Genomic DNA, 115,343 nt, shown 5'->3' on the forward strand with positions numbered 1-115,343 from the left:
CACGCGATCGACCGCGCCCCGCACCCGGGCGGTGACCACTACGAAACGTTCCTGGCCTCCCGCCCGCGCGGTGCCGAGAACAAGGCCATCGCCGAGGTCATCGAGCGCGCCCGCTGGACCGGCGCCCGCGCCCACATCCTGCACCTCTCGTCCTCCGACGCGCTGCCCATGATCGCCAGTGCGAAGCGCGACGGCGTTCACCTCACCGTGGAGACGTGCCCGCACTACCTGACCCTGATGGCCGAGGAAATCCCCGACGGCGCCACCGCCTACAAGTGCTGCCCGCCGATCCGTGAGGCCTCCAACCGCGAGCTGCTCTGGAAGGGCCTGCAGGAGGGCACCATCGACTGCATCGTCTCGGACCACTCCCCCTCCACCCTGGACCTGAAAGACCTGGAAAACGGCGACTTCGCCGTGGCCTGGGGCGGCGTCTCATCGCTGCAGCTGGGGCTGTCCCTGATCTGGACCGAGGCCCGGCACCGCGGCATCACCTGGAACAGGTGGTGTCCTGGATGGCTGAGAAGCCGGCCGCACTGGCCCGCCTGCACAACAAGGGCCAGCTTGCCCTCGGTTACGACGCGGACTTCTCCATCTTCGCGCCGGACGACGCTTTCGTCGTCGACGTCACCAAGCTCAAGCACAAGAACCCCATCACGCCCTACGACGGCAAAGCGCTCTCCGGCGTCGTCCGCAAAACGTTCCTTCGCGGCAGCGAGATCGACGGCCGCACGCCCAGCGGCAAGCTGATCCGCCGCGGCGGCGTCTGAGGCGCAGCGCGATGGCCGTAAACGTCCACGCCCCCTACCCGCGGCCTCGCGCCGGCGCCCGCGTCGGCTTCAGCCCGGGAGCTCGTCCCGGCCCTCAGCCGGGGCTTCAGCCGCGCGGCCCTCAGCCGGGGCTTCAGCCGCGCGGCCTGGCGGTGTGGCTCCAGCCGTGTGAAGGCCAGGAGATCGACCCGGCGGTCTGGGCCCAGGCTGCCCAGGCGGTCCTGGCTCGTGCCCGGCAGCTCGCTCCGGAAGCCGGAATCCACCTGTGGACCGCGGCCGGAACCGGAACGCCCGACGTCGAAGGTTCGGACGCTGCCGACGGTTCAGCCGTTTTCGACGGCGCTGGCGTTTCGGGAACGGCGTCCGACGCCGGAAACGGTACCGCCGCCGTCGCCCCACCGGTCTCCCTGCCTGTCTCCCTGGCCGGAAGGCGCAGCGTCGTGGCTGTCGATCTGGCTGCGGATACCGTCCTCCTGGACGGTGTCCCGGTCAGCCTGACCTTCATGGAATTCAGCCTCCTGCGGTACCTCGTGGAGAACCAGTCGCGTCCTATTAAACGTGAAGAACTGCAACGCATTCTCGAGTCGCTGGACTGCCCCGGCGCCGCATTCCGCTCCATTGACGTGTACGTTGGCCGCGTCCGGCGCAAGCTGGGCTCCGCCCGCCACGCCATCGCCACGGTGCGCGGGGGCGGCTACCAGTTTGTGCCCGGACCGGGCAGCACTGTCCGCGGACCCGCGGAATACTGCATCTAGCTAGTCCGTTGCAGTCATAGATTGATCGCCGGCCACGGCGGTTGCCCCACACCCCCCAGTCAAGGATCCTCACATGACCCAGAAACTCCTCCCCGGAACACAGGCCCCCGATTTCGCACTGCTCAACGCAGACGGCCATAAGGTCTCCCTCTCCGATTACCGCGGACGCAACGTCGTTGTGTACTTCTACCCGGCAGCCGCCACCCCCGGCTGTACCACCGAGGCCTGCGACTTCCGCGACAACCTCGCCAGCCTGCAGTCCTCTGGCTACGAGGTCCTGGGCATCTCCCCGGACGCGCCTGAGAAGCTGGCGGCCTTCACCGGAGACTTCGCCCTGACGTTCCCGCTGCTCTCCGACCAGGACCACGCCGTGGCGCTGGCCTACGGCGCCTGGGGTGAGAAGCTCGTGAACGGCGAAGTGGTTGACGGCCTGGTCCGTTCCACCGTGGTGCTTGACGCCGAAGGCAAGGTCATGCTCACCCAGTACCAGATCCAGGCGCAGGGCCACGTCGCAGCACTCAAGGCAGAGCTCGGCCTCTAAGCTTCGCCGGCCTGACACTTGCATGGCCCTAGCCGAGCGGCTACGACGCCGGGACTTCCCGGCGTCGTAGCCGCTTTTTGGGGACTATTTGTTTCGTCCGCGTGCGGCCACGTGCCAGCGGTCCACGATTTTGCCGCCGCTGACCACGGTGACGTCGTCGACGAGGTTCATGGCGATGCAGACGTGATTGGGGACCACACGCAGCCGGTCTCCGAGAGCCGGCAGCGTTGTCTCTTCCGGCCACACAACGGTGGCGTGGTGTTCTGACAGTGCGGTGATCCGGGCGTCCGGATGGTCCAGGAGCCGCCCGAATCCGGTGGTCCAGCCGGGCCGGTCCCCGCCGAGGATCTTGCTGCCGGAGTCCAGGATGACCCTCCGCGGCATGAGGTCGGTGCCTTCATGACGGCTGACGATTGTTGCCGCGATGGTCAGTGCGATGTCTTCGGCCGCACAGCGTTCCAGTTCCAGTTGTTGGGCGTCTCCGAAAACGTATACGCCGGGCCGGACTTCCGTGGCTCCGGAGTCGCCAGCGGTGAGGGCTGCGGTGGGGGTGGATCCGCCGCTGCGGTGGGCGACGTGGAAACCTGCCGCGTTGAGCAGGCCTGCGGCTTCGCCGAGGGCCAGCCGTTCCTCGTCCATAGCCTTCAACGGCATGCCCGGAGCATAGCTGTGCCCTGGAAACGTGAAAATCCCCGTGACGCGCAGCCCACCCCGGGATGCGGCCTGGGCGACGCCGACGACGGCGTCAGGCGCTATCCCGCTGCGGTGATGGCCGCAGTCGATCTCCAGCACCACTTCAACCTGGCCGACGGCACGGCCCAGTGACGCGGCCATGGTTTCGGCTGCTTCCCGTGAGTCCAGTCCAACTGCGATCCTGGCTTTTACTGCAAGTTTCCGGAGCCGGTCAGCCTGCCGGGGACCGACCCAGAGCGGATACGCGATGAAGATATCTTTGGCCCCGTGCTCTGCAAAGACTTCGGCCTCTCCCAGGGTGGCCACGGTCAGCCCGACGGCTCCGGCTGCCAGCTGCATTTCAGCGATTTCGGGCACTTTGTGCGTCTTGACATGCGGCCGAAGGTGCAGGCCCTTGGCCCGGACGGCAGTTGCCATGCGGTCGATATTTCGCTGGAGCACGTCCCGGTCGATGATGATCTCCGGTGTGTCGATTTCCGCTGGGATGGTCATCATTCCACTCTACGTGGAAAGAGTCATCGCATACTCTATGTATACAACACCGACCGTCGCTGCGGACCCTCTGAGCGGAGATTCGTCCTTGCTCCAACGCTGTGAGCCCGGCGCGAACGTACACCTGGGGCCCTAACCGACTGGACGCACCATAGTCGAGCAGACGCACGACGGCGGGACCTCCCGCCGTCGTGCGCTTTCGCCATGAAGGAGTCGCCGGCGCCCACGGAGTCTGCCACGGTAACGGGTTCGGGAGCCATCGCCATGCGACCCTGGCGGGCCAGAATGACCGGGCCTGGGGCGCCGCGCGTCAGGGCTACGAACGCCGGTCCGAGTTCCAGCCAGGCTGCCAGGCTCTCCTCGGGTGCCGGTGCGGATGGAGCCACACGAGGTCTTCATCGCTGGCTTCGACGATGTGGCTGGCGGCCACGAAGCGTTCCGCCTTTTGTGCGGGCCGTGGCCACATCGGGGCCTATCGCCGGCCGACAATTGGGGTCGAAAGAGATCGTCACCCCCTCACGGGCGGCCCTCAGCAGTCCATGCGTGGCTTGGTCACCCGGCCCCAGCACGGCCGCGATCGATCCTGTATGGACGTGGGTGGAACTTTCGACCGCTGCCAAAGCCGCAAGCGACGTCCCGTTGATGTCCCAGCTGATGTCGAACGCGTAGGTGGCGCCGTCGTCGGGACCCAGCGTGGCGATCGCCGTTGACGTAGGCGAACTGCCGTCCCGGACCACTGTGACGCCATTAGCCTTCAGATGCCCCTCGATCATGTGCCCATGTGGATCATCGGCTTAGTGCGGTACAAGGTTGGTCGCCAGACCAGCCGCGCCACGCCCACAGCCAGGTTGAGGGGACTGCCTCCCGCGTGCGCCTGGACTTCGCCCGGCCTGCGGGGGTCGCTGATGGTGTCCTCGAGCGACTCGCCGATGACGGTGGTCATGGTCACCGGCCCGGTTAGACCACGGCTTTGAGCTGGATCGCCAGCGGGCAGGTGTTGGTGTAGCGGAAGACGCCGGAGAGCGAGATCTCGCGGTTCTGGAGGTAGGAGACGGGGAGTTCGACGTCGTCGGCCCCGAGTCCCACGAGGATGACCCTGCCTGCGGGCCCGACGGCTTTGGTCCCTGAGCGGACGGCCTGCGGGGCGCCGGAAGCGTCGATGAACGCATCGACGTCGAGCCCTTCGCTACTGTCCGACCTGGCGTTCAGGGCATGCGTGGCGCCGTGTTCGAGGGCGAACGCCAGCCGGCCTTCGGCGATGTCCGTGATGTAGATTTCGCTGGCGCCGAAGGCGCGGGCTGCCTGGGCGGCGATTGATGCCGATGGGGCGGGCGCCGGCGATCAGGACCCGGCTGCCGGGCTTGATCTGGGCGCGTTCGCAGGCCCAGAGGCCAACGGAGAGCGGTTCGATGAGCGCTGCCGTCCCGGCGTGCCATGCTCACCTGGATCCATCCCTTCGCCGGTTGATGTCCTCAAAGCAGGGCAATCTTCGACGTCCCTCGTCGTATTATCCACGAATTTCCTTCCCGCGGAGGGTTACATCACGCTGATTGCGATCCGTCGATTTCGACTTTGACACCCATACCCAATTCGGCCGGAATCGTGGTCCGCGGGGAAAGTCGCTGCAAAGAACTCACCATAGACGGCGTAAGTTCCGCCCAAGCACCCTCGGTGCTGATATAGACGCGCACGGAAGCCAGATCGGGCGTCGTTCCTCCAGCCGCGTCAATCACGTTTCGAAGGTTGTTGAGCGCGCGGTGTAACACCACCGGCAGAGAGGCCCGGGATCCTGTGATGCCCAAAACCAGAAACCGCCACCAGCCCCAAAATCAAGCAGGACCGGCAGCGGTTCGGTGGATCAACGCTGAGCGAGGGCCTACATCGAGCCTGAAAGCTGCGACGCTGTGGCCCGAGCAGCGGTACTGGTCTGGCCGGCGCTGTGGTCGGCAATGACGGAGGTCCGGCCGCAGTGCGGACACGTCGTTTCGCCGAGACCAGTGGGATCAGAGCAGTGCAGTCCGCCTCGATAGAAATAGTCCCGTGCGTGCCCGTGACTGTCCTCAACATGCTGAACGTCATAGTCGGCCACCCAAGCGTGGTCACAACCAGTGCAAGTGAAAACGAACCGTTCGAACGAAATTTCCTTAAGAATCATGCTGTTCTACTTTCGGTCTGCCCAATAATTTAGAGTGCGAAGGACCGCTGGCTACAAGGCCAGCCCGGCCCTACCCGAGCCCTCCTGATGTGATGTCGGTCACGGAAGCTCGTTCCAGAGCCAAAGCTACGCCTCAAAATTCATTTAGTCGAGACCTTTTAAAGATAAATCTTCATGCGGGCACTTCTTTACATTTAGGTCTGCAATGCGGGAGATGTGAGGTGTGTCAAGGATGTGAAAAAGGCGAGTCCCTCTGCGACATCCGCCTCGACTTGATCATTCCCACCGGCAAACGCAAAGGCCGCAACCCCAGCCTGGCTAGCATCCAGGGGCGCTCACCGAGCACGAGAAACGTCAGGCCTACCCCGAAGCTGTTGTCCAGGCCCACGCCGACTTCGCCACGCTCCAGCCGAGCACCTGACGCGACGGAACGCCGTGGTCAGCCATATCCGCCCAATTTTCGGCGAGTACTACGGCGACCCCCATTAAGGCCCGGTCCTCCTGAAGGTGTCGTGAACCGCCAAGTTTGCTTTTAGAGGGCGGGTGTCATTTTCAAAAGTCTTTTGCACGGGTGAGTTGATTTTCCGGGGTGGTGCATGTGACTGCTGAGCGGTGGGTTTTCCGTACTTGTCTGCACAATGCGTCCATTTGCTCAGTACACGCATGCACGATTCGACTGCGTTGCAACTGGGGGCCTGGTTGAAGGTATTGGTAGACGGTTTGGCGGCTGACCCCGAATTCCCGGGCGAGTGCGGCTTTCGCCTCGCCGGCAACGGCACGTCGCACCAGGTCGGCCGCCTGCCGGGCTTTCAGCGCTTTGCCCCTGCCTTTGTATACGCCGGCTTTCTTGGCTAGGGCGATCCCTTCGCCCAGTAAACGAGGACGATGCCACGTCCCCAGAGGGTACTTTAGAGATACAAGCCACATAAGGGCTACATTTGTCTTCGGATGGGCGAATCCACAGGCGACAACCCTAAAATCTATGTCCGAGTGCCGAGAATGAAAGACACCGCATCCATGACCCCCTTGAATGACCGCACCATCCTTGTCTCCGAAGCCAAGGCCGCTGAGGTGAGCCGGCCTTTGCGGCCCGTAATCGGACAGACGTTTGACGCTGTCTTGTTCGATATGGATGGCACCCTCATTGATTCGACCCCCGCGGTGCTTCGGTCCTGGCTCGCGTGGTGTTCCGCATATGGACTCGACCCATCCTTCCTCGACGGCGCCCACGGCCAGCCAGCACGGGATATTGTGGCTTCTCTGGTCCCGCCCGAAGAGTTCGACGCAGCCTTTGAGCGCATTCAACGACTTGAAATCACCGAGGTCGGCGGTATCACTGTCCTTCCGGGGGCCGCCGAAGCGCTCTCGGCGATCGGGGAATATCGCAAAGCGATTGTTACCTCGTGTACGCGGGCCCTGGCCGCGGTACGAATCACTGCTTCCGGGCTGGTGCCGCCCCGCGTGGTAGTCACCGCCGACGATGTCAAACGCGGCAAACCGGACCCCGAACCCTTCGCGCTCGGCGCCCGACGGTTGGGCTTCGAGCCCGGCCGCTGCCTCGTCGTTGAAGACGCATCGGCTGGCCTGCGCTCCGCGCATAATGCCGGCTGCACGACCCTGGCGGTGGCGGGCACACACCCCGCGGTGGATCTATGTGCCGATCTCATCATTACCAGTCTGATTGAACTCGAATTCTCGGCAACGGCCAGCGGCATCCACATCGCGCGGCGCGCGTCCCCAGGCGGGTAATTCCGCCGACTCCCACCAGAGTCCACGGAGCTCCGGTACAGCCGGGTAAGCGACGCGTCCCTTCCGATCCGGACAGGATGCCCGGTTACCCTCGCCCCGACACGCGGCCAGCGCCCGATCTCATCGAAGACGATCACCCGAACGCTAGTACGGGGACTGTGGAAATAGCGGTGCATCCGGCCCGACACGCCAGGCTGTGAGTCTGGCGGGAAGGAGCCGATATGACGGCGCCACTGGGTGCCGTAAAAAACACGGAGACCGCTACGAAAAAGAACGAGACTTCCGAGGCTGATGCGGCCCGGCCGAAACTCCCCGTACTTCACCAACAACCGGATACCGCCAAGGAATTCATCCATTCCTACCCAGAACTGAATTGTCGCTTTCGTGACTTCATCGATTCCGGGAGTGTGCGCGCCTTTGTTGCCCGCACCGCGTTGCCACGCCACACGCAAGAAATCAGGGTCGTGCACCAGGTTGAACAGGTCATCAAACCTCAGGCCAGAATCGCCTCTGGCCCACCGATGTAGTTTCGTCTGCATCCGCTGTACTTTCATCTGGGCACCATCGATTCGCGCCCACATGTCCTCACTGGTATTCACCGGTGAACCTCCAACGATTACAACAACTCCGCTACCTGACACACTGCCGCCCTTCGCCATGTGGCCGGCTTTCCCAGCCTCGGACTACTACGACGGCGCTGCCCCGGATGCGCCCTTCGACAGGCATCGCATCTATCCGCCAACTCGCTCGGAGTTAATGGAGCGGAACGCATTTCCTTGGTTTGAGCAGGCCTACATTTCAAGAGGCGTAACGACACCGGTTCCTCGCGTATACCTTCTCGTCTCGCCCACCGGACCCGGCCCATCAAGGAATCCTGAACCGTCCCGACTTTGTCACGGCTGCTCCCACCTTCACCACCAATCCGTCGATCAGGCTGCCGTCAGCTTCAGCCAGCAACTACGACTACCAGCCGACGAAGGCCTTCCACCTCCATTCGAAATACAAGCGCCTCGTGGCGCACCACCGTTAATGAGGAATCCCACGCGAAGGGGTGACGAAACCGGGTAAGCGGGTGTATGTTTTACCAACGCGGTCTTTCGCGTAAGTCATCGGGATTGTAACTTTCGGCAAAACCTGAGACGGAAGTTCATGTGCGGTCTTGTGCATGGACAACTACGTCTTTCAGCGTCCGAGGAGTTCCGATGACAATCCCTTTTCTTGTAGACGGCCTGCGCGGCGGTCTTGTTGTGTCCTGCCAGGCATTGCCGGGCGAGCCATTGTTCATTGCCGAAGGCGGAGTCATGCCGCTCCTGGCGGCAGCTGCCGAGCAGGGAGGGGCGGTTGGGATCCGCTGCAACTCTGCGCGTGACGTCCGCGAAGTCAAGGCATCTGTCGGGCTCCCTGTGATCGGGCTCATCAAGAAGCAATACCCGCCGTACGAGCCCTACATCACTGCAACCATGGCCGAGGTGGAAGCTCTCGTGGCCGCGGGTGCAGACATCGTGGCTTTGGACTGCACTCACCGTGAACGTGTTGATAGGCTCAGCCCCGCCGGGTTTATCGCGCAGATCCGGACTGAACACCCGGGCCTGGCCCTCATGGCAGACATCGCCACGCTCGATGAAGGTCTGGCAGCGGCAGAAGCCGGCGTCGACTTTGTCGGGACTACGCTCAGCGGCTATACGCCGCAGTCCCAAGGGGCACCAGCCCCAAATTTTGGACTGGTCGAACAGCTGGTAGTTGGAACCGCGGTGCCTGTCATCGCTGAGGGCCGAATCCGTACCCCGCAGCAAGCCCGCCAGATGCTTGACCTTGGCGCCTTCTGCGTAGTGGTCGGCGGTGCGATTACCAGGCCCCTGGAAATCACTGCGGACTTCGTCAAGGCCTTCGCCTAAACCTCACCCCCTTCCCTTCATGCGCGACGTCGTCGTCGCGCCGGAAATGAAAGTAGTCACCATGTTCAAGCAACTTCAAAAGGTCGGCAAGGCATTCATGTTGCCGATCGCTATCCTTCCGGCCGCCGGGCTCCTGCTCGGCATCGGCGGCGCGTTGTCCAATCCCAACACGGTCCAGGCCTTCCCGGCGTTGAACAACCCGACTCTGCAGGGCATATTCGGAGTCATGTCCGCCGCGGGGGCGACGGTCTTTACTAACCTTGCCCTGTTGCTGTCGATTGGTCTCTGCATCGGACTGGCGAAGCGCGATAAGGGCACCGCTGCGTTGGCCGGCGTCGTGGGCTATCTGGTCATGACCGCCACCATCAAAGCGATGCTGGACATCTTCAGGCCAGGGGCCGAACCTGTAGACACCGGCGTAGTCGGCGCATTGGTCATTGGCGCCGTCGCCGTTTTCTTGCACAACCGTTACCGCAACATCGAATTGCCGGCCTTCCTTGGATTCTTCGGCGGGTCCCGCTTTGTGCCGATCGTGACAGCCTTCGCCGCCATCTTCGTAGGTATCTTTTTCTTCCTCGCCTGGCCGCCCATCCAGCAGGGAATGGTTTCAGCCGGCACCTGGGTGGCTGGCCTTGGCCCAGTAGGGACGTTCTTCTACGGCTTCTTTATGCGCCTCAGCGGCGCGGTAGGCCTTCACCACATGATCTACCCCTTGTTCTGGTTCACCCCATTGGGCGGAACCGAGCTGGTTAATGGAGTGTCCGTGTCGGGCGCCCAGAAGATCTTCTTCGCACAGCTGGCTGATCCTAACCACGTTGGAATGTTCACCGAAGGCACCCGTTACTTCGCCGGCCGCTTCGCCACGATGATGTTCGGCCTCCCGGCCGCGTGCCTGGCAATGTGGCACTGCGTCCCCAAGGGCCGACGCGCCAAGTACACCGGCCTATTCCTCTCTGTTGCGCTCACCTCCTTCATCACCGGCATTACCGAGCCCATCGAGTTCATGTTCCTGTTCGTCGCGCCGCTGCTGTACGTGTTCCACGCCTTCCTCGACGGTGTCTCCTTCTTCCTCGCCGATATCCTGAACATCCGCCTCGGCAACACCTTCTCCGGCGGCGCGATCGACTTCACGCTCTTCGGTATATTTCAAGGCAACGACCGGACCAACTGGCTGCTCGTGCTGCCCATCGGCGCGGTCTGGTTCGCCCTGTACTATTTCTCCTTCCGATTCGCGATCAAGCGGTTCAAGATTGGCACCCCCGGGCACCTGGAGGACACCATCTCCAGTGATGCAGAACCGGAAGCCCAGGGCCAGGAAGAGCCTGCCCTCGTGCCGGCAACGGTCGGCCGCCGTGGCGAAAGCACAATCAATGCAGAAGCCGCCAAGGTCTTGGCAGCCCTCGGCGGTGCCGCCAACCTTGAAGAGGTAGACGCATGCATAACACGCCTCCGCGTATCTGTGAAGGACCCCGCCCAGGTTGATAAGCCCGCGCTGCGAAAGCTTGGAGCTGCGGACGTGTTTGAAGTCCGGGGCGGCGTGCAGGCGGTCTTCGGCGGCAAAGCCATCTTGTACAAAAACGCAATCAATGAGAGTCTCGGCCTCGACGACTGAAGGAGCACGCCATGCTGAACCCATTCAAGAAAAAGAGCGAGTCCATCTACAGCCCCGTCTCAGGGCGAATCGTCTCCCTCGACGAGGTCCCGGACCCCGTCTTCGCAAAGCGCTCTGTCGGCGACGGATTCGCCATCGAGCCGACCGACGGATCCTTCCGTAGCCCCGCGGACGGCGAACTGGTCCTGGTGGCCAAGACACTGCACGCGTTCGCCGTCCGTACCCACGAAGGAGCGGAGATCCTGGTCCACATCGGAATCGACACCGTCACCCTCAAAGGCGAGGGATTCACCGGTCACCGGCAGGCCGGGGACATGGTCTTCCGCGGTGACCTCATCATCAGCTGCGACCTCGACGACCTCAGGACAAAGGTGCCCTCCATGGTGACCCCCGTCCTGCTGACCAACGGCACCAAATTCTCTATGAGCTCACCGGAGTTCCAGGCCAACGGTGCGTCCGTGATCACGGTCCGGCGGAAATAAGGGAGCCAACCATGGAAGTAACGACACGCTGCGGGGACTTCGAGGAAACTCACTGCCACAGACCGGGCCACCGTGTCCAGGACCAATGGCCAGCGACGTGACGGCATCGACGCAGGCCAGCATCAAGCGCGTCTACAACAACAACGTCGTACTCGCGATCGAAACGGACGCCACCGAGGTGGTGCTGCTGGGCAAAGGCATCGGTTTTCAGCGTCGCCCCGGCGAGACCGTCGATACTTCCCTGGCCGATCAACGTTTCGTCGCTGAGGGGCCCTACCGGGCCCCTCAGCTGGCAGGCTTGCTCAGCGACGCACCCGCTGACCAGATCACACTGGCCCAAACCATCACCGAACTGGGACATGCAACTCTTGGCCTGGAACCGCGACAATCGCTCATGATCCCCGTCCTTGACCACCTCACGTTCGCAGTACGCCGGGCTCAAGAAGGCACCCACATCGACTTCCCACTCCGGTGGGAGGTAGCCCAGCTCTACCCGGCAGAAGCAGCGTTAGGCCGCCACGTTGTGACCCTGGTGAACGAACGCCTAAAGGTCCAGCTGCAGGAAGATGAATGGGTCGCGTTCGCACTGCACTTCGTCAACCAGCAGTGGACCAAAGGAGACTTCTCCAAAACCGTCGCCATGACCGAAACCATCAGCCGGGTCTTTCTCCGGCTGGCCGAACGCTGGGGCACACCGATCGATGAGAACGCAAGCAGCGCGGCGCGTTTCGTGACACACCTGCGCTATGTATTCGCCCGGGCCGCCAGCGGCAAACAACTCAACACCTCCCGCCTGGACGTGCTCACAGCCGTACGTCAGGCCTATCCGGAGGCCGCCGAGGCCGCCCTGGACATAGCCGAGCTGATCGGCAAAGCAATTAACCGGGTCATCAGCGACGACGAAATTTCATACCTCGCCCTTCACACAACACGCCTCTACGCCGAAATGAAAGAGCAACAATGACCAGCAAGACTGTAACCGTCGGGTCGTCCGTCGGCCTTCACGCCCGTCCTGCCGCACAGATGGCGCAAGCAGCCGCAGCCTACGACGAGGAAATCACCCTTACACTCCCCGGCAAACCGCCCACCGACGCCGACTCCTCCCTCATGATCATGATGCTGGGAGCAACCCACGGTGACACCATTACGGTAGCTTCCGACGATCCCGCCGCCGTTGAAGCGATCACGGCTCTCATCGGCAGTGAGCTGGACGTCGCATAGCTGCATAAGCACCGACGCAGGTTACGTCCCCGGCGTATGACAGAGGGCCGCAACTTTGGAAGCCCGCCCTTAACAGGAGCGACGGCAACCGAAAGGCACCCACACCGTATGGAAATCATCATCCTTCCCACCCCTGCCGACGTAGCCCGCACGGCTGCCGACGTTATCGAACAGCTGGTTCGGCGTGGCCCGTCCGTTCTTGGGCTGGCCACCGGCTCCACCCCGCTTGGAACCTACCGGGAGCTCACCGAGCGGCACCGGAGCCGCGGCCTGAGCTTTGCTCAGGCGCAGGCATATCTCCTGGACGAATATGTGGGCCTGCCCACCGCGCACCCGCAGTCCTACCACTCGGTCATTCGGGACGAATTCACCGACAGCGTCGACTTCCGCGCCGGCAGCGTGCACGGGCTCAACGGCATGGCTGAGGACCTGGAGGCAGAAGCTGCCCAGTACGAGGCTCGGATCACTTCAGCTGGTGGGGTGGACGTTCAGCTCCTTGGTATCGGAACCGACGGACACGTAGGTTTCAATGAGCCTATGTCATCGCTCGGTTCCCGCACCCGGATCAAGACCCTCACCCGGCAGACCCGCGAAGACAACGCCCGCTTCTTTGACAGCTCGGACGATGTTCCAAACCACGTCCTGACCCAGGGCCTGGGCACCATCCGGGAGGCACGGCACCTGCTGCTGCTCGCCATGGGTGAGGCCAAAGCAGAAGCCATCGCCGCTGCGGTGGAGGGTCCAGTTGCCGCTAATTGCCCGGCCTCCGCGCTCCAGTTGCACCCGCACGTCTCCGTCCTAGTGGACGAAGCAGCGGCCTCCCGGCTGGCGCACCGCGAGTACTACACAGACACGTTTGGCCGTAAACCGGCGTGGCAGGGACTCTAATTCCGGGATCCGCAGAGAGCCTCGGACGGGTTCGTCAACCGGGACCTGCGCGCACTCACCGCACAGCTACGTGGAACCGACCCCGGCACCGTTACAGTCGGGCAGATGACCTATGACCTGCGCCGGCCTCGCCACCACGGACTCATCGAACGCAACACACACTCCCATCGCTACCGGGTCACCGACACCGGCCTTTCCACCGCAATGTTCATCAGCGCCGTTCACGACCGGCGGCTCCCCACCGGCCTGGCCGACCTGGAAACCCCGGTACCAACGAGGCTGCGGGCCGCCACGCGCTCCTACCAAACAACGATCGGCAACCTCACCCACATCACGGGACTGACCGCATGAGACCGAACCTGACCCAGCCACCAAAAACACGACCCAAACATCACGGGTTCGCCGACTTAGCCTTCTAGCCTTTGTGTCCCCTGCGGGACGCCCGTTCCGGGCTGAAAATGGTGCCGTGGCCGCCTGTCAACGCCGTGCCTTCCCCGCGGAGGGGAACTCGAAGAAGCGGTTGCAGGAGGTGTCCACGCATTCGACGATGAGCCGGTCGGTGGCGGAGCTGGCCAACCATCTGGTGGAGCTCCGGGTCGAGCGGGTGGTGATGGAGGCAACCTCCGATTATTGGAAGCCGGTGTTCTATCTCCTGGAGGCGCATGGGCTCGAGCCATGGCTGGTCAACGCGCGCGACGTCAGGCATTTGCCGGGACGTCCGAAAACTGACGTGCTCGACTCGGTCTGGCTATGCAAAGTCGCCGAGCGGCAGATGCTCCGTCCCAGTTTCGTCCCGCCTGCCCCGATCCGCCGGCTGCGGGACCTGACCCGGTACCGGATCGATCTGGTCGGGACCCGCACGGCGGAGAAGAACCGGGTCGAGAAGCTTCTTGAGTACGCGTGCATCAAGCTCTCTGTCGTGGCCTCGGACATTTTCGGGGTTTCCGGCCGGGAGATGATGGCAGCGCTCATAGACGGCGAACGGAACCCGAAGGTCCTCGCGCAGCTGGCACGGGCAAGCATGCGCAGGAAGATCAGCGAACTCGAGGAGGCGTTCACTGGCCTCTTCGATGACCACCACGCCTTCCTGCTGGCCCGGATGCTGTCCAGGATCGACGGCATTGATGCTGATATCGCCGCGGTCGATGAACAGATCGAGGCGCAGCTTGCCCCTTTCGCGGTAGCGGCGGAGCGTCTGGATGAGATCCCGGGCATCGGCCCCGTTGCCGCCGCGATCATTCTGGCCGAAATCGGGGTCGACATGTCCCGGTTCCCGACCGCGGGACACCTGTGTTCCTGGGCGAAGTTCTCCCCGGGCATCAACTCCTCTGCCGGGAAGACCAAGGGCAGCGGGTCGACCGGGCACGGCAACCGCTATCTCGCCCGGATCCTGGGCGAGGCCGCCGTCGGTGCCGGCAGAACGGATACCTTCCTCGGCGAACGCCACCGGAGGCTGGCTAGGCGGCGGGGCAAGAAACGCGCCATCGTCGCCATCGGCCGTTCCATCCTGGTCATCAGTTGGCACCTCCTGAAGGACCCGGATGCACGGTTCCATGACCTCGGTGTCGATCACTTCAGCCGCCGCACGAACCCGGACACCAGCAAACGCAATCACGTCCGCCAACTCGAAGCCCTCGGCTACACCGTCACCTTGACCCCGCAGCCTGACACCCACCCATATCGATAGCGCCGACCAACCGCCACACAGTGACGGGCACATCCCTACGCGCCAGCCGCCTTCAGCGCACCTCCATTTTCGGATCAGGCAAGGAAGCGGGCGACGGCGGAACCTCCCGCCGTCGTCCGCTTGCGTTTGGGGTCGTTCCCCCATCGCGCCGACCAGCTGGCCTCGGGGCGCGGTAGTTTGGTGGCATGACGGAAAGCTACCGGTATGACGTCGAGGTCCTGCATCTGCTGGTCTCGTCGGCGCACGCGTACTTCGGCCGGGCCCGCGAGGGTGCCGCGGATGTCCCCACCACGGATGCCGCGCGAGCCGAACTCGTGGCGGGCAAGGGCATCATCGGTGACCGGTTCTTCGGCAAGGCCGCACACATGGACGCGGCAGTCACGCTGTTTGCCATCGAGTCCCTTGAGGCCATCGCCGCAGAGCTGGGAACGGAGCCGTTTGACCCGCTCCTGACGCGGCGCAACGTTGTGCTCCGAGGGGCCCATCTGGCCCCGTTGCTGGGACACGACTTCACCCTGGAATCCCGGGGTGACCTGGTTCGCCTAACGGCCGGGCGGCCCGCACACCCGTGCGTCTGGATGGATGCGATGCTTGCCCCGGGCGCGCACAATGCAATGCGCGGGCGCGGCGGCGTGCGGTGCCGGGTAATTTCCGACGGCGTCCTGCACCGCGGACCGGCGGTGCTGGTCAGCCCTGTGCCGCTCGAGCCCGAGCGCGCCGGCGAGGCCACGGTTTTGCGGGCGTCGCGGCTGCCCTAGCTTAACGGCACCCTGGTGCGAGAGTCGGCCGCTGGCAGTTGAGACGTGCTGCTCCACCAGCACCGGGTTGCCGTCCGGGTCCACAACGATAAAGCTCCCCGGCCCGGTTGTAGCTTCAACGGCTTCGGACACGAACTCCGCGCTCTGGGCCTTGAGTTCCCGCTGGAGGTCGCGCACATCAGTGAAGGAATCCAGCACTTCAGCGTTCTGGCTCCAGCCCGGGTTGAACGTCAGCATGTTCTGCTCAAACATCCCCTGGAAGAGGCCAATTACGGTCTCGCCGTTCTTGAGGATCAGCCAGTTCTGGGTGATGTCGCCACCGAAACTGGTGAAGCCCAGTTTCTCGTAAAACGCAGCTGACGCCGCGATGTCCTTTGACGGTGAGGCTGATCGAAAAGGCCCCGAGCTGCATGGGTAAGTCCACTCTCAGGGGGGACGGATGTTCCGATGATACCCACACACCCATGCGCACGACGGCGGGAGGTCCCGCCGTCGTCCGCCCTCTGACTATCCCCGCTCGAGCCGCGCGGCCTTGGACGTCCAGTCCCACTCGTGCAGCGACTCGAAGCCGTCGAGGAGGAGGTTCAGGGCGGACTCGACCTCTGCCATCGACAGGACTTACAAGCTCGCCGACGTCGTCGAGGTCCACCGCTTCGTGGACACCGGACGCAAGCAGGGCACTGTGGTCCTGCGCGTTAGGTAGCGTGCCTCCGGATTATTTCTCCTCTGGGGATCCTTCGCCCTCGATGTCCAGGGGACCCGCCTCTTCGGGCTCAGACACTGCATCCTGGTGCGGATCGTCCTTGTGGCGGGCTTCCTCGAGGTGCTGCTCCAGTTTTTCTTCCGACTCCCGGCGGCGTTGACCTACGGTCCGCATTTGTTGCGTTGTCGGAGCGGCGTGGGCGTGCTGGTGCGGGCCGTGATCCTGCGGGCCGTCAGCGATTTTCTCAGTCATACTGAAATCGTCCCACCGCGCGTCAGTGTCGGGAAGGCGCCGCTTCATGTGCAACCGAACGACATGTCCAACCCGGACGACGGCGGGAGGGCCCGCCGTCGTCCGCGTGTCTCTGGCGCCCGCAGCGGATTGCCGGGCTCCGGGGTTGCGATCACCGGCGGCGGAAACCCGGAGGCAGGCTGGGGCAAGCACTGCGCAGGGTGCAGTCGCACGCTGCTCCTGGGCACCCGTCAGGCGGTGGAGTGGAGGAACCGTTCCACCCCGTCCTCTCCCAGAGACAGCCCGGTGTGAACAAAATCCGGATCGCCGCGACCTTCACGCAGCGCTGGGAGCCGGCACCCGTTCCCGCTCGCTTGCGGGTTTGGTTCCGTAGGCCAAGGTGGTGGTTCCCAGTCCTGGTGTTCACTCTTGTAGTGCCGGCCAGTGGGTGATATCCAGCCAGGTGGTTCGTTCTTGGTGCCTGGCGTGGGTTTCCATGCGCTCGTGTGTCTCAAGCGGTGATGTTTGGGGCAGGGTTGACCCAAATTCGATACGCCGGTAGTTCCGCCCTTGGCCCAGGCAAGGAGGTGATCTGCTTCGTTGTCCAGTGAATGGTTGGAACATCCAGGGAAGGGGCACTTGCCGTCGCGTAGCCGGAGCCAGTGCCGCATGGCCTTGGTGAGACGGTAGTTGGCGCGGCCGATCTCCAGGGGCGCCCCGTCCCGCGGGTCAACCAGGACCCGGTAGAACGAATCGGACCCGTTCGCCACGAGGTCCCTGGCCATCGATGCCGGGATCGGACCGTAGCCGTCAAGCATCGCCGGTTCCTCGGTAGCGCCGAGCAGGGAAAACACCGGCACCGTCACGAGGACGTGAGCCCGCGGTGGCGGAACCTGCCCGGGAGCATGTCCTGCCGGGTTCCGGTTGCCGAGGAGGGCGGCGGCGAAGATGTCGGCCCGGAGCTGTGTGAGGGTCAGGGGCTCGTCCGGGCCCTGCAGACCGCGGGCGATCGCGGTGGTCCGGTTCCAGATCCCGGCCGCCTGGTCCGCGGGGAGGTAGGCCGAGAGCCAGGCCATCCCGTCCTGATCAGGGGCGTACTCGACCCGACGGTCCAGGACACCCTTTGCGTGCCGCTTCTCAATACTCTCCGTATGGTGACGTTCCCGCCAGATACGGGACCTGTGACGGAACCGGGACGCTGGCATTTCCCCTGCGGGACAACCACCGGCCGCGTTCGGCTCATTCGGGTCCAGAAAGTGGGCTTCCAAGGCCGCGGCACCGGCCCGGTCAAGGGTTGCGGCTTCATCCACCATGGCCCGCGCGTGCTGCCACGAAATATTGCCCGCCTGCAGCGCGGACAGGGTCAGCGGCAATGCAGTCATGAGCATTTGTGACTGGTTCAGCAACGCACCCGCAGCCCGGTCACCGATGGTCAGCGCGCACGCAACCTCCGCGGTCACCGCCATCTCCTGCAGCTGCACCGGCGCACCCGGCGAAGCGACAGCTTGGACGGTGTCCGCATATTCCACGGCGGCCCGGGCCTTCAGAGCAGCCATCCGCGCCTCCACTCCCGCCGCGCCGGAGAGGATGTCCAGGCACCTATCGCCCAGTCCACCCAAAAGATCAGCCTCCGATGACGCTTCAGAACCGGACCCGCCAGCCCCGTTCAGGACGGAATTCAGCACAGCGATGGCAGCAATGATGTCCGCATATGCCTTCGCCACCGCCGCGTTTCCCATGTCTTCATCATCTAGTGAGGGTCTGACATTTAAGCGAGGATGGATTGGGGCGTGGGGCCCAAACGGGAGCCGGTCCTTGGCAATCGATGCAACCGCCCGGACCATTTCTCTGTTGTGAAGCCAGGGTCCCCGCCGGCCCAGGTCTCCTCGGACTGAGAAACGCGCCGTGGCGGGACGGCGCCACGAACGACGGCGCGAGGCCCCGCCGTCGTACGGCACGTGGAAGTATTCAGGTATGACTATCGATAATGATGCTGCCAACACTCCGGCGCCAATGGACTCACACGGTACCGACGCCCCGACCGAAGCCAGCCGCGGTTGGGACCACGTCGGCGCCATCATTGTCGATTCCACGCTCCAACGACGGCAGAACTACAACGAAACCGTCAAGCCTCGCGTCGAAGCCCTGGTCGAGGAATGGCCGGATGCCGCCACGACGAGCGGGTTCCGGCAGCACCTGAATACGGGGAAGCTCTCCGAAGTCATCGACTGGCCGTCGCCTGGCCGCCTGGCCCAAGTAGAGGACATCACGCGCGTGTTCGAGCGTCTCGGCATCGAAACGGTAGCGGAACTCCGCGGCGCGCTCAGTGATCAGACCAAGGGTGCCGTCCTTAGGGAAGCCTTAGCGGAGGTGCGGCACGTCAGTCCCAAAACGCTGGATTACATTGGCACGCTGAGCGGGATCTCAACGGGCGCGGACGTCGGCCAGGCCCCCCGCATCGAGGACTTGCCCTAACGGGAGATCACGGCGGTAGTCCTGTTTAACAGCTGTTCTGCTCCTCTAAAAGTGCTCCTTTAAAAGCACCCATCCGGCGCAAAATATGGTTCTCAGTCGTACTGAGGGACTGCCGAAAACATCCCGTCGATTGCTGCGGCCAGTTCCACGGGCTGGTCAAGGAAGCCCATGTGCCCGCCGGCTACCGTCCGGCGGGCAACGCCGGCACGGGAAGCGATCCACTCTGCTGCCTCCACGAAGAACGGCGCTGTCTGCTCCGCACTGAGCACTGCCAGCGGCACGCTCGAGCCTGCCATGGCCTCCGGTCCGGGCAGCCAGGAAGCAAAGGCGCCGAACTCCGCTTCAAGCAGGACCCTGGCGTTGGCCCGGAGTGCTTCGATGAAGTCCGGCGACAGGAGCGCAGCGGCGTCCCCTGCTGCGAACCGGACGAAGGCTTCGGCTCCGCCGGCAAGGCCGTCTGTCTCCATGCCTGCCGCGATAATCGGCTGCACCGATGCCATGGCGTCGTCGGGATTGGCCAGAACGCTCAGGAGTGCCGGCTCATGCAGCACCGCACCGGAAAACAGGCTGGGAGCCTTCAGGACGGCGGCCAGCGCTATCAGCGCTCCGGTGCTGTTTCCATACACGACGCAGCGTTCCGTCCCGAGCGTCTCCAACAGGGCAATGATGTCGCCGGCGTGCTGCTCAACGGAGGTCTCCGCCCAGTCCTGCTGCAGGGGGCTGCGCCCGTTGTTCCTGCGGTCATAGGCGATGACCGTATGGTTTTCGGCCAAGAGCCGGGCCATCTCAACGTACTGCCGGGCGTCACCTCCGGCGCCGGGGACCAGCAGCACTGGCGCCCCGTGGCCTGCCACGTCAACGTGGATCGTGGTGCCGTTGGCTTCCACCAAGGCAACTCCTTCAACTGTGCTCATCGTCTTCACCTTTCCGAATGCGGTTTGTCCTTCACTTCCATTGGACGCCCGGGCGCGCTCCGGCGTCCAAGACCGCTATGGACTCGGACGATCACAAATTTTTATGATGGGGCATGGAGATCCGCCAACTCCGGCGATTCCTTGTGCTGGCTGAGGAACTGCACTTCGGCAAAGCCGCCGCCCGGCTCCACATCGCCCAGCCGGCGCTGAGCCAGGAGCTCAAGTCCTTGGAAAGAGCACTCGGACTCCGGCTCCTGGACCGGACACACAACCACGTTGCGCTCACAGATGCCGGCCGCCGCCTGAAGGACGAAGCAGAACGTATTATCCAGTCCCACGACGCCGCGGTAACGGCCATGGACGAACTCCGCAGTCCCACACGCGGCACACTCAAACTGGGGGTGGCAGTGGGCGTAGCGTACCCGCTGCTGGCGGAACTGCTCAGCGGACTCGGTTCGGCTGAGGTCGCGCCGGAGGTAGACGTCAAACCGGCGGCGGCGAGGGAGGGCGTCCTGAAGCTTCTCGCCGGGGACTTTGATGCGATTTTCATCCATGCAGTGCCACCCCGCGATGAACGGCTGGGCGTGCTGACCCTGGAATCGGAGCCAATGGGTGTTGCCGTTCCGTCCGGCAGCCGGCTGGCCGGCCTGGCGGCCGTGGGCCCCGAGGATCTGAACGGGCAGGCGCTGATCTGGTTACAGCGCGACGGCGACCCCGACGTTCGCGAGCGGGTACTCGGCCTGATGATGGACGGCGGGATGCTCCCCGGCCCGCACCGCTGGTCGCCAAGCATCGCAACCACCATGAGCCTGGTGTCTGCCGGTCTTGGCGTGTCCTTCAAAGTGCCGCACCAGGTGGTGCCCGGCGATCCGCCCGGCGTCGTGTGGCGCCCGTTTGCCGGGGTGTCCTATCCCGTGCCCACTGTGCTGGTCTGGCTCCGGAACGACTCCTCGCCCTTGGTCACTCAGCTGGTTGCCCAGGCCCGGCGGTACGTGGCGAAGCAAGCGTAACTGCGGCGTTCCGGCGCCTCAGGTGGGGCCGGTGCACACTTAGCGTGTGAAGCCGATTCTGCTGCTTGCATCCCTCGCTGAGGACGCCGCCGCCGGGGGGGGAGAGTACCAGGCGTATCTTCGTTTTGGCGGCCTGGCTCCGGACCAGCTGAAACGCATCAGGATGGAAGCGGCACCCTTGCCGGTGAACCTCGCAAGAATCAGGCCGCTACCCAGGACTTTGCATTAGCCCTGCTCACCCTGCATACAACGACGCTTCCTCCCGCCGTCGGCCGGCCCCCGCGCCGAGGGTAAGAAGGCTACGTCGCCGTCCAGCGTGTCGCAGCCCGGACCCGTCGCCAGTTGGCGCCGATACTGCCAAACTGGGCCAATGAATGAGGCGCTCCCACCGTCCCGCAGGCCCGGCATCCGGGCTGCGATGTTTGTCGATTTCGACAATGTCTTCACCGGCCTGCAGGCGCTGGATCCCCTGGCGGCGAAGCGCTTTGCCGAAGACCCGAAGCACTGGGCCGACGCGTTGTCAGCAGGAGGGTCCGGGGAGGACGCCCGCAGGTTCCTGATCCGCAACTGCTACCTGAATCCGGTCGTGTACTCGAAATACAGAACATACTGGACCCGCGCCGGCTTCCGCGTGATCGACTGTCCGTCGCTGACGCAGCGGGGCAAGAGCAGCACGGACATCAACCTGGTCCTTGACGCCATGGACGCACTGTCCGGCAAGGTTGGCATCGAAGAGTTCTTCATCGCTTCCGCTGACGCCGATTTCACGTCCCTGATCCAACGGTTCCGGGCCGCAGACCGGATGACCACAGTCATCGCAGCCGGCGCCGTAGCGTTCGCGTACCGGGAGATGGCGGACCATGTGGTGGAATCCCACGACTTCGTCGCCATCCTCAACGGCTCAACCGTGGAACCGGTTCGTGCGGTGGCGTCCGGCGAGCAACAGAGTGTCCCGGCCGCCGCGAAGGCAAAGACCAAATCCGCCTCGCCCGCCATCCGTGAGGTCCTTGAGTTCGTCCGCGCCGCTCCGGGACCGGTAAACGGCGCGATGGTGGCCCACCGGGCCCTCACGGCGGAGCCATCCCTGAAGACCGACTGGGGCGGCTGGGGAAAGTTCGGGACCTGGGTGTCCCAGATCGGTCAGGGTGTGGAATACTCCCCGGCCCAAGGTGGCTGGGTCTGGGACGCGAAGCGGTTCGCGAGCGAGGATCTGCCCGCACCTGCGGACCTCCAACCCGGCATCGAGGAACAGGTCACCAGGGTCACCGATGTGCCCGCACTTTCAGCAGCCCAGTTCCGGCAGATGTTCCAGGCCATGGCAGCCAGGCTTCACGAGCATCCGCTCAACCGCACCGAACTGTCCCGCATGGTGCGCGACGACTGCGTCACCGCGGACCAGCCGGTCTCCCGCAACGCCGTGAGCTTTGTCCTTCAAGGCCTGGCCTACGTCAATTTCCCGCTCACCGACGAAGCGACGGCGGAAGGCCTGGCCGCAGCCTGGACCGCGAACGTGGAGGAACTCTGCCGGGTGGCGCTCCTGGAGTTCGACGCCGCCGAGAAGCTTGCCGTCCGGCGCTGGGCCAGCGGCGGACTACTGGACGCTTAACAGCAGGTAAGGCGGGCGAAGTTTCTTGGTTGGCCCCGGACAGCTTTTCGTGCAGCCTGAGAGAATGGCCCAATGGAGATCGCACTGGGACTTCTGGTACTTGTCGCAGTGGTCTGTGCCGGGAGTGCACTTGGCCGTAAGCTCAACATTTCCGTTCCGCTGCTGCTGGTCCTGGCGGGCGTCGCCGGTTCCTTCCTGCCCTTCGTTGCGCGCATTGAGCTGAACCCGGAACTGGTCCTCGTGGGCTTGTTACCGCCGCTGCTTTACGCCGCGGCGCTGCGGACTTCCCTCTTCGATTTCCGCTCCAACCGCCGCGCCATCGGGCTGCTCTCCGTGGGCTACGTCATTTTCGGCACCATCACCGTGGGCTTTGTGGTCTGGTGGCTGTTCCCTGAAATCCCGTTGGCCGCAGCAATCGCCCTCGGCGCCGTCCTGGCGCCGCCGGATGCTGTGGCCGCGACAGCGATCGCCCGGAAGGTAGGGATGCCGCGCAGGATCGTCACCATCCTTGAGGGTGAATCCCTCGTCAACGACGCAACGGCACTGATCTGCCTCCGCGCTGCCATTGCCGCCATCTCGGGGTCAGTGTCCGCAGCGGAGATCGCCGGTGGATTCCTGCTCGCGGCCGGGGGCGGGGTGGTAACCGGCATGGCCGCCGCCTACGTGCTCACCGAGCTTCGGAAGCGGATCCGGAACGTCCCCATCAACACTTCAACGTCGCTTGTGGCCCCCTTGGTCGCGTACCTTCCGGCGGAGGCGATACACGCCTCCGGTGTCCTCGCCGTCGTCGTTACCGGCCTGATAATGGGCACCAAGGCGCCATCCATGCCCAACGGTGCCGCCCGGCTGAGCCAGCGCAGCAACTGGAACACGGTGCAGTTCCTTCTGGAAAATGCGGTGTTTCTGCTGATCGGCCTACAGGTACGGACCATCATCGAGGGCGTCCAGGACGACTCCCTTGGCGCAGGCCGGATCTGGGCCGGCTGTGCTGTGATCCTGCTGGCGGTGCTGCTGCTCCGGCCGGTGTGGGTGTTTCCGGCGACGTACCTGCCCAGGCTGATTCCGGCCGTGCGGCGGGACGACCCGGCGCCGCCGTGGTGGTTCGCGGCGATTGTCTCCTGGGCCGGGATGCGAGGGGTGGTCACCCTGGCCGCGGTGCTGGTGCTGCCCGCGGATTTGGTGCACCGTCCGGTGCTGATCCTGGCTGCCCTGGTGGTGGTGGGCGGCACGCTGACGCTGCAGGGTTTCACTCTTCCGGCACTGGTCCGCGTCCTGCGGGTCCAGGGCCCGGACCAGCGCGAGGACGCACTGAACCAGGCATCGCTGATGCAGCGGGCCACCGCTGCCGGCGTGGCCCGCCTGCAGGAACTGCGTACGGATGACGATCCGCCGGAGGTCGTGGCCATGCTGAAACGGCGCACCCAGGAGCGCGGGTTGGCTGCCTGGGAACGGCTCGGCCGGCCGTCGGCGGAAGCCGCGACCCCCAGCGAGCGCTACGCCCGGCTACGGCTTGCCATGCTGGAAGCAGAAAGGGCCACGGTGCTGGAGCTGCGGCGCGGCGGCGCCTACGCCCAGGAGGTCCTCAGTGACGTCCTCGAGCGGCTGGACGTTGAGGAATCCATGCTGGACGTGGCGCTGGACGAGGTGGACACTTCCGGCGAGGGCGGCGGCGAAGGGATCGCGAGGCCGGGCGGGGTGTGCGGCCACCTGGAGTCGGCCCGGTCCCTGGAGGTGCCCCGCGGCGCCTACTGCGCGGACTGTCTGAGGGAAGGCACGACGACGGTTCACTTGCGGATGTGCCTGGCCTGCGGCAACGTGGGGTGCTGTGATTCGTCGCCCGGAACCCACGCTTCCAAGCACTTCGACGGGACCCGGCACCCGGTCATGCGGAGCATCGAGCCGGGAGAAGACTGGCGCTGGTGCTACCAGGACGACCTGCTGGGGTGACGAAGGAGGTCCGTGGCGGGGAGCTAACCTTCGGGCATCTGGATTACACCGAGCTGCTGCATCAGCCCGAGGTCATCGCGGTCCGACCAGTGCTCGACGATCTTTCCGTTTTGGACCCGATGGATCGCCACCGCGGTCTCACGTAGTTCGGCGCCTGTGGGAGGCAGCGGTCCGGGGAGGTCGCCCTCATGTCGACCGGTCGCCGTCAGCCTGGTGACCACTTTGTCCCCTTCGGCGACCTGGTCCTGAATCTCGTGGGTGCCCGGCGTCGCCGTCCAGAATATGCGGAAGGCCTGTTTCAGGCCTTCGCGTCCTGCCGGCAGCCCCGGGAATGGCGGATTATGGTCAAGGTAGTCTTCAGCGACCAGATCATCCATCGCATCGATATTCCCGGCGTCGATCTCGGCGTAGGAGCGCCGCACGAGCGTTTTGTTGTCCTCAGATTCCACGGCCGTCCTTCCGTTTGTACACGGAGTACGTACTCGGACCGGCTCATCTGTGCGGGCTGTCAAGTGTCCCGTGGGAGGCCAGTCTAAGCCCGCTGGGCTTGGCCATGGTAGGTGACGCCGGCAGAGCTTCAGTGCCGTTTCGAGCCAAACGCCAGAGTGCGGTGGATGCCTGTGTGGTCCAAGGCGCTTGTCAGGCGTCGGCGAAGGCGAGCCCGCGTGCCCGCGTGCCCAAGTAGTGCACCTCGTGACGGACAGGCACTGGTCACGGGTGCCTGCGGGACCGGAACTCGCCCCCTAAGAATCTCGCAGTGGAGTCCAGCGGGCACCCGAGTGATGCCGGAGGCTTCTGGTGCGGGCAGCGTAGCCCGCACTGTGGAGGTCGAGGGAAGCGTGACGCCATCGACACGTCCCTACGCACTTCGGCGCAGCGGCCCCGCACGTTCGCCGGGATCCTGGTGAACACCGCCAACATCACCACCAGCTACCTGTGGTTCGCCCTCACGTTCTGGGTGTACCTGGAGACGCGCAAATTGATCGCCACCGCGTATGCACAGGCCGCTGCCGAAGCGGCGGAGAAGGCGGCATCGCCCGCTCTGGATGAGTAGGGACGTACAGAACGCGGACGACGGCGGGACCTCCCGCCGTCGTCCGTTTCCGCTTGGTGCCAACCCAGGCAGCTGTGCTCGGCATCTCCGGTCCAGATACGCCACGGCTCCGAATCCTTTGTAGACATCAACAGTGTTGGCAGAGACCACCAGAGGAAGGCGGGCATGAGCGTTCGGCAGGAATCCGCGGCGAGGGCGGGCACGCTGCGGCGGCACATCATTCCCACCGGACTGGGCCCGTGCACGGTGCGTGTCCAACACGGCACCGGGTTTCCAGCGTCCGGCATCCCGGAGGTTTACCTTCACGGCGCCGCGGGATCCTGGACCACTTTTGAGCCGCTGCTGTCCGCAGCGTCGCCCCGCGATCGCGTCCTGATCGATCTGCCGGGCTGGGGCGAATCCACCGCGGGTGCCCGGCTGGAGCACTTCGGCATCGAGGCGATGGCGTGCGCAGTCACCGAGGTGTTGAACGGGCTCGGCTACGCGCGATGGAACCTCGTGGGCCACTCCATGGGAGGCTTCCTGGCGTTGCATATTGCCGCGGTTTGGCCGGAGCGGACCGCCAGCGCGGCCGCCATTTCGGCCACCACATTCGGCGTGTCCGAGGCCACCCGCCAGCCACTGCGCAACCTGTCCCGGTTCCCGGCGTTTGTCGGCATGAGGCTGCTGATGCGCTCAATGGCGGCCCTCGGTCCGGCGGGCCTGGTAGTGGTCCGTGCAGTCGGTGCCACACCCGTGATGGGACCGTTGATGTCACCGTTCTTCGCAGATCCCGCACGCATCCCCGCGTCCGTGATCCGTGGGCTCGGCCATGACGCCCGCCCGGCCAGCTTCTCCGCGGCGGCCCGGGCTGTGGCGCACTACGACTTTGACCAGTGGCGCGGCATCCGCTGCCCCGTCCTGGCCACCCGCGGGGACACTGACGTGTTCACGTCCCTTTCCGACCTGGACCGCCTTGCCGCCACAGTTCCGAACGTCCGGACCGTGACGATCCCCCATTGCGGCCATTTCGCCAACGTCGAGCAGCCGCAGCAGGTGAGGCGATTGCTCGAGGACCTGTGGTCACTGTGACCGGGCAGCGTGGCCAAGCCGACGACGGCGGAACCTCCCGCCGCGGTCCGCATTCCTACGTTGCGGCTTCTGCCTCCGCCAGCCTGATCATGCGCAGCTCGCCGGCCACCGCGCGGGACGGCCAGTAGGAGTTCGCCAGTTCCCTCGCATGGCCCTGATCTGCTGCCGGGAAAATTTTCCCGAGCAGCTCCGCCGAGTAGAGCAGCGCCGTGAGGGCGGTAGTACGCGAATCGGAGGCTGCACCCCTGAGCGCGGCCTCGACCCCATTCAGCAGCGCCGCCTCCGGAGCGTGGTCTTTCTCCGGGTACCGCGTGGTCCTGAAGAGGCCAAAGTGCCTTTCGCCCACATGCTCCACGATGCCCAGCGACGCCATGCCCTCATAGATGCGGTGCAGCTCGGCGCGGCTCTCCAGCATCGAGACCCACCGTTTGGGAGTGTGCGGGCGCGACTTGTCCCGGATGATCTCCAGCTGGTGCTGGAAGTCCGTATGCGGGGTGACGCCGGTAGCCCTGACATGCTTCCCCTGCAGCTCGATCGCACCGATCAGGTCCAGCTCGGCCAGGATCGCACCGGCCAATGCGGCCCTCAGGACGGGCTGCGGAACGGCGGACTGGCCGTCCTTGTCATTGGTGGCCAGGAGGAGCAGGGCCTGGGGAAGGTTCAGCGCTTCCGCCTTGGGCATTTCAGCGTTCATACGATCATGGTGGACCCGCCGGGCCACCCACCACAACGATGATTTACAAGCCGGAAACCAAAACCACTATCCGCAATCGAAATTGCAGAGTACATTTAATGCAATCAGCCTTGCAGAGTGATGCACGTTACAGAAGAGGTCCGGTTTGAACACCCACGCGGTCGATCTTGAAGCCGGTACAGCAGGCGACAGCAGCTCCGGAAACCTTACGCACGCCTGGCTCGGCGACGTGTTCCCCGATGTTCCGCTGTCCAAGGCCCAGAGCCGGGTGGTGGATGTCATCGGCCGCAATCCGCAGCTTTCCTCCTACGCCGACATCGCCGAAATTGCCCAGCGCGCCGATGTCAACAACTCCACGGTAGTCCGCGCCGCCCAGCACCTGGGCTACCGCGGCTGGCCCGACCTCCAGCGGGAACTGCGCGCCCGGTACCTCGTGATGATCTCCACCGAGGACACCCTAACCGAGCACGGCGAACACCGCAGCCCCCTGCACGACGCGATCAACCACGACATCGAGAACCTGCGCCTGACGCTGGACTCCAACACAGCCGACGACGCCGAGGCCGCCATTGCTGCCATGGCAGCCGCGAAGTCCATCACCGTCATCGGGCTTGGCTCGTTTGCCGGGCCCGCCAGCGTCATGGCACACCTGGGTTCCACTATGGGCTACCCCATCACCCTGGAGAACCGCGGCGGCGTCCACCTCGCCTCCAGCACCAACACCCTTGGCCCCGGGGATGTACTGGTGGTCATCAACATGTGGCGCTCCATCCGGCAGATCATTGTCACCGCCGAGGCAGCGAAGCAGGCGGGCGCCACGGTCATTGCCATCAGCGACATGCGCCGCGGCCGCCTCGCAGCAGCGGCCGACCACCTCCTGGTGGTGGCATCGGAAGGGATCTCCTTCTTCCAGTCCGTCACCGGAGCAAACTCCCTGGTCTACGGCCTGCTCGCGGGCATGGAGGCGGCGCACCCCGAACGCAGCCGCACCGCCATCCGCCGCACCCAGCAGCTCTGGAAAGACCTGGACATCTATCTCGACTGACCCCGGCACCAATGACAGGCCCCACACCGCATACCTTTCCCGGGAGTTTTTATGAACACCAGCACCCACCGCCGCGTCGCCGTCATAGGCCTCGGCGCCATGGGCGGGGCGATGGCCGCCGCCCTCCACCGCGCAGGCTGGGACGTCACCGGTTTCGACCCTTCAGACAGCGCCCGGGCTGCCGCTTCCGAAGCAGGAATCGCCACCACCGCCAACCTCGCGGACGTCGCCGGAACCGCCTACGCAGTCCTCTCCCTCCCCGCGGCCAGCATCGTGGAAACCACTGTGCCCCAGCTCCTGGCAGCACCGGGAACCGTCGCAATCATCGATACCACCACCTCCGAACCGGGCACCAGCAAGCACATGGCAGAGCTGGCGGAAGCACGGGGGGCAGCCTTTGTGGACGCGCCGGTCTCCGGTGGCCGCGACGGCGCCGCAACCGGATCCCTGAGCGCCTTCGTCGGAGCGACGGACGCCGCCCTCGCAGCGGCCGAGCCAGTCCTGCTCGCCCTCACCGGCGGCAAGTACAGCCACATCGGCGGCCCCGGCAGCGGCAACGTGATCAAACTCCTCAACAACGTCCTGGCCGCGGCCAACCTGGTCTCCGTGGGTGAGGCCCTCGGCGTCGCCAAGGCCTACGGCATCGATCCCGCCACGGCCGCGGCCAGCATCAGCGAAGCCTCCGGCGGCAGCAAAGTCTCCGCGAACATGTATCCGAACTGGGTCCTCAGCGGCACCCACAATTCGGGCTTCTCGCTGGGCCTGATGGCACGCGATGCCGCCCTCGCCGTGGAGGTGGCCGCGCAGATCGGCGAAAAGCCGGCGCTGCTCGCCGCCGTCGCAGGCCAGTGGCAGGAGGCCTTGGCCGTCCTCGGGCCGCGGGCCGACTTCACCGAAATCGCCAGGACCGTCGCCCCTGCCATCACGCCCGCCGGCGCCCCCAGCACCAGCCCGGACAACTAAGCACCGCTCCCGTCGCTTAAGCAGCCACTCCCCCAGCCTCAAAGGATCACCACATTGAGCATCACCACAGCACCCACCTCCTCCTCGGCAGCCACCGCCCGGGCCGTCCTGGACGCAGCCTTCCCGGCCGGCCTCGGCGCCTTCGTTGACGGCAAAGTAGTCTCCGGCAGCGGCAAGAGCATCACGCTCACCGCGGCCGCCACCGGCGAACCCTTTGCCACCTACGCGGACCCCGGCGCCGAGGGTGCCAACGCCATCCTGGAAAGCTCGACGGCGGGCGCAGCGGTCTGGGGCGGGCTGAACGGGTTCGAACGGGCAGCCATCCTCCGCAACGTCAGCCGCTTTGTGGAGGCACACGCGGAGGAACTGGCCATCCTCGAGTCCGCCACCACCGGAAAACCCATCCGTGACGCCCGCGTCGAAGCCGCCAAGGTGGCCGAGATGTTCGGCTACTACGCCGGCTGGGCGGACAAGCTGACCGGGCAGACCATTCCCGTTCCCGGGCCGTGGCACACCTACACGGAGCGAGTCCCGTGGGGCGTCGTGGTCGCCATCACCCCCTGGAATGCTCCGCTGTTCACGGCGGGCTGGAACTCCGCCGCACCGCTGGCCGCCGGCAATGCCGTGATGATCAAGCCCAGCGAATTCACCCCGGCCTCCTCGGTCCGGCTCGCCCAGCTGGCCCACGAAGCAGGGCTGCCGGCAGGCGTCTTCAACGTAGCGGCAGGACTGGGCCAGACCGTGGGCGCCGCCCTCACCACCGACCGGCGCGTCGGCAAGATCAGCTTCATCGGCTCCGTCCCCACCGGCCGCCGGGTGGCCGTAGCGGCAGCGCAGGCCGGGATTCCCGCCCTGCTGGAACTCGGCGGCAAGAGCGCCAACATCGTGTTCGCCGACGCCGACCTGGACCGGGCCGCCGACGGCGCCGTCTCGGCGATCTTCTCCGGCGCCGGCCAGTCTTGCGTGGCCGGATCACGGCTCCTGGTGGAGCGCAGCGTCCACGCCCAGTTCGTTGAAATGGTCGCCCACCGGGCTGCGCGGCTACGGCTCGGCGACCCGCTGAGCGCGGACACCGAGGTGGGCCCCATCATCACCGCCCAGCAGTTCGCCACCGTCAACACCCTGATTGAGGCCGGAATGCACGACGGCGGCCGCCGGGTCACGGGGGCCGCGCTTCCGGAGGCGCTGGCCGGGTCCGCGCTGGCCGGCGGGCACTGGGTCATGCCCACGCTGCTCGATGGCGTCACACCGTCGAACCGCCTCGAAACCACGGAGGTCTTCGGCCCCGTGGTGGGCGCGGACGCGTTCGACACCGAGGCCGAGGCCATCGCGCGGGCCAACAACACCAACTTCGGCTTGGCTGGTGCCGTGTGGACCTCGGATGTTTCCCGGGCGCACCACATTGCCCGCGAGGTGAAGGCCGGTACGTTCTGGATCAACTCCTATAAAACCATCCACGTGGCGGTCCCGTTCGGCGGCTTCGGCGATTCCGGCCACGGCCGTTCCTCCGGCCCCGGGGTCCTGGACGAGTACACCCAGACGAAGGCCATCTGGGTGCCCACGCGGGCGGCAGACTCCCCCTTCCCGTCGCTGTCCTACTAAAGCGTCCTACTAAATCGTCCTCCTCATGCGTCCAACTGAAGCAGGCAGGTATTTATGGAACTGACAGACACAACCCCCGCGATGGCGGCTCTCCGCGGGGCCCTCGCGGACGGCGTCGAACGCTGGAAGCCCCGGGTGCAGGACCTGGCGCGGGAAATCCACGCCCACAGGGAGGTCTCGTTCGAGGAAGTCCGCTCGGCCGAGGCCATCGCGGCCCTGTTGGCAGAGGGCGGCTTTGCGGTGGAGCGCGGCACGGGGGGCCTGCCCACCGCGTTCACAGCGAGCGCCGGCCGCGGTGAACTGACCGTCGCGCTGTGCGTGGAATACGACGCACTCCCGGGCATCGGCCACGCCTGCGGGCACAACCTGATCGCGGGCGCCTCCGTCGCAGCGGCCCTTGCGCTGCAGCCCTACGTCGACGAACTGGGCATCACGCTGAAGGCCATCGGAACGCCCGCCGAGGAACACGGCGGCGGCAAGGTGCTCATGCTGGAACAGGGGGCGTTCGACGGCGTCGGGCTGGCTTTGATGGTCCATCCCGTCCAGGACGGCCTGACGTACAACCCCGCGGGGACCAGCGCCCAGGCCGTGGGCCGGTACAAGGCGACGTTCACCGGGAAGGCCGCGCACGCTGCGGCAGCCCCGCACCAGGCCGTGAACGCGGCAGACGCCGCCGTGCTGAGCCAGGTGGCCGTCGGCCTGCTCCGGCAGCAGATCCCCGGCGACCACCGCATCGCGCTGTACGTTGCCGAGGCCGGCCACGTCACGAACATCATTCCGGACCGGGCGGTGGTCCAGTTTGAGTGCCGGGCCTTCACCCTGCCGGAATACGAGGCGCTGCTGGAGCGGGTCCGCCGCTGCTTCGAGGGAGCCGCGCTGGCCACCGGAACCACGCTGGCCATCGAGGCAACGGAGCCCCTCTACGAGCCGCTGCTCCAGGACGACGCCCTGGCTGCGCACTGGACGGCGGCGATGGACGCGTTCGGCAAGGACACATCCCCGTCGGCCGGCCTCAGCGGCGGGTCAACCGACATGGGCAACATCTCCCAGGTCATCCCGTCCCTGCATCCCTGGCTCAGCATTCCCGGGGCCAACGTACCCATCCACTCGCACGCGTTCGCCGCGCTGGCCGACACCTCCGAGGCGTACGGCGTGATGTTCGAGGCAGCCACCGCGCTGGCCTGGACCGTCGCCGCCGCGGCCTCGACCCCCACCGAACGGGAACGCTTCACCAAAGCGGCATACCGCCGTCGTACTCTCACCCAGGAAGGCACATCATGAGTACCAGCACCACAACCACGCGGATCGATAAAGCTGGTGCCCGGCTGACGCTTCCGGTCGCCGCGCTGGCCTTTGTCATTGCGCTGGCCGTCCAGTTCATCGGCCAGGCCAAGATCGATATCGGAATCGGCGCCATCGTCATCTTCCCCATGGTCTGGGGCCTCATCCTGGGGCTCCTGGTCTCCATCCAGAAGTTCAAGCCCCTGGGCCTGGACCTGCAGCGGATCGCCGCTGCGCTGGTGGGCGTGGCCGTGCTGCTGCTGGTGGCCAGGCTGGCGTTCAACATCGGGCCCAGCCTCCCCAGCCTGATCAAAGCAGGGCCGGCCCTGCTGCTGCAGGAAGTGGGGCACCTGCTGGGCACCGTCATGCTGGCGCTCCCCCTGGCCGTCCTGCTCCGGATGGGCAAGGCAACGGTGGGCGCTACGTTCTCCCTTGACCGGGAGCCTTCCTTCGCCATGGTCTCCGAAAAGTACGGCCCCGACTCGGACCAGTACCGCGGAGTGCTGGCCATGTACGTCTTCGGAACGCTGTTCGGCGCCGTGTACATCACGCTGCTCACCTCACTGGTGGCCAACTGGAAGATCTTCGATCCGCTGGCCCTGGCGATGGGCGCCGGCGTAGGATCCGGCTCCATGATGGCGGCGTCCTCGGCCAGTATCATCGCGGCCTATCCGGCGGACCAGGAAGCCATCCTGGGCATGGCGGCGGTGTCCAACCTGATCACCACCATCCTTGGCGTCTACGTAGGCATCTACATTGCGCTGCCGCTTGCGGACCGTTTCTACAAGCTCCTCACCCGCCGGCAGACCCGCGAAGCCGCCGCGGTTGCAGCCGGGGCTCCAGGCGCACCCGGGGCCCCCGCCGAGCGCGGCCTGGCCGACATTGAGCGGGAAGAGGCCCAGGCCGAAGAAAACCGGCGCTTCCGCGAGCGCGTGGCTGAATCCTCCGCAGCCATCAAGCTCCCGCTGTGGCTGTCCCTGTCGGTCCTGACGGTCCTCGGCATCGGCACGGCGTCGGTGGCGGCCAAGGGCTTCAGCCTCACGATCGTCGGCGGGTACGGCATTATGCTCGCACTGGTCCTGGTCAGCATCGCGCTGGCGAAGGTCACCAAGAAGATCTCGGCGATCGTCTACATCACCACGATCGGTGCCTACATCTCCAGCCCGTGGTTCTTCGGGGCGGAGGCGCTCACAACGGTCATCAAGACGGTCGACTTCCTGTCCATCGCCACGGTGATGCTGACGCTCGCGGGCCTGTCGCTTGGTAAGGACATCCCCTTGTTGAAGAACATCGGCTGGAAGATCATTCCCGTGGGCCTGGTGGCCATCACCTCGTCCTTCCTCCTCTCCACCGTCATCGCGGAGTTCGCCCTCGGGCTCTGGCACTAACATGCAACGCGGGGTCACTTACGGCCCAATAATGGGCACCTATTGGGCCAAAAGTGACCCCGCGTTGGGCCACCCCTCCCCGCTGCTTTCGCGGCCAAGGTGAGCTGACGACGGCGGGACCTCCCGCCGTCGTCAGCTTTCGGGCAGGCGCCCGGCCAGTCCTTGGAGCGACGGTTCACGGCCCAGCTCCACATGCGCGAAGGCCAGCGCCGCCGCCAGATCCGGCTTGCCGTCATAAATGGCCTGGCACAGGCTCAGGTGCTCCGCACACTGAACCTGGGGGTCACGGTGCCCGGTCAAAGTGAAGAGCCACTGCATCCTGCCCAGCAGGGGCTTCATGGAGTACTCCAGCAGCGAGTTGCCCCCCATCGCCACGATCTCTGCGTGCAGGGCCGTATTGCTGAGAGGGATCTGCGCATGGTCGTGGCGCAGGGTTGCTTCTTCTGCCTGGCCCATCATTTGCTGCAGCCGCGACCACGGCTGGCCTCTTGCCGAGGCCTGGGCCGCGAGGCGTGCGGCGAGGACTTCCAGGCTGAGCCGCACCTCAAAGAGCTCGTTGACGTCGCGCAGGGTGATCTGCTTGACGGTGGCACCACGCCGGGGGGAGGCGTCAATGAAGCCTTCGGCTTCGAGCTGCTGGAGGGCTTCCCGGACGGGCACCCGGGAAACAGCCAGAGTCTGGGACAGCTCACGCTCCCTGAGCCGGGACCCTGGCGCGAAGTCACCTGAGATGATCAACTCCCGGATCCGTTCCCGGGCAGTATCAGCCGAGGACGCCGGGGCTTCCGCTTGGACTGCCATCCATTCCTCCCGTTATTGCTGCGACATCATACGTGCGCGCTTAGTCAGTTATTCAGCTCCACGCGGGTGCCCACCCCTTGATTGAGCGCAGCGTCATACAGGAGCCGCCCGATGGCAAGATCCTGCAGACCGATACCCACCGAGTTGAACAAGGTTACGTCCTCATCCCCCAGGCGTCCTGCTTTTGTCCCCGCCGCCACGTCACCGAGCTCGGCTTCCACATCCTCAAAGCTCATCACACCTTCGGCCACCGGGATGATCAGCCCCCCGGATTTAGCCCTGGCCGTGGCCATGCTGTCCACGAATACCCTGGCCCTCACCATGCCCGCCGAATCAATCTCCCGGTGGTCCGCCCGCGGACGGGATCCGACGGCGTTCACGTGCAGTCCGGGCTGGAACCACTCGCCCCTAACCACCGGCTCTACCGCCGGCGTGAGGGTGCACAGCACATCGGCAGCCTCCACCACTTCCCGGACGCTGTCCGCCCTCGTGACGTTCAGGCCGTAATGGGAAATCTGGTCACAGAAGGCGGCGACCGTGTCCGCGGAACGTGACCACACCACGACGTTTTCAATGGGCAGGACGGCCAGCATGGCTTCCACGTGTGCCACGGCCAGGGCACCTGCACCGACCAGTCCCAGGGTGGTGCTGCCGGGCCTCGCGAGGAGCTTCGTCGCCACGGCACTGGCGGCGGCAGTGCGGACCCGGGTGGGGACTTTGCCGTCCAGGATGGCCAGGGTTTCGCCGGTTAGCTGGGAGACAAGCATGATGGTGGACCGCTGCGTGGGCAGGCCGGACTCCCGGTTTGCCGGGATGTCCGCCAGTAGTTTGACGGACGCGAGCTCCTCGGCGCTGGACAGTGCTGCCATCGGCAGGAACCTCGCGTCCGAGGACGGCAGGAGGAGCGAGTCCGGCGCCGGCTGAATGGCAGTGCCCCGGCTGAGGCCGGCAAAGACGCGTTCGACGGCGGCAATGGTCCCAGGCATATCGGCGAGGGTCTGGAGCTCGGAGGCTTTAAGAATCAAGGTCATGGGTGGCTTTCTGGGTTGGAAGGGCGCGTTTGCCCGGGTGGCTCGGGCAGGAGGAAGGTGGGAGGGGACAGCGTCGCGCTTGTCCGTAACGACCGATCAGAGGTCATTCCGTATAACGACTCCCTGCGCCACCACTACCCTGATTTCTTCCAGGGCCGAGGCACTGTTCAAGGGATCAGAATCCACGATGATCGCGTCTGCAAAGAAACCGCGGACCAGGCGTCCTGCACTCTCACTCCAGCCGAGCAGGGCGGCGGCGTTGACTGTCGCGGCCCGTAACGCGTCCAGCGGTGAAAGCCCGGCCTCAGCAAGCAGACGCGCTTCTGTGCCTATGGGGGTCACATCGGAACCGAAGGAGTCCGTCCCTGCTACCACCGTCACACCGGCTTCATGGGCAGCCCTTACAGCTGCTTTGATGATGGGCGTGTACTCCGCGCCGCGGGCGGCAAGGATCGGGTTGGAAGAACCTGCCATGCTCGTGATGGCGTCCAATGTGGGTGTGAAGTAAGTGCCACTGCGGGCCATCCGGGAGATGGTCTCCTCGCTGACGAAGACGCCGTGCTCGATGCTGCGCACACCGGCCCGGACGGCACCGTCTATCCCCTCTGCGCTGTAGGCGTGGCAAAGCACACCTGCTTTGCCTGCGGCCTTAACCACCGCGGAGAGCTGGTCGTGGTTGTAGACCAGTTCGCGGGGGTCTTGTTCCGCCAGGCCGGCCCGCGGGTTGGCCCGGGTCTTGATCACTTGGGCACCGCGTTTCAGGTTGACGCGGGTGAGGTAAGCAAGGTCCGTCGGTTCTGAGACTCCCCCGGACAAGGCCGCGAGCGGCGCAAGCTCCGGGTCAGCGAGGAGCGAGTCCCCCAGATCGGGTGAGATGAACAGCCCGGCGGGACTCATCCGCGGCGAGGCGCCGGCAGCCCAGGCAGGCAGGGCTGCGAGGGCCACGTCCTGATAGAAGCTGCTTGAACCACTTCTGACGCTGGTCGCTCCGCCCTGCAGGATGGCCCGTGCATCCGAGAGCGCGTTCGCATGAACATGCACGTCGATGAGGCCGGGAAGGACCCACCGGCCGGAGGCATCCACGATGCGGGCACGGCCGGCAAGGGCGGCTACCGCACGCCGTGTTTCCTCCCGGGTGCCGGCCGCGGTGACCTTGCCTCCTTCCAGCACAAGGACCCCGTCCTGCACTGCGTTGCCCGTCTTGGGGTCCACTATGGTGCCGCCCTCGATGATCATCGGCGGGGGCGACGCGGGGCGGGCAGGGTAGCCGGGGCCTGACGCGTTGTCCGCTGCCCTCGCGGCCGGGGCACTTCCGAGCTGGGCAGCCAGACTCGCCACCGAGATTCCCGCCAGGGCGGCCGCCCCGGCCAGGATGCCGCGGCGGGGAACAGTTGGTGGCAGGACAGCGGAGGTGTGATCGTGCAGGCACATTGTTCTCTCCAATGAGAAAGGCCCTTGCGCAGGAGCGCGGGTCCGCTGTCAATAGGTCAAAATCATGGTTCCACCGAGGGCGGATAGGCTTCCACCACAGCGTGCCGGAAGCCCTCGAGTAACTTCATTCTATCGCTTTTGGTATACCAAACCAAGAGTGACCGAATGATGAGCCGAAGGTTGCGGTCGTTACCGGGCAGCCATCGGCTGATCGACTTCCGCGCGTGGATAGGTGGGCGGAAACAGCTCGTCAGGCTCCCGGAGCCGGGCGTCCCGTACCGAGTAGGCCGCCCGCATCGCGTCGAACAGCCGCTGCCCATCAACCCGCAGCGCGTCGAGGTCTATGCCGGGCAGGGCGCCGCCAACCACGACCGGGCGCCCTGCCACGAAGGTGTCGGTCACCTGGCGTGCGGTCCCGTTGAGCACAAGCGTCCGCAGCGGGTCTTCGACGACGCCGTCGCCGAAGTTGGTCAGGGACACCACCGTAATGTCGGCCTGCATGCCGGGGGCAAGCCTCCCCAAGTCAGCCCGTCCGAGGGCCCGTGCGCCGCCGAGGGTCGCGGCATCGAAATAGTCCGCCAGGGTCCCGGCGTCAGGCCTCCCCTCAACCAGCCGGGTCAGGTGCATGCCAGCGTCCATGCCGCGCACAAGATCCGGCGGGAAGGAGTCAGTACCCAGGCAAATGTTGATGCCTGCCTCGCGGAAACGGTCGAATGAAACAAGTTGCTTCTGGTAGCGGAACGATGTCAGCGGGCAATGGACAATGCTGACGCCGTGGCGGGCCAGCGTGTCAAGCGGGCCGCCCGGCGCTGACGCGGCGGGGTCCTTGCCGTCGATCACCACACCATGCGGGATGAGAAGCCGCGCGCCGAACAGGCCTGTGGATTCGAGCAGTTCCAGGACGCCTCGGCCAGCGGATTGCTGCAGGAACTCCTCCTCGAGCGGGGACTGGAGGCAGTGCAGCCGGACCAGCGCGTCCCGCTCCCTAGCTATCTGCGCCGTCTGCCGCATGAGGTCTTCGGACAGCGTCTCAATGCGGCACGGCAGCAGGGCCCCGGTGACGAGCGGGTCCGCGAGACCCGCGGCGTAGTCCATGAAGCGCTCTGCGTCGCGCAGGCCCGCAAGCCCCCGGGCCTCGTCGAAGTGGACCTCGCGGTCGCCTGCGGCGGTGATGACATGGACCCCGGAACGGTAGGCCGGCCCCAGGTAGCCGCGCAGTCCGATCCGGCGGCTTGTCTCTGCCATGTCCACGATCTCATCGAGGCCTTCGGCCCAGGAACTGTGGATTTCCGAGGCGATCGGCATGTAGGTCGTGATGCCGTGCAGGGCGAGCTGCGCCAAGGCGAACTCGCGGACCGTGGCGCGCTCCGAGGGCGTGAACACGTCCCGGCGACGGTTGGCGAAGTAGTCCTCTGACCACAGATGGCCGGGGGCGACATCGGGCGAGGGCCACGAGTCCAGGATGAGGTGATCGATGTCGGCGAGGGCGTCGAGGTCTATCAGGCCGGGCATGACCAAACTCTGGCCATAGTCGCGCTCCTCATCGACCAGGCCCCCGTAGTTGCGCCCCACGAAGACGATGGAATCTTCGTCGAAGACAACTTCGCCGTCCTCGATGAGCGTGTGCCGTGTTCCGTCGAACCCCAGAACGTACCGGGCCGAGATTTTCTTGTACAACGCGCCTCCTTGGCGAACAGCGGATAAATGTGACTTGCCTCTCAATGGGTACGAGTATACAGTCACTTGGTATACCAAGAACAAGATTCCGCAAAGCGGGATGTTTTTGTTCTGAATCCTGCCCCCCCTCGAAAGGCCTGCGTCATGCGCAATGAAGCGAAGACCACAGGCGGCTCCGTGACCGCCCTTGTGGACGCGCCGCCGTCCCGTTCTTTCCGCGCCCGCCCCGCCCTGTGGCTGGTGATGATCGCACTCTCCACCGCCATCTGTGCCGCAGCCATCACGATCGGCACTCACAAGTTCCAGCTTGGCCCGGCCGCAATCGTCCTGATGCCCATCCTGTGGACCGTGCTCATCGGCGGATTCCTCGGTGTCCAGAAATGGAAACCGATCGGCGGGCGTGCGCGTGCGGTGTCCACCCACCTGATGGACGTATCCATAGTCTCCTTCCTGGCAGGTCTGGGCACTCAGATAGGCCCGTCGTTGACGAAGTTCACCGGCCTCGGCCCCGCGATACTCCTGCAGGAAGTGGGACACGTGGTGGGCACGGTGGTCCTGGCCCTGCCGGTCGCGGTGGCCCTTGGCCTGGGCCGCACTGCGATCGGCGCCACCTGGTCGATCGACCGTGAGTCCTACCTTGCCTTCGCCATCCAGCGCTTCGGCGTCCGCTCCCCCGAATACCGCGGCGTGTTCGCTGTGTGGGTGCTGGGCAGCGTTTTTGGCGCCGTGTTCATCTCCCTCCTGGCCGGTCTGCTCGGCGGAATGGACTTCTTTGATCCCAGGGCCCTCGCGTTGGGCCTGGGCCTGGGGTCCGCCTCCATGATGCTCGGGGGCGTGGGCGCCCTGTCCATCCTGTATCCGGAGATGGCTGGGGAGATCATGGCCCTCGCCGCACTGTCCAACCTCGTCACCAACATCGTCGGCTTCTACGCAGGTGTCTTCATCGCGCTGCCCATGTGCCAGAAGCTTTACAAGATGTGGTCCCGCATTTTCGGGCGGGACGATCTCGGCCGCCGTGTCCGCCGCGGCGCCCTCATGGGCGCTGTGACTGGAACCCAAGCGGGCAGGTCAGGCCCGGCTCACCCGGGCGGCGCAGCGCTCGAGTCCGGTGAGGCCTCGGGCATCGACACAGTGGACGTCAACAGCATCGAAGAAGACCCCGTTGTTGTCCGGACACCCAGGACGTGGCTCATCGCGTTCGCCGCGACCGGGGTGGCCGGCTTCCTGCTCAACGCCCTCGGCACAGGTTCACTGCTGCCACTGGATGCCGTCGGCGTCCTCATCCTGCTGGCCCTCACAGCCATCGCGCTTGTGCTCGCCAAGCTCGTCCCGGTGGTTCCGTCCAGCATCTGGGTCCTGGCTCTGGCCACCATTGCCTCCGCGACGTTCCTGCCCATCGGCCCCTTCGTCGCCTCCGCTACGCAGCACATCAGCGTCCTCTTCGCCGGCCTGCCCCTGATTGCCCTGATCGGCATGTCGCTTGGCCGTGACGTCAAGGCCCTGCGCTCACTGAGCTGGAAGATCGTCATCGTCGCCCTGATCACGTTCACGGCGAGCTTCGTCGCCGCAGCAGCCATCGCGCAGGCTGCCTTCCACTTCTAGTACACGCTGCTTCCAGTACATGCTGAGGTAGGGAGGCACCGGTCCCGCGGGATCGGTGCCTCCCCAGCCGTCATTCATTACCCAGCCGAAAGGAATGAACAATGCTCATTACCAACGTCCGCCCCTGGGGCGGGGACGCCGTAGACCTTGAAGTTCGCCAAGGGCGGATCGCGGCCGTTCACCCCGCGGGGACCGCCGTCGTAGCAGCAGACGCCGACGGCGGGGCGGTCGACGGCGGGGCGGTCGACGGACGGGGCCGGATCGCCGTGCCCGCGTTCACCGACGTGCACGTCCATCTCGACTCGACCAGGATCGGGCTGCCGTTCCGGGAGCACACAGCCTCGCCCGGCGTGTGGAACATGATGTGCAACGACCGGGAAAACTGGCGCGACACCCCCGTCCCCTACGTCGATGTAGTGCGGGGAACGCTGGAACGAATGATTGCGCGGGGCACCACTCGCGTCCGTTCCTACGCCCAGATCGACGTGGACTGCAAGCTTGAGCGCTTCGAGGCAGTCATGGCCGCGAAACAGCACTTCGCCTACGCCGCCGATGTAGAAGTCATGGCCTTCCCGCAGGCAGGCCTGCTGCTGGAGGACGGCACTGTCCCGCTCCTTGAGGAGGCCCTCCGCGCAGGTGCGACAACCATCGGCGGCATTGATCCCTGCCAGCTGGACCGGGACCCGGTCCGCCATCTGGACATCGTCTTCGGTCTGGCGGAGAAGTACGGCGTCGACGTCGACATTCATTTGCACGAGCCTGGCCACCTGGGGGTCTTCAGCGCGGAACTGATCTTCGAACGCACCCGTGCGTTGGGGATGGAGGGACACGTGTCGCTGTCCCACGCTTACGATCTCGCCAATGTCCACCCCGATGTGACCGCTCGGCTTGTGGAGCAGATGGCCGATCTCGACGTTGCCTGGGCGACGGTCGCCCCGGCAAGCGGCGGGTCGCAATTCGACCTCGCCCGGATGACCGAGGCGGGGATCCGTGTCGGTTTGGGCGAGGACGGGCAGAGGGACTACTGGAGCCCCTACGGCAATTGCGACATGCTCGACCGCACGTGGCAGTTGGCCTTCACGCACCGGCTGCGCAAGGACCGGCTGATCGAGCACTGCGCGGCGATCGCCACCGTCGGAGGCGCATCCATCATGGACCGAACCGTCCAGCGCCTCAGCAGTCCCGACGACCGGCCGGGCCTGGCTCCCGGAGATCGGGCGGACATCGTCCTGGTTGATGGCGAGACCATCACGAGCACCGTCATGGACCGCGGCGCCGACCGCACCGTCATCCACGATGGGCGGCTCGTCGCCGACAGCCTGGCGGTTCTTCCGAACCCGGCCGCATAAGGACGCCCTACGGCTCCCGTGCCTAGCTAGCGGTTTGCGGGCAGCTTCACAGGTTTGCCGCCTCTTGCTCCGCCAGCCTGATCATCCGAAGTTCGTCCTCCACCGCACGGGACGGCCAATAGTCCTTCGACAGCTCATTTGCCCGGGTCAGATCCGCTGCCGGGAAGAGCTTGCCGAGCAGTCCGGACGCCTGGAGCAGGGCGATCAGCACGATGGTCCTGGCGTCGGGTGCCTTGGTATCAGGCTTGGCAGCGGGCTTCGGGGAATCGGTCGCCACGGCGTCAGCCGTCCCGGCATCGGTCGCCGTGGTATCGGGCGCCTCAAGATCGGACGGCGCACCGCTGAGTGCGGCCTGGATCTTTTCCAGGAGCGCCGCCTCCGGAGCGTGGTCCTTCTCCGGGTACCGCACGGCCCGGAACCTGCCCAGGTGCTTTTCGCCGACATGTTCCACGATGCCCAGTGACGCCATCGCTTCGTAGACACGCTGCACTACGGCGCGGCCCTCCAACATGCCCACCCACCCCTTGGGGGTGTGGGGCCGGGATTTGCCACGGATGACTTCGAGCTCGCGCCGGAATTCTGTTTCCGGCACCTCGCCGGTGGCCCCGACGCGCTTCCCCTGCAGTTCGATCGCACCGATCAGGTCCAGCTCGGCCAATATTGCCCCTGCCACAGTGGTCCTGAGTGCGAACACCGGCACTTCGGGCTTTCCGTTCACGTCGTTCGTTGCCAGAAGGAGGAAGGCCTGGGGAAGGTTCAGCTCCGTCGCCTTCGGGGTTTCAACGTCCATACGAACATGGTGGCCCAGTTGGGCGCCCACCACAATGACGCGCGAATTAGCGGAAGCAGGAGCGGACGACGGCGGGACGTCCCGCCGTCGTCAGCTCAGAGTTGTGCGGCAATTGAGTTAGTTCTTGACGACCTCCAGATCCGATCACGGCGCCGGCAGCGCGAGCCGAAGTTCGGAGCCGCTCGCCTTCGCGCTTAGGTGGCCCGGAAACTGGCTCTCAGCGTCGAACCCGTCCGGCCCAGAGGAGGCTGCTCTCGATCAGAGACGGATTGCGCACAGCCTCCTCTGCGATTGATGTCCTCGCTCCGCCTAATGTCAGCTAAGTGGGCTCACATCAGATTGACATTTGTCACGGGGGTGCTCGCGCCAGCCCGCGTTGGCGACATTGTGCTGCTGGTCCTCGGTGTCCACGTCGCGCTGCGACCAGACGTTCCACTTGTCGAGGGACAGGTTGATGTGCCTTTTGTGTTTGCCCTTGGCACGCACTGCGTCAGCTGTGGCGATCACGGACTCGATAAAGCCGGTCCCGGGCGAGGCGCCCGGCCGGAAGATTGAGTCCAAGTGCACCGGATCATGGTGGCGTGAACAGCGATTGGGTCATGTGGTGGAAAGAAGCGCCACACGACCCAAACGCTTGGTCACCAATGGTCACGGCACGGACCCGTGTGTCATAGGTTTAGCCCTTGATCGCCCCGCCCGTCAGCCCGGTGACCAGGAACTTTTGGGCTAGGAAGGCAAGAGCGATGATCGGGAGAGCCAGCAGAATACTGGCGGCGGCGATGAGTTGGTAGAGGGCGGTGTCTTCAGCAATACCGAACGATGCGATGAATACCGACAGGGTGGTCGCATGCTGCTGCGTCAGTACAACCGGGATCAGGTATTCCTGGATGGCCAGCAGGAACGTGAAGATCCCTGCGGTAATCAGCCCGGGACCGGCAAGGGGCATGATGACCCGACGGAATGCCCCGAAGCGGCTACAGCCATCGATCTGGGCCGCTTCTTCCAGTTCCCTGGGCAGCTCGGCGAAGAAGTTCCGCAACAGCCAGATCGTGAACGGCTGGTTCACCGCCACGAGCGCGATGATCAGCATCAGCTGGGTGTCGTAAATATTGAGGGCCTGTGCGATGGAGTAGAAGGGCAGGACAACGACGAAGCGCGGCAGTGACCGGAAAACAAGTGCCAGCACGAGCAGCCACAACGAGATCCGGGAATCAAACCGGGACAGTGCATAAGCCGCAGGCGCCCCCACGATCAGGGAAATGATGACTGTGACCACGCCGACCACGATGGTGTTCACACCGAATGAGGCGAATTCGGTGGCGTACCAGAGCTGTTCGTAGGCCGTGATCTGGGGGGTGAAGCTCCAGACGGGGGGAGAGATGAACGCGTCTGTGTAGGGCTTGATGGAGGTCAGGAAAGCCCAAACAAACGGGAAGACTGCCACAAACGCCGCCACCGACAGCCCTATGTATGCCATGGCGGTCCGCCACCGGGGGCGGCGTCCTATGGTGGTGTTGCTCAGGGCCCCTCGGGGCCGACGTGGAGGACGGCCATCGACGGCGCGGTCCGGGATGGGTGTCGGCAGCGGGGCCGGGGGAAGGATGCTGACGTTGTTCGGTGCACTCACGCGGATTTCATCTCCCGCCAGGTTTGGCGAATGAAGGGGACGAGGAAGATCAGGATGATGATGATCGTGATGACGTTGATGGCGCTGGCGAGTCCGAGTTGTTGGGTTTCGCCGAGCGCGACGTTGTAGACGTAGGTCATGAGGGACTCAGTGCCGACCGTTGAGGCGGCCGGGGTGATCATCCGGATGCTGTCGAAGACCCGGAAGCCGTCCATGATTGAGATGAGGGCGATGAAGCCGATGAATCCCCTGATGGAGGGCATCACGATGCGCCATTGGGTCTGCCACCAGCCGGCCCCGTCGAGTGCGGCCGCCTCGATCCGTTCGCGGGGGACGGACTGCAGGGCCGCCACCAGGACGAGGATGCCGAACGCCGACTCGTGCCAGATGCTGTGGAAAATGAGTAGGAACTTTGCCGCCGCCGGATCGGTGAACCAGTCCGGTGCGATACCCAGGGGTGCCAGCAGGACATTGACGAAGCCGCCGAAGGTGCTGTTGAACAACCAGGAGAAAACGAGTGCGCCGATTACTGTCGGGACGACATAGGGCACCAGGAGCAGCCCAAGGAAGAAGGCCCGGGCCTTGGCGCGGACGGCGTTGAGCATGAGGCCAACAACGTACCCGCCCACGATCTTTCCTGCCGTCATCGCGGCGGTGTAGACGGTCGTGAACCCGGCTGCGGCCCAAAACCGCGGGTCACCCAACGTGGCCGTGTAGTTGGCGAATCCGACGAACAGACCGGGGTCGCCGTAGCTGACCTTCCTGAAGCTGTCGAAGGCCGTGATGAATAAGGGCCCGGCCATGAGCAAGGTCATGACCAAAATACTGGGGCCGACGAAGATGAAGAATTCGCGTCGTCTCAGTGGACCCACCTCCTAAAATCTGTTGTGGCGGATTCGCCGCGGAATTGTTACTTCAGGTACCCGGCGGTAGTCAGCGCGGCGTTGGCTGCGGCATCGGCCTTGACGAGCGCATCCATCGGGTCCCCGGTGCCGTTGACCGCTTCGACGATGAAGGGACGGGTGCTTTGCTGGATGGTGGGCATAAACGGCTTTAGCGGCAGCGTGCCCGCGCCTGCCTTCAGGGTATCCAGTGCTGCCTGCCAGTAGGGTGCTTTGGCCTGCAGTGCAGGGTCGTTGAGCTTGCTGGCCCGGGAAATGACGGCGAACGGGGCTCCGTTAGTCATTGCCGCGTCTCCGACCGAGGTGGCCAAGACTCCGGCGAGGGTCTCGAAGCCGACCTTGGAGTTCTTGGCGATGGCGAACCCGTCCTGGGTCCACTGGGCGGCCGGCTTGCCGCCGGCCTTTGCCGCCGGTGCCGGAGCGAAGGCGAAATCGTTAGAGAACTTCGACAGGGCCGGGTCGATGAGGGTGGCACCCCGGCCGGCGTAAATGATGCCCATCGCGGCCTGCCCGTTCTGCAGGGCGGCGACGGCCTTGGCGTTGTTCAGGGTCAGGGCATCGCTGGACATGTAGGACTTGAGTTTGCGCAGGTCGTTGATCGCGGCTGCGCCTTCGGGGGAGGCCAATGTGGGCTGTCCCCCGCCGTTGACCCAGGAGCCGCCCTGGCTGGTCAGCGCGTTGTTGAACGCGGTGGAGATATCACTGTCCGCGTTGAAGGAAGCGACGAAAGGTGTTTCGGACTTCCCCGCGGCCTTGATCTTGTCGGCCGCTGCATACAGTTCGTCATAGGTCGTGGGCGCCTGGATGCCCAGGCTGTCCAGGATGTCCTTGCGGTACATCAGAATGTGGACATTCTGCTGGTTGGGCAGGGCATAGAGGTGCCCGTCGTACTTCATCTTCTCCAGCAGCGCCGGATCAATATCGTTGACACCGGAGGCTTCACCGTTCTTGGCCACCCACTCGTCCAGGGGCGCCAGCCATCCCTTGGAGGCGTACTCGACCAGGGTGGTGTTGTAAACCTCCACAATGTCATAGGACGCGCCGTCGGCTGGCTGGGAAAGCGAAAGCGGTGCCTTTTCGAGTTGGGCCGAGAAGTCCACCGGTGAATGGTTGACCTTGAGATTCTTGACCCCGTTGCAGGCGCTCGTCATAGCCTTGGTAAACGGGTCCATACCGGGGGCACCGTAGGCCAGGACATTGACAGTGACCGGGCTGGCCGACTCAGGGGCAAGACAGGTCCCCTTGGCGCCGGTGGCACCGGGAATCTGGCTGCCAGCGCCACAGGCAGCCAGGGACGCCGCCGTAAGGGCGGCTACAGCAAGCAGCAGGGGCGAGCGACCGATTCTTTTGGGAAAGTTCAAAACGTCACCTTAATGATTTGGTGCCCCTAGCGGGCATGAATACGTATGTCCTAGACTGTGGCACAGCTAACATGATTGTCAATAGGCTTGCCGTGAGATGTTTACTGCGAAGCATCCACCCGACCCCGGAAAGTGAGGCAACAATGGTTGCCACCAGTCGTGACGTTGCCCGCTTGGCGGGCGTGTCCCAGCCGACGGTTTCGCGCGCCCTGCGCGGGGATCCCCGGGTCACCGTGGAGACGCGCCGCCGCATCGCGGATGCGGCGGCGGCCCTGAGCTATGTCCCCAGCCAGATGGGCCGTTCACTCTCAACGCAGGCCACTCAGCGGGTAGCCATGGTCGCCGACCTGGCCAACCCCCTCTACCCGCTGATACTTCCGGCGATCCACGACGCCCTGGCCGGCCGCGGCTACCGGATGGTTCTGATGGCCGAACGCGAGGATGACGATGCTGCCTACTCGCCACTTCTGGACCGCTCCGTCGACGGGGTGCTGCTCACGACCACGCGGCGGGAGTCAACAATGCCATTTGAGCTCCAGCAGCGAGGCATCCCCATGGTCATGCTGAACCGCATCGGCGGAATCGTGGCAGCAGACAGCGTGGTCGCTGACAACCTGCAAGCGGGCCGGGTAGCAGCCCAGATGCTTGTCTCTGCCGGCCACAAAGAGATCGGGCTGATAGCAGGGCCGGCCGCGGCCTCCACCAGCACCGACCGCGAGGCCGGAATCCGGGAGGCACTGGCTGACTCCGATATCCCCTTGCGTTCCTCGCAAGTTGCGCGCGGGTGGTTTGGGCATGATTCCGGGGTTTCGGGGATGCGCAAGCTCATGGCACTGGAGCGCCCACCCCGCGCCGTCATCTGCATCAGCGACTCGGTCGCCATCGGCGCGTTGAATGCGGCCCGGGAGCTTGGCCTCCGGGTGCCCGAGGACGTAGCTCTGGTCGGGGTTGACGATATCCCCACCTCCGGCTGGCCGATCTGCAACCTCAGCACCGTCGCCATCCCCTTGGCCGACATGGCCAGGGATGCCGCGAATCTTCTGGTGGACAGGCTGACGGGGGTTGTGGCCGGGGACCCGGTGCGCCGGATCCACCCGGTGCGCGCCGTGCCCCGCGGCACGCACACCGCCTCCTAGTCGACGCACGTCCCAATCCGCGAGCGAAACCTTGACATGCATCCGATACATACGTATACATGACCCATGGACGTTAACGTGAAGCAGAAAACAGCAACCCAGGTCGTCGATGAAAATGAGCTGAGGCGCCGGACCATCCGCCGCAGTGACTATGTCAGCTGCAACCAGGCCTTCATCGACTGTCGCACCCCCGGGAGCGACACCAAGGAGAACTACTCGATCATTGGGCCGGGGGTGACCCAGAGCGCACAACAGGTCGTGAACCTTCGGGAACCGCACGGCTTCAATATCGGGGCCGCCGCCATGCCGGATGGCGTGGTGAACAACCTCCATCTCCACTTCACTGCCGAAGTGTTCCTGAACTGGAGCGGAACCTGGCAGATGCGCTGGGGCGCGGACGGCAGCGACGGCGAATTCATCTGCGAAGAGGGCGATATCGTCAGCGTTCCCACCTGGATCTTCCGTGGATTCACCAATGTGGGAGGTTCGCACGGTTGGCTGTTCACTGCCCTGGGCTTCGACAACACCGGAGGCATCATCTGGGGACCCTCGGTGCTGAAGGAGGCCGAAAAGCATGGCCTCTTCCTGACCCTGGACAACGAGCTGATCGATACGGTGGCCGGCGACACGATCCCGGAAAACGTGGAGGTCGTTCCGCCCCTGCCCCAGGCCGAGATCGACAGGCTGCGCACCTGGACCGCCGAGCAGATGCAGCAACGTGTGGTCCGCCAGCGCGATCTGAAGTGGAGCAGCCAACCGTTCCTGTGTAATGAACTGCCCGGCGGCGGGGCCGAGCTCGCCACGGTCATCGGTTACGGAATGACAGAGGACCGGGACCAGGTACCGCCGATACACTACCCGCACAACTTCAACCTCGCGTGGCTGCGTGCGGTCAAGGACGAGGGCATGCTCCAGCATCGCCACGACCACAGCCAGGTGTTGATGGGCTACCGCGGCACATGGCTGGTGACCCTGAACGACGGCGACCACAAGGTGGCGACCGTCCTCCGTCCCTACGACACGATTTCCGTGCCGGCGGGAGCCTGGCGGACCTTCACCGCAATGGATGACGAGGCCCAGATGCTGGTCGTGAACAGCGGCGACGGGCGCGTCCGTCTCGAATGGCCGTCCGAAACCATCCGGCACGCCGAAGACAAAGGCCACGCCGCCGACGCCGCTGGCTACGTCGCCGCGTGGAACGTCGTCCGATACTCCACAATCGACGACTGAGCGGGCAGATCATGGGGCCTCGCCCAGCGACACAACGGATCCGTACCTGGATCCGGGTGCCGGGCATGCTGTGCACCGCCGAAATCTTTACCGCTATGGATCCCTACCTCTGCCTAGGCGGCGCGACAGTGGACACACGGATCGAGGGCACCACCTTGGACGAAGCGGCGGAGCATCTCCTCGAGCTTGCCCGGAGGCAGGAGGGGCCGGTGGGGATCATCGGACTCTCACTGGGTGCAATTGTCGCGATGGCCGCGGCAGTGAAAGACCCGTCAATTTTCCACGCCGCAGTCCTGATCTCGACCAACCCCCGGGGACCCAGGCCCGAACAGATGCAGGCCTGGGAAGAATTGGTCCGACGCAACACGGCTGGCGCCTTCCCCGAAATCGCCGGTGACCTCGCGCCTGCCCTGTTCGCGCCGGCACGGATCACCGCCGCCCTACTCAGGACCGGAACAGCCATGGCCGAACACCACGGACCGCGAGTCTTCGCCGACCAGCTGGGCATACAACGGAGCCGCCGGGACCTTCGTACCGAGCTGCCACGGGTCGGCGCACGGACGCTGGTCCTCGCCGGATCCGAAGACCAGCTATGCACGCAGGACATGCACCAAGACATCGCCGCCGCCATGCCACACGCCGAACTTCACATCATGTCCGGCGCCGGCCATCTCATGACCCTCGAGGACCCGGCATCAACGGCCAACACCATCAACCACTGGAATCGAAGGAAAACTTCATGACAACCACCCCCCCGGGGCTGCGGGCCTACGGGTTCGACGGCCCCGTCGACTACATCGAACGCATCACCTACGACATCTGGAACCTGCCCCACCGCGATCTCGAGCTCATCCGCAAGTACTACGCGCCCAGCACGGCAATCCACCTCGACGCCGGCGACCTGGTGGGCGACGAGATCGTCATCGCCAACACCCATGCGCGGCTGGGTACCTACCCGGACTTCCACGGCGTCATCGATGACACGATCTGGACCGGTTCCGAAGAGGAAGGTTACCGGACCTCCATGCGCTGGACCTGGACCGGGACCGACACCGGCGGGACCGTCTACGGCCCCGCCACCGGGCGACCGGTGACATTCACCGCGATAGCCAACTGCATTGTGCACGGCGAAGTCATCGTCGAGGAATGGCTGGGTGCTAACCCGTTCGCCCAGGCACGTCAGCTGGGCTACTCCCTCGAGGAAGCCGTGCAGGCTACTCGATATCCCGCATCGCCCCGGGTGGCGCGCCCGTCCTTTGAGTTCACCCGCAGTACAGAGGGAGACCTGGTCCAGCAGGCATTTACCAGCGCCTTGGAAGGCCGGCTCGAATCCGGGCTCTATGCCGCCGATTGCCTCACCGACTTTGCCCCGGACCTCCAGCAGATCGGCGCCGCCGCCGTGGTGGAGTGGGCCGACGGTCTGCGCGCCGCCCTCGGACCCCTTGTCGTGGAGGTCGATGACCAGTACTCGCTGCCGGCCTCGGACACACTGCCGCTGCGCGTTGCCACCCAGTGGCGGATCGCGGGCACCGGAGCCAGGGGCCCTGTCGAGTTCAGCCTCATCAGCCACCACCATCTCGTTGAAGGCCGCGTCACGGCGCAGTGGCTGGCCTACGACGAACTCGCCCTCGCCCACCAGGGCATTGCTTTGCCCCAGCCAGCCACCGCCGCCTGATCACCAACCTTCCCGGAGAAAACTATGTCGCAGATCCTTAAGTCAGCCCTCCCGACCGGCCATACCGGCAGCAGCAAGCCGGAAGTCCGGGCCACCGTCGAGGCAATCATTGACGATATTCGTACCCGCGGGGACGTTGCCGTCCGCGAATACTCGGAGAAATTCGATGGTTGGAGCCCCGAATCCTTCCGGCTCACTCTCGAGCAGATCGAGGAGATCATTGCCACCCTGCCCCGGCAGGTGATCGATGACATCACGTTCGTCCAGGACCAGGTCCGCCGCTTCGCCCAGGCCCAGCGTGATTCCATGACGGACATTGAAATCGAGACGCTTCCCGGGGTCCGGTTGGGGCACCGGCACCTCCCTGTCGCCTCCGCCGGGGCCTACATCCCCGGCGGCCGCTACCCCCTGACCGCTTCAGCGCACATGACCATCATCACGGCCAAAGTCGCCGGCGTGCCCCGTGTGGCCGCGTGCACCCCGCCCATCCGCGGTAAGATCCCCGCAGCGACCATCGCGGCCGCACACATGGCGGGCGCGGATGAGATCTATCTGCTCGGCGGTGTGCAGGCCGTGACGGCCCTCGCCGTGGGTACCGAGGAAATTCCCAAAGTGAATCTCATTGCCGGCCCGGGCAATGCCTTCGTAGCCGAAGCCAAACGCCAGTTGTTCGGCGAGGTCGGCATCGACCTTTTCGCCGGTCCGACCGAGATCCTGGTCATCGCCGACGAGTACGCGGACCCGTTCATTGTCGCCGTGGACCTGCTCAGCCAGGCCGAACACGGCCCCGACTCCCCGGCCGTGCTCATCACCACCAGCGCCGCACTGGGCGCCCGGGTGCTGGAACATATTGAGCAGATCCTGCCGGGCATGCCCACCAAGGACTACGCCGGGCCGGCCTGGCGGGACCACGGCCAGATCCATGTCGTCGACACCCTTGACGAGGCCTATGCCTTGGCGGACACTTTCGCCTCCGAGCATGTCGAGGTCCTGACCCAGGAGCCCCGCGAGGCCTTGGATAAGATGCATGAGTACGGCGCGCTGTTCCTCGGCGAGGGCACCTGCGTCTCCTACGGCGACAAAGTTATCGGCACCAACCATGTCCTTCCCACCAAGGGCTCAGCCCGCTACACCGGCGGCCTTTGGGTGGGCAAATACCTGAAGACCGTCACCCACCAGGAAGTTACCGACACCGCATCCTCGGCGCTCCTAGGCGAGATCTGCGGCCGCGCCAGCAGGGTCGAATCCTTCGAAGGCCACGCCCGTTCCGGTGACGTCCGGGCCACTAAGTATGCCGGCGCCGACCTGCCCTGGGCCACCCTGCCAGTGACCGTGGACCAGCCGTGACAGGGCCATTGGCAGGACGCACCGCACTGGTCACCGGCGCCGGCAACGGCCTTGGCCAGGCGATGACCAAGCACCTGGTGGAGGCAGGCGCCCGGGTCATCATGGTCGGCCGGAACCTAGACAAACTCGTCCAGACCCGCGATGAACTCGGACTGACCGGGGACCAGTCCAGATTGGAAAGCTGCGACGTCGCCGATCCAGCCTCGGTCGATCAACTGGCACTGAGGCTCCGGGACGAATCCGTATCCATTCTGGTAAACAACGCTGGGATTCCCGGGCCGGTGTCCGACTTGGTCGACATCGATCCGGACGACTGGGACAACGTCTTCGCCACCAACGTGCGTGGCGTCTACCTGATCTGCCGGGCCTTTCTTCCTGCCATGATGAAATCCCGCAGCGGCGACATCATTAATATCGCATCAGTGAGCGGGAAACGGCCGCTGGTTGGGCGGACTCCCTACTGTGCATCGAAGATGGCCGTGATCGGGCTGACCACTACCCTGGCTGCCGAGGCCGGCCCGTATGACATCCGCGTCAACAGCCTCTCGCCCGGCCCGGTCCGTGGACCACGGATGGAACGCAACTTCCGGCTGGAAGCTGAACGCTCAGGAACCTCCTACGATCAGGCCGAGGCAGACTTCGTCTCCCGGGCAGCCCTGGGCCGCATGGTAGAGGAAGAGGAAGTCGGCCAGGCCCTGGTCGCGATACTGCAGATGCGAGGACTCACCGCAGCAGACATCGATCTGTCGGCCGGCATGGTGGCCCGATGATGTCAGGACGGTCACTGGAGCCGCTCAAAACACGCCTCGCCGCCGGCGACCGACTGCGCGGCCTGCTCGTCCGCGTGCCGGCACCGATGCTGATAGACATGGCCGGGACCAACGGTTACGACTTCATTTTCCTCGACACCGAACACGGGATCGCCGATCAGAAGGACATCGCCGAGCACATCACCGCCGCCCGGGCCGCGGGGCTTCCGACGCTGGTGCGCATCGGAGAAGGGGAGGCCGCCCTGGCGCTACGGGTTCTCGATGCCGGCGCGGAGGGCGTCATCGTGCCGCACGTCCGCACAGCCGAAGAAGCTTCGGCCGCGGTCCGTATGTCCCATTACCCGCCTCTCGGGGACCGTGGCTTCGCCACCTACACGGCTGCGGGCCAATGGGGCAAAACCTCCCCGGCAGACCACGCCGCGCAGACCGCAGCCCGGACCCTAGTCATTGCAATGATTGAGGACGCCGATGGCGTATCCAACGCCGGCGCCATCGCACAGACCCCCGGTGTAGATGTCATCTTCGTGGGCCCTTCGGACCTGGCCGCGGCTTTGGGATATGACGCAGCCCGGGCGGACGACGCCCGGCTGCAGGTCTGGGCTGCTGCGGCAGGGCGCCCTGTCATGGCAATCGCCTCCACCGCGTCCCAGGCCCGCAAGGCCTGGGAACAAGGAGCCGCGATGGTGGTCCTGAACGCGCAATCAGCCATCGACGACTGCCTGGCTGACTGGGCGGCCACGTCCTGAAGACATCAAAAGGAGGGGCTCCGGTCGGCACAACCGGAGCCCCTCCTTTCGTCATGTTGTGACGGCGTCAGTCCGCCACCGACGTACGGGCCGCTGCGTCGGCAAAGTCGCCAAGATAGTCGACGGTGAAGTGCATCAGCTTCTCCACAGAACCCACCGTGAAATACTCGTCAGCGGCATGGGCCCGATCGCCATGGCCGAGCCCTGCCACACTGAACGGGATCTGCTTGCCCAAAGCGGTGAAGAGCGAGGCCGGGCAGCAGTTGTTCGCGATCGGCCACACCGCTGTCTCCACCCCGTATCGGGCGGCCGTGACAATCCCCGCATCCAGCAGGACATCATGGTCATCGGGCATCGACGGCGCACCGGCATAACCGCGCGGAATGTCAATGTCCACGTGGCCGAAGCCTCGCCGGTCCAGATGCCCGCGCAGGGCCTTGACAAACTCCTCTGGAGTCAACCCGGGCGGAAACCGGAAATCAACTCTAGCGCTGGCTTCCCCGGGGAGCGAGGTATAGAACGTCGGGCCCTGGTAGCCCCCGGTAATACCCTGGATGTTCATATTGACACCGGTCATGTAATTTTCCACATGGTCCGCAATGTCTTTACCGGCCAGCGCCCGTTCAACGTGCAGGTTGCCCAGCATATTTGCCGACCATGCTGGATTCTCACGGAAACCGGCCGATACCTTGGCGATGTCGTCGGCGAACTGCAGCGAGGCCGCCTCCGCGACAGCTCCTACCCCATCGATGGTGACCCGTTGCTCATCGTCATACATCGTGCCCAGGGCCCGCACCAGCTGCATCATGGGAGCGTCGATCCACGCCGAATTCCCAGCCCAGATATGCCGCCCATCGGCAGGACCGCCCCATGCACCGCCACGGCAAGTAATCTGTGCAAACACACACCCCTTAAACCCACGGCGGACCGTCATGACGCCCGAGGAATTCTGCTGCATGCAGGGCAGCCAGATGCCGTCGGCACTCAGCAGCAGCTCCCGGTGTTCCTCCACAAATCCCGGCAAGCTCGGGCTGCCGATCTCCTCTTCTCCTTCTATCACGAAGATCAGGTTGACCGGCAACTCCACACCGGCCTGCTGCATGGCCTCGACCGCGAGAATCGCGGCGATCACAGGTCCCTTGTGATTATTGGCACCCCTGCCGGCCACCACCGGGCCAAGGTGGGGCAACAGTCCGAGATCGCGGGCATCAATAACCTCAGCTGCCAGCGGGTCCACCGTCCACTCATGCGCCATTGTCGGCGTCACATCGTATAGTCCATACACAATCAAGGTGGGAGCCGACGGCATAGATGACCGGGCCGTCCCCAAAACGACCGGATAGCCTGCCGTGGGAACGATCGCGGCGTCAGGGCACACACGGCCCAACAGTGCGGAAAAATACTCCGCAGCAGCTCCGATCCCCTCACCGGTGTCGCTGAATGAAGGCATGCGCAACGCGCGGCGAACCTCCTCCAACGCCGCATCGCCTTCGGCGTCGATGATCTGATGGGCCGGAGTGGACTCCGCACGTGGACCGCTGATTTTTGCATTCATCCAGCAATTATCAGCTATGCATACGTATACCTCAATCCCGTGCCACGTGCGGTCCCGGAACAGCTGAGTTAAATAGTTCCGCGTACGGCGTCCGGCCGGAGACGGAACAAGTCAGAACGACCTGCGCCGGAACGCGGGGTAGCGGAAGTGCGAGCCACCTGGATCACCGGTATTGCTCCGGGGAAACGTGCACCCAACACGGCCAGCTCACTAATCCAGGTCGTTATCCGCCGCTTCCTGCCTGTGGTGGTTCCCTAAGTCAGCCCTCCATGACCTGCCTGATCCCGAACTCGCCCACGGCGAACATCCGCGGGTTGTCGTCGGAGTTGCTCAGTATGGCGGTGGACAGGACGAGAGCCCAGCCCTGGCCCTCATCCAGGTGTCCCCTTGCACCGCAGGGCCAAAGGAGTCGATGAAGCGCTGGCGGGCGCCGGCGTCGAACATCAGCCACGCCACGGCAAGATCGACAGCCGGGTCCCCGGCCCCGACGTCGCCGAAATCGATAACACCAGCCAGCGTGCCGTCGTCCGCCAGCAGAATGTTGCCCGGGTGAAGGTCCCCATGGAGCATCATCGCCGGACCATCCCAGGCATTTGCGGTGCAGGCCTGCGCCCATACGGCGCCGAGTGCTGCCGTCTGCGGGTAGCGCTCGCGGTCCCCGAGCCGTTCCACCACCCCCGAGTCACGATCTGTCAGCGGCACACCGCGGAAAGGATTCACCGGGACGCCGGCTTCGGCGGGCATGTGGAGCGACAGGAGGAATGCGGCCAGACCTTCAGCGGCCGGTCCGCGCTCAGCGGGGTCGACGTCAGCCGCGGCGGCGCCAGGGATCCACCGCACGATGCTCCACGGCCACGGAAAGCCCGACGTCGGCCGGCCGGCATGGACGGGTCCCAGCCATTCGCAACCCGTGCCAGAGGAAGATCGCGGAGGTCGGGACGCTGCTGCCGGACAAGGCACTGGACGACCGTCTCGCTCACGTCCACCGTGGCTGGTGGCATTTCCGCACCTGCCGAACGGCCACCTATTGTGCCCAGTCGGCGTCATCGTAGGGACGGCCCCGGAAGTGGGCGCGGAGGTACTCCCCCACCACGGCGGCCCCCAGATCATCGGTCTCGGGCGCCACCACCCGGCCGCCAACCCGGCGCGCCATCCGCTGGACGAACCGTTCCAGGCCTGGATCGTCGCCGAGCCGGAAGAAGGTGGCCTGGGTGCCGGCACGCCCCAGGCGGTCCAGTTCGGCCACGGTGATCCGGATGGTCTCCGGGTCCGGCGGGTAGTCGAACCAGGTCTCGCCGCCGGGAAGCAGGTGCGCGGTTGGTTCGCCGTCGGTCACCACCAAGAGGACCGGCTGCATGGACGGGTGCTTGCGGAAGAACCGGCCGGCCAGCAGTAAACCGTGGTGCAGATTGGTTCCCTTGCTCTGGAAGGGCGGCAAGGCGGTGAGCTCGCCAATGTCCATGGGCTGCGCGTAACGGCCGAACGTGATCAGCTGCAGCCGGTCGCCGCGGAAGCGCGTTGTAATGAGGTGGTGCAGGGCGAGCGCGGTTCGTTTCATGGGCACCCAGCGTCCTTGGGCGGCCATCGAGAAGGACACGTCCACGAGCAGGACCACGGCGGCCTGGGTGCGCGCCTCAGTTTCCGCCACCTCAATGTCGTCCGCGGCGAGGCGCAGCCCGCTGCCCGGGTCTCCGCCGTCGGCAATCGTCCGGCGGATCGCGTTGGTGATGGTCCGCGTAACGTCCCACGGCTCGGCGTCACCGAACTCCCACGGGCGGCTGGAGCCGGTCTGCTCCCCCGCTGCCCCGGCAACGCGCGTGTCCCGGCGCCCCTGCCGGCTGGAGAGTCGCTTCGCCGTATCCCGCAGCAGCGCCCGCCCGAGCCGCCGCATGGACTGCGGTGACAACCGGAGATCGCCGTCCGCCCCGCGTTGGAGGTACCCGCCGTCGTGCATTGCGCGCTCAATCTCCGCAAGGGTGCGTGCCGTCACGGCGGCATCCTGCCCGAGCTGGCGGGCGAGCGCGTCGAGGTCCAGGTCGTCCAGGCTGGATCCGTTGTAGGACTGGGAGAGCTGCTCGGACAGCTCGTCCAGCTCGGCGAGGTCCTGCAGCATACCCGTGCCGTCGCCCAGGCCGAGCCCCTCCTCGCCCTCGAAGCGTTCGGAGCCGGTCCAGTCTTCGCCGGGGCGCAGAGCGCGCAGGTTGTCGTCGAGTTGGCCGAGCTGGGCCATGAGTTGGGGCGAGCCGAACGCCTGGGCGGAGAGGTTCATCAGCTCCTCCCGCTGCTCCTTGGACATGGATTGCAGCATCCGCTGGGCTGCGGCCGCGCGCTGGGCGAGGGCGTCGATCAGTTCCTCGACGGACTGTGGATTCTCGGGAAAGTGGTGGCCGTGTTTGGCCATGAAGTTCTGGAAGTCCATGTCGGTGTCCTCGCCGCGCCGGTGTTTGTCGAGGAGCCCGTTGAGGTCCTGCAGCATCTCGTTGACGGCCGCACGGTCCTCATCGGTGGCGTTCTCCAGCGCCTGCTTCATGCCGGCGAACCGCTGGTCAAGGACCTCGCGGCCCAGCAGGTCCTTGATCCGCTCGTAGGCTTCCCGGGCCGTGCTCGACTGCCAGTCGTAGGAGGCCAGTTCGTTGACCGCTGCAGCCGTGGACCGGGGCAGGTTCTGCAGCTGCATCTCCCGGAAGGAGCGGTCTGTGTTGTCCATCATCGCGTCGCGGGCCAGCTGTTTGCGTTCCTCCAGCACCGCGGTGTCCAGCAGTTTCTGGACTTCGTTCAGGGTGCCGTCCAGCTTGTGCCGGCCCAGGAGGTCCTTGCGGCGCTGCTGGACGCGGCCGGCGAGGTCGTCCAGGCCTTCGCGGCTGCGGCCGCCGCGGCGCAGGTACTCCTGGAGGGCGTGCCGGGGTGAGTAGCCGGCCATGACGTCCTCGGCCACGGCGTCCAGCGCTTCCGCCAGGTCCACCGGCGGCGCGAGCGGATCCGGCCCGCCCCTGTACCGGCTGTACCTGGACCGGTTGTGAACGCTCATGGCCCTCCTGTCCTCAAGCTTTCGAACTACGCGAGGTAGCTTTTAGCCGTAAACCGTCGCCTCGTCGTCGGACTCCTTGGCGATCCGCCGTGCGAGGTAGAGGCCTTCCAAGGCCAGTTCGACGGCGGCGGCTCGCTGCCCGTCGTTCGTCGCCCCCAGGCGCTCACTGATGTCGTCGTAGAGGCGGGAGCCGTTGAGCGACGGGAGGTTGTCCAGGAACTCCCGCGCGGTGACCAGTTCCCCGGTGGTCACCGTGGTGTGGCCGTCGAGCGCGGCCACAAGCTGCCCCATGTCGATGCCATGGAAGTGCGCCCGCACAGCTTCCGCGGTGGCCATGCGCAGGAGATGGTCCAGGATCTCCTGTTCACGCCCTTCCTCACCGGACTCGAACTCAATCTTGCCGCCTAGGACTTCCACCGCCGCGTCCAGGTCGATGATCCGGGCCACGGCCTCATCCTCGCCGCGCACACTGGCCCGGCGAAGGGCTGCCGCGGCGACGGTTTCGGCGCCCGCGATGGCGAAGCGTGCGGACACCCCGGAGGTCTGGTTGATCGCCGGGGACTGCCGCAGCGCCCGGGTGTAACGGGCCAGGATCTCGAGGATGACGGGCGGGACGCCGGCCACCAGCTGCCCCTCCTGCTTGATGACGGCCACCTCGTCGTCAAGCTCCAGGGGGTAGTGGGTGCGGATCTCGGCGCCGAAGCGGTCCCGCAGCGGCGTGATGATCCGGCCGCGGTTCGTGTAATCCTCGGGGTTGGCGGACGCGACCACGAGGACGTCCAACGGCAGGCGCAGCACGTAGCCGCGGATCTGGATGTCGCGTTCCTCCATCACGTTCAGCATCGAAACCTGGATGCGCTCGGCGAGGTCGGGCAGCTCGTTGATGGCTATGATTCCGCGGTTTGAACGCGGGACCAGGCCGTAGTGGATGGTTTCCGGGTCCCCGAGGCGTCGGCCCTCGGCCACGCGCATCGGGTCGATGTCCCCGATCAGGTCGGCGACGGAGGTGTCCGGCGTCGCGAGCTTTTCGACGTACCGTTCGGAGCGGTGGCGCCAGGCCACCCGCAGCCGGTCCCCTTCGGTGAGGACGCGGGCACGGGATTGCTCGGTGATGGGTTCGTACGGGTGTTCGTTGAGTTCCGATTCCTCGATCACCGGCGACCACTCGTCCAGCAGCCCGGCCAGGGTGCGCAGCAGCCGGGTCTTGCCCTGCCCCCGTTCGCCGAGCAGGACGATGTCGTGGCCGGCGAGCAGGGCCCGCTCGAGCTGGGGCAGGACGGTCCGGCTGAAACCGAACATCCCGGGCCAGGGATCGGTGCCGGCGGCGAGCGCGGCGAGCAGGTTGTCGCGGATTTCGCGGCGCAGGTCCTTGTGCACGTGGCCGGAGGCACGCAGTTCACCAACGGTGAAGATATCGGGGCGATCACTCACTCCTCTACGGTAGACCTCTACAGGGCGGGGATCGAGAGATTTGTCCAGATTCCCTGCTCTCAGGCCGCTGTGCGTCTTACGCTTGATCCTGATGACTGCAGCCATGCCGCCGGAATCGCCGGCACCTCCTTCGGGTCCGGCTGGCACCCCCGCTTCTTTTGGTGCGCCACGGGGAGACCCCGGTCATGCGGCCCCTGAAAGTGCACTTGGTAGGGCTTAGGCAATAGTCTGGCCAGATGGGGACCAAGGCCGTGAACACCGGCGAACAGATGGACAGACAGTCGCGTATTCTCGAGGCGGCGCTGGATCTGCTGTCCCGCCACGGCATCTCGGGTGTGAGCATGCGGGCTGTGGCCCGCGAAGCCGGCGTCGCGCTTGGCCTGGTGAACTACTACTACGACGACAAGACGAGCCTGATACGGGCTGCCCTGCGCCGGGTCGACGAGCACGACCTTCTGCTGGTGGCGCCGGACCCGTCGTCAGGCCCGGAGGAACAGTTGCGCCAGGCCCTGCGGCGAGTGGCAGCCGCTGACCTGCTGACCACCCGTTATCTGTCCCTGCGCCTCCACCTTTGGGCCCTGGCCCAGGCGGACGAGGGCTATGCCCAGATCAACGCCGAGGCCTTCGACCGCTATCTCGACGGCCTCGCTGCACTGGTTTCCAACGCCCTACCCGGCCTCTCCTGGGAGGCCTGCCGGGAGCGGGCGGCCGACATTGTGGTCATCCAAAACGGCATGTGGCTGACGGCGCTTCTCGGCGTTGATGAGGCCTCCATCCAGAGAAGTATCGCCCGCACGGAACAGATCGCCTTCGCGCCGCTTAAGGAGTAGGCCCGCCACGTAGCATTGAACGAGTGTTCAAAAAAGTATTGAACACTCGTTCAATGTCAGCTACTGTCCTTCCTATGACTTACGCCACACCCCTTCGGGACGTCCCCCACACCAAAAAAACTGAAACAGCCTCCACCCTGTTCATCAACGGTGCTTGGGAGGCAGCCGCCTCGGGCGCTGTCCGCGAAATCCGAAACCCCGCCGACGGCGAACTGGTGGCCACGGTCTCGGAGGCCGGCCGGGAGGATGCGGAACGCGCCATTGCCGCAGCCCGTGCAGCCTTCGACTCCGGAACCTGGTCGAACATCCCGGCCCCCGAGCGCGGCACCTTCCTCCTGAAAGTCGCCGCCGGACTGCGCGAACGCCGGGAAAAGTTCGCCCGCGCCGAGTCGCTGGACACCGGCAAGCGCATGGTCGAAAGCCGCATCGACATGGACGATATTGCCGCCTGCTTCGAGTACTTCGGCAGGCTCGCCGGGCAGCAGGCGGGCCGCATGGTCGACGCCGGGAACCCCGCCGTCGTCAGCAAAATCGTCTACGAACCCGTTGGCGTCTGCGGCCTGATCACGCCGTGGAACTACCCCCTGCTCCAGGCGGCGTGGAAGATCGCGCCCGCACTGGCCGCCGGCTGCACGTTCGTCCTCAAGCCCTCCGAGCTGACCCCGTCCACAGCCATCCTGGCCATGCAACTGCTTCAGGACCTCGGCCTGCCGGACGGCGTCGCCAACCTCGTGACCGGCGCCGGCGCGGAGGCGGGCGCACCGCTCTCGGAACACCCCGCCGTCGACCTCGTGTCCTTCACCGGCGGGCTGGAAACCGGCAAGCGCATCGCGGCGGCCGCCGCCGGCACCGTCAAGAAGGTGGCCCTGGAGCTTGGCGGCAAGAACCCCAACGTGGTGTTCGCGGACGCGGACTTCGATGCCGCCGTCGACAATGCCCTGAATGGCGCGTTCGTCCACTCCGGGCAGGTCTGCTCCGCCGGGGCGCGGCTGGTGGTGGAGGAATCGATTGCCGAACGCTTCGTGGACGAGCTGGTCCGGCGTGCCCGGGACGTCCGGCTCGGCGGGCCATTCGATGACGCGGCAGAAACCGGCCCGCTGATTTCGGGGGCCCACCGCGACAAAGTCCACGCCTACGTTCAGCGCGGCATCCAGGAGGGTGCTCGGCTGCGGACCGGCGGCGCGGCGCCGCAAGGAGAAAAATACGACGGCGGGTTCTACTACCAGCCCACCATCCTGGACCGGGTGGAAAGAGGCATGTCCGTGGTCATCGACGAGGCGTTCGGCCCGGTGGTGACGGTGGAAACGTTCCGCACCGAGGACGAAGCGGTAGCTACCGCCAACGACACCATCTATGGCCTGGCCGGCGCAGTCTGGACCCAGGACGCCGGCAAGGCGCAGCGCGTGGCATCCCGGCTGCGGCACGGCACGGTCTGGATCAACGACTACCACCCCTACCTCCCCCAGGCCGAGTGGGGCGGCTTCGGGCAGTCCGGCGTCGGCCGCGAGCTTGGCCCCACAGGGCTGGCCGAATACCAGGAAGCCAAGCACATCTACCAGAACACCAGCCCGCAGGTGACCGGCTGGTTCGCCGACCACGGCAAGGAGAACTAGATGCACTACGACACCATCGACGACGCCACCGAGCGTGGGTTCGACTACATCGTCATCGGCGGCGGATCCGCAGGTGCCGCCGTCGCCGCCCGGCTGAGCGAGGATCCGGACGTCACCGTGGCCCTCGTGGAGGCCGGCCCGGATGACCGCAACCTGCCCGAAATCCTGCAACTGGACCGCTGGATGGAACTGCTCGAATCCGGCTACGACTGGGACTACCCGGTGGAACCGCAGGAAAACGGCAACTCCTTCATGCGCCACGCCCGTGCCAAGGTGATGGGCGGCTGCTCGAGCCACAACTCCTGCATCGCCTTCTGGGCACCGCGCGAGGACCTGGACGAGTGGGAGTCAAAGCACGGCGCCACCGGCTGGAACGCCGATGCCGCCTGGCGCCTCTACAAGCGGCTGGAAACCAACGAGGACGCCGGCCCGGACGCACCCCACCACGGGGACTCCGGACCCGTGCACCTGATGAACGTGCCCCCGGTGGACCCTGCCGGCGTCGCGCTTCTGGACGCCTGCGAACAGACGGGCATTCCCCGTGCGAAGTTCAACACCGGAACCACCGTGACCAACGGGGCCAACTTCTTCCAGATCAACCGTCGCGCGGACGGCACCCGGGCCTCCAGCTCGGTCTCCTACATCCATCCCATCATCGACCGCGAAAACTTCACCCTGCTCACGGGCCTCCGCGCCCGCCAGCTGGTGTTCGACGCGGACAAGCGCTGCACCGGCGTGGACGTGGTGGACTCCGCCTTCGGCCGGACCCACCGGCTCTCCGCCCACCGCGAGGTCATTCTGTCCACCGGCGCCATCGACTCCCCCAAGCTGCTGATGCTCTCCGGGATCGGCCCGGCAGCCCACCTGGCTCAGCACGGCATCGAGGTGCTGGTGGACTCCCCCGGCGTGGGCGAAAACCTGCAGGACCACCCCGAAGGCGTGGTCCAGTTCGAGGCTAGACAGCCCATGGTGCAGACCTCCACCCAGTGGTGGGAGATCGGCATCTTCACCCCCACCGAGGAGGGCCTGGACCGCCCGGACCTGATGATGCACTACGGTTCGGTTCCGTTCGACATGAACACCCTGCGGTACGGCTACCCGACCACCGAGAACGGCTTTTCCCTCACCCCGAACGTCACGCACGCCCGCTCCCGCGGCACCGTCAGGCTGCGCAGCCGCGATTTCCGCGACAAGCCCATGGTGGATCCGCGCTATTTCACGGATCCCGACGGCCACGATATGCGGGTCATGGTGGCCGGCATCCGCAAGGCGCGCGAAATCGCCGCCCAGCCCGCCATGGCCGAATGGACCGGCCGCGAGCTATCGCCCGGCGTCGAGGCGCAGACGGACGAGGAGCTGCGGGAGTACATCCGCAAGACCCACAACACCGTGTACCACCCGGTGGGTACGGTCCGGATGGGGCCGCCCGACGACGGGATGTCACCGCTGGATCCCGAGCTGCGGGTCAAGGGCGTCACCGGCCTGCGCGTGGCGGATGCCTCCGTGATGCCTGAACACGTCACCGTCAATCCCAACATCACCGTCATGATGATCGGCGAGCGTTGTGCTGATTTGATTCGGGCCGACCTCATCCGCGCCGGCCACACCGATGGCGCTGTAAGGGAAGGGGTGGAGCTCAGCCCGTCCTTCGCCTGAGAGGCGAACTCTGGAGGCTTTTTGATCCCGCGTCCAATGGTGGCCGCGGGGTGCATCGTCGTACTTTTCTGACATAGGAGTTCACATTTTGGAACCCAGCAAGAGTATTGATTCAAGCGGCATGGACGAATTTGGCTACACCCAGACCCTGGACCGGAGCATCGGCAAGTTTGCCAGCTTCGCCGCAGGTGTCAGCTACATCTCCATCCTCACCGGCGTCTTCCAACTGTTCTACTTTGGTTTTTCCATGGCCGGACCGGCGTACGCCTGGTCCTGGCCCATCGTCTTCGTCGGCCAGCTGATGGTGGCGCTGTGTTTTGCCGAACTGGCGGGCCGGTACCCCGTCGCCGGGTCGGTGTACAACTGGGCCAAGCGGCTCTCGTCCGGGACCTCGTCCTGGCTGGCCGGCTGGCTGCTGATGCTGTCCTCCATCATGGCGCTCGGGTCAGTGGCGCTGGCCCTGCAGCTCACCCTGCCGCAGCTCTGGTCCGGCTTCCAGTTCGTCGGTGACGGCACCGGTCCCTACGACTTCGCCATGAACGGCGTGGTGCTGGCCACCATCATGATCACCATCTCCACGCTCATCAACGCGTTCGGCGTGAAGCTGATGACCAGGATCAACAGCATCGGCGTCTTCGTAGAGCTGACCGCGGCCGTGCTGCTGATCCTGGCGCTGGGCTGGCACGTGGTGCGGGGCCCCGAGGTCTTCTTCGACACCGCCGGCTTCGGCGAGGGCCACGACCTGGGCTTCTTCGGCGTCTTCCTGATCGGCGCCATGGCGTCCGGCTACGTCATGTACGGCTTCGACACCGCCAGCTCCCTCGGCGAGGAAACGAAGGACCCCAAGCGCACGGCACCCAAGGCCATCCTGCGCGCCGTCACGGCCTCGTTCGTGCTGGGCGGGCTGATTCTGTTCTTCGGCATCTTGGCCGCACCGGACCTGAACGACCCCCTGGTGGGATCCGCCGACGGCGGCCTCCAGTACATCGTGCTCTCCGTCCTCGGCGGGCCTTTCGGCAAGGCCTTCCTGGCATGCATCGTGGTGGCCGTTGTGGTCTGCACCCTGGCTGTCCACGCTGCCGCCATCCGCATGATGTTCGCCATGGCCCGGGACAACAACCTGCCGTTCAGCCGGCAGCTCAGAAAGGTGGACCCGGTCCGCAGGACCCCCAAGGTCGCGGCGATCGTGATCGGTGTCATCGCCGTCATCCCGCTGCTGGTCAACGTCACGCAGCCTGCCATCTTTACCATTCTGTCCAGCATCAGCATCGTCCTGATCTACCTGTCCTACCTCCTGGTCACGGTTCCCCTGCTGCGGAAGCGGCTCCTGAAGCAGTGGCCGCTGCGGGATGAACAGTCCGAATCCGGGTTCACAACAGGCAAATGGGGACTGCCGGTGAACATCGTGGCGGTCCTCTGGGGCGGGGCCATGACGGTGAATCTGGTGTGGCCCCGCCCGGAGATCTACAACTCGGTGCCGCCCTTCGAGTGGTACCTGCAGTGGGGCGGGGTGATATTCGTGGCCGCCGTGATCATTGGCGGGACCCTGCTCTACCGCCTGAAGATCCGCCACCAGACCGGGGTGCTGGCCGAGCACGCCGCGGCAGTCGCAGCGCATCCGTCGTCGGCGGGCGCCGTGCCGCACGAAGCCCCGGAGGATGCCCTAAAAGTCAAGGTAGCCGCGTCGGAAGCGCAGTAACGCCCAGCAGCAAGGCCGACGACGGCACTCACGTGAGTGCCGTCGTCGGCCTTTTGTGCCGGTGGCCCCCGCGCATATGAGTGACCTAACGTCACACAACGTGACGGCCTCCGGATCCGGACAAGCAACGCCCTACCCTTGAAGCGTGACTTTGACTACGATCCGCACCGCCGCCGCGAGCTCCCTCGCCGCCGCCGGTCTCCTGTTTACCCTCGCCGCCTGTTCCGCACCGGCCGCGACCCAGCCAACCACCGCTGCCCCCACGACGACGGCAACGGCCTCACCCAGCGCCTCTGGACCCTGCGCGGGCGTGAAGGTCATCGTCGATTCGGGCGCCCTGAAGCAGGCTGCTGCCGATACCTCCGTGTGCGTGGCTGTGGACGCGGCGACTCCCGTTTCCAAGGTGCTCGACGAGGCTAAGGTGAAAACCGTGGGCACTACCGACTACCCCAATGAACTGGTGTGCCGTGTGAATGGTGTGCCCGCCGCAGACTTCGACATCACCCACAAGGGCGGCACGTACCGGGAAGAGTGCGGCAAGATGCCCGCCGCCTTCGCCTACTGGTCTCTCTGGGTTAAGCCGGCCACCGGCGACTGGGCCTACGCGCAGGAAGGCCTCGCCACCCTCCAGGTAAGCCCGGGTGAGAGCCTGGAACTGCTGTACACGCTCGACGGCGAACCGGCCGCACCGGCAGCATGACCTTTCGACCCGCGCCGTTACGCGCAGCGGCGGCTCTGGCCGTCGTCTTCATCGCGGCGCGGGTCATCTACCGCATCCTTTTCAACGGGGCGGGCATTGGCGAACCGGTCCTGCTCGACCTGCCGGCGGTTCGGCTGCCTGCCCCCTACGCGCATGTGGTCTTCCTCGGTCCGGTCACCGGATCTGGCCTGTGGCAGGCGGTCCTGTCCGCCCTGCCGATTGCCGGGATGTTCCTCGCTTTCGGTCTGCTCAACGCCTGGGTAGATGTGGCCCGCGGCTTTGTCCACCTGGCCCGCCGCGGTCCCATGCAGGGCCTGGCCCGGACGCTTGTGGTGGCGTGGGCGGCGCTCCCGGCACTCTCCGACGCCGTGACCTCCGTCCGCCTGGCGTTCCGGTTGCGGGGCGAACGCTTCGGACCGCGCGCCCTAGTGCCCGTGCTCGAGCGCACCCTGGAGCACGCCAGCCGGGTTGCCGCGGCCCTGGAGCTGCGCGGGTTCGGGAGCCGGGCAGCACACCAATCCGCGCAAGGTACCGAAGCGCCGGTTACCGTCCGGGACGCAGAATTCCGCATCGGTGATGCGCAGGTGCGCGTTGCTGGTTTCACGCCGTCCAGCGGGTCCATAACGGTCATTACCGGGCCGACGGGCTCCGGCAAGTCCACCATCCTGCGGGGCATCGCCGGCCTCCTCTCACACGTTGACGGTGGAGAAATTGCCGGCACGGTGCTCGTCGCCGGAACGGACCGTGCCACCACGCCGCCGCGCGATACCGCCCGCCTCATCGGCGTCGTCCTGCAGAATCCCCGCGCCGCCTTCGCCTCCACCCGGGTCCGGGACGAAATCTCCCTGGCCCTTGAGCTGCGCTGTGTGGCTTCCGGTACCGCCAAGGCCAGGGTCCTGGAGGTCGCCGAGCGGATCGGTGTGACGGCGCTGCTGGACCGCACCATCAGCACCCTCTCCGCGGGTGAGGCAACGCTCGTAGCCATCGCCGCCGCAGTGGTGGAGCATCCGGCCCTGCTTTTGGTGGACGAGCCCCTGGCCGACCTTGACACCGCAGCACGCACACACGTTATCGCCGTGCTCCACGCCCTCGCCCGGGACGCCGGTGTCTGCGTCATCGTGGCGGAGCACCGGGCCGCGCCGCTCGTCCCGGTTGCCGGCTCCTGGTGGACCATTGACGACGGCGCCCTGGTACCCGGTGCCGCGCCGTCCGCTTCCCCGACGGTTGGGCACCCTACGCCGGCGCCGCCGGCGGAGCACACGCCTGTGCTGACGGCGGCAAACCTTGCGGTGCACCGCAAGGGCAAGCCGCTCGTGCTGGATGCGTCCCTGACCCTGCACCGCGGCGAAGTGGTGGCCTTGGTGGGGCCGAACGGGGCCGGGAAGTCGTCCCTCCTGGTGGCGCTCGCCCTCGGTGAAGGGACGGTTCGTCAAGGGACGGTCGACGGCGGCCGCGTCGCCCTCGTGCCGGACGCCTCGGACGACCTTTTCACGAGGGATACGGTGGCAGCAGAGCTCCACGCCGCCGAACGGCGCCAGACTCGCCGAAAGCACGTCGGGCACCCTGCGCCTGGCTCCGCGGCGTCACACCTGGCCCGCTTGCGGGGAGACGTCCGGATGCCCATTGGGCACGAGCATCCCCGGGACCTCTCTGCCGGGGAGCGCAGGATCCTGGCCATCGCGCTGCAGACCATGGACAATCCTCAAGTGCTCCTGATCGATGAACCCACCCGCGGACTCGATCCTGCCGCGCGCACCGCAGTCTCGGCGGCGCTGCGGGCCGCAGCGGACTCCGGTGCGGCGGTCCTGATCGCCACGCACGACCACGACTTTGCCCACGGCCTCGGCGCCCGGATCCTCCCGATGCGTGACGGCGTCGTGCCCTCCGTGGTGGCCGAAGTCCCGGAACCGCACCTACCGCTTCCCCGGCAAGCAGGTGCAAGACCAAAACCACGGGTCATCGAACCAGACATCCAGAGCGCGGCCAGACAGCACCGCATCCGGATGCCGCGCGGCGTTGAGCTCCCTGTCCTCGCCGCGGCCAACCTTCTTGCCCTCGCCGCGTTCTGCTGGCCGCTGCTCGCGGCGGCCTTCCCGGAGGATGCAGCCGCGGCCCTCCCCTACGCGGCGCTGGCCATCGCGCCGCTCGCTGCCGTCGCCGTCGTTGTGTCCATGGATGGCTCGGTCCGCTCCGCACACACGGTGGCGCTGCTCGGCGTCCTGGCCGCCGTAGGTTCCGCAGTTCGGGTGGCGAGCACCGGCGTCGGGGGCGTGGAGGCAGTCTTCATCCTGCTGGTCCTGGCCGGCCGGGCGTTCGGTGCCCGTTTCGGCATGCTCCTCGGCGCCGCCACCATCGCCCTCTCAAGCGCACTGTGGGGTGGCATCGGGCCCTGGACACCGTTCCAGATCTTCGCCTGTGCGTGGGTGGGCGCCGGGGCCGGCCTGCTCCCGCGCCGGGTGCGCGGGAAAGCAGAACTGTGGATGCTGGCCGGCTACGGCGCCGTGGCGTCTTACCTGTTCGGCCTGCTCACCAACCTGTGGTTCTGGCCCTTCGCGGTCGGTGCCGGCACGGGCATCTCCTACGTGCCCGGCGCGTCGCTGGGGACCAATATGAGCAGCTTCCTGCTCTACTCGCTGGTGACCTCGACGGCGGGCTGGGACACCCTGCGTGCCATCACCACCATCGTCGGAATCGCCGTGGTGGGGCGGGCCATTCTTGCCGCCCTGCGGCGGGTGAAGCCGGTCTCCAGCGCGGTTTCTGGACCCGGCGGGCAAGCCGGGCAGGCTCAATCCGACCAGGCCAAAGACCGGCTTCAACCTACACCTTGAAGTACTTCGCCTCCGGGTGGTGGAACACAAACGCGTCGGTGGACTGTTCGGGGTGCAGCATCAGCTCATCGCTCAGGACCACGCCCATCCTTTCGGGCTTCAGCAGCTCCGTCACCTTCCGGCGGTCCTCCATGTCCGGGCACGCAGGGTATCCGAGTGAGAACCGCGCACCACGGTAGTCGAGCTTGAACAGGCCGGCCTTGTCCTTCGGCTCCTCGGCCGCGAATCCCAGCTCCGAGCGGATGCGTGCATGCCAGAACTCCGCGAGCGCCTCGGTGAGCTGCATGACCAGGCCGTTGAGCTCGTAGTAGTCGCGGTAGTGGTTCCCGGCGAACAGCTCGGACGTCACCTCCTCGATCTTTGAACCGGCGGTGACCAGCTGCACCGGCAGGACGTCCACCTGCCCCGTCTCGCGCGAGCGCACAAAGTCGGCCAGGCACAGGTGCCGGTCGCGGCGCTGGCGCGGGAAGTCGAACCGCAGCCGCTCGGTGCCGATCGGACCGCCGGAACCACCGTCGGGGGCGAGCAGCCCCGCGGTGCCGAGGACGCCGTCGTGATCCTCCCCGTGGTGCAGCACCACCACCTGTTCCCCCTCGGAGACCACCGGGAAATAGCCGTAGGCGACGGACGCATCAAGCATGCCCTCGCCGAGGATTCGGTCCAGCCAGTACCGCAGGCGGGGCCGGCCCTCGCGCTCCACCAGTTCCTCATAGGAGGCGCCGTCATCGCCGCGGCCGGGCTTGAGCCCCCACTGCCCCATGAAGGTGGCGCGCTCATCGAGCATGGCGGCGTAGTCGTGGAGTGCCACGCCGCGCACAATGCGCGTGCCCCAGAACGGCGGCGCGGGCACGAGGTTGTTGGCGGCCACGTCGGACCGGCCGGGCATTGCCTCCGGTTCGGTCACCGTGAACTTCGGGCCGCCTTTATGGATCCGCTTCTTCAGCGGCGGAAGGCCGACGGCGTCCGGGTCAGCGCCGCGGGCCACCTGCACCAGCGGTTCCATGAGGGCCAGGCCCTCAAAGGCGTCCTTGGCGTACCGGACGGTTCCTTCGAACTGCTCCGCCAGATCCTGCTCCACGTAGGCGCGGGTCAGGGCTGCGCCGCCGAGGATGATGGGCCACTTTTTCGCGAGGCCGCGGGACTGGAGTTCGGCCAGGTTTTCTTTCATCACCACGGTGGACTTCACCAGCAGGCCGGACATGCCGATCACGTCGGCATTGTGCTCCTGCGCTGCGGCCATGATCTCGGCGATCCCCTGCTTGATGCCGATGTTGATGACTTTGTAGCCGTTGTTGGTGAGGATGATGTCCACCAGGTTCTTGCCGATGTCGTGCACATCGCCGCGCACGGTGGCGATCACCATGGTGCCCTTGCCCGAGGAATCCGATTTCTCCATGTGCGGCTCGAGCAGGGCCACCGCGTTCTTCATCACCTCGGCGGACTGCAGCACGAACGGCAGCTGCATCTCGCCGGCTCCGAAGCGCTCGCCCACCACCTTCATGCCCTCGAGCAGGTAGTCGTTGATGATGCCGAGCGGGGTCATGCCCTCGCTGCGAGCCAGGTCCAGGTCTCCTTCGAGGCCCTTGCCTTCGCCGTCGATGATGCGCCGCCCCAGGCGTTCGCCGGTGGGCAGCGCCGCAAGTTCTGCCGCGCGCTGGTCTTTCAGCGCCGCGGTGTCGACGCCGGCGAACAGGTCCAGCATGCTGTTCAGGGGGTCGTACGTGATGTTGCCGTCGGCGTCGTATTCGCGACGGTCCCAGATGAGGTCCAGGGCAACTTTGCGCTGTTCTTCCGGCAGGGAGGCGAGCGGCACGATCTTGGCGGCGTCGATGATGCCGCTGGTCAGGCCGGCCTGCACGGCCTCGTGCAGGAACACCGAGTTCAGGGCCATGCGCGCTGCCGGGTTCAGGCCGAAGGACACGTTGGAGACGCCGAGGGTGGTCTGGATGCCGGGATATTTCGTGGTGATCTGGCGGATGGCCTCGAGGGTTTCGATGCCGTCCCGGCGGGTCTCTTCCTGGCCGGTGGCGATGGGGAAGGTCAGGGCGTCCACGATGATGTCCTCGACGCGCATCCCCCATTCGCCTACCAGGGCGTCGACGAGGCGCGAGGCAATGGCCACCTTGCCTTCGGTGGTGCGTGCCTGGCCCTGTTCATCGATGGTCAGCGCGATCACGGCGGCGCCGTGTTCCTTCACCAGCGGCATGATGCGCGCGAAGCGGCTGTTGGGGCCGTCGCCGTCCTCGTAGTTGACGGAGTTGACCACCGGGCGTCCGCCGATGTGTTCGAGCCCGGCCTGCAGCACGGGCGGTTCGGTGGAGTCGATGACGAGCGGGAGCGTGGAGGCCGACGCGAACCGTGAAACGATCTCCTTGATGTCGGCCACGCCGTCGCGCCCCACGTAGTCAATGCAGACGTCGAGCAGGTGCGCGCCAACACGGACCTGTCCGCGGGCAATATCAACGCAGTCGTCCCAGCGCTCTTCGAGCATCGCCTGGCGGAACGCCTTCGAACCGTTCGCGTTGGTGCGTTCGCCGATGGCGAGGTACGCGGATTCCTGGTCGAAATTCACGTGGTGGTAGAGGGAAGCGATGCCGGCTTCCCGCTCGGTGGGAACGCGGCGGCCGTCGGCGCCCCTGCCGCCACTGGTGACGGCGCCGCTGGCGCGGAAGGGCGCAAGACGTTCGACGACGGCGGCCATGTGCTCCGGCGTCGTACCGCAGCAGCCGCCCACCAGGCCCAGACCGAATTCGCGCACGAACTGCTCGTGCGCGGTGGCGAGTTCGCTGGGTGAGAGCGGGTAGTGCGCGCCGTTGGGTCCGAGGACGGGCAGGCCGGCGTTGGGCATGCAGGCGATCGCGACGGAGGACTGCTTGGAGAGGTGGCGGAGGTGCTCGCTCATCTCGTCCGGCCCGGTGGCGCAGTTCAGGCCGATGGCGTCGACGCCGAGCGGCTCGAGTGCGGTGAGCGCGGCGCCGATTTCGGAGCCCATCAGCATGGTTCCGGTGGTTTCGACGGTCACCTCGACGAAGATGGGGAGTCGGATACCGCGGGTGACGATGGCCTGCTTGCAGCCATTGACCGCGGCTTTGGTCTGCAGGAGGTCCTGGCTGGTCTCGATGAGGAAAGCGTCCGCGCCGCCGTCGATGAGGCCCTCGGCCTGCAGCGCGAAGGTCTGCTTGAGGTAGTCGTAGCTGGTGTGGCCCAGGCTGGGGAGCTTGGTGCCCGGCCCCATCGAGCCGAGGACCCAGCGCATGCGGCCGTCTGTTGCTTGTGCCGCTTCTGCGCGCTCGCGGGCAATTTCTGCGCCTTTGCGGGCGAGCTCTTCGATGCGGTCGTCGATGCCGTAATCGGAGAGGTTGGACCAGTTGGCGCCGAAGGTGTTGGTTTCCACGGCGTCGATGCCGGTGGCGAAGTACGCGTCGTGGATGTCCGCGAGGACATCGGGCCGCGTGGCGTTGAGGATTTCGTTGCAGCCTTCGAGCCCCAGGAAGTCTGTTTCGAGCGAGAGGTCCCGGCCCTGCAGCATGGTGCCCATCGCGCCATCGGCAATGACTACCCTTTGGTTTACTGCGTCCAGAAGCGCCTGGGCACGGACGGGGCGGGGGACGGACTCAATATCAAGCGCAAAACGAGGCATCTAAACAGATTACGGGTGTGGTCCGAACATTGCGCCGTGTTTCCGTGTACTACGACGGCGGGTGGTCGCCTCGCTAGGACCTTCGGCAGCGCCCGTGAGTTAACGCATAACGCCGATAACGGTCGTTTCGTCGGCCTGAGCTGGGGGAGAGGCTCCCAGCTGGCACATTTCCTTGAAGTTCGGCTAACGCGGTTTGTATACGTCGGATCGGTGTTCGATGCGATGGACGAATAGGGTGTGCGCTTCGATAGCGAGGGTGAACAACACGCGGTAGTCACCACGGCGTGTGGTGCGCAGGCCGAGGAGTTCGTTGGTGAGGGGCTTACTGAGCCGGAGGGGGTCGTCGGCCAGGACACCGGTGACGAATTCGACGATTGCGGCGGCAGCCTTCTCCGGCAGCCGACGAAATCCCTTCAGCGCAGGGCTGGTGACTTCGATTTTCCATGGCCCTTGCGCGTTGGATGGTTCCTCGGTCACTTCGGCGGCAGTCCAAACTCACGGCGCAGGTCATCGGCGCTGACCGTGTTGCCTTCGGCGATGTCGCGTCGCGCCTGGGCCAGGTCTTCCCGAATGCCCGGCTGCGAGAGCCAGTGGATAGTTTCCTGCAGGGACTCCAGGTCGTCGGCGGACATCAACACGGCTGAGGGGTGGCCGTGGCGGGTGATCTGGATGATCTCATGCGTCTTGTCTGCTTCCTCTACAAGCGCGGAAAGCTTGTCCTTGGCTTCGCTGAGCGGTACCGTTCTCATGGTTCAAATGTAGCCTGAAGTTCGGCTAATCACTAGCCTGACTTTTAGCCGATAACCGCGATTATTTCAATTAAATTAGTTGAAGCGTAAACTTTCAAGAAATTGCGTTCTGTTCTGTCGCAGTCTTGTTGGCAAAATCTCCACACACTTGGCAATCTACGGTTCCGCTACTTTGTCTCACTCAAGGTGGCAACATGGGGCCTTGAGGTCGTTGCCGCCGAATGCCACGGATTCCGCGCTCGCGTTGGGTCGTTTTGAGACCGGGAACTTCGACGCGTCGCTGCTAGGAGCGCTGACATGAAAATTGCGGTGACGTTGTCCCGTTGACTGAATGATCTGGCGGTCGGCGTTTTGAGGCAGGATTATCCGGTGGGTTGCAGGGGCGCGAGGGTCACTTGGTAGCCCAGGGATTCGAGCTGTCCGATCGCGCGGGCCTTGGTCTTGGCAGGTGCTTGCAGCCTGAAGTAGTCGGCTCCGGGGTCTTTGTAGAGTTCCCCGGTGGTGAGCATGTGCCAGGCGGCGGTGAGCATGGCGTGTTCGACCGCGACGAGTGCTTTGGATGGCCCGCGCCGGGCGGCGAGGCGGGAGTATTTCGCGGAGAAGTAGGTGTTCTTCGAGCGTGCTGCCGAGAGCGCGGCGATACCGAGGGCTCCTTTGAGGTAGCGGTTGCCGGGGCGTGTCTTGGTGGACTTGACCCGTCCGGCGGATTCGTTGGATCCCGGAGAGGTGCCGGCCCAGGAGGCCAGGTGTCCCGCGGTGGGGAACACGGTCATGTCGGCGCCGGTTTCGGCGATGAAGATCTCCGCGACGGTGGTGCTGAATCCCGGGATGCTGATCAGGAGTTCCCGGGCGAAACGAAAGGGCGCGATCGCCTCCTCGATCCTTGCGCCCAGGTCCTCGATATCGGCGGTGTGGGCGTCGATCCGGTGCAGATAAAGTTTCGCCATGTAGCGGTGGTGGCTGCCAAACCTGCCGGTGAGCGCGTCGGTGAGCTCCGGGATCTTTGACCGCATCCTGCGCTGGGCAAGGTCTGCCAGGACCGCCGGGTCCTCTTGCCCCTCGATCAGTGCCTGCAGCATCAGCCGTCCCGAGACCCCGGTGATGTCCGAAGCTACCGAGGAGAGCTTGATGCAGGCGTCCTTGAGGAGCTTCTCCAGCCGCTGGATCTCCCGGGTCCGTTCCCGGGTGATGACGGTCCTGGCCCGGGTCAGGTCGCGCAGTTCACGGATCGGCGGCGGGGGCACGAACGAGGCACGGACCAGCCCGTGGGCGCCCAGATCCGCGAGCCAGGCAGCGTCGGAGACATCGGTTTTGCGGCCCGGGACGTTTCTGGCATCACGGGCGTTGACCAGGATGACGTTCAGGCCCTCGTCCTCGAGCAGGTAGTAGAAGGGACGCCAGTAATCACTGGTCGCTTCCATCACCACCAGGCTCACCCGCTCCTTCAGCAGGTGTTCCTTCAGGTCCAGGATCTGTCCGGTCATCGCACCCCACGTGGTGACCGTCGACGCGGTTGCCCTGGCCCCCCGCCCCTGGACACGGATACAGACCTTCGCATCCTTCTTCGAAATATCAATACCCGCACACCGCGGGTGCATCACTTCCATCTCGGATCACCCTTCCCAATCATTCCGGCAGGAATCAAAGTGCATGCGTTCCGGGGAAGGCGGATAAAACAACAAATCTGACATTCGGTTGGGTCGGACCGCAGCGCCCTGCCGGGATTGCTCCCGGTGGGTTTCTGCGGCCCGCCCGCCGAACCCGGCGTGCGCCTCTCAACGCACCGGGCTCTCCACGTGTCGTGACCGTTGGTCAGCCGCTGCTGGCGGCTGCCGGTTTGGTTGTCCAGGGGGTCGCGATGGTGCTGCCGCGGTAGCGGTAGCGGGTCACTGCGACGCTGGATGCGCCGGTGAACACGACCCCCTCATGGGCGATCCGCCATCCCTGGTCACAGAAACGGCGGCGCACCTCCTTCATGCTGACCCGGCTCTTGCCCTTATATTTCGTGCGTATCCAGCTAACGATCCGCCACCAAGCGTGGCTATCGAGTTGCTGGAATACCCGCGAGGACACACCGTGCCGGAAGTAGTTCGCCCATCCCCGCAACATCCGGTTGAGACTGATAATCAACTCTCCCAGACTCATGTGCAGGGTTGACCTACGCGTCTTGTAACGCACCTTGTCCTTGGCCGACTGGACGGCCTTCTTCGAAGGTGTGGTGTAGACGCAGCGTCTCTGTGTTCCTCGTTTCCGTCGGCGATGGATATGGAAACCGAGGAAGTCGAAACCCTCGTCAATGTGGACCACACGGGTCTTCTCCGGAGACAGCCGCAACCCCATCGGGGCTAGCACCTCGGCCACATCCTCCCGCAACTCCTCAGCGTGCCTGCGTTCTCCAGACACCATCACCACGAAGTCGTCCGCATAGCGGACGATCTTCCAGTTGCCGAGGCCATTCCGCTTGCGTTTGGCCCGCTGCTGGTCGGTTCCCATCTGTTCTCGCCGTTGCTCATCAAAGTGCTCGTCCAACGTCGATAACGCGATGTTAGCCAGCAGCGGGGAGAGTATCCCGCCTTGTGGGGTGCCGCTCAGCGTTTCCTCCCGCTGCCCGGAGGTCGTCATGACCCCGGCCTTCAAGAACGCTTTGACCAGCGCCAGGACCCGCTTGTCCTTGATCCGATGCCGTATCCGTTCCATCAACGGCGTGTGCCCGATTTCATCGAAACACGCCTGGATATCGGCTTCCAGCACCCACTCATGCGAGTGACTGGCCAGAAAATGGATCTCGGCAATTGCGTCCTGGGCCCTGCGGTTAGGTCGAAACCCATACGAGCACGGTTTGAAATCCGCCTCGAAAATGGGTTCCAACACCGCCTTCAGGCTCGCCTGGACCACCCGATCCACGACGGTGGGGATACCCAGCTTGCGCAGTTTCCCGCTCGCCTTCGGTATCAGCACCTGCCGCACTTCGACCGGCTCGAACTCGCCTGACTTCAGCAAGGCACGAACGTGGCCCAGGAAGGCCTCCACCCCAATCCGGGACTCGACCCAAGCCACCGTGGCCTGGTCCACCCCCGGAGTCCGTGCCCCGGCGTTGGAGGACACCCGTTCCCACGCGTGCACCAGAAACGCCGGATCATAGACAAGGTTAAACAGGTCACCAAACTGGCGATAGAAATCCTCTTTCGCCCAACGATGCAACTTAATCTGCATGCTTCGTACCGCCCAGAAAGCCGAATCAGCATCCGGCCACTGCACGGCGCCGGTATTCACCGGCGCTTCTTCGAACATTGCAACCTCTCGTTAACTGACACGCTGCCGCCCTTCCCCATGTGCGCGGGCTTTCCCCGGCTCGGAGTACTACGGCGGCTCCGCCCCACCCCTAACCTTCGGCCGGCATCAGGCCTATCCATCCCTCCATCTCCCTGGCCGGGAGTGGGTAATGGAACGGTTACAGATGGTTCCCACGTTCACTGTCGTCCGATTAACGGGTTAGGCACCCGGCTCTACCCCTGCGGCATCGCCACGGCTACGCCGTAGACATTCACCGTGGCCTCCCAGCCGCGAAGAGCAAGCCGGACCAGGAGTCCCCCGCCCGAAATGAGGGGCGGGCGTGCACCGCATACCAGCCCACATCCACCGGATTGGAGCTGGCGTTGCCTGAAGAGGCGTAACGACACCGGTTCCTCTCGTATACCTTCCCGTCTCGCTCACCGGGCCCGGCCCATCCGGCAGTACTGAACCGGCCCGACTTTGTCGAGGCTGCTCCCACCGGTTCTCGGTGATCCCCGAGAACGGCTGCCTCCAGCTTCACTCCACCGCTACGACGGCGAAGCGACGAAGGTCTCCCACCTCCATACGTAACAAACAGCGCCTCGTGGCGCACTGCTCCAAGGCAACAGTCCACGGTCCCGCGGACAACAAAGCTGTGCCCTCCACCACCAAACTAACCCACAGGCTCACCGGCACCATAGACGAATCGGGGTCGACCGAAACACACACATCAAGTCTGTCCCCTGAGCGTCTGCCAGCACCAGATATCCCTGGGAACAGACCTGACACGGCCAAATTTTCCGTCCCCACGGCGGAGCGAAGCGCACCTCAGAAACTAACCCGGATTTTTCATCGGACGGCGGTCGGGGCGCCGGGTCCGGGTTTTTGTCGTCCCGGCGGGCTGGATCGGATTTAGGGCGTGGCTGAAGGGCCCCGGGGTCGCGGGGCGGGGCGCGGGCTTCCACTGATCCCGTTGGTTTTCTTCTTTCCGGCTCGTTCGTTGACGGGGGCAGCGGTGTCAGGTCCGCAGCAGGTGTGCGGGGCGGTTAGCGGCTGCGGCGATCCGGCTGATCGCTTCGAGCAGTGCGGCGATGAGGGGTTTCTCCGGTGCGGCGTCGGGCAGCAGCAGGTGGGTCCGGCGGGCGCGGGTGATGATCTTGCCGGCGGTGGCGAAGAGCCGGTAGCGCCAGCGTTTGATGTCCCAGCCCCGTGCTTTGTGGCCGTCGGGCAGGGCGGTGAGCTGGAGCCAGGAGACCAGGTTCGCGGCCAGGACCGCGAGGTTCGCCCAGGCCTGGTTCGCGGCGAAATCGAAGAACGGGAGCTTGCCCAAACCTGTATTCTTCAGCGTCTTGATGCGGTTCTCGGCCCGGCCGCGGGCCCGGTGCCGGGCGTCCAGGAACGGTCCGTGCCAGCGCGGGGCATTGGTCAGGAACGCTGTCACACGGTGACCGTCGATGTCGAGCAGGGTCGGGGTCGCACCGGGGTGCAGCGGTTCGGCGCGCAGGAAGATCTTCGTCCCGGGCGGGTAGTCCTCGAGCGGGATCACCTGGGTGGCGTTGATTACCCAGGCATCGTCGCGTTCGTTGCCGTCCTGGTCCAGGGCCGGCTGCCAGTATTTCTTGTCGTTGATCCAGGCGATCATGTGGGCCTTGCCGACCGGCACCGGGTACGAGACCGAGAACTGCACGCCTCGCGAATGCAGGTACCAGAGGAACTTCCGGGACGCGCCGGCGCTGTCGGTGCGGACCAGGATCTTCTCCCCGTCCAGTTCCTCGTCTTCACCGTAGAGGGAGTCGGGCAGGACGGCGATGGCGGCCTCGAAGATGCGGATGTGGTCCTCGGCGTTGTTCGCTGTGGCCCCGCCGTGGCGCATCAGCACCGCGAGTTCCTCCCCGGTGCCTCGGCCGGAACCGTAATCGATGCTGGCGGTGAACGGGGCGAATCCGAACCCGCCCTTGTAGTTTCCGGTGGCTCGTTCCTTCTCGGAGTGCGAGGTCACCAGTGTGGCGTCGAGGTCGATGAGGAGCGGGTCCGCGGCCGTGGCCTTCACCGCCGGGCTGCGGTCACCCGCGGCTTCCCAGGCCCGGGTCCGCAGTTCTTGGGCCAGGGTCGAAAAGCCGTAATCGAAAACGTCCGGGTTCTTCACGGTGCGTTCGAAGAACCGCGAGACTGTCGCGTTCGAGGGCACGTTGCCGAACACGCCGGGCTGGGAGCGCAGGATGTCCAGGTCGGAGGCGTGCTCGCCGCCGGCGGCGAGCATCACCGCCAGCGACCCGAGTAGCCTCCCGGGCCGGTGCGAGGCCATCGCGGGGGCGAACTGCCCGAGCCGGTCCTCGCACAGATCCCGGAACCCGAGGGCGTCAATGAATGACGTCAGGATCCTGGCGCCGGCATGGGAAACCAGCGACTGGCCGGTGAAAGTGACCGGGACGGATGGGAAGACCTTGGTAGGCTGATGCATCGAAAAGGTGCTCCTTCAAGACACGGAAATAACGGCGTAGACACCCCTATTTTCCCTTGTCAGAGCACCTTTTCGTCTCTTAAACACACCCGTCAGCCCAAGACTGATGAAAACCCCGGGCTAAGCCTTCGTCGAAAGGGCGCCCCTGGAGCGCACGATGAATCTGCACTCGGCAAACAAGCGGGAGGTCAGCGATGAAACGCCAGGTCGGATACACGTGGCGGCTGTCCGAGCTGATGGCCTCCCGGGGCCTCCACAACAACACCGACCTCATCCCCCTGCTCGCCGAGCGCGGGAGCATCCTGTCCCGGCCCCAGGTCTACCGCATCGTCAATCAGCCCGAACGGGGCCCCTGCAGGTCATCGCAGCGATCTGCGACTTCTTCTCCTGCGGATCCGAAGACTTCATCACCGTCACCGCCGCCGATGTCCGAGCCCGCAAGACCGGAACCGCCAACTCCCCCAACGCCGGGGACCTCAATCGGGAGGGCTTCGTTTCTTCTCGCTGGAGTCTGTCACTAACGAAGTCTGGGAGTCCGTTACTGAGGCGCCAACGGAGGTGATGGACACCCCCCACTGGCCCGTGCTGCGCTGGTTCAGTGGGCACCAATCCACTATCGAGGCGTCCTTTTGCCCTCAAAGCTCAACAGGACTTTGTTCACGATTAGGATCGGTTACGTCGTGGCAATGGCGCAGGAGCTCAATTGCCCGGTTGGCGTCCTTAGCCCTGAGGGCGTCGAGAATTTGACGATGGTCGTCCACGACCTTGTTTTGGTAGTCCGCGCCCTGGCGGTAGGTCATGGTAATGCGCTTCTGTATCGGGTGATTCCAGACTGAGGTGAGCACGCTAAGCAGGAAGCTGTTTCCCGCCTGCTCCACAAGGGCGATGTGAAAGGCCTGACCAAGCCGGAAAAGCTCGAGGTTATCGGACGGGTCAATGAGCGCGGTCTCTTCGGTGAGGCTGCTCATGCGCAGCAGCTGCTGCGGAGTGTAGCGGCCGCAGGCGCGCTGCACCGCCAATGCTTCGAGGGCGTAGCGGACGTCGAAGACATCTGAAATCTCGGTCTCGTCAAGCTGGTTGATGATGTACCCGCGGCCTGGGACAAGGGTCGTAAGCCCTTCCAGGGTCAGGCGGGTCAGGACGTCACGCACCGGGGTCCGCGACACCCCATACTGGGCGGCAACCTGCTCCTGCACCAAGGCCGTGCCGGACGGAATCCGGCCGGTGGCGATATCAGCCGTAATGAGCTCATAGACCTTCTCGGCCAAAGGCCTGAGATCTTTCGGTTGTACGGTCATGGCCACCCCTCCTTTCAGTTTCTGCAATTTTGGCACGAACTCCGCGCCGGCCAAGCCGTCCACTCGTGTGCGCGAGCCAACCTCGACTAACGGCGGACGCAATCTTGCAGGGCTTTAGGGAACTACTTGACCTGCATCACACCTCTGAATACAGTGTATACAGATCAATTTCTAGGAGGAACAAAGATGTTCGTATTGAATACCTGGTACGTAGCTGGGTGGTCCGCCGATGTGTCGCGCAAACCGATTCGCCGGGTGATCTGCACACAGCCCATCGTGCTTTTCCGGACCCAGGACAACGAAGCGGTGGCACTGGCCGACCGTTGCGCACACCGGGCCTTTCCGCTTTCAGAAGGACGAACCGTCGGCGACTCGGTGGAATGCGGCTATCACGGCTTCGCGTACGGGCCCGACGGTGCCTGCACCCGTGTCCCTGCGCAGACCTCCATTCCGGAGCGGGCCCACGTCCGCAAATACCCTGTCGTGGAAAAGGACGGCTGGGTCTGGGTCTGGACTGGAGAGGCCGAACTTGCAGATCCTGCGCTGGTTCCGGACACACATTGGATGGCAGACCCTGAGTGGGCCACTGTCACGCACTCCTACCACTTCAAGTGCCGGGCAGATCTGATCCACGACAACTTGCTGGACCTGACCCACGAGTCCTTTCTGCACCAGACGACCGTCGGTGACGACTACATCTACGAGCACGGGATCACTGTTGAAGTTGAGGGGGCCGTTGTAAGCGTGGACCGCCTGATGCCCTCCGTGGAAGCCCCTCCGCTCTACGCGGAGACAATGGACGCACGCGGCCTGTTCGACCGCTTCCATTGCACCGAATTCTTCGTTCCTAATCTGCACGTTTTGCATTCAGGCATTACTGGCGAGGGCAGGCCCCGGGAAGAGGGATACCTGATCAAGGTGCTCAATGGCATCACGCCTATTGACGAGCACAACACCTGGTACTACTACGCCTTCAGCCGCAACTTCGCCGTCGATAATGCACAGGCTACGGAGGATCTCCGCATCGGGCTGGCTACCGTCCTGGACGAGGACGCGGCAGCACTCGAGGCCCAGGAAATAGGCATGAGCACCAGGCCGGCCGGTGAGCATGACGTGCTCATCGCCCAGGACGGAGGCGTGGCGAAGGCCCGGAGGATCCTTGCAGCCTTGCTCCGAAAGGAGCAACAGGCACTTCCGGCCAACCCCACCCGCGTGCCTGCCGCTGTGGGAACGGACTAGGCATGTGGATGCTGATCAGGGCCAATGATTTCGGCGCCGCGAGAGCGCCCTCCGGGGCCCGCATCCTGGCGGCCAACCCTGACTCGGCCGAGCGCGGAGACCCTTGGCGCTGGGCCGTGGAACTGGATGAGTCAACTCCACAAGCGGATCCAGCTGTGACCGTGAACGATGACCATGTCTCATACCGCAGCACCCGCTATGACGGCAATTTCACCGGCGTCCTCCGCCGGGATGCCGGTGAACAGATCGTTCTGGCCGCACTTTCGGGGGAAGCCCTCGTCGCCGCGGAGGACGGACCCTGGAAACGGTGGCTCCGGACGGGCGACACCTTCATCGTCGAAGGTGAAGACCCGGAAGCAATACGTCTTTCCCTGACCGCCGGCGAATCAGCCGTGCAGGTCATCACTCTCTCCCCCACTCGCGCCAAAGTTCTCCGTTGGGTTCCCTGACCCACCGTAAGACTCGTTTTGATCTCAGTACGTTTCAGCGTCGAAAGGTATTACCTTGAGCAATTCCCTTAGTCCGTTTCTCCTGACCGGAGTTCTCCTCGTGGCCCTGTCCGCCACCTCCTGCGCAGCGGTATCGGACGCCTCCCCGCAAAGCACCGGGAACCCCTCAGCCGTCGCCACTTCACCGGCACTCCCCGTCGATGAGAAAGCACGTGAACTTCTTCCCGAGAATATCCGCGCCGCCGGGGTGCTGCGCGTTGCATCAGACCCCACCTATGCCCCATTTGAGTACTTCGACACGGACAACAAAACCATGATCGGCTGGGACATCGATTTCACCGATGCTGTAGGGGCGATGCTGGGACTGAAAATCGAACACGTGCCCGCAACTTTCGACACCATTCTTCCCGGACTGGCCTCCGGCAAGTACGACATGGCGGCATCCTTCTTCTCCGTAACCCCCGAACGGGAAAAGATCGTTGACTTTGTCCAGTACATCAACAGTGGATCCGGCGTCGCTGTCCTTATCGGGAACCCTCACAAGATCACCATGGACCCCGTGACGATGTGCGGCAGAACCATCGCCGGCCAGAAGGGCTCCATCCAGTCCATGGCAATCCTCCCGGCATTCTCCACCAAATGCACCGATGCGGGCCACGAACCTGTCAACATCCAGAACTTCCCCTCCCAGTCCGACGCCAACCTGGCCCTGGTCTCAGGGAGAGTCGACGGCGTCGCGGCTGACAGCGTCACCCTCGCCTACCAAGCCAAAGAAGCCAACGGGAAGTTCGAACTCGCCAAGGGTGAGGATTACCAGCCCGAGCCCATCGGGCTGGCCCTGAACAAGAACTCCGGACTCAAGGCAGCGGTCACGGAGGCTGTACGGGACGTGCTCAGCAGCGATCACTACCAGGCCATCAGCGAAAAATGGGGCGTCCCGGACAGCGTCCTAGTGCGCGCTGACGTCTTGGCTGCGAAGTAAACAGGAATCCCGACATGACAACCACCACGCCCCGCTTGGCAGCAGGTAGAACCGGCGACCAATTTACGGTCGTCAAGGCAAAACACCCCGGTCGCTGGGTCTCGGCGCTCATCATCGCACTCATCGCCTGGCTGCTCCTGCAATCGGTGCTGACGAACCCCAATTTCGGATGGGACGTCGTCGCAGCGTATCTCTCTGAAGCGTCCATCCTTCGCGGCATCCTGGTCACCCTTGAACTGACCGTCATCAGTATGGTCATCGGGACGATCCTGGGCGTCGTTTTCGCGGTCATGCGACTCTCCCCCAACCCGGTGGTCCAGGCTGCAGCGTTCGCCTACGTCAGCTTCTTCCGCGGAACACCTGTCCTCGTGCAGCTGCTTTTCTGGTTCAACCTCGCCGCGCTGTACCCGGTCATTTCCCTGGGCATCCCGGGGCTGCACCTGGACGCAAACCAGCTCATCACCCCCCTCACCGCGGCTATCCTTGGCCTTGGCCTCAACCAAGGCGCTTACATGTCCGAAATCGTCCGGGCAGGCATACTCTCTGTCGACAACGGCCAGATAGAAGCCGCCGAAGCCCTGGGCATCACCCGTATGCAGACCATCCGCAGGATCGTCTTGCCGCAAGCCATGCGGGTCATCATCCCCCCTACCGGCAATGAGACCATCGGGATGCTCAAGTCCACCTCACTGGTCAGCGTCATTTCAGTGCCGGAACTTCTCTACTCGTCTCAAGTCATCTACGCCCGAACCTTTGAAACCATACCGATGCTGATCGTCGCGAGCCTCTGGTACCTCCTCATCACCTCGGTCCTGACCATTGGCCAGTACTACCTCGAACGCAGGTTCGCCCGCGGCAACCAACGCAATCTTCCTCCCACACCACTTCAACAGCTCCGCAGATTCTTCCGCACCCACGACGCCCTGTCCTTGAAGGGCCCAACCTTGAAAGGCGGCCCGCGATGACGGTCCAGGCAACGCCCACGCCGATGGTCAAGGCAAATTCAATCTCCAAAAGCTACGGCAGCAATGACGTGCTCAAAGGGATCGACATGGAAGTCGCGCAAGGCGAGGTCGTCTGCCTCATCGGTCCCTCAGGCTCCGGGAAGAGCACCTTCCTGCGCTGCATCAACCACCTCGAAACCGTTGACGGCGGCCGCATGTGGGTCGATGGAACCATCGTCGGCTACGACCTCAAAGGCACGAAACTCCACGAACAGAACCACCGCGATATATGCCGCCAACGCATGGACATCGGCATGGTCTTCCAGCAGTTCAACCTCTTCCCTCACATGACCGTGCTCGAAAACCTGATCGAGGCACCCCGCGTCGTCAGAAGAGAGAAGAAGAGCACAGCCACCGCGCGGGCTCTCGCGCTGCTCGAAAAGGTAGGCCTCAGCGACAAAGCAAACGCGTATCCGCGACAGCTTTCCGGCGGACAGCAGCAGCGCGTCGCTATCGCCCGCGCACTCTGCATGGAGCCAAAGCTCATGCTGTTTGATGAACCAACCTCTGCCCTCGATCCGGAACTGGTCGGCGAAGTCCTGAAAGTCATGAAAGACCTCGCGCTGTCAGGCATGACCATGATCGTCGTGACCCATGAAATGAACTTCGCCCGTGACGTCGCAGACCGTGTCGTATTTATGGCCGACGGCCGGGTCGTGGAACAGGGCCCGGCCCGCGAGGTGATCACCACCCCCACCAATGAACGGACCAAAGCATTTCTTGCATCCGTCACTGCGGAAAAGGTTGAGAACTGAGATGGAGAACGACCGCTTCTTCGATGTGCTGGTCCATTCGGTGGATCAGCTGTCCGACAAGGTAGTTTCACTAACCCTGACGCACCCGTTGAAGGGAGAACTGCCCGCATGGGAACCGGGCGCCCATATCGATGTCCTCCTTCCCAATGGAATACTTCGCCAGTACTCCCTCTGCTCCACACCAGAAGAAACACACGAATGGCGTATTGCTGTGCTCCGGGAAACGCACGGGCGCGGCGGTTCGGCATTCGTGCACGACGAACTGAAACCAGGCACAAAGCTCCAGGTCCGGGAAACAAGAAACAACTTCCCGCTGCGCCCCGCCGAACGGTACCTGTTCGTCGCGGGGGGCATCGGCATCACACCGATCCTTCCAATGGTCTGGTCCGCCCTGAAAAAAGACGTTCCCTGGGAACTGCTCTACCTAGGTCGCAACCGCAGCTCCATGGCGTTTCTCCAAGAGGTCGCGGCGCTCGGAGACCGTGCCACGATCCATACCAGCGAGGAACTCGGGGCGTTTCCCCTCAATTACCTGGTCAATCACCTTGAGGACGGAACCGGGGTCTACGCATGTGGCCCACAGAAACTTCTCGATGCGCTCGAAACGGCATCACAGACATGGGCAGACCCCTCCACTTTCCACTGCGAACGGTTCTCCCTCGATCCCACTGCCCCACGCACACGGCCAGATACTGACTCCTCCTTCATCGTTGAGTTGGCCGACGGAACGGAGGTACCAGTTCCAAACGAGTCATCCGTCCTGGAGGCCCTTGAAGCGGCCGGCATCAACCCGCCGAACTCCTGCCGCGAGGGCATCTGCGGCACATGCGAAACCCCTGTGATCCAGGGAAGCATCGACCATCGAGACACGTTGCTGTCGCCACAGGAGCATGAAAAAAGCGCCACCATGATGATTTGCGTCTCCCGCTGCAACAGCCCTCGCCTCATTTTGGACCTATAAGCGACGCACCGGAACCTACCCAATACGGGAAACACTGTCGTCGCAGCCAACAACACAAGAGAAGACCCATGACACTAAACGCAGCCGACAGGATCAAGGGCCGCGAAGGCAAAACAGTATCCAAAGTCCCCGGTTCAGAGAACACACTCCGCATACTCAGGCATCTCGCCTCTAAGAGGTCACCAATGCTCGCCTCTAGGATCGGCAAAGAGTTGGACATACCCCGCTCCAGCATCTACGACCTACTCCGCGTCATGGAGGAAAACGGATTCGTCCAACACCTCCGCGAAGAAGGTCGCTTCGGACTGGGGCCTACCGCACTCGAAATCGGCTCCGCCTATTCCCACCACCAAGCACTGACCAGCGCCGGCAGGCCTTTGCTCGCATCCTTGGGCAAAGCGACGGGCGAAAGCGCACATCTGGCCGTACTCGTCACCGATGTCGGAGTGCAGCTGCCCAGCCATCTGACAGCCAGCGGCCGTGCCATTCTTGCTGCCGCACCAAGAGCGCATGTCCGGGCACTTTATCCCAATGCCGCGGCCTTCAGCTGCCGCCACGTGGCAGAAGAGTCACGAAATACGTGACACTGTCCTCCCACCTCGATCATGTGCGCCAGCGAGGCTATGCCACAGAATCCGGCCAGGTCACACCTGGATTCGGGTCCATAGCGGCTGCCGTGAAGGACGACCACGGCTGGCCTACAGCCGCGGTCTCAGTGACGTTCATCGAAAAGGATTTTGCGCAAGATTTACGGCCACAATTGGCGCAGATGGTCAAGGATGCCGCGAATAAACTCTCCCGCCACATCCATGGAAACAGAACTGCAGACTAAGAAGCCATCCACCCACGATCCCGCCGGCTTCACCACCCGCCGTCAGGGCTGCTAACTCGGGAAACGACCGAAGGATCCCGAGATGCCTCTCAAAAGTCCGCCTGAACTGCCAACCCCTCTCGTACGGACGGGCGAACAATCCGACCGTCTACAACGAAGGTACAAAAAATGATTCAAGCGACGCCCATGCATCCATCTGAGGCAACGCTCCTTGCAGAGCGGCCCACGCAACGAATAATGAACAGAGCTGAGGCGCTGGAAGCACTTTCGATGCCGGCACCAACGGGCCTTCCACAGTGTCCACCAGACTGCCATTATTGCCACGGACCGGAAACGGACTAAACCGCACAGTTGCGCATAAGTGGTCCCGGACCTTCGCGAGTAGGACCAACAGCACGTCCTGCGGGTCACGTCCAGTTAGGGCACACCCCAATCTGACGACGGGCGGCCGGGTTATTGACTTCCTTGTAAGGACGGGTCTAGAACTCAACTTCACAGCGAAGGGTTGGAACGACAGTGGCCGGACAGCGGATCGGGTATGTGCGCGTGAGCACGCTGGACCAGAACGAGAAGCGCCAGCTCGATGGCCAGGTCCTTGACCGGGTCTTCACGGACAAGGCCTCGGGTAGGGACACCACCAGACCGGAACTTACGGAATTACTGCGGTTCGCCCGCGACGGGAACACCGTCGTGCTGCGCAGCATGGACCGCCTCGCACGCAACCTCGATGACCTGCGTGCGCTCGTCCAAGGCCTCACACGCAAAGGGGTGCGGGTGGAATTCGTCAAAGAGAGCCTGGTCTTCACCGGGGAGGACTCCCCCATGGCCAACCTCATGCGGTCCGTCATGGGTGCCTTCGCTGAATTTGAACGCTCCCTCATCAGGGAGCGGCAGCGGGAAGGTACCGCATTGGCCAAGCAGCGCGGCGGCTATAAAGGGCGGAAAAGACCCTCACGCCGGAACGAGCGGACGAGCTGGTTCAGCGCGCCGGCAGCGGCGTTCCGAAAGCAGTTCTTGCCCGTGATTATTGGATCAGCCGCGAGACGGTTTATCATTACCTGCGCCACGCCAAGCTGGAGTGAACCGCTTGTCCTGTCTCAATTTAGTTGGCCACGTTGACGTGGGGAAATGCCATGTTTCTTTTGCAGCAGCGAGAAGAACGATTCCATCGCGGCGTTGTCTACGCACCGACCCTGCCCATCGATTCTGTTGGGGCCGTGGTGGCGGAGTGATTCGACGAAGCGACGAGAGCGGAACTGGCCGTATTCAACCGGTCGAAGCAACAGTTGCTTTTGGGACTGAGTTTAGCTGGCCCCAACTCGTGCGCAACGTACCCTGCTTCGCTCCCGATATGACCCGGCACGAAAGGGCTGCTTCGGATCCCTTGCACCCCTTCAAAGCTGCTTCCGATCGCAGGGCAGGTACCCGGTCGTGACGGGGTACCGGTGAAGTCCCCGACGAAGAACCGGATTCACGGTGAACTCCCAGCACTTACCCTGCCAGTGGCCTGCTTCCTTATGAGACTGTTTACTATCGGCTAGTCCTGCATCCCGTCCACTAGGAGGGCCCCATCAACGTCCACGCCCCGTCGGGCAGCGCCGCGGGGAAAAAAATGCGGTCCCGGTGTCACGCGCGTGGGACCTTCCTCTCTCTGGCCATGCTTGTGGCAGCCTTGGTTGCTTGCCAGCCCTCACAACCCATCACAATCACCCCGGCCCGGCTTGCAGGCACGCCCGGGCATGTTTTTGTCATCAACCTCGAGAACAAGGGCTACGACCAGGTGTGGGGCACGGGATCGCCAGCCCCCTACCTGGCCAGGACGCTGCGGCAGCAGGGTGTGCTGCTGAGCAGCTATTACGGGATCGCGCACCACTCGCTGCCGAACTATTTGGCGCAGGTTTCAGGGCAGCCGCCCAACAGAAGTACCATGCAGGATTGTCAGACCTATTCTGCCTTTAGCCCTTCGGGCACCGACTCCCGGGGACGACTGCTGGGCAGCGGGTGCGTCTTTCCGGAAAATGTCCCCACCTTGGCCGGACAGCTCACGTCCGCCGGACGATCGTGGCGGGGTTACATGGAAGACATGTCCTCGCCCTGCCAGCACCCGATGCTTGGTGCTGCCGACACGCACCAGAACGCCACTGCAGGCGACCAGTACGCGACCCGCCACAACCCCTTCGTCTATTTCCGTTCCATCACCGCATCTCCGGACTGCACCACCCACGTGGTGAATTTGTCCGCCCTGCAGCAGGACCTGAAGACAGTAGACACCACCCCGAACCTTTCATACATCACCCCGAACCTGTGCCACGACGGACACGACAACCCCTGCGCGGACGGGACCTCCGGCGGCCTGGGCGTCGCCGATTACTGGCTCCGTGACCAGGTCCCCACGGTTTTGGCCTCTCCCGCATTCCAAAAAGACGGGATGCTCGTGATCACCTTTGACGAGACCGACGGCGGCACCACCGGCCCTCCGGTCGGGGTCACCGGGGGGACGGGCGGGGGGAAGGTCGGTGCACTGGTCATCTCCCCGTTCGCTCCGGCGGGTGCGACCTCGGACCGGCCCTACAACCACTACAGCCTGCTCGCGAGCATCGAAGATTTCTTCTCACTCCCCCGCCTCGCCGGTGCTGCCGAGCCAGGCGTTAACACTTTCAGTGCGGATGTTTACCAGAGCGGAAAATAGCCCATGGCCATAGAGCCACACCCCGGGACGCCAGCTCAGCAGGGCGCGGCCAGGGCGCCCGCACGACAACGGTCGGTGATGCGGGGGCGCCGGGTCCTGGCATCCGCCCTGGCCGTGGTCATCCCGTTGCTGCGTACAGTCATGAGCGGTCAGATCCGGCCCGTGATCGCTTCCCAGGACCAGAGGTACGGTATTTCGAAGATCAAGATCCCGATGCAGAACGGGGTTCCCACGGTCTGCCTCCCCGACCCCGCCCACGGAGGTTGCGCCCAGCCCTTCCACAACGCGGCGGACAGTAACGTCGGTGCCCCCACAGTTATGCGGATAAAATCGCAGACATCAACAACGGCCAGTAGTGCATTTACACCTGCCCTGCTGGTGCTTGCGGGTCCAGAAGCCTACGACGAAATCGCAGCCGTTAAGGTTCCAGCGTGGCGCCCGGTATGCCATAGTGTCAGAACGGCCAGCACACGGGCGGGCTTCAGGTCCACATTTTCCAGCCGCCGAAATCCTGGTCGGAGAGTAGTCCTCTGGGGTGAATGGAGCACAGCAGGTGATGTTTTCCTTTCAAGCCAGGCCCAGGGCCAGCACAGGAGTCTCTCGTCGGCTCGCCCATGGCGTTGGGCTGCTGCTCCTGGCTCTGGTCACGGTTTCAGCCTGCCAGCCCCAAGCGGGACCGGTGCAGCCCACAGCTCCGGCCCCAACTGCCCAGCCGCAGAGCAGCCCAGCGACGGCGACCCCTACACACAGACCCACGCTGACACCGCAGCCCGCCAATGGTATGTGCGGAGCAACCGGACCGGCACCGGCACAGTACCAGCACGTCATCTGGATCACCTTTGAGAATCTGACACTGCAGCACGCCCAGCAGAGGATGCCGTACTTCAATGGCACCGTAGTGAAGAACTGTGGACTCGCCACCAACTTCACGACCGAGCTGCACCCGTCCCTGCCAAATTACATCGCCATGACCTCCGGCTCGACCCAAGGCATCACCGGGGACTCATCGGGCATGTTGAGTGCGGACAACATCTACAACCAGGTCAAGCAGTCCGGGCGGCAGTGGCGGAACTACGCCTTCGGGATGCCCTTCAACTGTGCCCACAACGACAGCGCCAACAAAATCTACACGGCGCACCATCAGGCACCAAACTACTACTCGAATATCGCCGAGGACTGCGCCAACTGGGATGTTCCGGTCGGAAGCCAGAACTTGGTCACCGACACCAAGGACGTGACCAATTCACCCCTGGCCACAGCCTTGGATACCGACACCCTGCCAGCCTTTGCCACTCTCGGTCCAACCGATGACGGCGGATGTTCCTCCTGCGGCGGCGAAGTTGACCCCGGGCCCGGCGACCTGTTCCTGCAGCGCTGGATACCAAAGATCACCAGCAGCGCGGCCTACAAGGCAGGTACCGTACTGGTGTACGTGACCTGGGATGAGCCGGAGGACTTCACTACTATCCCTTCCCCCCAGGTCGTCGCTACAGCCGTGATCGCCCCGACCATCCCGGCTGGGACAACGTCAGGTACAGCGTTCAACCACTACTCGATGCTCCGTGACACGGAGGACGTCCTGGGCATCACCAACCACCTGGGGAACGCGGCCACCGCACCGTCCATGCGGAGCGCCCTCGGCTACTAAGTAAAAATCCCCGGCGTGCCCGGTCCTTCGGGGCCTGACATTGCTATGTCAGGATGGCGCTAGATGCCTTGTCATCGACGAACGGAACACCGCCGGATACGGCGAGAATGCTGTGATAGCCCTCGTAACGCAGGCACCCCAAGGCCGCCAAGCCCAATACCTCTGGTATTCGACTGACCGTGGGCGCTCATTCCAACCCGATGGCACAGCCCCGGTACTGCCGAACCCAGGTGTGCAGGACTTCCGCGACCCAAAGGTAATCTGGGACGCCGACCGGGGGCAGTGGTTCATGGTCAACGCCGAAGGGCAGAAGCTTGGCTTCTACACATCTCCCAACCTGAGTTCATGGCAGCGCGTCGGCGAATTCGTCCGCACGGATCTAGGGCTGCTTGAGTGCCCCGACCTATTCCGCATGACCGCAGACGACGGTACTTCCCACTGGATCCTTGGCACCAGCGCCAACGGCAAAAGCCGGGGCCTGCCGGCAACCTACGCGTATTGGACAGGGGCCTTCAACGGCACCACCTTTACTCCCGACCATGCCGAACCGGAATGGCTCGACTACGGCTATGACTTCTACGGAGCAGTGACCTATCCCCATCACGACGCCTCCGGTGCAGAGGATGCCACCCTACGCAGGGCGCTCGGATGGGCGAACTTCTGGGACTACCCCCACAACACACCGACCCTCGCGACCGACGCGTACAACGGCGATGACATGATCGTGCGCGACATCCGCCTCAAGAAGGGAAGCGGAAGCTACCACCTCGTCTCAGCCCCCACAGCCGGCCTGGACAACCACGTCAAGCGCAGCCACCGCCTTGGTGACGTCGCTGTAACGGGCACCCATGACCTCGATATCCGGTCACTGGCCTATGACCTGAACTGTGAGCTGGCCTGGGACCCGGCCACACCGCCCGCCAACATCGGTCTCGAGATATGCCGTGCAGCCGGCGGGGGCCGGCACGTCGCCGCCGGTGCGTTCCTCCGCGGCCCTTTCGCGTACCTCAACCGGAGACCCACCATCAACCCAACCGGCGGCGAAAGCCAGACGCCGATCGATCCCGCGGCAGGGCGCCTCACACTCCGTGTCCTGGTGGACCGCACAAGCGTCGAAATGTTCGTAGGAGACGGACGAGTCGTGCACTCACACCGGGTGTTCCCCCTTGAAGGGGACAACGGCATCCGTCTCTACGCACATGAAGGAACTGCCACTTTCCGCAACCTCACGATCAACGAAATCAAAGCGGCGCCTTAGCCCAACCCGAAACGTTCCCGGCAGGTCATTTTGCCGCGGCCACCGGCCAGCAGAATGACCTGCCCGCTCCCCCTACCATCACCTGCCCGAGAGACAAACATGGAAAACCTCAAAGCAGCACGGCATGACGCCCAACAGCCCCTAGATGTCGTCGTTGTCGGAGAATCGCTGATCGATGTGGTCACCACCCCGAACAGCCAGGTGGAGCATCCCGGCGGATCGCCCGCCAACGTCGCCTACGGCCTCGGGCTCCTGGGCGTCACCACGGGCCTACTCACGGCCATCGCACCCGATGCACGCGGAACATCGATAGAAGACCACCTCCGCCGGGCAGGAGTAACTCTCCTGCCTGGATCAAAATCCCTCGCCCGCACGGCAACAGCCACAGCAACCCTTGGACCCGACGGGTCCGCCGCATACGACTTCGACATCTACTGGGACCTGCCACCGGCAACGCCGACCTCTTTCCCAAAATTCTCCACACAGGTTCCATAGCCACCTTCCTGAACCCCGGTGCCAGTGCTGTCAAAGCCCTGCTCGAACAAGCCCATGAGCATTGCCTCATCACCTACGACCCGAACATCAGGCCATCCCTGCTTGGCAGCCAGGCCGAAGCGAAATCAACCTTCGAAAAACTCGTCTCCCTGACCGACGTCGTCAAACTCAGCGACGAGGACGCCCACTGGCTCTACCCCGGGAACACACTGGAGGAAACCGCGGACCATATCCTCCGACTGGGCACCGGGCTGACTGTGATAACCAAGGGGGCCGAAGGCTCCCAATTCACGTCCTCCGCCGCAAGCATCACCATCCCTGCAGTCAAAGCCACGGTCGCGGACACCATAGGCGCCGGAGACTCCTACATGGCCGCACTGATCCTGGGCCTCCTCACCCGCGGCACAGAAGGCTTCGCCCCCGCAGTCCTGGAGCAACTGGGACGCACCGCAGCCGCAGCAGCGGCCATTACTGTACAACGAGCCGGAGCAAACCCGCCGACTCTGGACGAATTGAAATCTGCAGTCGAAGCACCCACGCCCCGGTCCCACGCAATCGCATAAAGTCGCGGATTCGCACATCGGAATAAGCTCGATGGTTAGCCTTGCTGAGCTACACCCCAGCCTGACGTCAGGCGGTCATTTCAAACACCGTCGGGATAGGGTCCAAAAGCTGGTTCCCGTACGCCCCCAGCGGACACTCTTGAATCTCAATCTGACACAGGCCACGGAACGCCTGACTATCTGGCTGGAACTTGCCAGTCTTAAGTTTGATGATGACGTAACGCGAGTTAATCGCATGTGAACGAGAAGCAGGCCGACGCGGAAGCGGTCGGTGTGATCATCTGCGCGCTGCTATACCTCCGCCACCGGGGCCGCGAACTCCTCCTACAGCCGCGCATACGCCCCACCCGCAGCCAGCAATGAAGCGTGCGTCCCCTGGTCCACGATCTGCCCGGCCTCCATCACGAGGTCGGCGTCGCGGATGGTGGATAGGCGGTGCGCGATCACGAAGCTCGTCCGGTCGGACCGCAGCGCACGCATGGCTTTCTGCACCAGCACCTCGGTCCGGGTATCCACCGAAGATGTCACCTCATCGAGAATCAGCACCGAATGCCGTGCCAGAAACGCCCGGGCAAGGGCCAGGAGCTGTTTCTCGCCCGCGGAGACATTGGCACCCTCATCCTCCAGCACGTGTCGTACCCCTCGGGCAGCGAGTGCACGAACCGGTCCGCGTACGTCGCCCGCGCCGCCTCCAATATCTCGGCCTCGGTAGCCCCGGGCCGGCCGTAGGCGATGTTGTCCCGGACGGTCCCGGCCGAACAGCCACGTATCCTGCAGCACCATCCCCAGCCGCGAGCGCAGCTCGTGCCGCGGCACCGAGGTGACGTCCACGCCGTCGAGCGTTATACGCCCCGCGTCCAGCTCGTAGAACCGCATGATCAGGTTCACCAGCGTGGTCTTCCCCGCCCCGGCGGGCCCAACAATCGCCACCGTCTGCCCCGGCTCCGCCACCAGAGACAGCGAAGAGATCAGCGGTTTGTCCGGCGAATACGAGAAGGACATGTCCTCGAACACCAGCCACCCCCGTCCGAAACCATGGGACGAAGAAACACCCCCAGCAGGATCCGGCAACTCCTCGTCCTCGTCCAACAACGAGAACACCCGCTCCGCCGACGCCACCCCGGACTGCAGCAGGTTCGCCATGGACCCCAACTGCGCCAGCGGCATGGTGAACTGCGCCCCGAAGCTCGGCGCCTTCCCGGCCCGGCTCCTCCTGCGCATCTCGTTCGGCCCGGTGGCGCAGTTCAGGACGATGGCGTCAAGGTCGAGCGGCTCGACGGCGGTAACTGCGGGGCTGATCTCGGAGCTACTGACCTGGGGGAGGAGCGAAGCCGGGTGCTGTTCTCACCCGGCTTCCCTCGTTCTGGCCTAGTTACTGGGTGGCGGCCCTCAGTTCTTCCTCGACGTCCTTAGGTGCGGTGAGATCCATCTCGAGCAGCGGCACTACTTTGGACTTGGTGATGTGGCGGTGACCCAGCCATAGAACGACGAAGACTGGCAACCCGATGTAGGAGGAAAGCACCTCCACGGACCGTCCGGCAAGCACAGCCTCGTAATTCTGTCCCGCGATGACCAGTATGAGCAGGGCGAAGGCCAACAGCGGGCCAATGGGGAACAGGGACGCTTTGTACGGCAGGTCGCTGACCCTGTTTCCCTGGGCCAGGAAACCGCGCCTGAAACGGTAGTGGGAGACCGCGATTCCCGCCCAGACAATGAAGCCGCATAGGCCCGACATGTTCAGCAGCCAGGAGTAGGCTGCACCCTGCCCGACGATCGCGGAGAGGAACCCGAAGAGTCCCACGGCCGCCGTCGCGAGCAACGCCGCGATCGGCACACCACGCGCATTGGTTCGGCCGAAGATCTTCGGGGCCATGCCGTCATGGGCCATGGCGTAAAGCATCCGAGTGGAGGCATATAGTCCGGAGTTGCCCGCGGACAGGATTGCGGTCAGGATCACGGCGTTCATTAAGGCCGCTGCGAAGGCGATTCCGGCGCGAGAGAAGACCAGGGCAAAGGGCGATGATGCAATTTCGGACTCACCGGAGGCCAGCAGGCTCGGATCGGTGAACGGAATGAGGCAGCCGATGATAAAGATGGCGCCAATGTAGAAAAGCATGATGCGCCAGAAGACAGTGCGGATTGCCTTCGGCACCTCGCGGCGCGGGTTCTTCGCTTCGCCGGCGGCGACTCCTACGAGCTCTGTGCCCTGGAAGGAGAACCCGGCAACCATGAAGACCGAGATGATCGAGACCCACCCCCCGTGGAACACGTCATCGCGGTTTTGCCAGTTGCTCAGTCCCGGAGAGTTATCCCCGAGGATGCCGAAAATCATCAGCACGCCGGCGATCAGGAAGAGTACCACTGCGCTGACCTTGATCAGTGAGAGCCAGAACTCCGACTCACCAAAGGACTTGGCCGAGAGGGCATTGAGCCCGGTCAGCACCAGCAGGAAGATCCCGGCCCACACCCATCCCGGGACCCCCGGGAACCAGAAGTCCATGATGATTCCGGCCGCGACCAGCTCTGCGGCCACCGTGATGGCCCAGTTGAACCAATAGTTCCAGCCGATCGCGAACCCAAAGGACGGAGAGACGAAACGGGTGGCAAAGGACTGGAACGAACCGGCAACCGGAATTTTGGCCGACATCTCGCCCAGTGACTGCATCAACAGGAATACCATCAGCCCGACCAGCGCATAGCCGGCCAACGCCCCGCCGGGACCCGCCTGGGAAATGGTGCTGCCCGAGGCCACAAACAGCCCGGTACCGATCGCACCGCCGATGGCGATCATCTGCAGGTGGCGGTGGTTTAGCCCGCGCTTGAGTTCGTTGGTGGGCTCGCCGGAACCGAGCTTTGTCCTTATAGCAAGGGAAGACGCCTCTGCTCCATCGGGCTTTATTTCTGCGAGAGTTCCGATCGGTGGTGTCATGCAGCACCACCCTGTGCTGCCTGCATGGTGGTGGACCCCGAGCTAAGAAACAGTCCTGAACCGGAGCAAAGACCGGTTTCAGGGGTGTCGGTAGCAATAGCCCGAGCACTTATTTGCGTGTGGGAGCGAAGTCCCATGGTGCCTCCGAAAAGGTAGCTGCGGTGAATTTGGGCCTTCCGAAGCCGTCGGGCCGGGAAGGATGGTGATCAAGCTAACACAGGCAAAGGAAGCGACATTTGGCGTGGCGAATGTTGCACCTCCGACGGGTCAAGTCCTTACGCATAGGCCGTGGCAATCCAATCTGAGCGCAAGAGTTGCTGATTTGATACCGTCCGGTGACTAAGCAGCTCTGGTGATCTGCTATGGCGCGTCGACAGGCGGCGAGCAGACAATGCCACTGATGGCACAAGGGGCAGCAGCTGGACCTCGGCTCGTCCCGATACCGCTGCTTATTGCTCGTGATGCGCCGTTTCTGGGATGTCTCAAAAACACCGACCCAAAGGTCAGACGCAGGCATTGCGCTGAAGAGCCGGCCCGAGCAAAAGCATTTCTTATGCATGCTGGATTAATCCTTCACGGATGCTTACGCACTGCTAGCTTCTTCAGGAATCCCCTCAACGGAAGGAACAAGCATGTCTGTAATCGCAAACCCTGAAGTGACGACCCTCCGGGCAGAAGACCTCAAGGCGCTCCCCGCATGGCAGGCCCTGAAGGCGGCCGTCGTCGGGCTGCAGCAGGTTCAAGTGCAGGACGGTTCCGTTCCGGAACCCGCTGACCATGACCAGGCCCGCCGGAATGTCGGCATCATTACGGACTCAATCAACGATCTGCGCCACCACCTCCCCCACGACACGGGCTACCTTGAACTGCTCGTGCAGGACTTCCAGCGGTGGGCGTCCGGGGGCTTCGTCGTACCGGATTTCCTCGACTCATTGGTAGCCTTCCACCCCGAGCAGTGGCGCATCGACGGGCTGCCGCACCTGGTTCTGTTTCCGATGTACACGCAAAACGGCAGCACGAACCGCTACTTCGAGGCCGTCCTCGTCCAGGTCATTTGGCCTTCGTTCGTGGCTGACTTGGAGGCAACAAACTACTCCAACAAGCTGTTTGTCCCCATCAGCTTCATCGATTTCACGCCCGGCTATGACACGAACTCCGCAGTTCTCTTCCCCGAGAGCGTAGCGGTCCGGAGCACCCCTTCCTTCACATGGGGAGGTATCTTCGCGGACCGCGAAGCTGCCCGGTTCCGCCGGGTCCTCAAAGCTGCTGCCGACATCACTTCCCTGGACCTGCCGGCTGACGCCGCGGAATTCATCGACGACCAGCACCTCACGGAGAAGACCTTCGTGATGTGGGATCTGATCCATGACCGGACCCACATGCGCGGCGACCTGCCCTTTGACCCGTTCATGATCAAGCAGCGGATGCCGTATTTCCTGTACTCCCTGGAGGAGCTCCGCTGCGATCTGACCGCCTTCCGCGAGTCCGTCCTCATCGAGCGGGACGAAACGGCTTCCGAGGACGCCCGCAAGCACGCCAAGCTGGTCCAGTACGCCGTGATCTTCGACCGCATTTTCCGCTTCGCGATTACAGGGAACCGGGTCCGTAACTATGACGCCGTGGGCGGCCAATTGCTGTTCGCCTGGATGCACCAGCACCGCGTCCTGCACTGGACCGATGGAAAGCTGAGCATCGAATGGACGGACGTCGCCGGCGTGGTCGTCGAACTGGGAATCCGCATCGAGGAACTCTACTGGCGTTCAATCGACCGGCCCAAGACCGCACACTGGCTCGCTGCCTACGAGCTCGTCTCAGAAACCCTCACCCCCCACCCGGCCTCCGTGTGGGCCAAGGGACCGGAGGCCCTTCCCCTGGACGGCCCTCCCCGGGGTCTGACGGACCAGATTCTTGATGACGAATTCCCCCTGTCGATGTTCTACGAGGCACTGGAGAAGAAGATGTCCTCGGTCATTGAATCAACTGCCGGGATCACCGGGCAGAGCCCTGTGAAGACTGAGGGCGAGGCGGGCGCATGAGCCAGGACCTCTCGGAGCGTACGGTCGTCGTCGCCGGTTCGACAAGCGCCGCAGGCGTCGCGGTAGTCCATGCCCTCTCGCAAGCAGGGGCACGCGTGGCCGCCGTCGACATCCTTGAGGACCGGGTGCAGGAGCTCGCGGTGGCATACAACAACGTCACGGGCTATGTCTGCAACCTCGCGGACCTGCAAGCCGTTGAGGACTTGGCGACGTCTGTCCGGAACGATCTGGGTCCAGTGGACGGCCTGATCCATCTTGTAGGAGGGTGGCGAGGCGGCACCGGAATTACAGGCCAGACGGATGAAGACTGGGACTTCCTGCACACCAGCGTCCTCACCACACTGAGGAACACCAGCCGCGCCTTTTACGACGATTTGGCTGCCTCCCCTGCAGGTCGCCTGGCCGTCGTTTCCGCACAGTCCGCCTCAACGCCGACAGCGGGCGGCGCCGCTTATGCCGCCGTCAAGTCCGCCGCCGAGGCATGGACCCTGGCCGTGGCCGACGGATTCCGGCACCTGCAGGGAGGAAATGAAAGCCCCCACTCCGCTCAGCACTCAGCCGCCTTGGTCTTCGTCGTCAAGGCTCTGGTCGATGACCGGATGCGCGCAGCCCAGCCGGAACGGAGATTTCCGGGCTACACCGATGTCAGTGTCCTTGCCGACGCTGTACAGCGGATCTTCGATCTGGAGGCAGAACAGATCAACGGGCAGCGCTTGCCCCTCACGGCCGGCCACCTCGCGGGTGCACCGGCATGAGCGTCAGCGTTGATACAAAAGCAGGCGTCCCACAGGTACCGGCGAGGCGCCTGCACGACCCGGCCTACCGGGGCTTCGCCTCGGATAACTACGCCGGGGCTCACGCCGAAATCATCGAAGCAGTTCAGGCAGCCAACGAAGGCCACGTCACCGCATACGGCGAAGATGTCTACACAGCAGCACTTCAAGTAGTCATCAAGTCCCACTTCGGGGCAGCTGCTACCGCATATCCGGTCTTCAATGGGACAGGGGCCAACGTCCTTGCCCTGCAAGCACTGCTCCCGCGTTGGGGCGCTGTCATCTGCGCAGCAACAGCGCATATCAATACCGACGAAAACGGCGCCCCGGAACGGATTGGCGGAATAAAGCTCCTCCCTGTCCCCACACCGGATGGCAAACTCACCCCGGAATTGATCGACGCCGAAGCCTGGGGGTGGGGAGACGAGCATCGGGCGCAGCCGCTGGTCGTATCGATCACCCAGACCACCGAACTGGGCACCTGCTACACGCCGGAAGAAATCCAACGGATCGCTGAACACGTCCATGCGAAGGGAATGAAACTGCACCTGGACGGAGCAAGGCTGGCCAACGCTGCAGCACATCTCGGGCTTCCTTTGCGGGCATTCACCACCGACGTCGGTGTCGACATCCTGTCTTTTGGCGGCACCAAAAACGGGCTGTTGTGCGGCGAAGCCGTTATCTGGCTCAGCTCACAGTCCGACCCAGGCATGAGCTACCTGCGCAAGATGAACATGCAGCTGGCCTCAAAGATGCGTTTCGTCTCTGCGCAACTCGTAGCCCTGCTAACGGATGGGTTGTGGCTGCGGTCCGCCTGTCAGGCCAACGAAATGGCTCAAATTCTCGGCAAAGGAATCTCGGCCATTGACGGCGTCTCGCTGACGCAACCAACTCAGTCCAATGGCGTCTTTGCCGTCCTTCCAACCGGGGCAGCGGCGAAGGTCCGGGAGTCCTTCCGCTTCTATGACTGGGACCAGGCACGCGGGGAAGTCCGGTTTATGTGCTCTTGGGACACCACCGAGACCGACGTCCACTCTCTCGTTGCTGCAGTGAAGGCTGCCGTAGGCTCTCCAGCTTCACAACGAAACGCCTAAGTAAGGAGAGTTAACGGCCATCCAGGCGTCAGCAGCTGTTTCTCGCTTGCGGACACATCGAAGGTTGCTGCACGACGGGTGGAAGGGCCATGCGGTGCTTCAGCCTCTGACAGGCTGAGCTGCCAGGTTGGTCACGCGCCCAATCTAGTGGTGGGTGCCGCGCCTGCTGCGGGGCAGGCAGGTGAAGAAGGAGGGCTGCTCAACGGGCGCAAGCGGGACCACAAGCCACTGGCCTCCGTAGAACTCCACGTACGAGTCTGAAGGGCAACCTGCATAGGCTTCTTCACGTGTCATGCCGATCATTCCTTTCAAAACCCGGTTGGGGAGACGTCTGCATCTCTCACGTTCTTCTACAAGTCTTAGACCTTTAAGGTTACATGTCAATAGACATTTGAAGTTAAAGGTTAGAGAATGAAGATGGCGTCCGCCGGGCACGCCTGACGAAGGAGCAACCGTCCATGACCACGTGGAGAGAGCAGCTCGCCTTCGCCCCCTTGGCCACCTTTGACCGGGGGGAAGAGGTGGGGAGGCGCCTCAGGTACGCCATCGAACTGGGAGTGCTTGAAGACGGGACCCAGCTGCCCAGCGAAAACGAGCTGGCAGCCAGGATGGGCGTCTCGACACTGACTCTTCGCGCGGCGCTGGCCGACCTGCGCGGGCGCGGCTTGCTCGAGACGCGTCGCGGCAAGGGCGGCGGAAGCTTCGTCAAAGCCAGCACCGGCGACATCATCAAAGCGGAGCGTGAGTCACTCATGGCCTACTCTCTTGACGATTTGCGCGACATCCGTGACTACTGGGTCTTCCTGGCGGGCTCGGCAGCAGCAGCCGCAGCGGAGCGGAGCGGGAGGCTCTCCCTTGGGCGCCTGGCATCGATGGCCGTGAAGATTGAAGAAGCTGAGGATTCTGCGCAGGCCATCCGAGACGACAGCAGGTTTCACATCGAGCTTGCCGCAAGCTCCGGTTCCGTGCGGCTCACGCGCGAGGAAATGGCGATGCAAGCCGAGGTCGGGCCGCTGGTCTGGGCAGCCCCTGCCGGATACGGCAATGCGGCAGCAGAACATGCGTCTATCGTGGAGGCAATTCGGTCCGGAGACGGGATGCTTGCCCGGGCTCTGGCCGAGGAGCATGTCCGTTCGGATATGAACCGGGTACTCGATTTGCGAATGAGCGTCGATACATCCCGCGAAGAATCCTTTCCTGACCCCGGCAAGGAAGAACGCGAACTGGCCTTGATCGGATCCTTCACCGAGCTTCTGGCAGATACGGCCTCAGCTTCGATCCGTTCGATCGAACACGCGGTGCACGTTCAGCTCGGCTCTAAACGGCAGGGAGACAGCTCTGACCTGGACGCAATCTACGACGCTTCGCGACAGACTCTTGAGGGAGCCGTTCCACTCTTGTACGGAGCGGGCTTCCTGCCTGACGTCTCATTCGGCCCTGCGGGCGCGGCCTGGTGCCACGCCCCGTCTGGACCCCAGTCACTTCAGCGGCTCGTGATCGACTGGGACCTCTATGAAGGCGGTACCGCAACTTGGCGCCCCGAGGACTACGGCGACGGAGCCGTCCACATCAGCCATGCGTACCTGGATGCCAACGGGAGCAACGAAAACATCGTCACCTTCAGCAAGGCCGTTTTCGTGGGGGAACAAATGGTCGGGATCGTCGCTGCGGATGTACTGGTCCGGGGAATCCAGAGCCAGCTCGAACCGCACCTCCGGGCCTTATCCCCGAATACGTGCCTCGTCGACCAGAACGATGTGATCATCGCAACCAACACCGGCCGCTTCATGGGGGGAATCTACTCACCCGCGCAATACGCCGGGAAGCAGATCGACCTCCACGCCATGCCCTGGAGACTCTTCGTGGGCACCCCTACCCCCGGCTCCCCAGGAGAATGAGGCACCCCCCCACGAGGAGCCACTAAACGAGAGCGTCGACGGCAAGACTGAGGCGGTCAACCCCGTGCATGGCATCTGCCGCCCGGACCAGGGTCAGGTGCGAGAAGGCTTGCGGAAAGTTCCCCGCCATCCTATCCTCGTCCGTTGCGTACTCCTCGCTCAGCAGACCAAGCTCGTTGGCAAACCCCACAAGCCTGTCCATCAAGACCTTTGCCTCGGGTTGGCGACCGGTGCGCGCGTACTGCTCCACAAGCCAGAAGGAGCAGGCGAGGAAAGGATGTTCACCCGGTTCCAAGCCGTCAACGCCGCTCTCTGTCCGGTAGCGCAGCAAAAGGCCGTCGTCAGTCAGGAGTTCCTGTTCCAGCCGTTTGACTGTGCTGAGCATGTGCTCGTCGTTGTAGGGAAGAAACCCGACCTGGGGCATAACGAGCAGGGCCGCATCTGTTTGCGTTCCGCCATAGGTCTGCGTGAAGGAATTGATGCTCCGGTTGAAGCCCTGCCGCATGATCTCTTCCCGTAACCGGTCCCGGAGTTTCTCCCACTTTGTGGCATCGCCAGGCAGTCCGTGGACCTGTATGGCCCGGATCCCGCTGTTGAAGGCAGCCCACATCATCACGCGCGAGTGCGTGAAGTACTGCGCGGCGCCGCGCATCTCCCACAGGCCGAAGTCCTTGTCATCGATATGTTTTTCGACAAATCCCAGGAGCGCCTTCTGAAGGGCCCAGGAGAAATGGTCTTCCTTACCTCCGGCCATCCGCAGCCGTTCCAATGCCACCATCACTTCGCCAACAACATCAGCCTGGAACTGCGAGACTGCGGCGTTTCCAATACGCACAGGCTTGGAGTTTTCGTAGCCGGGGAGGTGGGCCAGTTCGCGTTCAGGGAGTTCCCGTTCTCCTCCCACCCCGTACATGATCTGCATCTGCTCAGGATCGCCAGCGAGGGCCCGAAGAAGCCAGTTGCGCCACTGCAGCGCCTCCGTTTCGTAGCCATGGGTCAGCATTGATTCCAGTGTCAGAGCCGCATCGCGCAGCCAGCAATACCGGTAATCCCAGTTCCGCGGCCCGCCGAAATCCTCGGGGAGGGAAGTTGTGGGCGCCGCGACGATGCCGCCCGTTTCAAAATGCGTCAGTGCCCGCAGCACCAGCAACGAACGCTTGACCGCACCGCCATAAACGCCGTCCTGCCGGCAGTGGCTTCCCCAGCGGCTCCAATAGTCGGTGGCTTCTTCGAGTGCCGCATCAACGTCAGTGGCTGGGGGCAAGGGGCGGTGCGAGGGGAACCACGTCAGTTCGAAATCAAGCTCCTCACCCTTCGACACGACGAATTCTCCCTCGTGCCCGTGCGCGTGGGCATGCGGAAGATGAGGCCCCCTCAGTGCGAGGGCATCCGGACCGGCCATCGCCAACAGGACCGGTGCCGCCGTCGGCTCGTGGTCGCGAACCCGGCTCATCCAGGGAAGAACCGTTGAATATCCTGGCCGGATCCGAAGTTCCTGGCGCATTTTTACGCTGCCTTCCACACCGGTCACGCGGCGAACAAGGGAAGATCCGCTGTCCCCCAGCGGCATGAAATCGGTGACAATTACGGATCCGCTGCCGGTCTTCCAGATGGTTTGCAGCACAAAGGTGGAGTCAATGTAGCGCCGGTCGACAACGGCAGCGCCGGCTTCGCTGGGCGCCAGCAGCCAGTGGCCGTGCTCATCGGTGCCCAGGATTCGGCTAAACACGGACGGCGAGTCGAAACGGGGGAAACAGAGCCAGTCCACGCTGCCATCCCGGGAGATGAGAGGCCCAGTCTGAAGGTCCGATAACAGCGCATAGTCCTCGATGGGGGAAGCCATGCTCCACTCAATCACAATTTTTTCATCCGGGTGAGGCCCGACTTCACGCGTTCAGCTGTCGTACTGGCCCGCCCACAAAGCCACCTACCAAAAGGGGTGGTTCAAACCGTCCGGAATCAGCGTTTCGCCTACCTGCGGATGACGGGACGATGGATGGCAAGCCCACCTCCGGCGAAAGAAGAAGAGCAGTTCCCATCCCACCAACGCATTACCTAACGGGAAAGACTGAGCGACATGACACGAGAAGAAGCCTACGCACGGTGCCCCTCGGATTCGTATGTGGAATTTTATGGCGGCCAATGGCTGGTTGTCCCACTTGCACCCGTCCAGCAGCCTGCTTTTTTCACGTGCCTGCCCGGTAAGATTCGTATCACCCGCCATTGATCGCAAGGGCAGCAGCCCTAAACCTCCGCCACCGGAGCCGCGAACTGCGCTTCATACAGCCGCGCATACGCCCCACCCGCAGCCAGCAGTGAAGCGTGCGTCCCCTGCTCCACGATCTGCCCGGCCTCCATCACCAGGATGAGGTCGGCGTCGCGGATCGTGGACAGGCGGTGCGCAATCACAAAAGAAGTACGGTCGCTCCGCAGCGCACGCATCGCCTTCTGCACCAGCACCTCAGTCCGGGTATCCACCGAAGACGTCGCCTCGTCCAGGATCAGCACCGACGGCCGGGCCAGGAAGGCCCGCGCAATCGTCAGCAACTGCTTCTCCCCCGCGGACACATTCGAGCCTTCATCCTCCAGCACAGTGTCGTACCCCTCGGGCAGCGAATGCACGAACCGGTCCACATACGTCGCCCGCGCCGCCTCCAGAATCTCGGCCTCGGTAGCCCCGGGCCGGCCGTAGGCGATGTTGTCCCGGACGGTCCCGCCGAACAGCCACGTATCCTGCAGCACCATGCCCAGCCGCGAGCGCAGCTCGTGCCGCGGCACCGAGGTGACGTCCACGCCGTCGAGCGTTATCCGTCCCGCATCCAGCTCGTAGAACCGCATCATCAGGTTCACCAAGGTGGTCTTGCCCGCCCCGGTCGGCCCCACAATCGCGACCGTCTGCCCCGGCTCCGCCACCAACGAAAGCGAAGAGATCAGCGGCTTGTCCGGCGAGTAGGAGAACGAAACGTCCTCAAACACCAGCCGCCCCCGCCCAAATACAGGCTCAGCAGAAGGCGCAGGCTCCACAGATTCCTCGTCCTCATCCAACAGCGAGAACACCCGCTCCGCCGACGCCACCCCGGACTGCAGCAGGTTCGCCATGGACCCCAACTGCGCCAGCGGCATAGTGAACTGCCTCGAGTACTGGATGAATGCCTGCACATCGCCCAGCTGCATGGCCCCGGACGCGACCTGCAGGCCGCCCACCACCGCAATCCCCACATACACCAGGTTCCCAATGAACGTCATGGCCGGCATGATCAGACCCGAAATGAACTGCGCACCGAAACTCGCGTCGTACAGCTCCACATTCTTCTGCCGGAACCGCTCCTCCACCTCACGCTGCCGGCCGAAAACCTTCACCAGCGCATGCCCGGTGTACGTCTCCTCGATCTGCCCGTTCAGCTCCCCCGTGTGCTTCCACTGCGCCACAAACAGCTTCTGGGAGCGCTTGGCGATCAGCGCCGTGATCCCCAGCGTCAGCGGCACGGTCACCAGCGCGATCAGCGCCAGCGTGGGCGAGAGGATCACCATCATCACCAGCACACCCACCACGGTCAGCACCGATGTGACCGCCTGGCTGATGGACTGCTGCAGGCTCTGGGAGACGTTGTCCACGTCGTTGGTCACCCGGCTCAGCAGCTCACCGCGCTGGATCGAATCGAAATACCGCAACGGCAGCCGGTGGATCTTCGCCTCGATCTCCCCGCGCAGCCCGCACACCGTCCGCTGCACCACCCCGTTCAGCACATACGCCTGCACCCACATAAACGCCGACGCCAGCACGTACAGCACCAGCGCCCACAGCAGCACACTGGACAGCGCCGCGAAGTCGATCCCGGCGCCCGGGGTCAGCGCCATGGGCGTGAGCATGTCCGCCCGCTGGTTCTCCCCCGCGGCCCGCAGCTGCGCGATCAGTTGCTCCTTGCTCACCCCGGCGGGCAGCTGCCGGGACACCACCCCGGCGAAAATCAGGTTGGTGCCCTCCCCCAGCAGCCGCGGCCCGATCACCGAGAGCGTCACGCTGGCCACGCCCATCACCAGAACCAGCAGCAACCACGCCCGCTCCGGCCGCAGCGTGCCCACCAACCGCCTGGCCGACGGCCCGAAGTTCATCGCCTTCTCTGCCGGGACGTTCATCCCCGCGAACGGTCCGCCGCGTCCCGGTCCGCCCGCCGGACGCGGAATGCGTACGACGTCGGCAGTGGCTGTTTTGGAGGCCGCCGCGGTTCCGCCGGGGGCTGCTGTGTGGGAAGCGCCCGACGTCGGCCGCTGCGGCGCGCTCATACCGTCTCCTCCGCTGCCAGCTGGGAGGAGACAATCTCCCGGTACGTCTCGGAGTCCTCCAGCAGCTCTCCGTGCGTCCCGCGCGCAACGATTCTGCCGTCGTCGAGCACTAAGATCTGGTCCGCATCCACGATGCTGGACACCCGCTGAGCGATGATCACCAGGGTGGCGCCCCCCGTGTTGCGCTTGAGCGCCTGCCGCAGCCGGGCGTCGGTGCCGGTGTCCAGTGAGGAGAACGAGTCGTCAAAGATATACAGTTCGGGCCGTTTCACCAGTGCACGGGCGATGGCCAGCCGCTGCCGCTGCCCACCGGAGACGTTGGTGCCGCCCTGGGAAATGGGTGCATCCAGGCCGCCCTCCATCTCCTCCACGAAGTCCCTCGCCTGCGCAATCTCAAGGGCGGACCAGCACTCGTCCTCGGTGGCATCCGGTTTGCCGTACTGCAGATTGCTGCGGACGGTGCCGGTGAACAGGTAAGGCCGCTGCGGCACCAACCCGATGTGCCCCCACAGCAGGTCCGGGTGCAGCTCGCGCACATCCACCCCGTCCACCCGGACCGAGCCGGTGGTGGCGTCGAACAGCCGCGGCATGAGGTTCACCAGGGTGGTCTTGCCGGCACCGGTGCTGCCGATGATCGCCGTCGTCTGCCCTGCCTTCGCGGTGAAGCTGAGCCCGGACAGGACAGGCTGATCGGCACCCGGGTAGGCGAATCCGACGTCGCGCATTTCCAGCTGCCCGCGGCGGTGCCCGTGGGACGACACCGCACTCCTGAGCGGACTCTTCGGCGGCCGGACGCTCGACTCGGTGCCCAGCACCTCGCCGATCCGGTCCGCCGAGACGGCGGCGCGCGGGATCATCACCGCCATGAACGTGGCCATCATGACAGACATCAGGATTTGCATCAGGTAGCTCAGAAACGCGATGAGCGTGCCCACCTGCATGGAGCCGTCCTCGATCCGGAACGAGCCGAACCAGATCACGGCTACGGACGAGACGTTCAGCACCAGCATCACCACGGGAAACGCGAGCGCCATCAGCCGGCCGGCACGCAGCGCGGTGTCCGTGACGTCCTCGTTTGCCTGGGCGAAGCGGGCGCTCTCGATGTCCTCCCGGACGAACGCGCGCACCACCCGGATGCCGGTGAGCTGCTCCCGGAGCACGCGGTTTACGGTGTCAATCCGGACCTGCATCTTCCGGAACAGCGGCACCATCCGGCTGATGATCAGGCCCACCCCGATCATCAGCACGGGCACGGCGACGGCGATCAGCCAGGACAGCTGCACGTCCTGCCGGACGGCCATGATTACGCCCCCGATGGCGAGCATGGGCGCGGCCACCATCATGGTGGCGGCCATCAGCACCAGCTGCTGGACCTGTTGGACGTCGTTCGTGGAGCGGGTGATCAGGCTGGGCGCGCCGAACTTGGTCACTTCCTGTTCAGAAAACTCCCCCACCCGGGTGAAGATGGCCCCGCGCAGATCCCGGCCCACCCCCATGGCCGCCTTCGCCCCGAAGTACACGGCAATCACAGCGCAGATGATCTGCAGCAGCGTAATCGCCAGCATCAGGCCGCCCAGGCTGAGGATGACGCCGGTGTCCCCCTTGGCCACGCCCTCATCAATGATGTCCGCGTTCAGCGTGGGTAGGTACAACGACGCGATGGATTGCGCCAGTTGAAAAATCACGACGGCGATCAGCAGTTGCCGGTGCGGCCGCAGGTATTCAACAAGCAGTTTCCAGAGCAATGCGGCTCCAAAGGTTCTGTCCCGATGGAATGTTTAGCTACGGGTGGTGCGAAGGTCAGTTTACGTCCGGAGGCTGGGATAAAGCCCGGCAGCTTGGAAAAAATTCGGCCGGTTCTCCCAAAGCGTATTCGCCTTGCCGGTTGGAGCGCCGCCGTCAGGCTGTCCGGGAACTACTCGTCGATGTCCTCAGCCCGGACTCCGCTGCGACGCCAGATCGCCTGCCACCTCTACGACCTTTTCAGCTGGCACTCCGGCGGCCAAGGCGGCAGCAATCTGCACATCGCACGCGGCTTTTGCCTGGTCAAGGGCCCATTCAGCGGCCTCGACCTCGCCGACGCGGGTGGTCACTGCGGCCAGCAACGCGTCGTGGAGGGCTAAGAGGTCAGCGGCCGCCTTTTTGGCAGCGGGTGACGCCAGCTCGTGTTCGCCGTAAAGTGTCCAATCAACCTGGGCGATGGACAGAGGCGGGGTGTTTGAATCAATGAACGGGTCCACGGGTCGGCCTTCTACGACTGGCTAAGCAAGGCTCCCGGTCGCTGAGCGGAATCAGGTCTCTGAGGACCACCAGACTGAACAAGTCTGTCTACTAATTCAGAGACTACACAGGAGCCTACGAAATACGAAGCGTGGGCGGTGACACCAAGCGGATTGCTGCCCTGGCATGGGGTGTCGCGGGGAATGCACCGGCGCGGTCTGACGTTACAGCACGGCCCTTACGTCGTCCGGGCCTTTGACGCGGGAACAACGGCGCAGTGGTGTACGTTGCAGTCTCGTCAGACACATCGTAGAAGCATCAGAAATGAGAAGCACCCAAAGTGGCAACCGATTACGACGAAGTTCGTTCCGACGTCAAGGAAACCCAAGACCGTTCCCTGGAGGCATTACAGTCTGCGAACGCCCCGGACGCCCGCAGCGTCGTCAATGAACTGGACGAAGCGGATGCATTCGATGAGGGCCTGACTCCCGGGGGAGAGATCGTCTCCGAGGAGCTCATCGTTCAGGTCATTCCCCAGGCCGCGGACGAGTTCACCTGCTATTCCTGTTTCCTCGTCCGGCACCGGTCTCAACTCGCCCGCGAAAGCAACGGCCACTCATACTGCATCGAGTGCGAGGGGTAGGGCATCCATCCTCAGGGCGCACTATCCGACAGCAGACCATCAGGGTGAGATTGCTGTTGCGGCTCACGCTGCCTGAGTAGCCATAACCGCCAGGGGCGCCGCGTTGTCAGGGGCAAGGATGGTCAGCCTGTAATCGGACTGGAGCGGATCGACGCGGGCAGGCAGATGGTGGGACCGCGAGCAGGCGCGCAGTTCTTCCAACGCGTCGGGCTCGATGCAGGCCCGGGTCATATCGAGTTCCAAGGCCATGCCCGTGGTGAGGGAGTTGGCGCGCTTCATGACGGCATACAGGCCGTGCACGCTTTTTGATGTCACATGGCCCTGCGCGGCTACCTGGGCCGTTGCACAGTCGAGGTCCACCCGGACCAGCACCCGAAGCTTGTCTGTTGTCACGAAAATTCTCCGCTCTAAGTTGGGTGCCACAACGCTGTGGCGCCCCGGACAACCATAGACCAAATGTGATCCAGGCAACACACCTGCAGATATTGGTGTTTTGCCACGCTCCGCCCCGGGACGCGGGAGCGGCGTGCGCAGAGAGTGCCTGTACGGCAGGTGAAGGGGACGGCGATCCCCGGAAAACAGCAATGGGACGTTATGTGCTTCCCGGGGCATGGCCGCACGGGTCAGGCGTGGCTCCTGCGGGTCACCGCCCCGAAGATTCCCAGGACGATCAAAGCCCCAAGAATGGCCAGCAGCCAAGTCCTCAGGTCGAAAAATTCCGCCAGGCCACCGCCGAAGATCAGCGAGCCGATCCATCCTCCGAGGATCGCTCCGACGACGCCAAGAACCATCGTGACCAGCCAGCCCCCGCCTTGCCGGCCGGGGAGTATGGCCTTGGCGATGGCTCCTGCAATCAGGCCGAGCAAGAGAAATCCGAGAATTCCCATGACGCACTTCCTTCCAAAGGACCACCAGCGTCGCCGTGACGCCATAGCAAGATTTTAATCAGCATGCTTAGCATCTGGCAAGGATTCGATTTACGATTAAATAGTGAGCCGCAGGCAGCCCGCCAGCGGCAACCAACCTGAGGAAGTGACACTGTGGGTTTGGACGACAAGATCGAGAACACCGCCGAGAAGCTTGGCGGCAAGGGTAAGGAAGTCGCCGGCGAAGCCAAAGGCGATCCGGGCCTGAAAGCCGAAGGCAAAAGCGACCAGGCAAAAGCAGACCTGAAACAGGCCGGCGAGAAGGTCAAAGACGCCTTCAAGGAATAATCCACCTCAACCAGGGAAGGGTGCGGCGCGACCACGGGCGGCACCCTCCCGCGTTGACCGTGTTGATCCCTCGCGCGGACATCCTTAGCCTGCTCCATCCTGTGGGTGCTATTGGCCGAGCAGGGACACGGCGTGGGCGATGACGAGCGCCAGCAGCACGAAGCCGCCGAAGGCTTCGAGGCCCATGAGTGATTTTGCCCGGGCAGAGAGGGGCATCGTGTCCGTGGGGCTGAAGGCCATGGAATTAGAGAGCGAGAAGTAGACGTAGTCAATGAACGACGCCGTCCAGCCGCTCTTTACCGAAGACCTGGCGGCAACTTCCTTGACGGCGTCGTGGTCTTCGTCCTGGGGGAACCGGAAGTCTGCCTGGGGCAGCTCGTGGCGTGGGGTGTGCCGGCGGGACACAGGGCCGCCCCTGTCCAGTTCCCAATAGACCAGCGCAAAGGCGATGACGTTCGTTACCCAAACCTGAAGCGTGGCGAGCAGAAGGTTTGGACCGTCGGTGTTGTCAGGGCCTGCGAGGGCGATGACCAGCTGCACCAGGGCAGCCTCATTCGCTGCGACCAGCAGCAGTGCCTGGCCTACGGAAAGATGCCTCGACCAGCGCGTTTGGCGCGTGAGGCGGCGGGGATTCAGGACAATAAGCGGGATCAGGAGGCCCAGCCCGACGATGACAACCGCGTAGCGAACGCCCGGCAGGAATGCTGTGGGCAATGTCGCGTACAGGCTCAGGGCAACAAGCAGGCCAACGACGGCAGGCCAGCGGTGCTCAGCGTGGGCCTGTTGTCCGTTGTAGGTCGTCATAATCAGGAGTGTAGGCACGGTTCCGCACAACATCTGCTCCGACTCACCGCACGTACGTCGTGCCGTCACGGAGGCATGACTAACCCGACGGGTGTGACCCGGATCGGAGAGCAGCGATCGACGGCGGGATGTCCCGCCGTCGACCGCTGCTCTCTCAGGTCGGCTCAGTAGGCCTTAACCCGCTGTTCGACGATGAGATGGATGAGGGCGAAGACGCCGTCCCCGTCGATTGCCGCCAGCGCGGCGTCCAATGCCGCCGGAACCTCACAGTCCTCGGTGACAGTGATCCCAAAACCGCCGAAGGCCCTGGCCATCAGGCCGAAGTCCGGATTCTTCAGCTGGGTCCCGGAGACGCGCGAGGGATAGTGGCGCTCCTGGTGGGTACGGATGGTGCCGTATTCCTGGTTGTCCATAACGATCACCAGCGGCGTGGCCCCGTACTGGGCCGCGGTGGCCAGCTCCTGGCCGTTCATGAGGAACTCCCCGTCTCCGGCGATGGTGACCACGCGGCGCCGGGGTTCGGCCAGCGATGCCGCGATGGCCGAGGGTACGGAATAGCCCATGGAGCCGTTGCGGGCACTGATCATGGAGGCGTAACGGCGGGTAGGAAAGTAGCGGTGGGCCCAGTTGGTGTGCTCCCCCGCACCGAACGTCACCAGTGAATCCTCGGGCAGCCTTGGCACCAGGTTCGCCATCAAAGTGTCCATCCTCGCCTGCCCCGCTGCCGGCGCCGCTGGCGGTAGCGCGGCGAACCGCTCCTGCTCGCCCCGCATCCGGCTTGTCCACGCTTTCCACTCGTCCTTCGCCGGCAAGTCAATCCCCACAATGTCGCGGACAAAGGCCTCGGGCTTGGCCAGGATCTGCCGAGAAACGGGTCCCGACCGGCCACGGAGTGAGGAGTCGGCTGTGACAAGGAAGTTCTTTTTGTTCCAGTCCTGCCGGCAGACGAATCCGTCCGTAATCACGTCGCCCGGCACCGTCCCCACAAACACCAGCAGGTCGGTTTCCTCCAGCAGGTCGTAGGTGGGGCGGGGGCGGCCGTAACCAATCGGGCCCACGTAGGACGGGGAATCGAAGGAGACCGTTCCCTGCGTCCGCCATTCAGCGGCAGCCGGGATATGGTGCCGTTCCAGCCATCCGGTCAGCTGGTCAGCCGCCTCCTGCGTCCAGTCGTTGCCGCCGGTGACAAAGAGCGGCTTGGTGGATTCCGCCAGCGCAGCCTCCAGCGCGGCGGCATCGGTGCTGCTCAAGCCACCGGCTGCCACCGGAATGGCGGGGTGCAGCACCGGGTCAATCTGCTGCCGGATGATGTCCTCCGGCAGGCCCACCACCACCGGGCCCGGCCGCCCGCTCATGGCCGCAAACATCGCCTCGGCCACGATCTCGGACGCCCGCTCCGCATGGTCAAGGACCATAACGCGCTTCGCCCCCGTATCAAACCAGGCCTTGATATCGAACTCCTGGAACGCCTCACGGTCCCGATGCGCGAAGGGGATCAGGCCGACGAACAGCAGCATGGGGGTGGAGTCCTGCCATGCGGTGTGCAGCCCCACATGCGCGTTGGCCGCGCCGGGACCCCGGGTCACCATCGCTATGCCTGGGCGCTGGTGCATCTTGCCGTCGGCCTCGGCCATGTAGGCGGCGCCGCCCTCGTGCCGGCAGACGATTGTTTCAATATCCGAGTTGTGCAGTCCGTCCAGGACGTCCAGGAAGCTCTCGCCGGGAACCACATAGGTGCGCTCCACACCATGGGCCACGAGCGAATCAACTATCACGTGCCCGGCTGATTTCAGTGCCGGGCCGTTGCCGGCGTGAAGCTCCTCCGAAGGGCGTGCCAGCCGGGAGACTTGCCCGGAATTCCCGACGGCGGCGGGCTGGGTGTGGGATGCGGTCAGGATTGCTTGGGTTTCCGGTGTCATGGGCTTTCTTTGGCTGTTTGGGCTGGTTTGGCGTTCGTAGTGGATGGTGCGCGCTTTACCTGAAGGTCTCCGCGGGCGGGTTGGCGATCACGGGGGCTGTGCCTGTGAATCCGTCGCGGGTTTCGGCGATCTCGCGGATTCGTTGCCGGCAGGCGTACCAGCCGAATACCATCAGCACGCAGGCGATGGCCGTGACGAGCATGGTGAGCGGGGATTCGATGAACACCATGACCAGCACGCCCGCCAGGAACAGCAGTGAAAGGTAGCCGGTGTACGGGGCGCCGAACATCCGGAAGGACGGGCGCTGGAGCCAGCCTTTGTTCGCCCAGCGTTGTAGCTGGATTTGGCAGAGCACGATGGTTGCCCAGGTCATGACGATGCCCACGGATGCGACGTTCAGCACGATCTCGAAGGCCTCCGCTGGCACCAGGTAGTTCAGCGGGACGCCTAGGAGGGACACGCCGGCGGTGATGGCGATGCCGCCGTAGGGGACCCCGGCTTTGTTCATCCGGCCTGCGAACTTTGGGGCGGAGCCGTTCACGGACATGGAGCGTAGGATGCGGCCGGTGGAATATAGGCCGGCGTTGAGGGAGGAGAGCGCGGCGGTGAGGACCACGAGGTTCATGATGACGTCCACGCCTTGGATGCCGATGGAGCCGAAGAACGTCACGAACGGGCTGACGCCCTTTTCGTAGGAGGTGTATGGCAGCAGGAGGGCGAGCAGGATGACGGAGCCGACGTAGAAGACGGCGATCCGGAAGACCACGGAGTTGATGGCCTTGGGCATGATTTTTTCGGGGTTCTTGGTCTCGCCGGCGGCGGTGCCCACGAGTTCGATGGAGGCGTAGGCGAACAGGACGCCCTGCATCAGGATGATCATGGGGAGCAGTCCGTTGGGGAAGACGCCGCCGTTGTCCGAGAGCAGGCTCAGGCCCACCGGCTGGCCGTCCACGGGGGTGCCGAAGATGACGAAGTAGGTGCCTACCACGAGGAAGACCACCAGGGCGGCGACCTTGATCAGGGCGAACCAGAACTCGAGCTCACCGAACACCTTGACGGAGACGAGGTTCAGGGCGAGGACCACCACGAGGGCGATCAGGGCCCAGGCCCATTGCGGGACCTCGGCCATCCAGGGGATGTAGTGGCCGAAGAAGTTCATGTAGAGCGCGGCGGCGGTGATGTCCACGATGGTGGTGGTGGCCCAGTTGATCCAGTAGAACCAGCCGGAGACGAACGCGGCTTTCTCGCCGAAGAATTCCCGGGCGTAGGAGACAAACGAGCCCGAGGAGGGGCGGTGCAGGACCAGTTCGCCCAGGGCGCGCAGGATGAGGAACGCGAAGAAGCCGCAGACGGCGTAGGCGATGACCAGCGACGGGCCGGCGGCGTTGAGCCTGCCGCCGGCGCCGAGGAACAGGCCGGTGCCGATCGCACCGCCGATGGCGATCATCTGGATCTGCCGCGGTTTGAGGTTCTTGTGATAACCCTTGTCCTCCGCGTGCAGCGCCGATTCGGTGGCGTGCGCGTGACCGCCGTCGGCCTGTTGCAGTACAACCTCGTCATTGGGGTTGATGGGCATGGTTGATCCTTTCGATACGGAGAAGATCCTGCTGGGTTGGGAAGAAGTTTGTAGGGGCGTGCAACCTGGGGTCTAAAAAACGGACCAGCCGGTGCGGTCGGAAAGGTCTGCGAGAGCCGCGGTGCCGGCCAGGGAGTTTCCCTTGGCGTCCAGCCGCGGGCTCCAGACGCAAATGGCGCATTCACCTGGAACGATGACCAGGATCCCGCCGCCCACACCGCTTTTCCCGGGGAGGCCCACGCGGTAGGCGAATTCTCCCGCGGCGTCGTACATGCCGCATGTCAGCATGATGGAGCCGATGCGTTTCGCATCACTGGGGGACACGACGGTTCCGCGCGCTCCTCGGCCGTCCCGGGCGAGGAAGAGTCCGGCTTTGGCGAGTTCCACGCAGGTCATCATGATGGAGCATTGGCGGACGTAGTTTTCCACCACGGATTCCGCGGCCTGCCTCAGGTTGCCGAAGCCCTTCAGGAAGTGCGCCAACGCCAGGTTGCGGCTGCTGCTGGAAAGCTCGCTGGCTGCCGCCGCCTCATCGATGAAGGGCCCTGTGCTGCCCGCCTGGTCGGTGAGGAACCGCAACACCTGGGTGGCGGCGTCGGACGTTTCTTCCATCAGGTGATCGGTAACCACCAAGGCACCGGCGTTGATGAAAGGGTTCCGCGGGATGCCGTGCTCCAGTTCCAGCTGGACCAGGGAGTTAAACGAGGTGCCGGATGGTTCGCGCAGCACGCGGGACCACAGTGTTCCTGAGCTGTCGCCTCGAAGCGCCATTGCCAGTGTGAACACCTTGGAGATGCTCTGGATGAAAAAAGGGACGTCGGCATCGCCGGAACGGAACACCTTACCGGAAGTGGTGGCGACGGCGATCCCGAACCTGTCGAAGGGTACCGCTGCCAGGAGGGGGATGTTGGCCGGGACAGAACCGGTTTCCTGCTGTGGCCTGTGGCTGCGGACGATGTCGTCCAGTATCCGGTCCAACGGCGGCGCTTTGAGTGCTGTGGTCATTTCCTGCCCAGTTGTTCTTTAGGTGTGCCGGCCCATTCCTGGACATGGAGCAGGGCCACCAGCGAGTCCCTCGGGTTGCCGAAGTTCAAGCCGGTCGCCCGGGATGCCTTGCTGATCCGGTAATAGACGGTGTTCTTGTGCAGCCCCATCCTGCTGGC

General features: G+C 64.4%; 97 protein-coding genes and 8 pseudogenes (2 of these 105 running past the window's edge). 58 read left to right on the top strand and 47 right to left on the bottom strand.

Translation table 11 applies throughout. The annotated features are described in order from the left end of the window. The 3 genes and pseudogenes from allB to bcp all read left to right on the top strand — a co-directional run. A pseudogene (gene allB / locus ACQCS0_RS18270) lies at positions 1-767 on the top strand (allantoinase AllB) (it extends 594 nt beyond the left edge of the window). An 11-nt stretch (positions 768-778) separates the two neighbouring features. Further along, on the top strand, positions 779-1,522 hold the full coding sequence (locus ACQCS0_RS18275) for a winged helix-turn-helix domain-containing protein (RefSeq protein ID WP_354222542.1): 744 nt from the start codon (positions 779-781) through the stop codon (positions 1,520-1,522). A 73-nt stretch (positions 1,523-1,595) separates the two neighbouring features. Beyond that, complete coding sequence (bcp, locus tag ACQCS0_RS18280; RefSeq protein ID WP_354154481.1) at positions 1,596-2,063, top strand: thioredoxin-dependent thiol peroxidase; 468 nt, start codon at positions 1,596-1,598, stop codon at positions 2,061-2,063. 84 nt (positions 2,064-2,147) lie between these two features. Here bcp and ACQCS0_RS18285 read toward each other — a convergent pair whose 3' ends face one another. From ACQCS0_RS18285 to ACQCS0_RS18310, 6 genes are all read right to left on the bottom strand, one after another. Further along, positions 2,148-3,251, bottom strand: coding sequence for a D-TA family PLP-dependent enzyme (locus ACQCS0_RS18285; RefSeq protein ID WP_354154480.1), 1,104 nt, complete (start codon positions 3,249-3,251; stop codon positions 2,148-2,150). A 32-nt stretch (positions 3,252-3,283) separates the two neighbouring features. Beyond that, on the bottom strand, positions 3,284-3,634 hold the full coding sequence (locus tag ACQCS0_RS18290; protein ID WP_354154479.1) for a PfkB family carbohydrate kinase: 351 nt from the start codon (positions 3,632-3,634) through the stop codon (positions 3,284-3,286). A gap of 9 nt (positions 3,635-3,643) precedes the next feature. After that, positions 3,644-4,021 (bottom strand): hypothetical protein, encoded by a 378-nt coding sequence (locus ACQCS0_RS18295; RefSeq protein WP_354154478.1) that lies wholly within the window; start codon positions 4,019-4,021, stop codon positions 3,644-3,646. Continuing rightward, positions 4,018-4,191: a hypothetical protein gene (locus tag ACQCS0_RS18300; protein WP_354154477.1), complete on the bottom strand. Its 174-nt coding sequence runs from the start codon at positions 4,189-4,191 to the stop codon at positions 4,018-4,020. The genes ACQCS0_RS18295 and ACQCS0_RS18300 overlap by 4 nt, the downstream gene beginning before the upstream one ends. Positions 4,192-4,205: 14 nt before the next feature. Continuing rightward, entirely contained in the window at positions 4,206-4,562 is a 357-nt protein-coding gene (locus ACQCS0_RS18305; protein WP_354222557.1) for a zinc-binding dehydrogenase, read from the bottom strand. A gap of 1,393 nt (positions 4,563-5,955) precedes the next feature. Beyond that, positions 5,956-6,330 carry a helix-turn-helix domain-containing protein gene (locus ACQCS0_RS18310; protein ID WP_426938897.1) on the bottom strand — a complete coding sequence of 125 codons (375 nt, stop codon included), beginning with the start codon at positions 6,328-6,330 and terminating at the stop codon, positions 5,956-5,958. A gap of 72 nt (positions 6,331-6,402) precedes the next feature. On the opposite strand from ACQCS0_RS18310, the gene ACQCS0_RS18315 reads away from it, so the two are divergent. The 11 genes from ACQCS0_RS18315 to ACQCS0_RS18365 all read left to right on the top strand — a co-directional run bounded on the left by ACQCS0_RS18315 (position 6,403) and on the right by ACQCS0_RS18365 (position 15,695). After that, a complete protein-coding gene (locus tag ACQCS0_RS18315; RefSeq protein ID WP_426939952.1) occupies positions 6,403-7,152 on the top strand; it encodes an HAD family hydrolase in 750 nt (249 codons plus the stop codon). Positions 7,153-7,373: 221 nt separating this feature from the next. Next, positions 7,374-7,679 carry a hypothetical protein gene (locus tag ACQCS0_RS18320; protein WP_354154475.1) on the top strand — a complete coding sequence of 102 codons (306 nt, stop codon included), beginning with the start codon at positions 7,374-7,376 and terminating at the stop codon, positions 7,677-7,679. A 675-nt stretch (positions 7,680-8,354) separates the two neighbouring features. Further along, a complete protein-coding gene (locus tag ACQCS0_RS18325) occupies positions 8,355-9,047 on the top strand; it encodes an N-acetylmannosamine-6-phosphate 2-epimerase (protein ID WP_354222544.1) in 693 nt (230 codons plus the stop codon). A 61-nt stretch (positions 9,048-9,108) separates the two neighbouring features. After that, on the top strand, positions 9,109-10,659 hold the full coding sequence (locus tag ACQCS0_RS18330) for a PTS transporter subunit EIIC (RefSeq protein WP_354154472.1): 1,551 nt from the start codon (positions 9,109-9,111) through the stop codon (positions 10,657-10,659). A gap of 11 nt (positions 10,660-10,670) precedes the next feature. Continuing rightward, positions 10,671-11,141, top strand: a complete 471-nt coding sequence (locus ACQCS0_RS18335; RefSeq protein ID WP_354154471.1) for a PTS glucose transporter subunit IIA — start codon at positions 10,671-10,673, stop codon at positions 11,139-11,141. Positions 11,142-11,226: 85 nt separating this feature from the next. Further along, complete coding sequence (locus ACQCS0_RS18340) at positions 11,227-12,105, top strand: PRD domain-containing protein (protein ID WP_354154470.1); 879 nt, start codon at positions 11,227-11,229, stop codon at positions 12,103-12,105. Further along, positions 12,102-12,362, top strand: coding sequence for an HPr family phosphocarrier protein (locus ACQCS0_RS18345; protein ID WP_354154469.1), 261 nt, complete (start codon positions 12,102-12,104; stop codon positions 12,360-12,362). Before ACQCS0_RS18340 ends, ACQCS0_RS18345 begins: the two co-directional genes overlap by 4 nt. Positions 12,363-12,470: 108 nt before the next feature. Further along, on the top strand, positions 12,471-13,250 hold the full coding sequence (nagB, locus tag ACQCS0_RS18350) for a glucosamine-6-phosphate deaminase (protein ID WP_354222546.1): 780 nt from the start codon (positions 12,471-12,473) through the stop codon (positions 13,248-13,250). Between the two features lie 105 nt (positions 13,251-13,355). Further along, the gene (locus tag ACQCS0_RS18355; RefSeq protein WP_354154467.1) at positions 13,356-13,601 is read left to right on the top strand and encodes a hypothetical protein; all 246 of its coding nucleotides are present in this window, start codon (positions 13,356-13,358) and stop codon (positions 13,599-13,601) included. Between the two features lie 115 nt (positions 13,602-13,716). Further along, positions 13,717-14,937, top strand: a complete 1,221-nt coding sequence (locus ACQCS0_RS18360; protein ID WP_354222548.1) for an IS110 family transposase — start codon at positions 13,717-13,719, stop codon at positions 14,935-14,937. 185 nt (positions 14,938-15,122) lie between these two features. Then, positions 15,123-15,695: an MOSC domain-containing protein gene (locus tag ACQCS0_RS18365; RefSeq protein WP_354154465.1), complete on the top strand. Its 573-nt coding sequence runs from the start codon at positions 15,123-15,125 to the stop codon at positions 15,693-15,695. Between the two features lie 120 nt (positions 15,696-15,815). Here ACQCS0_RS18365 and ACQCS0_RS18370 read toward each other — a convergent pair. The 3 genes and pseudogenes from ACQCS0_RS18370 to ACQCS0_RS18380 form a co-directional block, all read right to left on the bottom strand. After that, positions 15,816-16,064 (bottom strand): annotated as a pseudogene (locus ACQCS0_RS18370) (VOC family protein); the annotation flags it as partial. Positions 16,065-16,410: 346 nt separating this feature from the next. Next, positions 16,411-16,650 (bottom strand): hypothetical protein, encoded by a 240-nt coding sequence (locus tag ACQCS0_RS18375; protein ID WP_354222550.1) that lies wholly within the window; start codon positions 16,648-16,650, stop codon positions 16,411-16,413. 230 nt (positions 16,651-16,880) lie between these two features. Next, entirely contained in the window at positions 16,881-18,368 is a 1,488-nt protein-coding gene (locus ACQCS0_RS18380; protein ID WP_354154463.1) for a DUF222 domain-containing protein, read from the bottom strand. 235 nt (positions 18,369-18,603) lie between these two features. On the opposite strand from ACQCS0_RS18380, the gene ACQCS0_RS18385 reads away from it, so the two are divergent. Continuing rightward, entirely contained in the window at positions 18,604-19,104 is a 501-nt protein-coding gene (locus tag ACQCS0_RS18385) for a hypothetical protein (protein ID WP_354154462.1), read from the top strand. A gap of 92 nt (positions 19,105-19,196) precedes the next feature. Here the strand turns inward: ACQCS0_RS18385 and ACQCS0_RS18390 are convergent, their stop codons facing one another. After that, positions 19,197-20,018 carry an alpha/beta hydrolase gene (locus tag ACQCS0_RS18390; RefSeq protein WP_354154461.1) on the bottom strand — a complete coding sequence of 274 codons (822 nt, stop codon included), beginning with the start codon at positions 20,016-20,018 and terminating at the stop codon, positions 19,197-19,199. A 113-nt stretch (positions 20,019-20,131) separates the two neighbouring features. Between ACQCS0_RS18390 and ACQCS0_RS18395 the strand changes: the two genes are divergently transcribed. The 3 genes from ACQCS0_RS18395 to ACQCS0_RS18405 all read left to right on the top strand — a co-directional run bounded on the left by ACQCS0_RS18395 (position 20,132) and on the right by ACQCS0_RS18405 (position 24,581). Further along, the gene (locus tag ACQCS0_RS18395) at positions 20,132-21,028 is read left to right on the top strand and encodes a LysR family transcriptional regulator (protein WP_354154460.1); all 897 of its coding nucleotides are present in this window, start codon (positions 20,132-20,134) and stop codon (positions 21,026-21,028) included. 370 nt (positions 21,029-21,398) lie between these two features. Beyond that, on the top strand, positions 21,399-22,634 hold the full coding sequence (locus ACQCS0_RS18400) for an NYN domain-containing protein (protein ID WP_354154459.1): 1,236 nt from the start codon (positions 21,399-21,401) through the stop codon (positions 22,632-22,634). Positions 22,635-22,706: 72 nt separating this feature from the next. Then, positions 22,707-24,581, top strand: a complete 1,875-nt coding sequence (locus ACQCS0_RS18405; RefSeq protein ID WP_354154458.1) for a Na+/H+ antiporter — start codon at positions 22,707-22,709, stop codon at positions 24,579-24,581. Positions 24,582-24,604: 23 nt separating this feature from the next. On the opposite strand, the gene ACQCS0_RS18410 is transcribed toward ACQCS0_RS18405, so the two are convergent. Next, a complete protein-coding gene (locus ACQCS0_RS18410; protein ID WP_354154457.1) occupies positions 24,605-25,030 on the bottom strand; it encodes an ester cyclase in 426 nt (141 codons plus the stop codon). A 398-nt stretch (positions 25,031-25,428) separates the two neighbouring features. Here ACQCS0_RS18410 and ACQCS0_RS18415 point away from each other — a divergent pair. Together ACQCS0_RS18415 and ACQCS0_RS18420 are read left to right on the top strand one after the other, a co-directional pair. Then, positions 25,429-25,572, top strand: a pseudogene (locus tag ACQCS0_RS18415) (MFS transporter); the annotation flags it as partial. Between the two features lie 228 nt (positions 25,573-25,800). Then, on the top strand, positions 25,801-26,706 hold the full coding sequence (locus ACQCS0_RS18420) for an alpha/beta hydrolase (protein ID WP_354154456.1): 906 nt from the start codon (positions 25,801-25,803) through the stop codon (positions 26,704-26,706). Positions 26,707-26,761: 55 nt separating this feature from the next. Here the strand turns inward: ACQCS0_RS18420 and ACQCS0_RS18425 are convergent, their stop codons facing one another. Continuing rightward, a complete protein-coding gene (locus tag ACQCS0_RS18425; RefSeq protein WP_354154455.1) occupies positions 26,762-27,400 on the bottom strand; it encodes a GPP34 family phosphoprotein in 639 nt (212 codons plus the stop codon). Between the two features lie 145 nt (positions 27,401-27,545). Here ACQCS0_RS18425 and ACQCS0_RS18430 point away from each other — a divergent pair, with 145 nt between their 5' ends. The 5 genes from ACQCS0_RS18430 to ACQCS0_RS18450 are packed head-to-tail and all read left to right on the top strand — an operon-like array spanning position 27,546 to position 33,679. Further along, the gene (locus ACQCS0_RS18430) at positions 27,546-28,445 is read left to right on the top strand and encodes a MurR/RpiR family transcriptional regulator (RefSeq protein WP_354154454.1); all 900 of its coding nucleotides are present in this window, start codon (positions 27,546-27,548) and stop codon (positions 28,443-28,445) included. Between the two features lie 51 nt (positions 28,446-28,496). Then, on the top strand, positions 28,497-29,408 hold the full coding sequence (locus ACQCS0_RS18435) for an NAD(P)-dependent oxidoreductase (protein WP_354154453.1): 912 nt from the start codon (positions 28,497-28,499) through the stop codon (positions 29,406-29,408). Positions 29,409-29,462: 54 nt separating this feature from the next. Further along, positions 29,463-31,010, top strand: coding sequence for an aldehyde dehydrogenase family protein (locus ACQCS0_RS18440; protein WP_354154452.1), 1,548 nt, complete (start codon positions 29,463-29,465; stop codon positions 31,008-31,010). Positions 31,011-31,064: 54 nt separating this feature from the next. Beyond that, entirely contained in the window at positions 31,065-32,291 is a 1,227-nt protein-coding gene (locus tag ACQCS0_RS18445) for an amidohydrolase (RefSeq protein WP_354154451.1), read from the top strand. After that, positions 32,288-33,679: a DUF3100 domain-containing protein gene (locus ACQCS0_RS18450; protein WP_354154450.1), complete on the top strand. Its 1,392-nt coding sequence runs from the start codon at positions 32,288-32,290 to the stop codon at positions 33,677-33,679. Before ACQCS0_RS18445 ends, ACQCS0_RS18450 begins: the two co-directional genes overlap by 4 nt. A 132-nt stretch (positions 33,680-33,811) precedes the next feature. On the opposite strand, the gene ACQCS0_RS18455 is transcribed toward ACQCS0_RS18450, so the two are convergent. The 4 genes from ACQCS0_RS18455 to ACQCS0_RS18470 form a co-directional block, all read right to left on the bottom strand. Then, entirely contained in the window at positions 33,812-34,480 is a 669-nt protein-coding gene (locus ACQCS0_RS18455; protein ID WP_354154449.1) for a GntR family transcriptional regulator, read from the bottom strand. A 44-nt stretch (positions 34,481-34,524) separates the two neighbouring features. Beyond that, positions 34,525-35,511: an ornithine cyclodeaminase family protein gene (locus ACQCS0_RS18460; RefSeq protein ID WP_354154448.1), complete on the bottom strand. Its 987-nt coding sequence runs from the start codon at positions 35,509-35,511 to the stop codon at positions 34,525-34,527. Positions 35,512-35,607: 96 nt separating this feature from the next. Then, positions 35,608-36,942: an amidohydrolase family protein gene (locus ACQCS0_RS18465; protein WP_354154447.1), complete on the bottom strand. Its 1,335-nt coding sequence runs from the start codon at positions 36,940-36,942 to the stop codon at positions 35,608-35,610. A 189-nt stretch (positions 36,943-37,131) separates the two neighbouring features. Next, complete coding sequence (locus ACQCS0_RS18470; protein ID WP_354154446.1) at positions 37,132-38,619, bottom strand: amidohydrolase family protein; 1,488 nt, start codon at positions 38,617-38,619, stop codon at positions 37,132-37,134. Positions 38,620-38,763: 144 nt separating this feature from the next. Between ACQCS0_RS18470 and ACQCS0_RS18475 the strand changes: the two genes are divergently transcribed. Both ACQCS0_RS18475 and ACQCS0_RS18480 read left to right on the top strand, forming a co-directional pair. Continuing rightward, a complete protein-coding gene (locus ACQCS0_RS18475; protein WP_354154445.1) occupies positions 38,764-40,221 on the top strand; it encodes a DUF3100 domain-containing protein in 1,458 nt (485 codons plus the stop codon). A 101-nt stretch (positions 40,222-40,322) separates the two neighbouring features. Continuing rightward, positions 40,323-41,570 carry an amidohydrolase family protein gene (locus tag ACQCS0_RS18480; protein WP_354154444.1) on the top strand — a complete coding sequence of 416 codons (1,248 nt, stop codon included), beginning with the start codon at positions 40,323-40,325 and terminating at the stop codon, positions 41,568-41,570. A 46-nt stretch (positions 41,571-41,616) separates the two neighbouring features. On the opposite strand, the gene ACQCS0_RS18485 is transcribed toward ACQCS0_RS18480, so the two are convergent. The 5 genes and pseudogenes from ACQCS0_RS18485 to ACQCS0_RS18505 all read right to left on the bottom strand — a co-directional run bounded on the left by ACQCS0_RS18485 (position 41,617) and on the right by ACQCS0_RS18505 (position 46,250). Further along, positions 41,617-42,360, bottom strand: coding sequence for a GPP34 family phosphoprotein (locus tag ACQCS0_RS18485; RefSeq protein WP_354154443.1), 744 nt, complete (start codon positions 42,358-42,360; stop codon positions 41,617-41,619). A gap of 351 nt (positions 42,361-42,711) precedes the next feature. Continuing rightward, positions 42,712-42,879: pseudogene (locus tag ACQCS0_RS18490) on the bottom strand (alpha-L-arabinofuranosidase); the annotation flags it as partial. A gap of 157 nt (positions 42,880-43,036) precedes the next feature. After that, on the bottom strand, positions 43,037-43,987 hold the full coding sequence (locus tag ACQCS0_RS18495) for a carbohydrate ABC transporter permease (protein ID WP_354154442.1): 951 nt from the start codon (positions 43,985-43,987) through the stop codon (positions 43,037-43,039). Then, positions 43,984-44,802, bottom strand: coding sequence for a sugar ABC transporter permease (locus tag ACQCS0_RS18500; RefSeq protein ID WP_354154441.1), 819 nt, complete (start codon positions 44,800-44,802; stop codon positions 43,984-43,986). Before ACQCS0_RS18500 ends, ACQCS0_RS18495 begins: the two co-directional genes overlap by 4 nt. A gap of 95 nt (positions 44,803-44,897) precedes the next feature. Further along, a complete protein-coding gene (locus ACQCS0_RS18505) occupies positions 44,898-46,250 on the bottom strand; it encodes an extracellular solute-binding protein (protein ID WP_354154440.1) in 1,353 nt (450 codons plus the stop codon). Between the two features lie 143 nt (positions 46,251-46,393). Between ACQCS0_RS18505 and ACQCS0_RS18510 the strand changes: the two genes are divergently transcribed. The 7 genes from ACQCS0_RS18510 to ACQCS0_RS18540 all read left to right on the top strand — a co-directional run bounded on the left by ACQCS0_RS18510 (position 46,394) and on the right by ACQCS0_RS18540 (position 53,154). After that, positions 46,394-47,386, top strand: coding sequence for a LacI family DNA-binding transcriptional regulator (locus ACQCS0_RS18510; protein ID WP_282331411.1), 993 nt, complete (start codon positions 46,394-46,396; stop codon positions 47,384-47,386). A gap of 66 nt (positions 47,387-47,452) precedes the next feature. Next, the gene (locus ACQCS0_RS18515; protein WP_354154439.1) at positions 47,453-48,616 is read left to right on the top strand and encodes a hypothetical protein; all 1,164 of its coding nucleotides are present in this window, start codon (positions 47,453-47,455) and stop codon (positions 48,614-48,616) included. A gap of 11 nt (positions 48,617-48,627) precedes the next feature. Next, positions 48,628-49,359 carry an alpha/beta hydrolase gene (locus ACQCS0_RS18520; RefSeq protein ID WP_354154438.1) on the top strand — a complete coding sequence of 244 codons (732 nt, stop codon included), beginning with the start codon at positions 48,628-48,630 and terminating at the stop codon, positions 49,357-49,359. Beyond that, positions 49,356-50,291, top strand: coding sequence for an ester cyclase (locus tag ACQCS0_RS18525; RefSeq protein ID WP_354154437.1), 936 nt, complete (start codon positions 49,356-49,358; stop codon positions 50,289-50,291). Before ACQCS0_RS18520 ends, ACQCS0_RS18525 begins: the two co-directional genes overlap by 4 nt. A gap of 24 nt (positions 50,292-50,315) precedes the next feature. Further along, on the top strand, positions 50,316-51,638 hold the full coding sequence (gene hisD, locus ACQCS0_RS18530) for a histidinol dehydrogenase (RefSeq protein WP_354154436.1): 1,323 nt from the start codon (positions 50,316-50,318) through the stop codon (positions 51,636-51,638). Further along, entirely contained in the window at positions 51,635-52,408 is a 774-nt protein-coding gene (locus tag ACQCS0_RS18535) for an SDR family oxidoreductase (protein ID WP_354154435.1), read from the top strand. Before hisD ends, ACQCS0_RS18535 begins: the two co-directional genes overlap by 4 nt. Next, the gene (locus tag ACQCS0_RS18540) at positions 52,405-53,154 is read left to right on the top strand and encodes an aldolase/citrate lyase family protein (RefSeq protein WP_354154434.1); all 750 of its coding nucleotides are present in this window, start codon (positions 52,405-52,407) and stop codon (positions 53,152-53,154) included. Before ACQCS0_RS18535 ends, ACQCS0_RS18540 begins: the two co-directional genes overlap by 4 nt. 67 nt (positions 53,155-53,221) lie before the next feature. On the opposite strand, the gene ACQCS0_RS18545 is transcribed toward ACQCS0_RS18540, so the two are convergent. The 4 genes from ACQCS0_RS18545 to ACQCS0_RS18560 all read right to left on the bottom strand — a co-directional run bounded on the left by ACQCS0_RS18545 (position 53,222) and on the right by ACQCS0_RS18560 (position 59,168). Continuing rightward, positions 53,222-54,709: a M20/M25/M40 family metallo-hydrolase gene (locus ACQCS0_RS18545; protein WP_354224374.1), complete on the bottom strand. Its 1,488-nt coding sequence runs from the start codon at positions 54,707-54,709 to the stop codon at positions 53,222-53,224. Between the two features lie 330 nt (positions 54,710-55,039). Further along, entirely contained in the window at positions 55,040-55,549 is a 510-nt protein-coding gene (locus tag ACQCS0_RS18550; protein ID WP_354154432.1) for a phosphotransferase, read from the bottom strand. A gap of 184 nt (positions 55,550-55,733) precedes the next feature. Continuing rightward, entirely contained in the window at positions 55,734-57,737 is a 2,004-nt protein-coding gene (locus tag ACQCS0_RS18555; RefSeq protein WP_354154431.1) for a VWA domain-containing protein, read from the bottom strand. Positions 57,738-57,779: 42 nt separating this feature from the next. Next, complete coding sequence (locus ACQCS0_RS18560) at positions 57,780-59,168, bottom strand: sigma 54-interacting transcriptional regulator (protein WP_354154430.1); 1,389 nt, start codon at positions 59,166-59,168, stop codon at positions 57,780-57,782. Positions 59,169-59,404: 236 nt separating this feature from the next. Here ACQCS0_RS18560 and ACQCS0_RS18565 point away from each other — a divergent pair, with 236 nt between their 5' ends. From ACQCS0_RS18565 to ACQCS0_RS18590, 6 genes are all read left to right on the top strand, one after another. Then, the gene (locus ACQCS0_RS18565) at positions 59,405-59,998 is read left to right on the top strand and encodes a TetR/AcrR family transcriptional regulator (RefSeq protein WP_354154429.1); all 594 of its coding nucleotides are present in this window, start codon (positions 59,405-59,407) and stop codon (positions 59,996-59,998) included. Between the two features lie 74 nt (positions 59,999-60,072). Continuing rightward, entirely contained in the window at positions 60,073-61,611 is a 1,539-nt protein-coding gene (locus ACQCS0_RS18570) for an aldehyde dehydrogenase family protein (protein ID WP_354154612.1), read from the top strand. After that, complete coding sequence (locus ACQCS0_RS18575) at positions 61,612-63,267, top strand: GMC family oxidoreductase N-terminal domain-containing protein (protein WP_354154428.1); 1,656 nt, start codon at positions 61,612-61,614, stop codon at positions 63,265-63,267. It begins immediately after the preceding gene. Positions 63,268-63,388: 121 nt separating this feature from the next. After that, positions 63,389-64,966, top strand: a complete 1,578-nt coding sequence (locus ACQCS0_RS18580; RefSeq protein WP_426939953.1) for an APC family permease — start codon at positions 63,389-63,391, stop codon at positions 64,964-64,966. 145 nt (positions 64,967-65,111) lie between these two features. Beyond that, positions 65,112-65,666, top strand: coding sequence for a hypothetical protein (locus tag ACQCS0_RS18585; protein WP_354154427.1), 555 nt, complete (start codon positions 65,112-65,114; stop codon positions 65,664-65,666). Further along, the gene (locus ACQCS0_RS18590) at positions 65,663-68,494 is read left to right on the top strand and encodes an ATP-binding cassette domain-containing protein (protein ID WP_354154426.1); all 2,832 of its coding nucleotides are present in this window, start codon (positions 65,663-65,665) and stop codon (positions 68,492-68,494) included. Before ACQCS0_RS18585 ends, ACQCS0_RS18590 begins: the two co-directional genes overlap by 4 nt. On the opposite strand, the gene metH is transcribed toward ACQCS0_RS18590, so the two are convergent. The 7 genes from metH to ACQCS0_RS18625 form a co-directional block, all read right to left on the bottom strand. Next, positions 68,484-72,134, bottom strand: coding sequence for a methionine synthase (gene metH, locus ACQCS0_RS18595; RefSeq protein ID WP_354154425.1), 3,651 nt, complete (start codon positions 72,132-72,134; stop codon positions 68,484-68,486). The genes ACQCS0_RS18590 and metH overlap by 11 nt on opposite strands. A 183-nt stretch (positions 72,135-72,317) precedes the next feature. Continuing rightward, positions 72,318-72,611 (bottom strand): type II toxin-antitoxin system RelE/ParE family toxin, encoded by a 294-nt coding sequence (locus tag ACQCS0_RS18600; protein ID WP_354154424.1) that lies wholly within the window; start codon positions 72,609-72,611, stop codon positions 72,318-72,320. Continuing rightward, positions 72,608-72,883 carry a type II toxin-antitoxin system Phd/YefM family antitoxin gene (locus ACQCS0_RS18605; RefSeq protein WP_354154423.1) on the bottom strand — a complete coding sequence of 92 codons (276 nt, stop codon included), beginning with the start codon at positions 72,881-72,883 and terminating at the stop codon, positions 72,608-72,610. Before ACQCS0_RS18605 ends, ACQCS0_RS18600 begins: the two co-directional genes overlap by 4 nt. Before the next feature lie 362 nt (positions 72,884-73,245). After that, the gene (locus ACQCS0_RS18610; RefSeq protein WP_426939954.1) at positions 73,246-74,490 is read right to left on the bottom strand and encodes an IS110 family transposase; all 1,245 of its coding nucleotides are present in this window, start codon (positions 74,488-74,490) and stop codon (positions 73,246-73,248) included. Between the two features lie 205 nt (positions 74,491-74,695). Further along, positions 74,696-76,174 carry a group II intron reverse transcriptase/maturase gene (ltrA, locus tag ACQCS0_RS18615; RefSeq protein ID WP_426938669.1) on the bottom strand — a complete coding sequence of 493 codons (1,479 nt, stop codon included), beginning with the start codon at positions 76,172-76,174 and terminating at the stop codon, positions 74,696-74,698. 1,000 nt (positions 76,175-77,174) lie between these two features. Then, entirely contained in the window at positions 77,175-78,617 is a 1,443-nt protein-coding gene (locus ACQCS0_RS18620) for an IS1380 family transposase (RefSeq protein ID WP_426939955.1), read from the bottom strand. Positions 78,618-79,252: 635 nt separating this feature from the next. Next, a complete protein-coding gene (locus tag ACQCS0_RS18625) occupies positions 79,253-79,915 on the bottom strand; it encodes a GntR family transcriptional regulator (protein WP_354156365.1) in 663 nt (220 codons plus the stop codon). Positions 79,916-80,101: 186 nt separating this feature from the next. On the opposite strand from ACQCS0_RS18625, the gene ACQCS0_RS18630 reads away from it, so the two are divergent. The 8 genes and pseudogenes from ACQCS0_RS18630 to ACQCS0_RS18665 all read left to right on the top strand — a co-directional run bounded on the left by ACQCS0_RS18630 (position 80,102) and on the right by ACQCS0_RS18665 (position 87,219). Further along, complete coding sequence (locus tag ACQCS0_RS18630; protein WP_354156366.1) at positions 80,102-81,154, top strand: aromatic ring-hydroxylating dioxygenase subunit alpha; 1,053 nt, start codon at positions 80,102-80,104, stop codon at positions 81,152-81,154. Between the two features lie 8 nt (positions 81,155-81,162). Further along, positions 81,163-81,603 carry a hypothetical protein gene (locus tag ACQCS0_RS18635; RefSeq protein ID WP_354156367.1) on the top strand — a complete coding sequence of 147 codons (441 nt, stop codon included), beginning with the start codon at positions 81,163-81,165 and terminating at the stop codon, positions 81,601-81,603. Positions 81,604-81,658: 55 nt separating this feature from the next. Continuing rightward, positions 81,659-82,585 carry an ABC transporter substrate-binding protein gene (locus tag ACQCS0_RS18640; RefSeq protein ID WP_354156368.1) on the top strand — a complete coding sequence of 309 codons (927 nt, stop codon included), beginning with the start codon at positions 81,659-81,661 and terminating at the stop codon, positions 82,583-82,585. Positions 82,586-82,599: 14 nt separating this feature from the next. Next, a complete protein-coding gene (locus tag ACQCS0_RS18645; protein WP_354156369.1) occupies positions 82,600-83,550 on the top strand; it encodes an amino acid ABC transporter permease in 951 nt (316 codons plus the stop codon). After that, positions 83,547-84,344 (top strand): amino acid ABC transporter ATP-binding protein, encoded by a 798-nt coding sequence (locus ACQCS0_RS18650; RefSeq protein WP_354156370.1) that lies wholly within the window; start codon positions 83,547-83,549, stop codon positions 84,342-84,344. The genes ACQCS0_RS18645 and ACQCS0_RS18650 overlap by 4 nt, the downstream gene beginning before the upstream one ends. 1 nt (position 84,345) lies before the next feature. Next, complete coding sequence (locus ACQCS0_RS18655) at positions 84,346-85,305, top strand: PDR/VanB family oxidoreductase (RefSeq protein WP_354156371.1); 960 nt, start codon at positions 84,346-84,348, stop codon at positions 85,303-85,305. A 68-nt stretch (positions 85,306-85,373) separates the two neighbouring features. Further along, positions 85,374-86,137 (top strand): annotated as a pseudogene (locus ACQCS0_RS18660) (IclR family transcriptional regulator). 516 nt (positions 86,138-86,653) lie between these two features. Further along, positions 86,654-87,219: pseudogene (locus ACQCS0_RS18665) on the top strand (recombinase family protein). 30 nt (positions 87,220-87,249) lie between these two features. Here the strand turns inward: ACQCS0_RS18665 and ACQCS0_RS18670 are convergent. Further along, positions 87,250-87,396: pseudogene (locus ACQCS0_RS18670) on the bottom strand (IS3 family transposase); the annotation flags it as partial. 398 nt (positions 87,397-87,794) lie between these two features. On the opposite strand from ACQCS0_RS18670, the gene ACQCS0_RS18675 reads away from it, so the two are divergent. The 4 genes and pseudogenes from ACQCS0_RS18675 (at position 87,795) to ACQCS0_RS18690 (ending at position 92,816) form a co-directional block, all read left to right on the top strand. Continuing rightward, positions 87,795-88,826, top strand: a complete 1,032-nt coding sequence (locus tag ACQCS0_RS18675; protein ID WP_354156389.1) for an alkaline phosphatase family protein — start codon at positions 87,795-87,797, stop codon at positions 88,824-88,826. 781 nt (positions 88,827-89,607) lie between these two features. Next, positions 89,608-90,474, top strand: coding sequence for an alkaline phosphatase family protein (locus ACQCS0_RS18680; RefSeq protein WP_354156372.1), 867 nt, complete (start codon positions 89,608-89,610; stop codon positions 90,472-90,474). A 112-nt stretch (positions 90,475-90,586) separates the two neighbouring features. Beyond that, complete coding sequence (locus ACQCS0_RS18685; protein ID WP_354156373.1) at positions 90,587-91,732, top strand: glycoside hydrolase family 32 protein; 1,146 nt, start codon at positions 90,587-90,589, stop codon at positions 91,730-91,732. A 99-nt stretch (positions 91,733-91,831) separates the two neighbouring features. Further along, positions 91,832-92,816 (top strand): annotated as a pseudogene (locus tag ACQCS0_RS18690) (PfkB family carbohydrate kinase). Between the two features lie 298 nt (positions 92,817-93,114). Here the strand turns inward: ACQCS0_RS18690 and ACQCS0_RS18695 are convergent. Both ACQCS0_RS18695 and ACQCS0_RS18700 read right to left on the bottom strand, forming a co-directional pair. Continuing rightward, positions 93,115-94,011, bottom strand: a complete 897-nt coding sequence (locus ACQCS0_RS18695) for an ABC transporter ATP-binding protein (RefSeq protein WP_354156374.1) — start codon at positions 94,009-94,011, stop codon at positions 93,115-93,117. A gap of 151 nt (positions 94,012-94,162) precedes the next feature. Further along, complete coding sequence (locus ACQCS0_RS18700) at positions 94,163-95,719, bottom strand: amino acid permease (protein WP_354156375.1); 1,557 nt, start codon at positions 95,717-95,719, stop codon at positions 94,163-94,165. A gap of 632 nt (positions 95,720-96,351) precedes the next feature. On the opposite strand from ACQCS0_RS18700, the gene ACQCS0_RS18705 reads away from it, so the two are divergent. The 3 genes from ACQCS0_RS18705 to ACQCS0_RS18715 are packed head-to-tail and all read left to right on the top strand — an operon-like array spanning position 96,352 to position 99,622. Then, on the top strand, positions 96,352-97,755 hold the full coding sequence (locus ACQCS0_RS18705; protein ID WP_354156376.1) for a DUF6421 family protein: 1,404 nt from the start codon (positions 96,352-96,354) through the stop codon (positions 97,753-97,755). After that, on the top strand, positions 97,752-98,510 hold the full coding sequence (locus ACQCS0_RS18710; RefSeq protein WP_354156377.1) for an SDR family oxidoreductase: 759 nt from the start codon (positions 97,752-97,754) through the stop codon (positions 98,508-98,510). The genes ACQCS0_RS18705 and ACQCS0_RS18710 overlap by 4 nt, the downstream gene beginning before the upstream one ends. Beyond that, entirely contained in the window at positions 98,507-99,622 is a 1,116-nt protein-coding gene (locus ACQCS0_RS18715) for a low specificity L-threonine aldolase (protein WP_354156378.1), read from the top strand. Before ACQCS0_RS18710 ends, ACQCS0_RS18715 begins: the two co-directional genes overlap by 4 nt. A gap of 144 nt (positions 99,623-99,766) precedes the next feature. Here the strand turns inward: ACQCS0_RS18715 and ACQCS0_RS18720 are convergent, their stop codons facing one another. Next, a complete protein-coding gene (locus ACQCS0_RS18720; RefSeq protein WP_191080013.1) occupies positions 99,767-99,916 on the bottom strand; it encodes a hypothetical protein in 150 nt (49 codons plus the stop codon). A 164-nt stretch (positions 99,917-100,080) separates the two neighbouring features. On the opposite strand from ACQCS0_RS18720, the gene ACQCS0_RS18725 reads away from it, so the two are divergent. Further along, positions 100,081-101,520: a GntR family transcriptional regulator gene (locus tag ACQCS0_RS18725; protein ID WP_354156379.1), complete on the top strand. Its 1,440-nt coding sequence runs from the start codon at positions 100,081-100,083 to the stop codon at positions 101,518-101,520. 22 nt (positions 101,521-101,542) lie between these two features. Here the strand turns inward: ACQCS0_RS18725 and ACQCS0_RS18730 are convergent, their stop codons facing one another. The 4 genes from ACQCS0_RS18730 to ACQCS0_RS18745 all read right to left on the bottom strand — a co-directional run bounded on the left by ACQCS0_RS18730 (position 101,543) and on the right by ACQCS0_RS18745 (position 108,044). Continuing rightward, complete coding sequence (locus tag ACQCS0_RS18730) at positions 101,543-103,363, bottom strand: glycoside hydrolase family 15 protein (protein WP_354156380.1); 1,821 nt, start codon at positions 103,361-103,363, stop codon at positions 101,543-101,545. Positions 103,364-103,764: 401 nt separating this feature from the next. Then, positions 103,765-105,804, bottom strand: coding sequence for an ABC transporter ATP-binding protein (locus ACQCS0_RS18735; RefSeq protein ID WP_354156381.1), 2,040 nt, complete (start codon positions 105,802-105,804; stop codon positions 103,765-103,767). Further along, positions 105,801-107,549, bottom strand: coding sequence for an ABC transporter ATP-binding protein (locus tag ACQCS0_RS18740; RefSeq protein ID WP_354156382.1), 1,749 nt, complete (start codon positions 107,547-107,549; stop codon positions 105,801-105,803). Before ACQCS0_RS18740 ends, ACQCS0_RS18735 begins: the two co-directional genes overlap by 4 nt. 186 nt (positions 107,550-107,735) lie before the next feature. Beyond that, a complete protein-coding gene (locus tag ACQCS0_RS18745; protein WP_354156383.1) occupies positions 107,736-108,044 on the bottom strand; it encodes a hypothetical protein in 309 nt (102 codons plus the stop codon). 320 nt (positions 108,045-108,364) lie between these two features. Here ACQCS0_RS18745 and ACQCS0_RS18750 point away from each other — a divergent pair, with 320 nt between their 5' ends. Beyond that, positions 108,365-108,667 carry a DUF4193 domain-containing protein gene (locus ACQCS0_RS18750; protein ID WP_282331931.1) on the top strand — a complete coding sequence of 101 codons (303 nt, stop codon included), beginning with the start codon at positions 108,365-108,367 and terminating at the stop codon, positions 108,665-108,667. A gap of 63 nt (positions 108,668-108,730) precedes the next feature. On the opposite strand, the gene ACQCS0_RS18755 is transcribed toward ACQCS0_RS18750, so the two are convergent. Both ACQCS0_RS18755 and ACQCS0_RS18760 read right to left on the bottom strand, forming a co-directional pair. Then, positions 108,731-109,060 carry a hypothetical protein gene (locus tag ACQCS0_RS18755; protein WP_354156384.1) on the bottom strand — a complete coding sequence of 110 codons (330 nt, stop codon included), beginning with the start codon at positions 109,058-109,060 and terminating at the stop codon, positions 108,731-108,733. 230 nt (positions 109,061-109,290) lie between these two features. Next, a complete protein-coding gene (locus ACQCS0_RS18760; RefSeq protein ID WP_354156385.1) occupies positions 109,291-109,554 on the bottom strand; it encodes a GlsB/YeaQ/YmgE family stress response membrane protein in 264 nt (87 codons plus the stop codon). Positions 109,555-109,707: 153 nt separating this feature from the next. On the opposite strand from ACQCS0_RS18760, the gene ACQCS0_RS18765 reads away from it, so the two are divergent. Continuing rightward, positions 109,708-109,881, top strand: coding sequence for a CsbD family protein (locus ACQCS0_RS18765; protein ID WP_160675163.1), 174 nt, complete (start codon positions 109,708-109,710; stop codon positions 109,879-109,881). Positions 109,882-109,989: 108 nt separating this feature from the next. Here the strand turns inward: ACQCS0_RS18765 and ACQCS0_RS18770 are convergent, their stop codons facing one another. The 5 genes from ACQCS0_RS18770 to ACQCS0_RS18790 all read right to left on the bottom strand — a co-directional run. After that, positions 109,990-110,685 carry a hypothetical protein gene (locus ACQCS0_RS18770; RefSeq protein WP_354156387.1) on the bottom strand — a complete coding sequence of 232 codons (696 nt, stop codon included), beginning with the start codon at positions 110,683-110,685 and terminating at the stop codon, positions 109,990-109,992. 164 nt (positions 110,686-110,849) lie between these two features. Further along, positions 110,850-112,604, bottom strand: a complete 1,755-nt coding sequence (locus tag ACQCS0_RS18775) for a thiamine pyrophosphate-dependent enzyme (RefSeq protein WP_354156388.1) — start codon at positions 112,602-112,604, stop codon at positions 110,850-110,852. A 55-nt stretch (positions 112,605-112,659) separates the two neighbouring features. Beyond that, positions 112,660-114,180, bottom strand: coding sequence for an amino acid permease (locus ACQCS0_RS18780; RefSeq protein WP_426939956.1), 1,521 nt, complete (start codon positions 114,178-114,180; stop codon positions 112,660-112,662). Between the two features lie 72 nt (positions 114,181-114,252). Continuing rightward, the gene (locus ACQCS0_RS18785) at positions 114,253-115,185 is read right to left on the bottom strand and encodes a glutaminase (RefSeq protein WP_354155060.1); all 933 of its coding nucleotides are present in this window, start codon (positions 115,183-115,185) and stop codon (positions 114,253-114,255) included. Continuing rightward, positions 115,182-115,343 carry the 3' portion of a helix-turn-helix domain-containing protein gene (locus tag ACQCS0_RS18790; protein ID WP_354155061.1) on the bottom strand. The gene runs 1,437 nt beyond the window's last position, so only the last 162 of its 1,599 coding nucleotides appear in the window; the start codon falls outside the window, past its right edge; its stop codon occupies positions 115,182-115,184. The genes ACQCS0_RS18785 and ACQCS0_RS18790 overlap by 4 nt, the downstream gene beginning before the upstream one ends.

Origin of the sequence: Pseudarthrobacter sp. S6 (genome assembly GCF_050156575.1) — a bacterium.
Classification (GTDB): Bacteria; Actinomycetota; Actinomycetes; order Actinomycetales; family Micrococcaceae; genus Arthrobacter.

Bases quoted from the DNA above. Each gene is read 5' to 3' on its own strand.
- ACQCS0_RS18275 (WP_354222542.1), top strand. From the start codon at position 779: ATGGCCGTAAACGTCCACGCCCCCTACCCGCGGCCTCGCGCCGGCGCC.
- bcp (WP_354154481.1), top strand. From the start codon at position 1,596: ATGACCCAGAAACTCCTCCCCGGAACACAGGCCCCCGATTTCGCACTG.
- ACQCS0_RS18285 (WP_354154480.1), bottom strand. From the start codon at position 3,251: ATGATGACCATCCCAGCGGAAATCGACACACCGGAGATCATCATCGAC.
- ACQCS0_RS18295 (WP_354154478.1), bottom strand. From the start codon at position 4,021: ATGATCGAGGGGCATCTGAAGGCTAATGGCGTCACAGTGGTCCGGGAC.
- ACQCS0_RS18300 (WP_354154477.1), bottom strand. From the start codon at position 4,191: ATGACCACCGTCATCGGCGAGTCGCTCGAGGACACCATCAGCGACCCC.
- ACQCS0_RS18310 (WP_426938897.1), bottom strand. From the start codon at position 6,330: ATGTGGCTTGTATCTCTAAAGTACCCTCTGGGGACGTGGCATCGTCCT.
- ACQCS0_RS18315 (WP_426939952.1), top strand. From the start codon at position 6,403: ATGAAAGACACCGCATCCATGACCCCCTTGAATGACCGCACCATCCTT.
- ACQCS0_RS18320 (WP_354154475.1), top strand. From the start codon at position 7,374: ATGACGGCGCCACTGGGTGCCGTAAAAAACACGGAGACCGCTACGAAA.
- ACQCS0_RS18325 (WP_354222544.1), top strand. From the start codon at position 8,355: ATGACAATCCCTTTTCTTGTAGACGGCCTGCGCGGCGGTCTTGTTGTG.
- ACQCS0_RS18330 (WP_354154472.1), top strand. From the start codon at position 9,109: ATGTTCAAGCAACTTCAAAAGGTCGGCAAGGCATTCATGTTGCCGATC.
- ACQCS0_RS18335 (WP_354154471.1), top strand. From the start codon at position 10,671: ATGCTGAACCCATTCAAGAAAAAGAGCGAGTCCATCTACAGCCCCGTC.
- ACQCS0_RS18340 (WP_354154470.1), top strand. From the start codon at position 11,227: ATGGCCAGCGACGTGACGGCATCGACGCAGGCCAGCATCAAGCGCGTC.
- ACQCS0_RS18345 (WP_354154469.1), top strand. From the start codon at position 12,102: ATGACCAGCAAGACTGTAACCGTCGGGTCGTCCGTCGGCCTTCACGCC.
- nagB (WP_354222546.1), top strand. From the start codon at position 12,471: ATGGAAATCATCATCCTTCCCACCCCTGCCGACGTAGCCCGCACGGCT.
- ACQCS0_RS18355 (WP_354154467.1), top strand. From the start codon at position 13,356: ATGACCTATGACCTGCGCCGGCCTCGCCACCACGGACTCATCGAACGC.
- ACQCS0_RS18365 (WP_354154465.1), top strand. From the start codon at position 15,123: ATGACGGAAAGCTACCGGTATGACGTCGAGGTCCTGCATCTGCTGGTC.
- ACQCS0_RS18375 (WP_354222550.1), bottom strand. From the start codon at position 16,650: ATGACTGAGAAAATCGCTGACGGCCCGCAGGATCACGGCCCGCACCAG.
- ACQCS0_RS18380 (WP_354154463.1), bottom strand. From the start codon at position 18,368: ATGGGAAACGCGGCGGTGGCGAAGGCATATGCGGACATCATTGCTGCC.
- ACQCS0_RS18385 (WP_354154462.1), top strand. From the start codon at position 18,604: ATGACTATCGATAATGATGCTGCCAACACTCCGGCGCCAATGGACTCA.
- ACQCS0_RS18390 (WP_354154461.1), bottom strand. From the start codon at position 20,018: ATGAGCACAGTTGAAGGAGTTGCCTTGGTGGAAGCCAACGGCACCACG.
- ACQCS0_RS18395 (WP_354154460.1), top strand. From the start codon at position 20,132: ATGGAGATCCGCCAACTCCGGCGATTCCTTGTGCTGGCTGAGGAACTG.
- ACQCS0_RS18400 (WP_354154459.1), top strand. From the start codon at position 21,399: ATGAATGAGGCGCTCCCACCGTCCCGCAGGCCCGGCATCCGGGCTGCG.
- ACQCS0_RS18405 (WP_354154458.1), top strand. From the start codon at position 22,707: ATGGAGATCGCACTGGGACTTCTGGTACTTGTCGCAGTGGTCTGTGCC.
- ACQCS0_RS18420 (WP_354154456.1), top strand. From the start codon at position 25,801: ATGAGCGTTCGGCAGGAATCCGCGGCGAGGGCGGGCACGCTGCGGCGG.
- ACQCS0_RS18425 (WP_354154455.1), bottom strand. From the start codon at position 27,400: ATGAACGCTGAAATGCCCAAGGCGGAAGCGCTGAACCTTCCCCAGGCC.
- ACQCS0_RS18435 (WP_354154453.1), top strand. From the start codon at position 28,497: ATGAACACCAGCACCCACCGCCGCGTCGCCGTCATAGGCCTCGGCGCC.
- ACQCS0_RS18445 (WP_354154451.1), top strand. From the start codon at position 31,065: ATGGAACTGACAGACACAACCCCCGCGATGGCGGCTCTCCGCGGGGCC.
- ACQCS0_RS18450 (WP_354154450.1), top strand. From the start codon at position 32,288: ATGAGTACCAGCACCACAACCACGCGGATCGATAAAGCTGGTGCCCGG.
- ACQCS0_RS18455 (WP_354154449.1), bottom strand. From the start codon at position 34,480: ATGGCAGTCCAAGCGGAAGCCCCGGCGTCCTCGGCTGATACTGCCCGG.
- ACQCS0_RS18460 (WP_354154448.1), bottom strand. From the start codon at position 35,511: ATGACCTTGATTCTTAAAGCCTCCGAGCTCCAGACCCTCGCCGATATG.
- ACQCS0_RS18465 (WP_354154447.1), bottom strand. From the start codon at position 36,942: ATGTGCCTGCACGATCACACCTCCGCTGTCCTGCCACCAACTGTTCCC.
- ACQCS0_RS18475 (WP_354154445.1), top strand. From the start codon at position 38,764: ATGCGCAATGAAGCGAAGACCACAGGCGGCTCCGTGACCGCCCTTGTG.
- ACQCS0_RS18480 (WP_354154444.1), top strand. From the start codon at position 40,323: ATGCTCATTACCAACGTCCGCCCCTGGGGCGGGGACGCCGTAGACCTT.
- ACQCS0_RS18485 (WP_354154443.1), bottom strand. From the start codon at position 42,360: ATGGACGTTGAAACCCCGAAGGCGACGGAGCTGAACCTTCCCCAGGCC.
- ACQCS0_RS18500 (WP_354154441.1), bottom strand. From the start codon at position 44,802: ATGACCTTGCTCATGGCCGGGCCCTTATTCATCACGGCCTTCGACAGC.
- ACQCS0_RS18510 (WP_282331411.1), top strand. From the start codon at position 46,394: ATGGTTGCCACCAGTCGTGACGTTGCCCGCTTGGCGGGCGTGTCCCAG.
- ACQCS0_RS18515 (WP_354154439.1), top strand. From the start codon at position 47,453: ATGGACGTTAACGTGAAGCAGAAAACAGCAACCCAGGTCGTCGATGAA.
- ACQCS0_RS18520 (WP_354154438.1), top strand. From the start codon at position 48,628: ATGGGGCCTCGCCCAGCGACACAACGGATCCGTACCTGGATCCGGGTG.
- ACQCS0_RS18525 (WP_354154437.1), top strand. From the start codon at position 49,356: ATGACAACCACCCCCCCGGGGCTGCGGGCCTACGGGTTCGACGGCCCC.
- hisD (WP_354154436.1), top strand. From the start codon at position 50,316: ATGTCGCAGATCCTTAAGTCAGCCCTCCCGACCGGCCATACCGGCAGC.
- ACQCS0_RS18540 (WP_354154434.1), top strand. From the start codon at position 52,405: ATGATGTCAGGACGGTCACTGGAGCCGCTCAAAACACGCCTCGCCGCC.
- ACQCS0_RS18545 (WP_354224374.1), bottom strand. From the start codon at position 54,709: ATGAATGCAAAAATCAGCGGTCCACGTGCGGAGTCCACTCCGGCCCAT.
- ACQCS0_RS18555 (WP_354154431.1), bottom strand. From the start codon at position 57,737: ATGAGCGTTCACAACCGGTCCAGGTACAGCCGGTACAGGGGCGGGCCG.
- ACQCS0_RS18565 (WP_354154429.1), top strand. From the start codon at position 59,405: ATGGGGACCAAGGCCGTGAACACCGGCGAACAGATGGACAGACAGTCG.
- ACQCS0_RS18570 (WP_354154612.1), top strand. From the start codon at position 60,073: ATGACTTACGCCACACCCCTTCGGGACGTCCCCCACACCAAAAAAACT.
- ACQCS0_RS18575 (WP_354154428.1), top strand. From the start codon at position 61,612: ATGCACTACGACACCATCGACGACGCCACCGAGCGTGGGTTCGACTAC.
- ACQCS0_RS18580 (WP_426939953.1), top strand. From the start codon at position 63,389: ATGGACGAATTTGGCTACACCCAGACCCTGGACCGGAGCATCGGCAAG.
- ACQCS0_RS18590 (WP_354154426.1), top strand. From the start codon at position 65,663: ATGACCTTTCGACCCGCGCCGTTACGCGCAGCGGCGGCTCTGGCCGTC.
- metH (WP_354154425.1), bottom strand. From the start codon at position 72,134: ATGCCTCGTTTTGCGCTTGATATTGAGTCCGTCCCCCGCCCCGTCCGT.
- ACQCS0_RS18605 (WP_354154423.1), bottom strand. From the start codon at position 72,883: ATGAGAACGGTACCGCTCAGCGAAGCCAAGGACAAGCTTTCCGCGCTT.
- ACQCS0_RS18610 (WP_426939954.1), bottom strand. From the start codon at position 74,490: ATGGAAGTGATGCACCCGCGGTGTGCGGGTATTGATATTTCGAAGAAG.
- ltrA (WP_426938669.1), bottom strand. From the start codon at position 76,174: ATGTTCGAAGAAGCGCCGGTGAATACCGGCGCCGTGCAGTGGCCGGAT.
- ACQCS0_RS18620 (WP_426939955.1), bottom strand. From the start codon at position 78,617: ATGCATCAGCCTACCAAGGTCTTCCCATCCGTCCCGGTCACTTTCACC.
- ACQCS0_RS18625 (WP_354156365.1), bottom strand. From the start codon at position 79,915: ATGACCGTACAACCGAAAGATCTCAGGCCTTTGGCCGAGAAGGTCTAT.
- ACQCS0_RS18630 (WP_354156366.1), top strand. From the start codon at position 80,102: ATGTTCGTATTGAATACCTGGTACGTAGCTGGGTGGTCCGCCGATGTG.
- ACQCS0_RS18635 (WP_354156367.1), top strand. From the start codon at position 81,163: ATGCTGATCAGGGCCAATGATTTCGGCGCCGCGAGAGCGCCCTCCGGG.
- ACQCS0_RS18645 (WP_354156369.1), top strand. From the start codon at position 82,600: ATGACAACCACCACGCCCCGCTTGGCAGCAGGTAGAACCGGCGACCAA.
- ACQCS0_RS18650 (WP_354156370.1), top strand. From the start codon at position 83,547: ATGACGGTCCAGGCAACGCCCACGCCGATGGTCAAGGCAAATTCAATC.
- ACQCS0_RS18655 (WP_354156371.1), top strand. From the start codon at position 84,346: ATGGAGAACGACCGCTTCTTCGATGTGCTGGTCCATTCGGTGGATCAG.
- ACQCS0_RS18675 (WP_354156389.1), top strand. From the start codon at position 87,795: ATGCTTGTGGCAGCCTTGGTTGCTTGCCAGCCCTCACAACCCATCACA.
- ACQCS0_RS18680 (WP_354156372.1), top strand. From the start codon at position 89,608: ATGTGCGGAGCAACCGGACCGGCACCGGCACAGTACCAGCACGTCATC.
- ACQCS0_RS18695 (WP_354156374.1), bottom strand. From the start codon at position 94,011: ATGCGCAGGAGGAGCCGGGCCGGGAAGGCGCCGAGCTTCGGGGCGCAG.
- ACQCS0_RS18700 (WP_354156375.1), bottom strand. From the start codon at position 95,719: ATGACACCACCGATCGGAACTCTCGCAGAAATAAAGCCCGATGGAGCA.
- ACQCS0_RS18705 (WP_354156376.1), top strand. From the start codon at position 96,352: ATGTCTGTAATCGCAAACCCTGAAGTGACGACCCTCCGGGCAGAAGAC.
- ACQCS0_RS18710 (WP_354156377.1), top strand. From the start codon at position 97,752: ATGAGCCAGGACCTCTCGGAGCGTACGGTCGTCGTCGCCGGTTCGACA.
- ACQCS0_RS18715 (WP_354156378.1), top strand. From the start codon at position 98,507: ATGAGCGTCAGCGTTGATACAAAAGCAGGCGTCCCACAGGTACCGGCG.
- ACQCS0_RS18720 (WP_191080013.1), bottom strand. From the start codon at position 99,916: ATGACACGTGAAGAAGCCTATGCAGGTTGCCCTTCAGACTCGTACGTG.
- ACQCS0_RS18725 (WP_354156379.1), top strand. From the start codon at position 100,081: ATGACCACGTGGAGAGAGCAGCTCGCCTTCGCCCCCTTGGCCACCTTT.
- ACQCS0_RS18730 (WP_354156380.1), bottom strand. From the start codon at position 103,363: ATGGCTTCCCCCATCGAGGACTATGCGCTGTTATCGGACCTTCAGACT.
- ACQCS0_RS18735 (WP_354156381.1), bottom strand. From the start codon at position 105,804: ATGAGCGCGCCGCAGCGGCCGACGTCGGGCGCTTCCCACACAGCAGCC.
- ACQCS0_RS18760 (WP_354156385.1), bottom strand. From the start codon at position 109,554: ATGGGAATTCTCGGATTTCTCTTGCTCGGCCTGATTGCAGGAGCCATC.
- ACQCS0_RS18770 (WP_354156387.1), bottom strand. From the start codon at position 110,685: ATGACGACCTACAACGGACAACAGGCCCACGCTGAGCACCGCTGGCCT.
- ACQCS0_RS18775 (WP_354156388.1), bottom strand. From the start codon at position 112,604: ATGACACCGGAAACCCAAGCAATCCTGACCGCATCCCACACCCAGCCC.
- ACQCS0_RS18780 (WP_426939956.1), bottom strand. From the start codon at position 114,180: ATGCCCATCAACCCCAATGACGAGGTTGTACTGCAACAGGCCGACGGC.
- ACQCS0_RS18785 (WP_354155060.1), bottom strand. From the start codon at position 115,185: ATGACCACAGCACTCAAAGCGCCGCCGTTGGACCGGATACTGGACGAC.